Annotated in this window: 93 protein-coding genes and 1 pseudogene (1 of these 94 only partly in view); 72 read left to right on the top strand and 22 right to left on the bottom strand. The window is 43.3% G+C overall.

Features of this window, described 5'->3' with window-relative positions:
* Positions 1-7,800 (top strand): tandem-95 repeat protein (locus R7070_RS14890; protein WP_318141236.1); only part of this gene is annotated, 7,800 nt, incomplete at its 5' end.
* An 86-nt stretch (positions 7,801-7,886) separates the two neighbouring features.
* Here the strand turns inward: R7070_RS14890 and R7070_RS14885 are convergent.
* Positions 7,887-8,501, bottom strand: coding sequence for an OmpA family protein (locus tag R7070_RS14885; RefSeq protein WP_005377363.1), 615 nt, complete (start codon positions 8,499-8,501; stop codon positions 7,887-7,889).
* Between the two features lie 2 nt (positions 8,502-8,503).
* Positions 8,504-9,817, bottom strand: a complete 1,314-nt coding sequence (locus tag R7070_RS14880) for a TolC family outer membrane protein (RefSeq protein WP_021707835.1) — start codon at positions 9,815-9,817, stop codon at positions 8,504-8,506.
* 389 nt (positions 9,818-10,206) lie between these two features.
* Here R7070_RS14880 and R7070_RS14875 point away from each other — a divergent pair, with 389 nt between their 5' ends.
* Positions 10,207-17,352 carry a Calx-beta domain-containing protein gene (locus R7070_RS14875; RefSeq protein ID WP_318141235.1) on the top strand — a complete coding sequence of 2,382 codons (7,146 nt, stop codon included), beginning with the start codon at positions 10,207-10,209 and terminating at the stop codon, positions 17,350-17,352.
* A 53-nt stretch (positions 17,353-17,405) separates the two neighbouring features.
* On the opposite strand, the gene R7070_RS14870 is transcribed toward R7070_RS14875, so the two are convergent.
* Positions 17,406-18,599, bottom strand: coding sequence for a class I SAM-dependent methyltransferase (locus tag R7070_RS14870; RefSeq protein WP_054574168.1), 1,194 nt, complete (start codon positions 18,597-18,599; stop codon positions 17,406-17,408).
* A 161-nt stretch (positions 18,600-18,760) separates the two neighbouring features.
* Complete coding sequence (locus R7070_RS14865; RefSeq protein WP_054730265.1) at positions 18,761-20,164, bottom strand: methyl-accepting chemotaxis protein; 1,404 nt, start codon at positions 20,162-20,164, stop codon at positions 18,761-18,763.
* 90 nt (positions 20,165-20,254) lie between these two features.
* Between R7070_RS14865 and yccX the strand changes: the two genes are divergently transcribed.
* Positions 20,255-20,527, top strand: coding sequence for an acylphosphatase (yccX, locus tag R7070_RS14860; protein ID WP_017634611.1), 273 nt, complete (start codon positions 20,255-20,257; stop codon positions 20,525-20,527).
* Positions 20,528-20,529: 2 nt separating this feature from the next.
* On the opposite strand, the gene R7070_RS14855 is transcribed toward yccX, so the two are convergent.
* On the bottom strand, positions 20,530-20,859 hold the full coding sequence (locus R7070_RS14855; RefSeq protein ID WP_005377396.1) for a TusE/DsrC/DsvC family sulfur relay protein: 330 nt from the start codon (positions 20,857-20,859) through the stop codon (positions 20,530-20,532).
* A gap of 408 nt (positions 20,860-21,267) precedes the next feature.
* On the opposite strand from R7070_RS14855, the gene R7070_RS14850 reads away from it, so the two are divergent.
* The gene (locus R7070_RS14850; RefSeq protein ID WP_025766606.1) at positions 21,268-21,642 is read left to right on the top strand and encodes a chromosome partitioning protein ParB; all 375 of its coding nucleotides are present in this window, start codon (positions 21,268-21,270) and stop codon (positions 21,640-21,642) included.
* Between the two features lie 76 nt (positions 21,643-21,718).
* Here the strand turns inward: R7070_RS14850 and R7070_RS14845 are convergent, their stop codons facing one another.
* From R7070_RS14845 to R7070_RS14825, 5 genes are all read right to left on the bottom strand, one after another.
* Positions 21,719-22,381 carry a Bax inhibitor-1/YccA family protein gene (locus R7070_RS14845; RefSeq protein ID WP_025766607.1) on the bottom strand — a complete coding sequence of 221 codons (663 nt, stop codon included), beginning with the start codon at positions 22,379-22,381 and terminating at the stop codon, positions 21,719-21,721.
* A gap of 249 nt (positions 22,382-22,630) precedes the next feature.
* On the bottom strand, positions 22,631-23,380 hold the full coding sequence (locus R7070_RS14840) for an amino acid ABC transporter ATP-binding protein (protein WP_005377400.1): 750 nt from the start codon (positions 23,378-23,380) through the stop codon (positions 22,631-22,633).
* A 23-nt stretch (positions 23,381-23,403) separates the two neighbouring features.
* Positions 23,404-24,501: an amino acid ABC transporter permease gene (locus R7070_RS14835; protein WP_256900545.1), complete on the bottom strand. Its 1,098-nt coding sequence runs from the start codon at positions 24,499-24,501 to the stop codon at positions 23,404-23,406.
* A gap of 1 nt (position 24,502) precedes the next feature.
* Positions 24,503-25,708, bottom strand: coding sequence for an amino acid ABC transporter permease (locus R7070_RS14830; RefSeq protein WP_239945481.1), 1,206 nt, complete (start codon positions 25,706-25,708; stop codon positions 24,503-24,505).
* A gap of 217 nt (positions 25,709-25,925) precedes the next feature.
* Positions 25,926-26,954 carry an amino acid ABC transporter substrate-binding protein gene (locus R7070_RS14825; protein WP_005377403.1) on the bottom strand — a complete coding sequence of 343 codons (1,029 nt, stop codon included), beginning with the start codon at positions 26,952-26,954 and terminating at the stop codon, positions 25,926-25,928.
* 460 nt (positions 26,955-27,414) lie between these two features.
* Between R7070_RS14825 and R7070_RS14820 the strand changes: the two genes are divergently transcribed.
* Positions 27,415-28,335: a bifunctional precorrin-2 dehydrogenase/sirohydrochlorin ferrochelatase gene (locus R7070_RS14820; RefSeq protein WP_005377406.1), complete on the top strand. Its 921-nt coding sequence runs from the start codon at positions 27,415-27,417 to the stop codon at positions 28,333-28,335.
* 101 nt (positions 28,336-28,436) lie between these two features.
* Here the strand turns inward: R7070_RS14820 and R7070_RS14815 are convergent, their stop codons facing one another.
* Both R7070_RS14815 and R7070_RS14810 read right to left on the bottom strand, forming a co-directional pair.
* Complete coding sequence (locus R7070_RS14815; protein WP_005377415.1) at positions 28,437-28,919, bottom strand: YajQ family cyclic di-GMP-binding protein; 483 nt, start codon at positions 28,917-28,919, stop codon at positions 28,437-28,439.
* 21 nt (positions 28,920-28,940) lie between these two features.
* Positions 28,941-29,999: a 3-deoxy-7-phosphoheptulonate synthase gene (locus R7070_RS14810; protein WP_005390197.1), complete on the bottom strand. Its 1,059-nt coding sequence runs from the start codon at positions 29,997-29,999 to the stop codon at positions 28,941-28,943.
* A 372-nt stretch (positions 30,000-30,371) separates the two neighbouring features.
* Here R7070_RS14810 and R7070_RS14805 point away from each other — a divergent pair, with 372 nt between their 5' ends.
* Positions 30,372-30,869 carry a DUF4442 domain-containing protein gene (locus tag R7070_RS14805; RefSeq protein WP_005377418.1) on the top strand — a complete coding sequence of 166 codons (498 nt, stop codon included), beginning with the start codon at positions 30,372-30,374 and terminating at the stop codon, positions 30,867-30,869.
* A gap of 33 nt (positions 30,870-30,902) precedes the next feature.
* Here R7070_RS14805 and R7070_RS14800 read toward each other — a convergent pair whose 3' ends face one another.
* On the bottom strand, positions 30,903-32,255 hold the full coding sequence (locus tag R7070_RS14800; RefSeq protein WP_005377421.1) for a hypothetical protein: 1,353 nt from the start codon (positions 32,253-32,255) through the stop codon (positions 30,903-30,905).
* 192 nt (positions 32,256-32,447) lie between these two features.
* On the opposite strand from R7070_RS14800, the gene R7070_RS14795 reads away from it, so the two are divergent.
* On the top strand, positions 32,448-33,281 hold the full coding sequence (locus tag R7070_RS14795; protein ID WP_017633794.1) for a S1 RNA-binding domain-containing protein: 834 nt from the start codon (positions 32,448-32,450) through the stop codon (positions 33,279-33,281).
* A 283-nt stretch (positions 33,282-33,564) separates the two neighbouring features.
* On the opposite strand, the gene rsmF is transcribed toward R7070_RS14795, so the two are convergent.
* The 4 genes from rsmF to R7070_RS14775 form a co-directional block, all read right to left on the bottom strand.
* The gene (rsmF, locus tag R7070_RS14790; RefSeq protein WP_047102329.1) at positions 33,565-35,001 is read right to left on the bottom strand and encodes a 16S rRNA (cytosine(1407)-C(5))-methyltransferase RsmF; all 1,437 of its coding nucleotides are present in this window, start codon (positions 34,999-35,001) and stop codon (positions 33,565-33,567) included.
* A 150-nt stretch (positions 35,002-35,151) separates the two neighbouring features.
* Positions 35,152-37,800 carry a PqiB family protein gene (locus tag R7070_RS14785; RefSeq protein ID WP_318141234.1) on the bottom strand — a complete coding sequence of 883 codons (2,649 nt, stop codon included), beginning with the start codon at positions 37,798-37,800 and terminating at the stop codon, positions 35,152-35,154.
* On the bottom strand, positions 37,793-39,043 hold the full coding sequence (locus tag R7070_RS14780; protein WP_256900544.1) for a paraquat-inducible protein A: 1,251 nt from the start codon (positions 39,041-39,043) through the stop codon (positions 37,793-37,795). Before R7070_RS14780 ends, R7070_RS14785 begins: the two co-directional genes overlap by 8 nt.
* A 24-nt stretch (positions 39,044-39,067) precedes the next feature.
* The gene (locus tag R7070_RS14775; RefSeq protein WP_005377431.1) at positions 39,068-40,864 is read right to left on the bottom strand and encodes an ABC transporter ATP-binding protein; all 1,797 of its coding nucleotides are present in this window, start codon (positions 40,862-40,864) and stop codon (positions 39,068-39,070) included.
* Between the two features lie 92 nt (positions 40,865-40,956).
* Here R7070_RS14775 and R7070_RS14770 point away from each other — a divergent pair, with 92 nt between their 5' ends.
* The 31 genes and pseudogenes from R7070_RS14770 to R7070_RS26805 all read left to right on the top strand — a co-directional run bounded on the left by R7070_RS14770 (position 40,957) and on the right by R7070_RS26805 (position 64,271).
* Entirely contained in the window at positions 40,957-41,430 is a 474-nt protein-coding gene (locus tag R7070_RS14770; RefSeq protein ID WP_005377433.1) for a GAF domain-containing protein, read from the top strand.
* Between the two features lie 97 nt (positions 41,431-41,527).
* A complete protein-coding gene (proQ, locus tag R7070_RS14765) occupies positions 41,528-42,154 on the top strand; it encodes an RNA chaperone ProQ (RefSeq protein WP_005377435.1) in 627 nt (208 codons plus the stop codon).
* A 17-nt stretch (positions 42,155-42,171) separates the two neighbouring features.
* Positions 42,172-44,178 (top strand): carboxy terminal-processing peptidase, encoded by a 2,007-nt coding sequence (gene prc, locus R7070_RS14760; RefSeq protein WP_033905323.1) that lies wholly within the window; start codon positions 42,172-42,174, stop codon positions 44,176-44,178.
* 194 nt (positions 44,179-44,372) lie between these two features.
* Positions 44,373-45,038: a hypothetical protein gene (locus tag R7070_RS14755; protein ID WP_005377438.1), complete on the top strand. Its 666-nt coding sequence runs from the start codon at positions 44,373-44,375 to the stop codon at positions 45,036-45,038.
* Positions 45,039-45,264: 226 nt separating this feature from the next.
* A pseudogene (gene pepN, locus R7070_RS14750) lies at positions 45,265-46,035 on the top strand (aminopeptidase N); the annotation flags it as partial.
* A 94-nt stretch (positions 46,036-46,129) separates the two neighbouring features.
* A complete protein-coding gene (locus R7070_RS14745) occupies positions 46,130-47,866 on the top strand; it encodes a recombinase family protein (protein WP_194831740.1) in 1,737 nt (578 codons plus the stop codon).
* Between the two features lie 33 nt (positions 47,867-47,899).
* Positions 47,900-48,211, top strand: a complete 312-nt coding sequence (locus R7070_RS14740; protein ID WP_029848894.1) for a hypothetical protein — start codon at positions 47,900-47,902, stop codon at positions 48,209-48,211.
* Positions 48,212-48,247: 36 nt separating this feature from the next.
* Entirely contained in the window at positions 48,248-48,898 is a 651-nt protein-coding gene (locus R7070_RS14735; protein ID WP_029848893.1) for a hypothetical protein, read from the top strand.
* A 101-nt stretch (positions 48,899-48,999) separates the two neighbouring features.
* Positions 49,000-51,174, top strand: a complete 2,175-nt coding sequence (locus tag R7070_RS14730; RefSeq protein WP_005490116.1) for a DNA-directed RNA polymerase — start codon at positions 49,000-49,002, stop codon at positions 51,172-51,174.
* A gap of 333 nt (positions 51,175-51,507) precedes the next feature.
* Positions 51,508-52,512: a ParB N-terminal domain-containing protein gene (locus R7070_RS14725; protein ID WP_005490204.1), complete on the top strand. Its 1,005-nt coding sequence runs from the start codon at positions 51,508-51,510 to the stop codon at positions 52,510-52,512.
* Positions 52,513-52,613: 101 nt separating this feature from the next.
* A complete protein-coding gene (locus tag R7070_RS14720; RefSeq protein WP_029848892.1) occupies positions 52,614-53,153 on the top strand; it encodes a helix-turn-helix domain-containing protein in 540 nt (179 codons plus the stop codon).
* Positions 53,154-53,291: 138 nt separating this feature from the next.
* Positions 53,292-53,882, top strand: coding sequence for a hypothetical protein (locus R7070_RS14715; protein WP_005490050.1), 591 nt, complete (start codon positions 53,292-53,294; stop codon positions 53,880-53,882).
* The gene (locus tag R7070_RS14710) at positions 53,883-54,242 is read left to right on the top strand and encodes a RusA family crossover junction endodeoxyribonuclease (protein ID WP_175422832.1); all 360 of its coding nucleotides are present in this window, start codon (positions 53,883-53,885) and stop codon (positions 54,240-54,242) included. It begins immediately after the preceding gene.
* Positions 54,243-54,254: 12 nt separating this feature from the next.
* On the top strand, positions 54,255-55,898 hold the full coding sequence (locus tag R7070_RS14705; protein WP_023667234.1) for a toprim domain-containing protein: 1,644 nt from the start codon (positions 54,255-54,257) through the stop codon (positions 55,896-55,898).
* Positions 55,898-57,949, top strand: a complete 2,052-nt coding sequence (locus R7070_RS14700) for a DNA polymerase (RefSeq protein WP_005490218.1) — start codon at positions 55,898-55,900, stop codon at positions 57,947-57,949. The genes R7070_RS14705 and R7070_RS14700 overlap by 1 nt, the downstream gene beginning before the upstream one ends.
* Positions 57,950-58,245: 296 nt before the next feature.
* Positions 58,246-58,677, top strand: a complete 432-nt coding sequence (locus tag R7070_RS14695) for a tellurite resistance TerB family protein (protein ID WP_005490066.1) — start codon at positions 58,246-58,248, stop codon at positions 58,675-58,677.
* Positions 58,678-58,842: 165 nt separating this feature from the next.
* Positions 58,843-59,040, top strand: a complete 198-nt coding sequence (locus tag R7070_RS14690) for a DUF1382 family protein (RefSeq protein ID WP_005490208.1) — start codon at positions 58,843-58,845, stop codon at positions 59,038-59,040.
* Entirely contained in the window at positions 59,024-59,272 is a 249-nt protein-coding gene (locus R7070_RS14685; RefSeq protein ID WP_005490177.1) for a hypothetical protein, read from the top strand. Before R7070_RS14690 ends, R7070_RS14685 begins: the two co-directional genes overlap by 17 nt.
* Positions 59,273-59,314: 42 nt before the next feature.
* The gene (locus R7070_RS14680) at positions 59,315-59,602 is read left to right on the top strand and encodes a hypothetical protein (RefSeq protein WP_065870688.1); all 288 of its coding nucleotides are present in this window, start codon (positions 59,315-59,317) and stop codon (positions 59,600-59,602) included.
* A gap of 9 nt (positions 59,603-59,611) precedes the next feature.
* Positions 59,612-60,454 (top strand): exonuclease, encoded by an 843-nt coding sequence (locus tag R7070_RS14675; RefSeq protein ID WP_153646148.1) that lies wholly within the window; start codon positions 59,612-59,614, stop codon positions 60,452-60,454.
* Positions 60,442-60,663, top strand: coding sequence for a hypothetical protein (locus R7070_RS14670; RefSeq protein ID WP_005490210.1), 222 nt, complete (start codon positions 60,442-60,444; stop codon positions 60,661-60,663). The genes R7070_RS14675 and R7070_RS14670 overlap by 13 nt, the downstream gene beginning before the upstream one ends.
* Complete coding sequence (locus R7070_RS14665; RefSeq protein ID WP_005490030.1) at positions 60,660-61,154, top strand: hypothetical protein; 495 nt, start codon at positions 60,660-60,662, stop codon at positions 61,152-61,154. The genes R7070_RS14670 and R7070_RS14665 overlap by 4 nt, the downstream gene beginning before the upstream one ends.
* A gap of 2 nt (positions 61,155-61,156) precedes the next feature.
* A complete protein-coding gene (locus R7070_RS14660) occupies positions 61,157-61,423 on the top strand; it encodes a hypothetical protein (protein WP_005490091.1) in 267 nt (88 codons plus the stop codon).
* On the top strand, positions 61,423-61,545 hold the full coding sequence (locus tag R7070_RS14655) for a hypothetical protein (protein ID WP_005490097.1): 123 nt from the start codon (positions 61,423-61,425) through the stop codon (positions 61,543-61,545). Before R7070_RS14660 ends, R7070_RS14655 begins: the two co-directional genes overlap by 1 nt.
* 12 nt (positions 61,546-61,557) lie before the next feature.
* A complete protein-coding gene (locus R7070_RS14650; RefSeq protein ID WP_005490089.1) occupies positions 61,558-62,151 on the top strand; it encodes a deoxynucleoside kinase in 594 nt (197 codons plus the stop codon).
* Positions 62,144-62,356, top strand: coding sequence for a hypothetical protein (locus tag R7070_RS14645; protein ID WP_005490064.1), 213 nt, complete (start codon positions 62,144-62,146; stop codon positions 62,354-62,356). Before R7070_RS14650 ends, R7070_RS14645 begins: the two co-directional genes overlap by 8 nt.
* Complete coding sequence (locus R7070_RS14640; protein ID WP_005490154.1) at positions 62,356-62,643, top strand: hypothetical protein; 288 nt, start codon at positions 62,356-62,358, stop codon at positions 62,641-62,643. The genes R7070_RS14645 and R7070_RS14640 overlap by 1 nt, the downstream gene beginning before the upstream one ends.
* Positions 62,643-63,230, top strand: coding sequence for a deoxynucleoside kinase (locus tag R7070_RS14635; RefSeq protein WP_005490196.1), 588 nt, complete (start codon positions 62,643-62,645; stop codon positions 63,228-63,230). The genes R7070_RS14640 and R7070_RS14635 overlap by 1 nt, the downstream gene beginning before the upstream one ends.
* Before the next feature lie 95 nt (positions 63,231-63,325).
* Positions 63,326-63,589: a hypothetical protein gene (locus tag R7070_RS14630; protein WP_005490248.1), complete on the top strand. Its 264-nt coding sequence runs from the start codon at positions 63,326-63,328 to the stop codon at positions 63,587-63,589.
* A 38-nt stretch (positions 63,590-63,627) separates the two neighbouring features.
* Positions 63,628-63,810, top strand: a complete 183-nt coding sequence (locus R7070_RS14625; RefSeq protein WP_005490042.1) for a hypothetical protein — start codon at positions 63,628-63,630, stop codon at positions 63,808-63,810.
* A 47-nt stretch (positions 63,811-63,857) separates the two neighbouring features.
* Positions 63,858-64,271: an HNH endonuclease signature motif containing protein gene (locus R7070_RS26805; RefSeq protein WP_031792180.1), complete on the top strand. Its 414-nt coding sequence runs from the start codon at positions 63,858-63,860 to the stop codon at positions 64,269-64,271.
* 623 nt (positions 64,272-64,894) lie between these two features.
* Here the strand turns inward: R7070_RS26805 and R7070_RS14620 are convergent.
* From R7070_RS14620 to R7070_RS14610, 3 genes are all read right to left on the bottom strand, one after another.
* Positions 64,895-65,164 carry a hypothetical protein gene (locus R7070_RS14620; RefSeq protein WP_153646147.1) on the bottom strand — a complete coding sequence of 90 codons (270 nt, stop codon included), beginning with the start codon at positions 65,162-65,164 and terminating at the stop codon, positions 64,895-64,897.
* Positions 65,165-65,389: 225 nt separating this feature from the next.
* Positions 65,390-65,602: a hypothetical protein gene (locus R7070_RS14615; RefSeq protein ID WP_005490250.1), complete on the bottom strand. Its 213-nt coding sequence runs from the start codon at positions 65,600-65,602 to the stop codon at positions 65,390-65,392.
* A 55-nt stretch (positions 65,603-65,657) separates the two neighbouring features.
* Positions 65,658-66,302: an antirestriction protein ArdA gene (locus tag R7070_RS14610; RefSeq protein WP_005490147.1), complete on the bottom strand. Its 645-nt coding sequence runs from the start codon at positions 66,300-66,302 to the stop codon at positions 65,658-65,660.
* Between the two features lie 210 nt (positions 66,303-66,512).
* Here R7070_RS14610 and R7070_RS14605 point away from each other — a divergent pair, with 210 nt between their 5' ends.
* The 30 genes from R7070_RS14605 to R7070_RS14460 all read left to right on the top strand — a co-directional run bounded on the left by R7070_RS14605 (position 66,513) and on the right by R7070_RS14460 (position 91,186).
* Positions 66,513-66,704 carry a hypothetical protein gene (locus R7070_RS14605; protein WP_005490181.1) on the top strand — a complete coding sequence of 64 codons (192 nt, stop codon included), beginning with the start codon at positions 66,513-66,515 and terminating at the stop codon, positions 66,702-66,704.
* A gap of 280 nt (positions 66,705-66,984) precedes the next feature.
* On the top strand, positions 66,985-67,395 hold the full coding sequence (locus R7070_RS14600) for a hypothetical protein (RefSeq protein ID WP_065870683.1): 411 nt from the start codon (positions 66,985-66,987) through the stop codon (positions 67,393-67,395).
* Positions 67,388-67,894, top strand: coding sequence for a phage terminase small subunit P27 family (locus R7070_RS14595; RefSeq protein WP_153645924.1), 507 nt, complete (start codon positions 67,388-67,390; stop codon positions 67,892-67,894). Before R7070_RS14600 ends, R7070_RS14595 begins: the two co-directional genes overlap by 8 nt.
* 16 nt (positions 67,895-67,910) lie before the next feature.
* Positions 67,911-68,471 carry a hypothetical protein gene (locus R7070_RS14590; protein WP_257968131.1) on the top strand — a complete coding sequence of 187 codons (561 nt, stop codon included), beginning with the start codon at positions 67,911-67,913 and terminating at the stop codon, positions 68,469-68,471.
* Positions 68,472-68,480: 9 nt separating this feature from the next.
* Entirely contained in the window at positions 68,481-68,675 is a 195-nt protein-coding gene (locus tag R7070_RS14585; RefSeq protein WP_029860027.1) for a hypothetical protein, read from the top strand.
* Between the two features lie 123 nt (positions 68,676-68,798).
* Entirely contained in the window at positions 68,799-70,559 is a 1,761-nt protein-coding gene (locus R7070_RS14580) for a terminase large subunit (protein WP_023667246.1), read from the top strand.
* A gap of 9 nt (positions 70,560-70,568) precedes the next feature.
* Positions 70,569-71,894, top strand: coding sequence for a phage portal protein (locus tag R7070_RS14575; RefSeq protein WP_065870682.1), 1,326 nt, complete (start codon positions 70,569-70,571; stop codon positions 71,892-71,894).
* On the top strand, positions 71,857-72,711 hold the full coding sequence (locus R7070_RS14570; protein ID WP_318141233.1) for an HK97 family phage prohead protease: 855 nt from the start codon (positions 71,857-71,859) through the stop codon (positions 72,709-72,711). Before R7070_RS14575 ends, R7070_RS14570 begins: the two co-directional genes overlap by 38 nt.
* Before the next feature lie 94 nt (positions 72,712-72,805).
* Positions 72,806-73,996, top strand: a complete 1,191-nt coding sequence (locus R7070_RS14565) for a phage major capsid protein (protein WP_005490214.1) — start codon at positions 72,806-72,808, stop codon at positions 73,994-73,996.
* A 15-nt stretch (positions 73,997-74,011) separates the two neighbouring features.
* Positions 74,012-74,560, top strand: coding sequence for a head-tail connector protein (locus R7070_RS14560; RefSeq protein WP_005490067.1), 549 nt, complete (start codon positions 74,012-74,014; stop codon positions 74,558-74,560).
* 12 nt (positions 74,561-74,572) lie between these two features.
* A complete protein-coding gene (locus R7070_RS14555; RefSeq protein ID WP_029848884.1) occupies positions 74,573-74,917 on the top strand; it encodes a head-tail adaptor protein in 345 nt (114 codons plus the stop codon).
* Positions 74,910-75,518: a hypothetical protein gene (locus tag R7070_RS14550; protein WP_065870680.1), complete on the top strand. Its 609-nt coding sequence runs from the start codon at positions 74,910-74,912 to the stop codon at positions 75,516-75,518. Before R7070_RS14555 ends, R7070_RS14550 begins: the two co-directional genes overlap by 8 nt.
* Before the next feature lie 2 nt (positions 75,519-75,520).
* On the top strand, positions 75,521-75,889 hold the full coding sequence (locus R7070_RS14545; protein ID WP_229617673.1) for a hypothetical protein: 369 nt from the start codon (positions 75,521-75,523) through the stop codon (positions 75,887-75,889).
* Positions 75,890-75,901: 12 nt separating this feature from the next.
* Entirely contained in the window at positions 75,902-76,357 is a 456-nt protein-coding gene (locus tag R7070_RS14540) for a hypothetical protein (protein WP_069534971.1), read from the top strand.
* A 63-nt stretch (positions 76,358-76,420) separates the two neighbouring features.
* On the top strand, positions 76,421-76,759 hold the full coding sequence (locus R7070_RS14535; RefSeq protein ID WP_318128349.1) for a hypothetical protein: 339 nt from the start codon (positions 76,421-76,423) through the stop codon (positions 76,757-76,759).
* A 44-nt stretch (positions 76,760-76,803) separates the two neighbouring features.
* Positions 76,804-77,097: a hypothetical protein gene (locus R7070_RS14530; RefSeq protein WP_153645927.1), complete on the top strand. Its 294-nt coding sequence runs from the start codon at positions 76,804-76,806 to the stop codon at positions 77,095-77,097.
* A gap of 15 nt (positions 77,098-77,112) precedes the next feature.
* Positions 77,113-79,407 carry a phage tail tape measure protein gene (locus R7070_RS14525; protein WP_153645928.1) on the top strand — a complete coding sequence of 765 codons (2,295 nt, stop codon included), beginning with the start codon at positions 77,113-77,115 and terminating at the stop codon, positions 79,405-79,407.
* Positions 79,408-79,418: 11 nt separating this feature from the next.
* The gene (locus R7070_RS14520) at positions 79,419-80,000 is read left to right on the top strand and encodes a hypothetical protein (protein ID WP_029860508.1); all 582 of its coding nucleotides are present in this window, start codon (positions 79,419-79,421) and stop codon (positions 79,998-80,000) included.
* Between the two features lie 11 nt (positions 80,001-80,011).
* The gene (locus R7070_RS14515) at positions 80,012-80,551 is read left to right on the top strand and encodes a hypothetical protein (protein ID WP_065870678.1); all 540 of its coding nucleotides are present in this window, start codon (positions 80,012-80,014) and stop codon (positions 80,549-80,551) included.
* Between the two features lie 2 nt (positions 80,552-80,553).
* A complete protein-coding gene (locus R7070_RS14510; protein WP_153645929.1) occupies positions 80,554-80,952 on the top strand; it encodes a DUF6950 family protein in 399 nt (132 codons plus the stop codon).
* Positions 80,953-80,955: 3 nt separating this feature from the next.
* A complete protein-coding gene (locus R7070_RS14505) occupies positions 80,956-86,106 on the top strand; it encodes a fibronectin type III domain-containing protein (protein ID WP_228514038.1) in 5,151 nt (1,716 codons plus the stop codon).
* Positions 86,107-86,109: 3 nt separating this feature from the next.
* The gene (locus R7070_RS14500) at positions 86,110-86,484 is read left to right on the top strand and encodes a hypothetical protein (RefSeq protein WP_029848922.1); all 375 of its coding nucleotides are present in this window, start codon (positions 86,110-86,112) and stop codon (positions 86,482-86,484) included.
* Between the two features lie 15 nt (positions 86,485-86,499).
* Positions 86,500-87,507, top strand: coding sequence for a radical SAM protein (locus tag R7070_RS14495; RefSeq protein WP_005490094.1), 1,008 nt, complete (start codon positions 86,500-86,502; stop codon positions 87,505-87,507).
* Positions 87,507-88,037 carry a hypothetical protein gene (locus R7070_RS14490; RefSeq protein ID WP_097371868.1) on the top strand — a complete coding sequence of 177 codons (531 nt, stop codon included), beginning with the start codon at positions 87,507-87,509 and terminating at the stop codon, positions 88,035-88,037. The genes R7070_RS14495 and R7070_RS14490 overlap by 1 nt, the downstream gene beginning before the upstream one ends.
* Before the next feature lie 8 nt (positions 88,038-88,045).
* The gene (locus R7070_RS14485) at positions 88,046-88,411 is read left to right on the top strand and encodes a D-Ala-D-Ala carboxypeptidase family metallohydrolase (protein WP_169602111.1); all 366 of its coding nucleotides are present in this window, start codon (positions 88,046-88,048) and stop codon (positions 88,409-88,411) included.
* 279 nt (positions 88,412-88,690) lie between these two features.
* Positions 88,691-89,242: a toll/interleukin-1 receptor domain-containing protein gene (locus R7070_RS14480; RefSeq protein ID WP_169602109.1), complete on the top strand. Its 552-nt coding sequence runs from the start codon at positions 88,691-88,693 to the stop codon at positions 89,240-89,242.
* A complete protein-coding gene (locus R7070_RS14475) occupies positions 89,220-89,630 on the top strand; it encodes a hypothetical protein (protein ID WP_169602107.1) in 411 nt (136 codons plus the stop codon). The genes R7070_RS14480 and R7070_RS14475 overlap by 23 nt, the downstream gene beginning before the upstream one ends.
* Positions 89,631-89,769: 139 nt before the next feature.
* Positions 89,770-90,033 (top strand): hypothetical protein, encoded by a 264-nt coding sequence (locus R7070_RS14470; protein WP_169602105.1) that lies wholly within the window; start codon positions 89,770-89,772, stop codon positions 90,031-90,033.
* Between the two features lie 110 nt (positions 90,034-90,143).
* Positions 90,144-90,716 (top strand): helix-turn-helix domain-containing protein, encoded by a 573-nt coding sequence (locus tag R7070_RS14465; protein WP_169602103.1) that lies wholly within the window; start codon positions 90,144-90,146, stop codon positions 90,714-90,716.
* A 134-nt stretch (positions 90,717-90,850) separates the two neighbouring features.
* Positions 90,851-91,186: a hypothetical protein gene (locus R7070_RS14460; RefSeq protein ID WP_169602101.1), complete on the top strand. Its 336-nt coding sequence runs from the start codon at positions 90,851-90,853 to the stop codon at positions 91,184-91,186.
* A 103-nt stretch (positions 91,187-91,289) separates the two neighbouring features.
* Here the strand turns inward: R7070_RS14460 and R7070_RS14455 are convergent, their stop codons facing one another.
* Together R7070_RS14455 and R7070_RS14450 are read right to left on the bottom strand one after the other, a co-directional pair.
* Positions 91,290-92,051, bottom strand: a complete 762-nt coding sequence (locus R7070_RS14455; RefSeq protein WP_318141232.1) for a hypothetical protein — start codon at positions 92,049-92,051, stop codon at positions 91,290-91,292.
* Positions 92,048-92,563, bottom strand: coding sequence for a hypothetical protein (locus R7070_RS14450; protein WP_065870669.1), 516 nt, complete (start codon positions 92,561-92,563; stop codon positions 92,048-92,050). Before R7070_RS14450 ends, R7070_RS14455 begins: the two co-directional genes overlap by 4 nt.
* Positions 92,564-93,448: 885 nt before the next feature.
* Between R7070_RS14450 and R7070_RS14445 the strand changes: the two genes are divergently transcribed.
* The 4 genes from R7070_RS14445 to R7070_RS14430 all read left to right on the top strand — a co-directional run.
* The gene (locus tag R7070_RS14445) at positions 93,449-93,775 is read left to right on the top strand and encodes a MarR family transcriptional regulator (protein ID WP_153645931.1); all 327 of its coding nucleotides are present in this window, start codon (positions 93,449-93,451) and stop codon (positions 93,773-93,775) included.
* Positions 93,776-93,846: 71 nt separating this feature from the next.
* Positions 93,847-96,474 (top strand): aminopeptidase N, encoded by a 2,628-nt coding sequence (gene pepN, locus R7070_RS14440; RefSeq protein WP_318141231.1) that lies wholly within the window; start codon positions 93,847-93,849, stop codon positions 96,472-96,474.
* Positions 96,475-96,539: 65 nt separating this feature from the next.
* A complete protein-coding gene (locus R7070_RS14435; RefSeq protein ID WP_005377440.1) occupies positions 96,540-96,758 on the top strand; it encodes a DUF2835 domain-containing protein in 219 nt (72 codons plus the stop codon).
* 201 nt (positions 96,759-96,959) lie between these two features.
* Positions 96,960-99,770, top strand: partial view of an NAD-glutamate dehydrogenase gene (locus tag R7070_RS14430; protein WP_256900499.1) — the 5' portion only. Its footprint extends 2,031 nt past the window's final position; only the first 2,811 of its 4,842 coding nucleotides appear in the window; its start codon is at positions 96,960-96,962; its stop codon lies off the right edge, out of view.

Genomic DNA, 99,770 nt, shown 5'->3' with positions numbered 1-99,770 from the left:
CCTGAAACACAAGGCACAGTTGAGATCGTTGATGGCAAACTGGTCTTCACACCGGCTGAGAACTTCCATGGTGACGCCGAAATCACTTACACCATCACTGATGGTTCGCTGACTGACCAAGCGAAAGTAGCTGTTACCGTTAACCCAGTAAACGATGCGCCAACGATCAAGGTCGATGCTGTAGAAAGTATCACTGAAGATGCAGTGAATACCGATACGGTAGTGGCAACGTTGGAAGTCGCTGATATCGACACGCCAGAAGAGCAATTAACCGTTTCTTTAGAAAACAACTCAAACGGCTACTTTGCGCTAGTTGGCGATGAAGTCAAACTGACTCAAGCGGGTGTTGACGCGGTTAACAACGACGAACTCAACCTTAAAGACCTAACGATCAGCGCATCAGTATCGGATGGTGTTAATCCAACGGTTAGCGACAGTGATAGTTTGATTGTGAATCGCGTTAACGATGCACCAACAGTCGACAATGTGATTTCAGATCAAGTGTTAGCAGAAGATTTTACGATCTACACGATTGATTTAAACGACGCATTTAAAGACAGCGACTCCGCACTGAACTTCTCAGTGTCCGGCAACAGCAACGTGTTGGTGTCGATTGAAAATGGCATCGCGACCATTAGCCCAACTGCGGACTGGAACGGCTCAGAAACCCTAACCTTTACCGCCACCGATCCAAGCGGTGAAAGCGTTAGCCAAACGGTGAACTTCACAGTGGCGCCTGTGGCAGATATTGAATCTGACCGCGCGACGGTTGTGGAAGACACACCAACCATCATCAAGGTTTTAGGTAACGACACGTTCGAAGGCGACGACAAAGTGGTGTCGCTCGATAGCAATAACGGTCCAGCTAACGGCACGGTCTCGGTCAACCCGGACGGCAGCGTCACTTACACGCCAAACGACAACTTCCACGGGGCAGACAGCTTCACCTACATCGTCACCTCCGGTGGTGTCAGTGAATCCACCATTGTTAACGTCGATGTCACGCCAGTAAACGACAAACCTGACAGTGAAGACTTTACGCATGTGGCCGATGATCAGCTTACGCACGTTGTGTTTGATACCGATACGAAGCCTCTGGGTCACGGTGACTCTCAAGATCATATCGCGGATGTTGAAGACGACTTAAAAGGCAACGATCTACATGTCCGAATTACTGAACTGCCAACCTCAGGTACGTTGTTCTTTAAAGATAGTGATGGTGAGTTGCACGAAATTAAAGAAGTAAGCGATACGCTTTATGACAAAGACAGCCTTTACTATGAAGCTGATAATGTGGGTTTCTTATTAGGTATCAAGGATCGCCCAGATACACTAAATAGTTCCGAGTCTACAACAGATTTCAATAATTGGGGGCTAAGTGAGGACGGAGGTCCATCACACTCCCGTACTGAGCATTTAGCAAATGGAGCTTCTATCACCATTTCTTCTGATAGCGGTGAGCTTGCGCAGTACAACCGCCAGGTGTCACACATCGGCAATGGTATCGCTGACAATGATGGGCAGGGTATTGAGAAAGGTGAAACGATTACGATCGATTTGTCTAATAATCCTGTGGGCAGCGTAAACCTTGGCTTAGATGGATTAGATGGATTAGGTGGATTGTTTGATTACGGTGATGACAACGCAGCACTTATTACGGTTACATACTTAGATTCAAATAATGTCCAACAGACTCAAACGTTCGAGTTTTTGAAGCCTGAAGGCAACTTCATGCTATTCCAAGAAACAAGCGTTGGTTATGGGAAAGATCTAGCTCTTCCTGAAGGTTCGGTCATTACTCAGTTAGATTTTTCTACGAAAAATGAAGGGAACTGGGAGTTACGTTATGTAGAAGGTGTACCTGCCGAAGACAGCTTTGGATATGTGGCAGTCGACTCTGAAAATGGCGTTAGCGATCCATCTACAGTCAATATCGTTAATGAAATGCTAGATGGTAATATTGCTGAAAATGGGCCAAGCCTGTCTGTGGTCGGTGATAGCGTGACTGAGGGTGACAATGTCACGTTCTCGGTTGTTCTAAATGAAACCACTAGCACTGCCGTTAAGTACCAAGTTGATATGCTTGCTCAAGGTTCTTCAGTTGATAAGAATGACGTAAATCTATCAAATGCAACCTATACAAATGGTGTTGTTTTCTTAGGTGGTTACTTGATTGTTCCTGCAGGTATAAGTAGCTTCGAAATATCGATTCCGACTATTGATGACTTGGTTGTGGAAAGCAGCGAAACGATCGTTCTTGAGATCGGCGGTGAAACGGGGACGGCAACAGTTCTTGATAATGACAGTACAAAACTTAGCGTAGTAGATGCCGGCGATGTCATTGAAGGAACTGACGCAATATTTACCGTTTTACTCTCTAACCCTGTTCAAGAGGCCGTTGTCGTCAATCTGAAGTCAACAACAAATGATAGCTATACTGCGGAAGATGTTGATCTAGGCACTATGGTAGTGACCTATGTGGATACTCATGGTCAAACTCAAACATTAGATATAGCGCCTAATGGAGACGTTACTATACCTCCAGGTGTCGCTGAAATTAAAGTCGCAGTCCCGACCAAACTAGATAATGTCCATGAAGGTGATGAGAGCTTTGGTCTTACGGTTACGGAAATCGGTAGTGTCACCAGTAATGGTATTGCAACTGGTAACGCAAATATTGTGGATTCTGATCCTGCACCTTTAGTTAGTATTAGTGCCGATCAAAATAGCGTAAATGAAGGTGAAACGGCAGGCTTTACGCTGACACTTGATAAAGTTGCAGATGAGAGTGTTACGGTTCATGTCGAATATAGTGGCGTGGCCCAAGATGGAAAAGATTTTGTTGGCGTTCTGAGTGTTGAAGTTCCTGCGGGTCAATCTTCAGCTGCTCTTGACTTACTGACGGTCACCGATGGTATTTATGAGGGCGCAGAATCTTTCACAGTAACCATTAAAGAGGTTGATGGCGCTGATGCGAGCATTGCTTCAAATAACAGCGCAAGTGTTGTGATCGTTGATGCCCAAAGTGCACCGAAAGTGACTATTAGCTCAGATCAATCCTCAGTTGATGAAGGTAGTGATGCAAAATTTATCGTCAACATTGACCAAAAAGCAGATGAAGATGTACTGGTAACATTCACAATCGGAGGGAATGTTGATGACAAAGATTATATTGCTCCAAGTACGTACACAGTCACGATTCCAGCGGGTAAAACGTTGGCGCCGATTGATATAAAAACTCTCGATGATGGTATTTACGAAGATCTTGAAAACCTAACCGTGACTCTAATTGATACGGTTGGTGCAGATTCGACGCTTGCAAGTGACTCGAATGAAGCAACAGTCTCTATTATAGATGCTCAGCACGCTCCAGAGTTTATTTCTGGCGGCGATAGTGCTGGTGACAAACCAAATGATGATGTTTACGACTTCGGGTCAGTTAACGAAAACACGGTGATTGGGGCCGTTATCGGCACGGTCGTTGCTGAAGATCACGATAATGACGTGCTTGTATACCGTTTTGCAGATGGCTCGAGCACTAATGGTATTTTTGATATCGACCCGACAAGTGGAGAGATTTCATTGAACAAGACAATCGATGATGTTGACTTGGGCGATTATACGCTTCAGGTTGAGGTTATCGATGGAACTGGCGGGATTGATACTGCCGAGGTAAATGTTTCTCTGGTAAATGTGAATGATGCTCCTGAATCTTCGCCTTCAGTGGTTGAGATGAATGAAGATACTCAAGTGATGCTTGATTGGTCATCATTCGGTATTAGCGATGTGGACTCTGATGTATCAGATCTATCCGTCCAAATTACAACGCTTCCTAGCGATGGCTCATTAGAGTACAGAGATTCGCAAGGCGATTGGCAGTCTGTACAAATCGATCAAGTCCTCGATAAATCGCTTTTTGAGGAAAACGGTGTTCGTTTTGTACCTGAATTAAATGAATCAGGCAGTGACAGCTTCGGCGGAAATCAAGTCGGAGATCAGGAATCTAGTTACGCTCAAATTGGTTTTAAACCGACAGATGGGCAGAGCTCTGGTCAAGAGTCGACACTGACAATAGACGTGAACCCTGTAGCTGACAAACCGAACTTAATTGCAGTGACGCCATTAAACTCATTGCCTCAACAAGAGTTTAACGTTACGACATGGAGTAATGTTCAAGTTGGTTCTAGTGATGGTATGGGGGTCAATGGAGAGACTCTAATCTCAGCGATCAACGCTCTTAATGAAGCCGATGGTACTCGATTGAGTTGGGCAAATGTGGAAGATTTAGGGACTCATGCAACCTTGGCAAATGAGGCCGTTCTAGTCACATCTCTTGTTTATCTCGAAGCTGGCTCGAGTTACGACTTTGTCGGTCAAGCCGATGATAGCCTTGCAATCAAGTTGGGTGGTACGTTACTTGATCAAGCTCGTTGGGGGAGCGACAGTGGTGATATTAAGGGAGCTAGCTTTACCCCTTCGGTATCTGGCTTTTATCCAATTGAAATTTATCACCATAACCAAAGTGGTCCGGGTAACTTTAATGTGGATGTATCCATTAATGGACAAGCGCCTGTCAACCTGAGCAATAGTAGTCTTTACGTAGTTAGTGATGAAAGTGCACTAGAAGCAACTGATATCAGAACGTCTGAACTACAAGAAGTTAATGGTGTTGCGTTTTACGAAACATACCAGCTGAACGAAGGGTTACAAGATACAGCGATACCGCTCTCTGAAATTAAAGCAAGCTTAAATGATACAGATGGCTCTGAATCACTTAAAGTCACGCTAACTGGCTTACCTGTAGGTGCGATCCTTTCAGATGGAAATAGTTCTATTACTGTCGCAACTATTGATGAAGAACTGGACGTGACAAGTTGGGCATTAGATGCACTTACTGTGACTCCACCTGCGGGCTCCCATGATGACTTCACTATCAATTTGACTGCAACGAGTACAGAAAGCTCGAATGGTGATTCAGCAGAATCTAACTTGGCGATCAATGTTGTAGTACATGAGAACTTACCTACGGAAACGGAAAGTGATTTGGGCGAAACCATAGAAGACAATACTCTACAAGGGAATGTATTGCTTAATGACTCTGACGGCGACAATATTCTGATGGTAGATCATCTTACTATCGATGGTGCTGATTACGAGGTAGGCGAAAGTGTTTCTTTGACTAGTGGTACGTTACTAGTAAACCGAGATGGTAGTTACATATTTGAACCTGCTGAGCATTGGTCAGGTGACGTTCCATTAATTAGCTATACCACAAATACTGGCGTAACAAATACACTTGATATCAATGTTGTTGCTATCGCAGATGCACCTACGATCACGATCAATGTTGGCGACTTAGTTAAACGAGATGCTATTGATCCAAACCATCACTTAGCTACATCGGCAATAAATAATACCAATACCGAAAATGAGGCTGTCGCAGCCAACCTTGGGTTGGATAATGCAGTACCTAAAATTAATACACACGCTGGTGTTGTGTTGGGAGTCAATACTGACTTAAGTGACACCGACAGCTTGTTTGTTGGGACAGATTTCAACGATGTATTCTATGGTGGCGGTGGCGATGACGTATTTGTTGGCGGTGGTAACAATGATACGTTTTATGGTGATGACGCGACCAGTCTTACTCTGCATGATGGTAAAGATACAGTCTACTTAACAGGGAACTTTGATGACTACAAAATGACCTTCAAAGACGATCATGGAGGTAAAGTTCCATATTGGATTTTATTAGATAGTCGTTCTATCGATTCGGTAAACGATCATACAGGTAGTGATGACCGAGGTGATCATTTATATGAAATTGAACGCGTTGTTTTTGCAGACAAAATTGTTGATTTGAAACCTGATGGCACTTATGAAGTGCTTCAAGATCGCTGGATTTCGGTCGATGTGGATGTTGATCTAGTTGATGTCGATGGAAGTGAGGATTTAGCGCAGACTGCTCTTGTACAAGATCTACCAGACGGTGTTGACGTGTATGTTGATGGTGTCGCAATTAAGCAAGATTCAAATGGAGATTACCCTGTCACTCTTGGTACAGATGGTAAGCTTTCCCTGGATATCAGAGTGCCATTCGATTATGAAGGCAGCTTAGAGTTCCCGCTAAGCGTTACTGCTACGTCTGTTGAAGGATCAAATAATGACGCAGCTTCAACAACTGAATCCGTTGAGCTTACAGCTCGTGACTATGTGTTGGAGTCGGGATCGCATGGGAATGATCAGATAACGGGTAGTGACGATCACGATATTATTGTTGGTGATGTTCAAGGATTGGAGATCATTGCAGGTCAGGACTACAACATCGCATTTGTTCTGGACACTTCAGGGAGCATGGGTAACTGGGTAGGAACTGCGAAGCAAGAAGTGCTAGATGTGTTTGATGAGCTGTTAAGTGCGGTAAATCAAGGAGAGAAGCCAGGGACAGTGAATATTCACCTTAGTGAATTTGCTTCAAGTGCATCAGCGGTGATTTCTGTTGACTTGAGTTCTCTTACAGCAAGAAAAGAGTTTGTAGAAGAGTTGAATCGTGTAATTGATGATGAGGGTTCTGGCGGCACAAACTATGAGGCGGGCTTACAGTCGGCCGTTGAATGGTTCAGCAGTCAACCTAACCCTAATGGCCAAAATATCACGTACTTTGTTACGGATGGTCAACCAAATAGAGCAACATACCTCTATGGTGTAGCACCGAGTGAATTCTCGAAAGTGATTTTGGACGTCGATAATTCTGGCAAGCTTGTTACCCTGCAAGATATTGCGAGTAAAAACAATTACTCATACGGACAAACAGTTACCTACAAAGGTGATGTCGTTATAGATAGTTACGGTAAGGTTTATTCACCGCTAACAGGAAGAATCCTTGGCGATATCGACAGATATTATGGCTCTATCCGTTATTACGATGAAGGGAATAGCTCGACACAAGCTCAACACATGTATCAAGTACTAGCGGCATTGTCCTCTATAGAAGCGATAGGTCTTGGGAGTGGCGTTGATGAACATACACTCAAGCAGTATGACACTGATGGTGTGGTAGAGTCAGATATTGATGTTACTAAGCTTGCTGAAACGATATTGGGTCAAGATGTACCTCTCAAACAAGGTTCAGACACTATTCAAGGAGGTGAAGGTAACGATATCTTGTTAGGTGACTTAATTGAGTTTGGTGGTAATGAACAAGGCTTAAGTGCGATTCAATCACATGTGGCGCAGCAAACGGGTCAGGATGTGTCTACCGTTGACGGCGAAGATATACATGAGTACGTTAGAAATAACTTGGAAGAATTCAACCAAACTCACCAAGGAGATAAATCGGATAATTTATATGGCGGCGCTGGTGATGACTTACTATTTGGTCATGGTGGCAACGACATACTCGTTGGCGGTGAAGGGGATGATATTCTGATTGGTGGTTTAGGTAGTGATACTTTAACAGGGTCAGAAGGGGCCGACATCTTTAAGTGGAGTGAAGTCACTAACGATGTTGATACTGTCACTGACTTCAATAAAAATGAAGACGCTCTAGACTTCTCAGATCTGTTTGACGACTTATCTAAAGATGAAATTGGAGAGCTTCTTAATGATCTTCAATCAGGTGATCATACTGGTGATGTCGGAGAGTATCATGTAGAAGTGGCACCAGACGGGGGATCTGAGGCAAACCTGAGTATTACAAAAGGGAGCTCGACATTGGACATCCATTTTGACGGTGCAAGTGTTGATGATGTGACTCAAAGCTTAATTGCGAGTTTAGAAGCTCAGTACAAAGACATGTAGTAGCGCTAAACTGTAGTCAAATTTAAAATCAAAAAGGTCTAGCAATTTGCTAGACCTTTTATTTTTACGGTCTGTTTATTGTTGTGCTAGCTTTTTGGAAGTGTTGTGAAAACGGTCCATTCTTTCTTCACTTCACCCTTGTGGCCAATCACTGTTGCGGTTACTCGACGGTTCAATGCGTGACTAACTTGGTCTGTACCTTGTGTCGCAAGTACTGTGTCTCCATAGCCGACAATGGTAACTCTATCTCCACTAATGCCGTTCTTCATGAGCTCTTTTCTAACGTTTTCAGCGCGGCGCTTAGATAAGTCAAGATTATGTTCTGCAGTACCAGTGCGACTAGCATAACCTTGAATCTCTATAGACGTGTTCGGGTACTCTTTCAAAAAGTCGGATAGTTCAAGAATTTGTTGCGTAAAGATAGGGTTGATCACATCGGAATCGTTCGCAAATAGTACTCGAATTTGCATTTCTTGTGAGGAGTCAACGTACGAACCGCAACCGTCGTTGTCTATTTCGGCACCCAAAGGTGTACCCGGGCACAAATCTCGCTCGTTAATGACTCCGTCAGAGTCATCATCTATATGATCAGCCCACTGATCGGCAATTGGGGTATCTATGTAATCATATTCATCACCACGATCTGATGAACTGCATGCGGAGAGCATTAATGAGAGTGTAATAAAAGCTATGTGTTTCATAATTAATACTCCACTTCTTCTAGCCATTCTTTAGGCATTTCAACCCTTAATGCACTCAACAGTTGCCCAGTTGCGTTCATCACTCGATATTTGGCGTACTGCTCTGCGTATTTAGAATCTAAGTAGTCTTTACGCGCCTCAAAGAGCTCGTTTTCAGTGTTCAATAGATCAAGCAGTGTTCGTTTACCGATGCGATATTGCTTCTCGTAAGCAATTACGGTTTCAGACGCAGAGTCTACATGATCTGATAGAAACTCTTTTTGTTGTAATGTTAAATCAAGCGCACTCCAAGAAAGCCTTAACCCTTCTTCAACATTGCGATAGGCACCTTCACGCAAGTCTTTTGCTTTATTTAGCTGGTAGGCAAAGTTTTCTGAGTTCGCTGCATCACTGCCACCATTGAATAGGTTGTAGCGTAGACGCAGCATGGCAAGTGTCTCATCACTTCGACCTTTTAAACCATCAGCGTCGTCACGCCATGTTTGCGAAGCTTCAATTGAAATGGTTGGGTAATTAACACCTTTAGACTGTTTGTATTGAAACTTAGCCGAGTCTACGTCTGCGAGCGCCACTTGAATAACGGGATGAAGTTCAAATGCCAAGCCTACCGCTTCATCAACCGTGTACGGGATAAAGTTTTGGTCCGCTCTCGGAAAGATTAACCCTTGTGGTGTTTGACCGACTAAACGAGTGAACATCGTGTGAGAGTCATACAGGTTATTTTGAGCAGCAGCTAAGTTTCCGTGTGCTTTTGCCAAACGTGCTTCTACCTGCGTCAAGTCAGCAGTAGAGCCGATACCCGAGTTGACTCGTTTTTTAATGTCATCGTAAATATCTTTATGAACAGCAAGGTTGTTTTCTGAAAGCTTTAGGACTTCATACGCTTTAACAGCGTCCAAGTACACTTTAGTCACTTCAAGTGCCTTATCTGAAGCATCTGCTAAGAGTTGAAATCTAACAGATTCAGCATCAGCTGCGGTTCGATCAATATCATTTAATGTAGCGCTACCATCCCATATTAGTTGGGTCAGTGTCACTGAAGCTTCCTTTCGAGTGTAATCCGTGTCTCCTCGACCAACTTCATCTGACGGGTCTAATCCTTCATATCCAATTCCAGCATCTAGATCAACAGAGGGGAGGTAAGCACCTGATGAAGCTTCATTTATGTACTTCTGGCTCATAAACTCGTTAAATGCACTCTTAATATCGGGGTTATTTTGTAGCGTCTGTGCAACCGCTTGCTCTAGAGTTTGACCGAAAACTGGTGAAGACACTATTAAGCAACAGCAGGCTATATGTACTCGATTCCATCTCACGTTAGTTCTCCTAAAATCATGTCGCTCTTATTCTGTTTCATATTTGAGACGAGAAGTTACAAACAATGAATTTTCTTAGTGCGTATTATCAACTTGTTGATGTTTAAATGTTTAATTCAATAAAAAACAACAATCTTACTCTCTAAACTCTAGCATACGAGGCAAAGCTTGCTTGGTAAGTGGTCGATTTTTTCGTAGAAAACCTTTTTATCTTAAGAGCATAGCGGAAACTGGTTTAAATGAAGGCAAATTCTTCGGTTATTTTCCTTATTACTCTCAAAAAACTAAATCCTCTTGGAATAAAACGAAAAATTCATATTTTGTCTAAACTATAGACGTGTTTAGTGCAGTAACAAGCCTTTAATTAAACTAATACAAGGATGAAGAGCATGGATCGAGTAGCGTTAAGTTCATTGATGAGCAATGTCGTGGTTATAGGGCTTGATGGGAACCTGAGAAGTCTTGAAAGTGGTCAGCTACCTCAGCCTGGTGAATTAATTATTGAGGAAGTTTCTGATACATCAGAATTAATTGTACAACAGGTAACACCGCAAGGTAGTTCAATTAACGTTACTGATGATGTCACTGCGCTAATCGAGGCTATCGCTAGTGGAGAAGACCCTACTGCTCTTGGTGAGGATTTTGAGCCAGCTGCAGGTGAGGAAAGTGGTTCTAGCCCCCAAAATACTGGTGCAATAGATCGTACTGGCGCTGAATTGTTGGCTAGTACGAATTTTGAGACCGTCGGTATTGATGGAATCGGACTATCTACAACTCAAGCACTATCTTTGTTGGATCTTTTCAGAGTAATTAATGGCCCTGTACCACCGACTATCTTAGTTCAAGAAATATCTAGTCCGACTATCAACGAAGGTGACCAAGTTGTATTCGATATTACTCTAAGTCAAACAACTGAAGACAACACTGATGTCATTCTTTCTCTCCTTGATGGAACCGCAACAGGCGGCTCAGCTGACGAGAACGGGAGTGACTACGTCAATGAGCGTGTCCTCATAACATTTTCTGATGGTACAACAGAAGAAGTTTCAGTCGGTGAAAGCGGAACCTTTACCATTTCGATCCCACCGGGTGAAAGTGACTTTACGGTCTCTATAGACTCTATTGACGACTCTGTATTTGAAGGCCCAGAAACGTTTACGCTCTCTGGCACGACAGAAGAACAAAGCACACCTGTTACTGGGACTGCCACTATTTTAGATGATGGTAGTGGACCTGGCTCAAATCCTGATGATGATCGCCCAGCGGTAACGATGAGTGATGCAGGTACGGTTAATGAGGGTGAGACAGCGAACTTCAAAGTGACGCTGTCGAATGCCTCCGAGTCCACTGTTCAAGTCGAGCTAGGCCTGAACTTAGGTGACACCGAAGTTGGAGACTTAGGCACCTTAGAATACAACACAGGCTCCGGTTGGGTTGCAGTGCCAAACGATGGCGTAGTAACGGTGCCAGCGGGGCAAACTGAGTTTGATGTGCGTATCGCTTCCATTGATGACGCCGTTTATGAAGGTCCTGAAGATTTCAGTGTGACAGTGACTGGCATTGGTGCAGTGCAAGGCAGCGATACGGGGACGGCGACGATCGTGGACGACGGCAGTGGTCCGGGCCCTGATCCGGATGATGACCGTCCAAGCGTGACTATCTCAGATGCTGGCACCATCAATGAGGGTGAGACAGCGAACTTCAAAGTGACGCTGTCGAATGCCTCCGAGTCCACTGTTCAAGTCGAGCTAGGCCTGAACTTAGGTGACACCGAAGTTGGAGACTTAGGCACCCTAGAATACAACACGGGAAGTGGTTGGGTTGCAGTGCCAAACGATGGCGTAGTAACGGTGCCAGCAGGGCAAACTGAGTTTGATGTGCGCATCGCTTCTGTTGATGACGCCGTTTACGAAGGCCCTGAAGATTTCAGTGTGACAGTAACCGGCATTGGCGCAGTACAAGGCAGCGATACGGGGACGGCGACGATCGTGGACGATGGCACTGGGCCAGGCCCCGATCCGGATGATGACCGCCCGAATGTGACTATTTCAGATGCTGGCACCATCAATGAGGGTGAGACAGCCAACTTCAAAGTGACGTTGTCGAATGCCTCCGAGTCCACTGTTCAAGTCGAGCTAGGCCTGAACTTGGGCGATACCGAAACCGGTGACTTAGGTACCTTGGAATACAACACAGGCTCCGGTTGGGTTGCAGTGCCAAACGATGGCGTAGTAACGGTGCCAGCGGGGCAAACCGAGTTTGATGTGCGTATCGCTTCCATTGATGATGCTGTTTATGAAGGTCCAGAAGATTTCAGCGTGACGGTGACTGGCATTGGCGCAGTGCAAGGCAGCGATACGGGAACGGCAACGATAGTGGACGACGGCACGGGTCCAGGCTCTGATCCGGATGATGACCGTCCAAGCGTGACAATTTCAGACGCTGGCACCATCAATGAGGGTGACACAGCGAACTTCAAAGTGACGCTATCGAACGCCTCTGAAGCGGAAACGCAAGTAGAGTTGGGTCTTAATCTCGGCGATACCGAAGTCGGTGACTTAGGCACCTTAGAATACAACACCGGAAGCGGTTGGGTGACCGTACCAAACGATGGCGTAGTAACGGTGCCAGCGGGGCAAACCGAGTTTGATGTGCGCATTGCTTCCATTGATGATGCTGTTTATGAAGGCCCTGAAGATTTCAGTGTGACGGTGACTGGCATTGGCGCAGTGCAAGGCAGCGATACGGGGACGGCAACGATAGTGGATGACGGTACGGGTCCAGGACCTGATCCGGATGATGACCGTCCAAGCGTGACTATTACCGATGCTGGCACCATCAATGAGGGGGATACAGCCAATTTCAAAGTGACGCTGTCGAACGCCTCCGAGTCCAATGTTCAGGTCGAGCTAGGCCTGAACTTAGGTGACACCGAAGTTGGAGACTTAGGTACCTTAGAATACAACACAGGCTCCGGTTGGGTTGCAGTGCCAAACGATGGCGTAGTAACGGTGCCAGCTGGGCAAACTGAGTTTGATGTGCGCATCGCTTCTATTGATGATGCTGTTTATGAAGGTCCAGAAGATTTCAGTGTCACGGTGACTGGCATTGGCGCAGTGCAAGGCAGCGATACAGGTACGGCGACGATTGTGGATGACGGCAGTGGTCCAGGTCCTGATCCGGATGATGACCGCCCGAATGTGACTATTTCAGATGCTGGCACCATTAATGAGGGTGAGACTGCGAACTTCAAAGTGACGCTATCGAACCCCTCTGAAGCGGAAACGCAAGTAGAGTTGGGTCTTAATCTCGGCGATACCGAAGTCGGTGACTTAGGCACCTTAGAATACAACACAGGCTCCGGTTGGGTTGCAGTGCCAAACGATGGCGTGGTGACGGTGCCAGCAGGGCAAACTGAGTTTGATGTGCGCATCGCTTCCATTGATGACGCTGTTTATGAAGGCCCAGAAGATTTCAGTGTCACGGTAACTGGCATTGGGGCAGTACAAGGTAGCGATACCGGTACGGCAACGATAGTGGATGACGGCAGTGGTCCAGGCCCCGATCCGGATGATGACCGTCCGAATGTGACCATCACTGACGCTGGCACCATTAATGAGGGTGACACAGCGAACTTCAAAGTGACGCTATCGAACGCCTCTGAAGCGGAAACGCAAGTAGAGTTGGGTCTTAATCTCGGCGATACCGAAGTCGGTGACTTAGGCACCCTAGAATACAACACGGGAAGCGGTTGGGTGACCGTACCAAACGATGGCGTAGTAACGGTGCCAGCGGGGCAAACCGAGTTTGATGTGCGCATTGCTTCCATTGATGACGCGGTGTACGAAGGCCCAGAAGATTTCAGCGTGACGGTAACCGGCATTGGCGCAGTACAAGGCAGCGATACCGGTACGGCAACGATTGTGGATGACGGCAGTGGTCCGGGCCCTGATCCGGATGATGACCGTCCAAGCGTGACTATTTCAGACGCTGGCACCATCAATGAGGGTGAGACAGCGAACTTCAAAGTGACGCTGTCGAATGCCTCCGAGTCCACTGTTCAAGTCGAGCTAGGCCTGAACTTAGGTGACACCGAAGTTGGAGACTTAGGCACCTTAGAATACAACACCGGAAGCGGTTGGGTTGCAGTACCAAATGATGGCGTGGTAACGGTGCCAGCTGGGCAAACCGAATTTGATGTGCGCATTGCTTCCATTGATGACGCCGTTTATGAAGGCCCTGAAGATTTCAGTGTGACAGTAACCGGCATTGCCGCAGTACAAGGCAGTGATACGGGTACGGCGACGATTATTGATAATGATGCTCCTCCTTCTATTTCAAATGTTGTGAATGCAGTTGTTTCGGAAGAAGGTTTAGCTAATGGTATCCCTGATAATACAGGATCACCTTCAGACACCACTAACTCCGCAAGTTTCTCAGGAACATTCACAGTTGCCGATCCAGACACGGCGAATGTTTCAGTGGTATTGGCAGGCCCTAACAACCTAACATCAGGAGGGGAGCCTATATCGTGGACGTGGGACAACAGTACTCAAACGCTGACTGCGAAAACTGCTCACCTGAGCGTTGTTGCTACTGTTGTGCTGAGCGAGCCTTCAGCTTCAGGTCAAGGCTCTTGGGGCTATACTATTACTCTGTTTGAGCCACTTGATCATCCTGTTAATGATGTGGAAGACATCATCAACTTTGATTTACAGATTTCTGTAAGTGATGGACAAACAACAACATCTCAAAGCTTAAATGTGGCCGTTGAAGATGATTGCCCATACGTGCCTGTGGTTGTTCAACCCGTCGATGTGTCGCTTACTGGTGCACCTAACGTTCTGACAGGGCGCATAGATTTTGCAGGAAGTGAGGCAGACGCAACCAGTCGAACATTTGGGGATGTTGTTGTGACTGCAAACGGTTTTGTGTCTGACGAATCTGTGATGCTGGGAACAGCTGAAATCAATCAATCATCAGAAGGGATTGGCGTTAAAAGTTCTGGTAACAACGGCTTCCAATTAGAAAACGAAGTCGATTATCGATTCGCGGGTAATGAGGGTGTATCAGAGCAGTTAATCATAGACTTAGGCAATAAAGTTGCTTACGGAGCAGAAATAGAATTTGAGAAAATGTTTGGTGGTGAACTTGAGAAAGGAATCGCATCTTTTTATAGAGATGGTGTATTAATTGCTCAGCAATCGTTCAGCTCTGACGCAAGCAGTGGTGATTACGCGGCAAATTTCAATGTTCAACAGGGAGGCTTTGATAAAATCATCCTCGAGGCGACCAGTAATGGCAATGGCCCGGATACTGAAGACAACAGTGACTTTACCGTTAAATCAATAACCTTTACAGGTGCGTACTCTGGCGTGCCAATTGCTAGTGCGGATGGGAACCTCGGTGCTGTATATGGAGCTGATGGCCCTGGTTCTATAGTCTTAAATGGAGGTGAGGCTGGTTTAGAGACTCTAGATGGTAAAGACGTGTTGATATACGTCGATCCACAAAACTCTAATAGACTGATTGCAGAGGCTGATGGAGAGCTTGCATTCGAAGTTCAACTTACACCTAGCACTGGAAAGTGGGAGTTCTTCCAATACTTGCCTTTGACCTCACCTTATGGCGATGGGGATATCGATTTTAACTACACGATTACTGATAATGATGGTGACAGTAAAACGGGGTACTTTTCTGTCAACCCTTACGCCCCACCAATCGTAGAAGGTGTAACTCTAAACGTTTCTGAGGAAGGCTTAAGCAACGCCATTGCTGATGACTCTGCTCTAAACGGCTTTGATGACACAACTGACTCGAGTACTGATGTAGAACAATTGACGCTGGGTCAAACCGTTGATTCTGTTACGCTCAGTGAACCATCTACAGCTCTTACTAGTAACGGTATCTCTGTAACGTGGACGTTATCAAATAACGACCAAATGCTTATCGGTTCAGCGAACGGTGAAGAGGTTATCAAAATATCAGTCAATGATACTGGAGTGGTATCTACGGAGCTTCTTGGTCCGATTGATCACTCCAACCCATCTGGAGAAGACACCTTAAATATTGAGGTGCCTGTGCTTGTCTCGAATGCTCGTGGTCTTACTAACTCCACAACGGTCAACGTTATTGTGGAAGATGACTCACCAGATTCTGCATCTATTATTCACGATGTAGTTGCAGAAACTAAAGAAAGTGCCAACGTTCAGCTCATAATGGATGTCTCGGGTTCTATGCGAACGGATAATCGCTTGCAGATAATGAAAGATTCGGCAACTCAGTTATTGAATCAATATGAGTCTATCGGTCAAACGCGAGTTCAAATTATTACTTATAGCAGTACAGCATCCACTTACGCTATAGGTGCTGCGACGTGGCTGACGGTCGAGGATGCCAAAGCGTATATTGAGACGCTAACTGCGGGTGGCGCGACTAACTATAACAACGCGCTAAATGAAGCAAAACAGTCATGGGATGATGTAGGTAAGTTAACCAGTGCGTCGAATGTTAGTTACTTCTTGTCAGATGGTCAGCCAAACCCTGCGTCATCATTTATAAACGACGCTCGCGAGCAGAGTTGGATTGATCACCTAACCGATCCTGATAATCAGATAACAGCCCTAGCGTATGGTATGGGCGTTAATCTTATGCCGGAGCAATTAGATCGCGTAGCATATGATGGCTTTTTGAATCAAGACCTTGATGGTGTTGTGGTTCCTGACGTAACTCAATTACCTCCGGTTATGTTGCAGTCAGTGATTCAACCTGTTGGGGGGAACTTGATGTATACCACTTCTCCAGATACAGGTATTGGTGCAGATGGTGGTTATATTAGCGAAATAGAACATGACGGTGTCACTTATTCGTTTGATGGTTCAGACCTAATAGTAACTGACAATAACGATGGTATTTCGCATGCATTTGACGACACAACGATGCAGCTTACTATCTATATCGACAGCAAACATACTCTGGAAATCGACCTAAACGATGGTGCGTATGCATTTTATGGTGCGGTGGGTGATACAGTTGAAACGTTAGACTTCGATTATGTATTGACGGATAACGATGGCGATCAAAGTGAGAATACCCTGCAATTCATTATTGATGAAAACGGAGGAGTAAATGCTTCAAGTAATGGCTCTGCAAATATTATTGAAGCTGAAGTAGATGTAAGTCATGACATCTTGATCGGTAATGATAACGAGGCAGATGTCTTTAAATGGGTCAACGACTCCTTGGATACAGGAACAGATCTAATTAGAGGTTTTGAGAGAGATTTGGACACCTTAGATCTGAGTGAAGTAGTTGAAGATGCAGGGCACAATACGATAGAAGAACTTCTTAATAGTATTGACTTGAACATTGATGGCGATGACTTATCTCTAGAAATAACCCATAACGATGGAAACTCAATTCAAACTATCGTAATAGAAAACGGGGCGACAGAGTTTAGTGATTTAATCGTGGGAAATGCGGACTTTGAGAGAGATGTGTTATCCGCACTAACTAAGGTTAACTTAGAGCCATAATGAAAAAGGGCCAGTAGGCCCTTTTCTTCTGCTTTGTCTTACTTATTCGTAGCCTAAAGCACTTTACATGCAAAACCTTTTAAGTAGAAGCCTTCTGGATATGCTGTATCGGTTGGGTGGTCAGCGGCTTGCTCAAAACGCTCCACAAACTTTACTTGGCGGTTAGCGTCTACGGCTGCATCAGCGATGATTTTCTGGAACAGAACTTGATCCATCAAGCCAGAGCACGAGTAGGTCAGTAGCGTGCCGCCCGGTTTTAGAATTTGCATTGCTAGCATGTTGATGTCTTTGTAACCACGACATGCGCCGTTTAGTTGTGCTTTGCTCTCTGCGAACTTCGGTGGGTCCATGATCACAACATCGAACTGAGTTCCTTGATCACGATACTCACGAAGCAGCTTAAACACGTCTGCATTTAGGAAGACGGCACGCTTCTTCGAAATATCAAACTCGTTTAGTTCTGCGTTGAATTTTGCGGTATCTAAAGCAGGTTGTGACACGTCAGCGTTAATCACACGCTTTGCATCACCTTTTAGAGCGTAAAGTCCGAAGCCACCAGTGTAAGAGAAGCAGTTAAGAACTTCTTTGCCTTTCATATATTTCATCGCTTGCTGGCGACTATCACGTTGATCTAGGTAGAAACCTGTTTTGTGTCCGCCAACGATATCTACACTAATCTTTACGCCATTTTCTTCGATGACGACCGATTTAGGTGGCTCTTCGCCGTGCAAGACGCCCGTGATCTCTTTTAAACCTTCTTTTTTACGAACGGCCACGTCAGAGCGCTCGTACACATTACAATCAGGGAAGCACTCAACCAGAGCGTCAACAATAGCCTGCTTATTGTGTTCTGCGCCAGCACTGAGAAGTTGGCACACAAAGAAATTTTGGTAACGGTCGATCGTAACGCCTGGTAAGCCGTCAGACTCTGCTGCGATAAGGCGATAACCCGTAAGGCCATCACGTTCGATAATGTCTTCACGAAGAAGTTGTGCGTCTTTAAGTCGTTTAACGAAAAACGCGGTGTCGATTTCTTCTTTATCAAAACTCCAAATACGAGCACGAATTTGTGAAGCTGGCGAATATGCCGCCTTAGCTAGCCATTTACCGTCGTGAGTGAATACATCAACCGTTTCGCCAAGAGCAGGTTCGCCCTCAACTTTGTTGATGCCTCGAGAGAAGATCCAAGGGTGCTTGCGCTTGACCGATTTCTCACGACCTTTAACCAAATAGATAGCAGCTGTCATTTCATTAGCTCTTGTTGAATTTTGAAAGGGGCGTATTGTCCGGGATGTGAATGGTAAAAGCAATATCCCTCGGCAATCCAGTACATTGTAGTGACTTTTAAATACAAAAAAGGTCACTAAAGTGACCCTTTTATTTGAATTTGCTGTAACAGATTCCGTTGCTATGCTTTAAGTCCAGTAAGTAGTGTTTCCATGGTGTCGCTTTGCTTACGCAGTTGATCAACGTTTTGTGAAGTCGTGCTTATCATATTGCACACGTTATCTGCTTGAACTCGAATCTCTTCAACGCTTGAGGCGATATTGTCCGCGACTACACCTTGCTCTTCAGCTGCTGTTGCAATTTGAATGCTACTGTCGGAGATAGTTTGATTTTTATCTGCCAAAGAGCCGATTTCGTGATTCACTTCCGTCATGAGGTTTTGTCCCTCATTTGCATTATTAACTGTCACTTCCATCAGCTTAGTAAGCGACTGGCTGTTACGCTGTAATGATTCAATCATCGTTTGGATTTCAACTGTCGCTTGCTGAGTGCGTCCCGCAAGAGCGCGAACCTCATCCGCAACGACCGCAAATCCACGACCTTGTTCTCCAGCACGTGCAGCTTCAATAGCCGCGTTCAGAGCAAGTAGGTTGGTTTGCTCGGAGATCCCATTGATGGTTGTCACGACTTCATCAATTTGTGCTGCATTGGCATCTAACTCGGCAACGGCTTGAGACGCAGATTGAATCTCATTAGAAAGGTTCGAAATCGAGTGAAGCGTATTCTCAACTTTCACTTGTCCAGACTGAGCCACGTTTCGCGCATCATCGGTTTGCGTGCTTGAATCGTGAGCTAGTGTCGCGACTTCTCGAATCGTTGATGCCATCTGTTCAGTTGCACTCGCAAGAGAGTTGAGGTGTTCCTGCTGAGTCGCTGAAATATCTGAACTGTGATGAATCGATTGATTCAGGTCTGAGCTAATTTGTTGCATTAACGCCACAGACTCTTGAATCGACAGCACCATTTGTTGCTCTCGTTCTGCAACTTTGTCTATCGTAATAGCAATTTCACTAAACTCGTCGCGAACAGGGAAGAAGTTCATTCTCGCAGTTAAGTCGCCACCCGCAAGAGTGTTTAATGCTTTGTTCATCGTGAACATCGCGCCGCCAATAAACGTCATGATGTAGTAAACGCCAAGAGCGAGAATAAACAAGCTCACACAGATAATGCTTACTTGAGTCGTTGATAGGGCAGCCCATAAAGAAAGTTCATGGTTCGCAACCAAACTGTACGTACCATTTAAAACAGACACGGATTGCGAACCAGAGCCAATAGAAACGGTTTCTGAACCAGCGATGAGGCTTGCTACTTGAGATTGAGAAAGGTTGCCTGCCTCTATCAGACCTTTCATAAGCATGAGCTCTTCTTGGTACATACTTGAGATCAGTGTATTAGCCGCGCTATTAAGGACGAGAGTGAGAATGACTAAAGCAAGAAGAGGGAGAACGAAGAGCAAATAGAACTTTTCTTGAATCTTTAAGTGAATGAGATACTTATCAATCCAGCGGAATGGAATTTCTTTCATAATTATAATAACCGTGCAAAAACCCACTATCCTTAGTGGGGTGAATAGACGAAAAGAATATATCACTCAGTAAAAAGAAGCGGTACAAAGATGAACGTAAAGTGTGAGAGATTTATAGTAAAAGGTCACGTTCAAGGCGTCGGCTTTCGTTACCATACTTCCCATCAAGGATTGAAGCTAGGGTTAACAGGTTATGCGAAGAACCTAAACAATGGCGATGTTGAAGTGATGGCGTGTGGAACAGACGCGCAAATAGTTGCGTTTTCGGAATGGTTACAAGAAGGACCGCGAACGGCAACAGTAGAGCATGTGATGCAGGAACCTGCGTCGTATAAGCCGTTACGCGGTTTTAAAATTTTATGAATCTACAAGCATTTAGCTGGCTTTGGTAGGCCGGCTAATTTGGTTGCTTGTTTGGCTGGCCCCTTTTTAAACAGCTTGAATAGATACTTACTGTTACCTTTTTCTGGGCCGTGCGCTTTTTCCATCGCTTTCACAAGCATACGCACTGCAGGGGAGGTATTAAACTCTTCATAAAAGTCTCGCACAAAATGCACAACTTCCAAATGAGCATCCGTAAGCTCGATGTCTTCTTCTTTTGCTAAAAGCTCAATCATACCTTCTTCCCATTGAGTATGATCCAATAAGTAGCCTTGAGCATCCGTTTCAATTTCTTTGCCGTTGTAAACGAACATAACGTTTTATCCGTTAAGTAAACATGGATGTTTATAGATTAGCGACAGCCGAGAATGTTCTCAACAAAAGAATCTCGAAGTCGTATCGAGCGAAGCAAAAGCGTACAAAATGGTGAGTGTTTTTGACTGAGCTAGGCACTTTGATATAAATGCTCTTTTATTCAAATAAATAAGAAACTATTCAGTTTGTTAGAAATTTTACGGTGTGAGTACCAACGAAATTGCATGGATATTCAGGCTTATTCATTTTTGTTTTGGTTTTTTCTTGGCTACTTGTCTGATTATGGGATTTTATGGGTGAATGAATAGCTGACAACGTTGTGTTTGTTTTCATAGACCGATATTCTCTTTGATTGATGAAAAGCCTGTATTCAGGTTAGAAACAACAATGATGACAAGGAGTTAGTCATGTCGAAACAACGTTACATTGAGATTAATGACAATGTAAAATCCACTTGGTCCATCGAGCGAATTTGGCAACTTGCAGAATCCTTACCTGTAGAAGAAATTGCGATTGATGATATAAAAGGCCCAAATGAAGTGACTTGGTTTAGTCATGAAGGGCCACAGCCAACCTGCCGTGAAATTGCAAAACATTGCCGACGAATCAACAATGCTGATTTGTCGTATCCGGTAATCTTAACCAGTGACTATCGTGTTTTTGACGGTATGCACCGAATCGCCAAGCAAATCATGTTAGGAGAGGAAACGATCAAAGTGAGACGCTTTAGAGAAAATCCAGAAGCTGACGAAGTTATCGAGTTGTCAGTAGAGCAGGCGTAATACACTGAATTGCACACAAAGAAAAAGCCCGAAGGAATTACCTTCGGGCTTTTTTATTCTACTTAACGAGAAACGATTAATCGTCGTTCATAATACCTAGAATGCTTAGTAGGCTGATGAAGATGTTGTAGATTGATACATACAAAGTTACTGTCGCAGAGATGTAGTTTGTTTCACCGCCACGAATAATGCTTTGTGTTGTCATCAGGATCGCCATAGTAGAGAAAATGATAAACAAGCTGCTCAACGCCAAGTGTAAGAGGGTTGATTGAATAAAGAAGCTTGCAATCATGCCCACAACCAGCACAACAAATAGTGATAGCATTAAGCCACCCATCATCGATAGGTCACGTTTCGTTGTTAGTGCGTATGCCGATGCTGCCATGAAAGATAGTGCCGTACCACCGAGTGCGGTTAATACGATATCGCCCATGCCTGCACCTATGTACATGTTTAGAATAGGGCCAACGGTGTAACCCAAGAAGCCAGTAAATAGGAACGTAAACACAAGGCCAAGACTGTTGTTACGGTTTTTCTCTGTTAAGAATAATAGGCCGTAGAAACCAACCAGCATTAGGATGATACCTGGATGTGGAAGGTTAAATGCCATTGCAACGCCAGCAACGACTGCCGACCATAAAAGTGTCATTGAAAGTAGAGCGTAAGTATTACGCAATACTTTGTTCGTTTGTAGAGCACTTTCTTGAGTTGAAGTGCGGGTAAACATTGGACTGTTCATAATCTTCCTCGATAAGAGACTTTCTTTTAAGTACATTTATGGGATTGAAAGTTCAAAAAATCAAGCCCTAACCATACGTAACTTAGATAAAATAATAATAGAAATAAGATGTTATGTATTTGGCAACTTGTAACACAATATTACTGCCTAGCATAGCTATGTTGATTCTTACACAGATTTTTGAATTTAGTAACAAAAAGCACTGGCTTCATAGAAACCAGTGCTTTTTTATGTCGATTCGGCTAAATCTTAGTGGTGTAAGATTTGCGCTAGGAAGTTTTGGGTCCTATCCGATTGAGGATTCTCAAAGAAGTCGACCGGGTTGTTTTCTTCGATGATCTCTCCTGCGTCCATGAATATCACGCGATCGGCAACTTCTTTAGCAAAGCCCATTTCATGTGTCACACATAGCATAGTCATGCCTTCCTCGGCGAGTTCGACCATTACATCCAGTACTTCGCGAACCATTTCCGGGTCGAGTGCAGATGTTGGCTCATCAAAAAGCATGACTTTAGGGTTCATACACAAAGAGCGAGCAATCGCCACACGTTGTTGCTGGCCACCAGACAGCTGACCGGGATACTTCTCCGCTTGGTCTGGAATTTTTACACGTTCCAGATATTTCATCGCAACTGCTTCTGCCTCATCTTTTGGCATCTTCTTCACCCAGATAGGCGCGAGCGTACAGTTTTCCAGTACGGTTAAATGAGGGAAGAGATTAAAGTGTTGAAAGCACATGCCCACTTCTCGGCGTACTGCTTCAATGTTCTTTAAGTCTTCAGTTAATTCCGTACCAGAGACGTAAATGCTGCCTGCTTGGTGTTCTTCAAGGCGGTTAATACAGCGAATCATCGTTGATTTTCCCGACCCAGATGGGCCACAGATAACGATTTTCTCGCCGCGCTTAACGTCGAGGTTAATATTTTTTAGTACGTGAAACTCACCATACCATTTATTCATGTCCTTCAATTGGATCATGTAATCTTGTTGTTGCGTCATAATACGTCCTTGATCTTGATGAGTTATCGTTTGTGACCGGTATGAAGTTTGTTTTCAAGCCATATCGAATAGCGTGACATGCCAAAACAAAATACCCAAAACACTAACGCGACAAATACATAACTTTCAGTAGCAAAACCTAACCATTCAGGGTCGGTATTTGCTGCTTGTCCTATACCGAGTACGTCAAACATGCCAATGATGAGTACTAAACTGGTGTCTTTAAACAAACCGATAAAGGTGTTCACGATAGAAGGAATAGTAATCTTTAGCGCCTGTGGCAAGATAATAAGCCCAGTCTTTTTCCAGTAACTTAACCCAAGCGCATCAGCGGCTTCATATTGACCTTTCGGAATGGCTTGTAGACCACCGCGTACCACTTCTGCCATGTAAGCGGAGGCAAACATAACCACACCGATAAGGGCGCGAATCAGTTTATCTGTCTCTGAACCTTCAGACATAAACAATGGAAGCATAACCGAAGCCATGAACAAAACCGTAATAAGCGGAACGCCACGCCAAACTTCAATGTAGACGGTACAAATGCTGCGAATGATCGGCATCTCTGAACGTCTACCAAGCGCAAGCACCACACCAATTGGCAGTGAAACTACGATACCAACTAACGCAATAATGAGCGTAACGAGTAATCCACCCCATTTGTGTGTATCGACCACTTCTAGTCCAAAGACACCCCCGTATAAAAGCCCAGCGATGATGAATGGATAGATGTTTACGAAGAAAAGCCAAATCCACGTCCGTTTCGGTGTCTTCTCATACGCGAGTAAAACGGTAAATATGGCTAATGTGATATAGAAAAGGCGAGGGCGCCATAGTTCGGACTCTGGATAAAAACCATACATGAACTGCTCCCAGCGCACGCTGATAAATACCCAGCAAGCACCATCTCGGCTACAGTCGTCACGCGTTGAGCCAATCCAGTCTGCGTTAATAAACGCCCAATCCACGATATACCATATTGCAGTTACGACAATATACGCAAGAATGACAGTAACAATGGAATTGATAGGGCCATTAAATAGATTTTTCCGCATCCAACCAACGAAGCCTACAGTATTGGCGGGTGGTGGGAGATCCGGTTGAAATTGATGAGTACTCATATTATCTCTCCACCAGCGCGACTTTACGGTTATACAAGTTCATTAATGCAGACGTAATCAGACTTAATGTCAAGTACACGCCCATCGTCATCGCAATGATCTCAATCGCTTGTCCCGTTTGGTTCAGGGTAGTACCAGCAAACACAGAGACAAGATCTGGGTAACCAATCGCCATCGCTAACGATGAGTTTTTGGTGAGGTTGAGATATTGACTGGTTAAAGGTGGAATAATAATTCGTAACGCTTGAGGAATGACAACAAGCTTTAAAGTTTTCGAGCGTGGTAAGCCTAGCGACATCGCTGCTTCGGTTTGACCATGACTAACCGCATTAATACCAGAGCGAACAATCTCAGCAATGAAAGAAGCTGTATAAACACTCAATGCCAAAAGTAGCGCAGCCAATTCAGGAATAATGCTAATACCACCTCGGAAGTTAAACCCTTTTAGTTCAGGATAATTCAGTGAAATTGGCATACCAGCAAGGAAGTACACAACCAATGGAAGGCCAACAACTAAACCCAAAGCTATTCTTCCCATTGGGGTTTGTTGCCCAGTGAGACGTTGCTTATTATTCGCCCATACATTAATTAATAAGCTTGCGATTACCCCGAAGATTAACGCGGCAATAACGTAGCTACTGCCGGGTTCCATAGTCGGTGCAGGGAAATATAAGCCACGAACGTTCAGGAAAATAGCTTCACCAAGACTTAAGCTTTGGCGTGGTGAGGGTAATGCTTGAAGAACAGCGAAATACCAGAAGAATATTTGCAGAAGAAGGGGGATATTTCGGAAAGTTTCGATATAAACTGCCGCTAAACGACTAACTAACCAGTTAGAAGAAAGGCGGGCAACCCCCATGGTAAAGCCAATCACAGTAGCCAGAATAATACCTAATACGGAGACTAACGCCGTATTAAGAAGGCCGATGATAAATGTTCTACCGTAAGAGTACGTTTCATCGTATTCAATTAGTGTTAACCCAATACCAAACCCGGCTTCTTGATTCAGAAAACCGAAGCCCGTTGCAATACCACGAGCATCTAAGTTATTGAGAGCGTTGTTTACAATCGTGTAAAAGAAAAATACCAGTGCAGCAATGGCAATGATCTGGAAAATAGCAGAACGAAAGGCAGGATTATAAATCAGGCTCTTGCTTCCGCTTGGTTTGGACATCGTACTTGGCGATGCATCTTGTGTCGGTTTCATACAGCGATAACCTCAAACCTTAGTTATAGATATCGGCCTGTATAAAGAAGTTTCGTCCTTGCTGGCTAAAGAATAACGCTCCATGTCTGGTGACGTACGAACCTTTAAAGCCGTTCCACCAAGCGAGCGCTTTTCGCCATCCAATGAGCGATCCTTACTCATACAGTGAGATATAATCAAGAAAAAGGGCGGCATGAACCGCCCTGATTAACTCTTTCTATCGGATTGGTGGCGCGTACATAAAGCCGCCTGCATTCCATAGCGCATTAACGCCACGAGAGATTTCTAACGGCGAACCAGTACCGACTGTACGTTCGAAGCTTTCACCATAGTTACCAACTTGTTTGATAACCTGGTAGCCCCAATCGTCGCGGATACCCAACCCTTTGCCTTTAGGGCCATCAACACCAAGGATACGTTTGATGTTTGGATCTGTTGACTTCAGCATTTCATCCGCATTCTTCGAACTAATACCGTATTCTTCAGCGTTAATCATCGCAGACAATGTCCACTTAGCGATGTTAAACCATTGATCATCGCCTTGACGAACGACTGGACCTAGTGGCTCTTTAGAGATGATTTCTGGAAGAACGGCCGCAGAGGACGGATCTTTCAAATTCAAACGTAGTGCATAAAGGCCAGATTGGTCAGTTGTTAGTACGTCACAGCGTCCCGCATCAAAACCTTTCGAAGTTTGCGCCGCTGTGTCGAATACCACTGGTTTGTACGCCATGCCTTGGTTGCGGAAATAATCTGCAAGGTTTAGCTCGGTTGTTGTACCTGATTGAACACATACCGACGCACCATCAAGCTCTTTAGCACTTGATATACCAAGTTCCTTCTTCACCATAAAGCCTTGACCGTCGTAGTAGTTCACACCTACGAAGTTTAGGCCCAGTGCAGTGTCACGGTGGAGAGTCCAGGTCGTGTTACGGGAAAGCACATCAATCTCACCAGATTGAAGCGCAGTGAAACGTTCTTTTGCGGTTAGGGGTACATATTTAACTTTCGTTTTATCCCCAAGAACGGCTGCAGCCAGTGCTTGGCAATATTCTACGTCGATACCTTCCCATTCGCCTTTTGAGTTAGGGTTAGAGAAACCAGGTAGACCGGTACTTACGCCACAAGTAAGAAAGCCTTGTTTTGTGACTTTGTCCAGAGTAGTGTCTGCTGCTTGAGCTGATGTTGCCATCATCGCAGTAGAAGCCGCTACGACGGAAGCAAGAACTGTGAGTTTATTTGCCATTTGTATCCTTCCTGTATGATCCATGTTTAATCAGGAGTGACCTGAAATAACGTGTCCAATTCGTTAGAGTTATCGTCCTACGTGATTGATTTTCGAAGAAACGGCATTCGATAGATCAACCAGTTATAAGCGTAGGAAAGGATCTGTTAATTCTCAAATATATAATTTAAATGAAGTTTTGAGAGAACTTACAAAGTGCCTTGAGATTTAGAATGACGAAATGTTAATTGTTTGTAAATAGTGCAATTCATGGACAATTTGGTGCATCAGAACAATCAATAGAAGAGTGAACAATACAAAAGAATAAAAAGTTGTTATTAAAACTGTCATTAGCTGGGCAAGGTGAAGTTCAGTAAAAATTCAAACAAAAATTATTTGTGATACCGAAACAGGGTGATGAGCTTGCCCCATTTTTGGTAGCATGGTCTACAACAGCTAATTAGAGTAATCATGGATTGAAATGCGATATTTTCCTCTGTTCTTAGATTTAATTAATAAACCCGTTCTCGTCGTGGGTGGCGGTGAGGTGGCAAGCCGAAAGGTGGAAGCGTTGCTAAAGGCTGGGGCGGATGTGACTATCGTTTCTCCGACGTTGGTTGATTTTCTGTCTAAGCTTGCTTCTGAGCATCAACTGCGCTGGGTACAACGTTTCTATTCGAGTGACATTGTCACTAAAAACTTTGTTCAAGTGTGGGCGACGACAGACAATCCTGAGCTAAATCACCAAGTGTACAAAGATGCCAAAGAGCTAGGCATCTTGGTTAACGTTGTGGATGATAAGCCTTATTGTGATTTCATCACGCCGTCTATGATTAATCGTGGCCGCATCCAAATCGCAATCTCTAGTGGTGGAGCTTCGCCAGTTTTAATTCGAAACATCCGTGAAAAACTTGAATCGATACTGCCACAAAACATGGGGTTGATGGCGGACTTTGCTAACTCAAAGCGAAACTCAATTAAAGAGGCGCTGCCTAGTGTCGATTTACGCCGCAAGTTTTGGGAGCAATTCTTCTCGAACCCCGAGGTGGAAAACGCGCGAGATAATCGTGAGTTAGAAGCAATTTACCAAGCGACCATGGCAACACCTTTAGATGAAAAGGGAAGTTGTACTTGGGTTCATGTTGGGAAAGATGTTGAGATGTTGCCAATAAAAGCCGTACGCTATATGCAACAAGCGGAGCTGGCTCTGTACTCAACTCGATGTGAAGCGAATGTGTTAGAACTAATACGAAGAGATGCAGAAAGAGAAGCTTTCTCGAGCGCTGCTGAGCTTTCGGATATGCTGGCCAAGGCTAAAGCTGAAAAGCTTCGAATTTGCGTGTTCATACCACAAGGAACGAGCGAATTCGTATTGCTGCAAGGACAGGACTTAGTTATCTAGCAATGCCAAATGCTAAAGTGGATACGTAGTTCGTTACACTAAAGCCAATAAAAAACGCCAGCGGATTATGCGCTGGCGTTTTTATTTACTTCTCAGATTGATTAATCACGGAAGTTGTTAAACTGGAATGGGATACCCATCTCTGCTTCACGAATCGCTGCCATTGTCGCTTGCAGGTCGTCGCGTTTCTTACCGGTAACACGTACTTTGTCGCCTTGAATAGAAGCTTGTACTTTTAACTTTGCGTCTTTGATAAGTTTCACTACTTTTTTCGCCGTTGGAGTATCAATACCTTGGCGGAAAAGCAGAGTTTGGTGCCAGTTTTTACCAGTAACGTCTGGGTCTTGTGCATCCATTGCGTTCGCGTCAATGTTACGCTTCGCTAAGTGGCCGCGTAAAATGTCGCGCATTTGCTTAAGTTGGAAGTCACCTTCCGCAGACATTTTTACGTTTTCTTCTACTAGCTCAAAGCTCGCATTTACGTTGCGGAAATCGAAACGAGTAGACAATTCACGGTTAGCATTATCAACGGCGTTACGTAGTTCAACCGTATCGATTTCAGAAACAATATCAAACGATGGCATGAAGATTCCTTGATTATTTTGTTATAGGGACTTTCGGGACTTAACAGCGCTTGCCAGCATATCTAGCATTGTAGCAGTGTCTTCCCAACCTAGGCATGGATCTGTAATAGACTGACCATACGTTAGGTTATTGATGTCAGTCATTGGCTGATTGCCTTCAAGAATAAAGCTTTCTGCCATGATACCCGCAATACGAGTGCTGCCTGACTTAATTTGGTTACAAATGTCTTGAGCTACGTCGATTTGTTTTCTGTGTTGCTTCTGACAGTTTGCATGGCTGAAATCCACAACCAAACGTTGTGGCAATCCAAACTCAGCTAAAGCATCACATGCTTGTTTGACTGATGCTTCATCAAAGTTAGGGCCTTTTTCTCCACCGCGCAGAATAATATGACCGTAAGGGTTGCCACTTGTGCGGTAAACCGTCATTCGACCGTTCTTATCTGGCGAGTAGAAGTAATGCGATGCTTTCGATGCGCGAATTGCATCAATTGCAATTTTTACGTTGCCATTTGTGCCATTTTTGAAACCAACTGGGCAAGATAGTGCCGACGCCATTTCACGGTGAATTTGTGATTCCGTTGTGCGAGCACCAATCGCGCCCCAAGTGATCAAATCCGCGATGTATTGGCCAGTGATCATATCAAGAAACTCAGTAGCAGTCGCAAGACCAAGCTTGTTGATATCCAGTAGTAGTTTACGAGCTTTATGAAGACCAGCTTCAAGTGCGTAAGAACCATCTAGGTTAGGGTCCGTAATCAAACCTTTCCAACCAACTACTGTACGAGGCTTTTCAAAGTAAGTACGCATCACGATAAACAGTTCGTCTTTGTACTTGTCTTGGATTTCACTCAGGCGAGTGGCGTAATCAATGGCAGCTTCAGTGTCGTGAACAGAACACGGACCTACAATCGCAAGAAGGCGATCGTCTTCACCCGATAAAATGTTTTCAATCTGACGACGAGATTGAGCGATACGGTCTGCAACGTCATCCGTAATAGGATGTACACTACCTAGCTCTGCTGGGGTAGGCATTGGACCCAAAGGCTGGGTTCTCAATTCATCTGTTTTTATAGGCATGTTATAGCTTTATTCTCTATTGCGAAGGGGTAAAGATAACGGAATTACAGGCAGGAATAAACCGTTTCACGGGAATCTTCGCCAGGAAATACCGAATTGTATACAAAGGTGTAGGTATTCATTTAAATGACTTATGTATAAATGACAAAACTTGATCATTAAATCAATATATATACATTTGAATTTATAACCATTTTATCTATCTCGCTGTAAGGTAATCTAAGTAACTGCGATAAACTTCATACCTCACGGGTGACGCCGTCACTTCATGAGGGTTAAATAACTCGTGAGATCGAGCTTTTGTTAACATTTCTTTGACATCTATTTCTTTCGTTGATTAACTGGTCTGACTAGATTGGTAAGGAGACCAAAATGTTATCAGCTCTACGTCGTGCGAATTTGTATCTAAATCTGTTTGGCTTTTCGAAAGTGCCGCTGATTTGGCTTTGCCACCCTAAAATCATTGCGATAGATAGCAAGCATGTTGAGGTTCGTATCCCATTGCGCAGAAGAACGAAGAACCACCTGAATAGCATGTATTTCGGCGCTTTAGCCGTTGGCGCTGATGTTGCTGGTGGTTTTCTTGCTATGAGTAAAGCGCAAGAAAAGGGAGAAGCGATCTCGCTAGCATTTAAAGGTGTGAAAGCCGAGTTTTTAAAGCGCCCGGAAGCCGATGTGCACTTTGTTTGTAACGATGGTCATGTCATTGATGAGATGCTCGAGCACACCTTGGCAACGGGTGAACGAGTAAATCGTGACGTAAAAATTGTCGCGCTGTGTCCTAACTTACATGGTGACGAGCCAATGGCTGAATTTTCGCTTACTCTTTCGATAAAAAAAGCAGCCCAACAAAGAAAAGAGGCTGCCTAGTGGTTTGTGGCTCGTTTGTTTAAAGGCGTTGGCTTAATTGAGTTCAATCTTCTCGATAGAGACGATTTTGGAGCGATTTAAGACCACTTTCCAGCGGTAATAAACAGGCTCATCGGTGTGGTTGTCCTCTTTGACAATCACATTGAGCAAATGACGTTTCTCTACTGACTCTTTGGTTACTTGACCTTCATTTAAACGGTAAACTCGGTTTGAGCTTTTATCCATCAAGCGGATGATAGGGCGCAAACTGATGTTCAATGTTTCTCTCGTTTGTTCGTAACCACTCAAGAAAAGAGAGGTCGCCATTTCGGTTTTCTCGTGATAATGAAGAATCTGCTCTTCACGTTGAACGACGCGTTTTTTACGTATTCTTTGAATCTTATCCGGCAAGCTACTTAAGGTACGATAATCGAGCCACTCCAATTTTTTGCCAACCACTTTTTTCGTCGTTGGATCAACGTACTTCTTACGCCATTTTGGTTTTCCTTTACGGATCCATCGCCACATGGCATCGCGTAAATCATCTTTAAAGATTTCTCGTAAAGCGTAAATAAAAGACATCGCGATAATGAATGAGGCAGAAATTTCCCCCAGATAATCGCGAGCGAGAATCACGGTCGAGGTCACGACAACCATCACTAAACCGGTTGCAATACCTTTGATAGCGCGCTTAATGTTGTTACCCATCGATATGGTTTCTTCACGAAGCACGATAGGGTGTTCAATCAATCGCCTTAGCAAGCGCATTTTGTTAGATAGGCGAGTAACGTCTTCAACGACTCTTGATGAGTTGTATTTGTTGAGTTTACGATGGGCTTGCTCTTTCTCACATAGCGTGATCAGACGCTTTTTGATCGTGCCATAGTCGCCTTCACGTGGTAGATGGGCCACCAGTGACAGGAACTTTTGCTCGGTATACCAAGACAGATAGTTATCGATGTTAACGTAGTAGCGTTTTAAGTTCTCTTCATAAGGAATAGAACGCCGCAAGCGCTTTAAGATCTCAAGCGTGAGCTCGATAACTTCGTCCACTTCATCTTCCGTTACGGAGTTGTTCTCATGCTTGTTTAAACTTGCTACCGCTTTGTCTAGCGCGATAACGTATTGGTAAGCGAACAAACTCAAACTTACTCGGTATTGCTGATTCGACAGGCGTCCACGTTTGGCAAGTCGACTGTGTACTAGCGGAAGAAGGATTTCAGTACTGTAATAAGATCGTTGCTGTGTGATTGAGGTGTAATAAAATTCGGATTCACTGATGATATCGGCGTTTAAACCAAGCTCACCAGGTATAAAAAAGTAAATATCTAGGTCGACACTTTTGCTCTTTGCGAGTGCATGACTGATTTTTAATGTTATTGAGTCTTGTTTATCGACGGTGACCAAAGAAAGCTCCTGACTTTGCTAAAGCATTCTTAACTTATGCGTTCCGTTGAGCAGGTAAGTATAAGAGTGCTAAAAGAGTGACTGGGGCATATAGCTGAACGACAACAGCATAACAGAGCACTATGCTTTTCTCTCTGATTTTCTTGTTAGTTTAGGTATAATTCCACGTAAATTTAAAAAGAGACAAAATCAATGATTAAAATTGGTCAAATTAACAGCTTAGAAGTCATTAAAAAGGCTGATTTTGGCGTATTTCTGGATGGCGATGATTACGGTTCTGTTCTACTACCTAGTAAGTATGTACCAGAGGGTACTGAAATTGGTGAGCATGTAGACGTATTTCTGTACTTCGATTCAGAAAGCCAACTTGCTGCGACCATTGAAAGACCAATTGCCCAAGTGGGTGAATGGGGTTTAATGAAGATTGAGGGTGTGAATGCGACAGGTGCTTTTGTAAATTGGGGCATCAAAGAAAAGGACTTACTGATTCCTTTTAGTGAGCAACGCACTCGCTTCTCTGCCGGACAAACCATTTTAGTGTATGTTTATACCGACAAAGCGTCAGGTCGCATTGTTGGTACGACTAAGTTCAATAAATGGTTAGATAAAACTCCAGCGAATTATGAAGTTAACGAGCAAGTTGATTTGATCATCGCAGAGCGTAGTCAACTTGGTTATAAAGCTATCGTTAATGGTAAGCATTGGGGCATGATTTTCCCATCGGATGTTTTTGGTAAGCTTTACATCGGTAAAAAGCTGAAAGGCTTTATTAAGCACATTCGTGAAGATGGCAAAATCGACCTTGCTCTACAAAAAGTCGGTGTGGCGAAAATGGACGATCTTTCTAGTAAGATCCTTGACTTGCTAGAGAAGAAAGGCGGATTTTTGCCTTTGAATGACAAGTCTTCTCCTGAAGCGATTTTTGATGCTTTCCGCACAAGTAAAGGGACTTATAAAAAGACCATCGGTGGCTTATACAAGCAGGGTAAAATTGTCATTGAGAAAGACGGTATTCGTCTAGCGTAGTCCAAACTCACGTATAGTGGAACTACAGCCAAAAAAACGGCCCAAACTTTTCCTTTTTTTGGGCCTAGGGGAAACGGCTCCGCAGAGCCTGCGCTAAACTTGTCCAACAATAATTTTGTTGGTGAACATAGAGAGAAATGCCACATCAAAGCATTACTTTGATACAACTAGTTTAGTACAGCGTGTCCGGATCGCTAGCGAGCCCACTTGCTTTCATACTTACGAATTAAAAAGCCATCGCAAATACGATGGCTTTTCATTTATTTATGGTTCGTTACGTCTTTTAAAATAAGTTCTTATCTCGTACTAATTCGCGAGGGAGACCATTCTTTATTCGGTTGCTTACCCACTTGCCAAGGCCAATAACTGCGCCTTGATAGGTGACAAGCACTTCGCCTTTACCTGTTTTCATTCCCTCAGGAATGGTTTGTGGGCGAACATCACGCCCCATGTACCATTCGCGCGCTTCTTCAATACTGAGTTCAATGGCGTTGCTTTCAGAACCTGTCGCCAGGGCAGTCGCGACTTGGTGTTGCCAACGGTAGCCATTTTTATGGGCTTCCGCGATCTTTATACCCATACGGGAGAAGCGTAATTCGCCGATCATCGGTTCTAAAGCATTAGGGAATAACCAGACATCTTTATCGCGAAGCCATACAGAACTGTCATTTGGAAGTTTAATACCTAACGCGCTTTGGAGTTGTTGAGCAATTTCTGTCGATTCTTTTTTTGAAGTTTTAGCAAAGGGGAATTTCCCCATGCGCTTTTTGACTTCTGGCGCCTCAACAGCAGCCAGTTTGCGAATTCTTGCAACAAAGAACCCTTCACAGTCGTAGACCTGCGGGAAAATATGCAAAAAGCCTTCTTCAGTTAGAGCTGCCTCTGCGTTCTCAAACAAGTTCTCAAGGCTTTCAAACTCTACAGCATCCCCAAAGGTTTCTTTCAAGTGATGACAAACTTGTTGGTTTTCTTCTGTACTGAGCGTACATGTTGAGTAAACCATCACACCACCGGGCTTTAATGCATGGAAGGCGCTTTCAATAAGATCTTTCTGCGTGTCAGCGATGTCGAGTACGGAAGCTTGCGTCCAGTTTTTCATCGCATCTTCGTCTTTGCGAACGGTGCCTTCTCCAGAGCAAGGCGCGTCGAGCAAAACCGCATCAAATTGTTCTGGTAGCCAACCGCCAAAAACGCGTCCATCGAAGTTACTTAGTGCGGCGTTACGTACCCCACAACGTTCCACATTAGCGTGCAGTACTTTTACACGACTTGCGGCGTATTCATTGGCCACAAGTACACCTTCGTTGTTCATTAAAGCTGCAATTTGAGTGGTTTTTGAGCCTGGAGCGGCTGCGGTATCTAACACGGCATCGTAAGATTCATCATTCATAAACAGAGCAGATACCGGCATCATCGAACTGGCTTCTTGAATGTAGAATAAGCCAGACATGTGTTCTGCTGTGTTGCCTAATGGTACAACTGACTCGTCCGCTTCAATCCAAAACCCCGTGTCACACCAAGGCACAGGAGAAAGCTTCCAGCCTTTTGTTTCTGCTCGTTCTAAAAACGCTTCAACGCTGATCTTCAACGTATTAACTCGAATACTCTTGCGCAGTGGCTTTTGGCACGATGCGATAAAGTCTTCCATGTTGAGGTGAGCTGGAAGGATAGTTTGGATTTTTTCCAGAAACGCGTCTGGGATGTAAACATTAGGATGCAATGTGGGATCTCGTTTGCAGAATTTGTGGCAAATAATATACGAAAGCGAAGCAGAAACGAATAGTGACAAGGGCCGAGCAATAAAAAAGAGCAGCGATTGCTGCTCTTTTAAGGTACTCAAACTTCAATTGTACCTGAATTGAGCTTTATTCTACGGCTTAGGAATCGCAGTACGCCATTGAGTCCAACCTTCTTCAGCTTGTGGATACAAAAAGAAAGATTGCCCACTTTTTGCCGCTGGTGGAATAGTCGATTGCTCTGGCGTTGAAAACGCAATTCCTCCGCGAACTAAACTATCAAATGTGCCTGCTTTGATGTTCGCGCCAGTAAGCCCGATGGAGACATCTACTCCTGAAACATTCCAAAACACGCTGTTTTGACGAACGAGGTAAGCATATTCAGGCTGTATTTTGATAGTCGTGACGATGCGATCAGCAAATTCTCCTAGGCTTACGTCGGTCACTTGGCCAACTTCCATCTGGCGGTAAAGAATAGGGGTACCGACTTGTACTGAGCCTCTTTGTTCACTTTGTAACGTAAACATGATTCCATGCACGCGTTCTGAACTATTTTCTAACTGAAAATCAAATTTGGCTTTACCTTTACCTGGTTCAACACTGATGGATTTCGACACCAACGCCCCGAGGTTTTTAACGCCACCTAAACCAATTTCTGGTTCAGTTAGCCAAAAATTTGAACCTTCAACTGCAATGTTTTCTACGTATTCAGGTAGGATTCTTGCAGTGACTTCAACCATGTTACGACGAAAATTCGGTACAACCAGAGTGATTTCACCAACTTTAACACCTTGATATTCAATCGGCATTCCTTTAGCAATCTCTTGCGAACCGTCGGTTTCTAAAGCAATGACGCGCCCAAACTTGCGAGCGGTTTTTTGATCAGAATACAGCTTCCAGTTTTCTCCGATTTTGTTTTCAACGCCTGGTACGGAGTCAAAAGCGATGCCACCTTCGATTAACGATTTTAAAGGGTGCGCTTTCACACTAACTCCGGCTAATGATGCATCTATCTCGATCCCTGAACGATTCCAAAAAACGGTTTGTGGCGTTACAAGATAAGCGAAGCGGTTTTCGATGGTAGCCTTAATTAGTACTCCGCCATCAACTAGTTGGAAATCGGAGACGTTACCAACTGGAAGATTACGATAGAGTAGAGGACTGCCTTTGGAAATCGGCGGCAATTCAGAAGCAAATAGTGTTAGCGCCCTAGAGCCACTTTGATTGTACTGCGCCAATTCAGCCAATGATTCATTTTGGAACAGCTGATACTCTTTTTGAATATCCTGCTTGCCTTCGCTCACAAAACTAATTGACCCGGTTAACAACTGCTTTGCTGGAGGAACGGTAACGCTGAGCCCGGATTCAGTTAACTCTGCTGATGCACTGCCGGTTACATAAAAACGATTGTTTGATTTGATCAGATGTTTGTATTCATGGTCAATCAATACATCCATAAATACTTCGTGTTGTGATTTTTTATCTTCCTTAACTAGGCCCACTTTGATGATTGAACCAACAACGATGCCTTTATAAAGTACATTGGCACCGCTATCTAGGCCAAACGAATTGTCGGACACCAACCGAATCGCGATGGACTTTTCTTGCTGTTGGTTAAACACGTTTTTACGAATGGCAGTAAAGCGGCGAGAGCGTTCACCCGCGCCCGGCACGATCGTTAAGAAGTTTCCTCGCACTAAATTAGCAATGTTTTCAACACCAGAAAGGGACACTTTTGCTTCTTCTAAAACAAATCGAGTACCTGTCGTCAGCATGTCACTAAAAGCGGGTTGAATTGCCGCTGACGCCAATATCACTTCTCGGCCTTCGGAAAGGCTCAAGTCCGTAACTTGGCCAATTTCGATTCCGCGATACATAATTGGAGCGCCTTCTCCGCTGATCTTGCTGTCATCAGGTAGGACGATTTTAACCGCGATGCCTCGACCAGCAGTTTTCAAATCTTTATACAAACGGAACTCGGTGTTCTCTTCTACAGGCTCACCATCATCCGGAGAGTCGACGGCGATGGCGCCACCTAGTAAGGCACTCATGCTTTCTAGTCTTACATCGACACCTTCAAAACCGATGCTGGCACCAATTCCACTGACGTTCCAGAATCGACTGCGGTTGTTAATGATATGTCGGTATTGATCCTGAATGTTGGCTTGAATAGTGATAGATTTTGCATCTTCATCTAGCTGGTAACTGTACACTTCACCGATTGGGATTTTCTTATAAACAATTTGAGAGCCAACCGATACACCACCTAAATCACGGCTTTTGAGCTTAATATTCAAACCTTGAGAAACGCGTAAATCTGTTGGGGCAGAGTCTAACGCATGGAATGTTGTCTCAAACTCTTGACCATCTCCGGGTTGAATCGAGATGTAGTTACCTGAGACGAGCGCATCCAGTCCGGAAACTCCCGTTAGGCTAGCTGTTGGTTTTACTAACCAAAAGCGTGTTTTATCGTTCAGTAACTTTGCAGCTTCAGGATAGATATCAGCATCGACATAAATACTGCCGAGATCTTCGGTGAGGTTAATGTCTCTTACCATGCCGACTTCTAATCCTTGGTAACGGATAGTGGTTCGGCCGGCGACAAGACCAGCGGCATCAGAAAAATAGATTTGCACTCGTTGTCCTGCATCGTGTATCGACTTCACAACAAGCCAGCCAGCTAAGACCATGGTCAAAATTGGCAACAGCCAAAGAGGAGATATGCCTTTACTCCGCTTTACATCTGGTACGTATGACGTTTGAGAACTGTTCTGATCACTCATTCATTGACTCTTTTTCTGATTGTTTTGGGCTTGTTTGGTCCCAGATTAGCCTTGGATCAATACTTTCTGCTGCAAGCATGGTCAATACAACGACAACACCAAATGCTACCGCGCCATATCCTGGTGTGAAATCCAGTATCTGACCACGATCGACTAACGTCATCATGATAGAAATAACAAACAAATCCATCACAGACCATTTACCGATCCATTTAACAACAAAGTAAATCATCATTCGTTGTCTCTTAAACACCGAACGTTTGAATTGGATGCAAAGCATGATGTAGGCGAGCCCAAGTATTTTAATCACCGGGACAACGATACTGGCAACAAAAATGATCGCAGCGATTCCATACATGCCGCTTTTTACTAAACCAGCCACGCCTGAAAAAATAGTGTCCTCCAAACGCTTACCATTGGTAAGCAAGATGGAAATAGGGATCAGGTTAGCAGGGAAGATGGCGACCGTTGCTGCGATGAGGTAAGCCCATGTTTTCTGGATGGAGTTTGGCTTGCGATGATATAACTCGTGATGACAACGCTGGCAATGGTCACCTTCAGGTTGGGACAAGTGGCATTCATGGCAATGCACATCTTTATGCTCAAAAGCATATAAACTTTCTGGTTTCCAAGCTTCCCAATAACGACGCACGCTGATTCTTGAAACTAACAAAACGGTAAATATCTGCAAAAGAACCAGACCAATTAACCCTGGACCGACGAAAATGTCGGAATAATCTTGGAGTTTAAAACAGGAAATGGCGATGCTAACTAAGAACACATCTAACATAACCCAATGCTTCAAATGTTGAATTAGCCACAGTGAGATACGAAGCCCACGGAACCATCGTTGATGTAAAGAAATATGCGCCGTTACCACTGAAACACAAACCGTCAGTGGCGCAAGAGAGCTACAAAATAGAATGAGCAATGAAAGAAGAACAAATCCTTCTTCCATCAATGTGATCATCCCTGAAGGTACGGTTGCCGGAATCATCACACCAAAGAGTCGGATGCTAATAAAGTTAAAAAAGTGCGATGGAATAAATAGTAGGATGCAGGTTATCGCGACGGCTAGATTACCAGAGAGGCTAGGGCTACCTCCGCGATATAATTGTGTACCACAACGAGGGCAGTGTGCATTTTTGCCATGGGGTAAGTCGACGATGTCGACAGGCAATTCACAACCTTGGCACAGACGTACGTTATTGGATTGCATGGCGTGCTTAGACAGAGAGGTCATAACGACCTCTCTAGCTTGAACGATTTAAGCGTGGGACTGTATGCCCCCATATAAGGTTTGATATAAGCCTTCTTGCTCAACTAACTCACCATGAGTACCAGTTTGCGTCACTTTCCCATCTTCAAGCACGTAGATCAAATCGGCTTGTTTAACAGCGGATAGTCGGTGCGCAACGATTAATGTTGTTCTACCACGTAAGAACTCGGTCAGTGCTTTGTGTAAAGCCGCTTCAGTAGCGGTATCTAACGCAGACGTGGCTTCGTCTAAAATAACAAATTGAGGATTACTCAGCACCATTCTAGCAATGGCAAGCCGTTGTCGTTGACCTCCTGACAAACGAATGCCATTACGACCAACTTGAGTATCCAAGCCGTGGTTAAGTTGAGAAATTACATCATGCAGCTGAGCCACTTCAAGCGCACGCCAAAGTGACATTTCGTCAAAATTACCACCAAGCGTTAGATTATGCCTCAAGGTGTCGTTAAATAGTATAGGTTGCTGTAATACCACGGCAATTTTGTCGCGAATTACTTCAAAGCCAATATCTTCTGTTAATTCATCATTAAAGCGAATGCTACCGGAGTTTTGACGGTAAACCCCAATAAGTAATTGTATCAAGGTTGACTTACCACCGCCGCTTGCACCAACCAACGCCACTTTCTTTCCTGCCGGCATATGTAAAGAAAGATTATCTAGGACTTTGTTTTCATTATTGTAAGAGAAATTAATGTTTTCTACTTTAACATCAACTTCTCTACCTTCTTTGAAAGGATTTACCTTAGGAACCGGTCTCTGTTCTTCTTCTAACTCTAATAAGTCGTTGATGCGTTTTAATGCCGCTTTAGCGCTATACCAAGAAAACTGAATCCCAAGCAACTCTTGAACAGGAGACAGCATGAACCATAGGTAACCAAAAACGGCAAATATTTGGCCAATAGTAAGGTCACTGAACATGACCATTAACATTGCGACAGCTCTGAATAATTCAAAGCCGATCAAAAAGAGAAGGAAAGAAACGCGACCAGCCGCTTCAGATTGCCAAGCATACTTGTCTGCATCAACGCGAACTTGGTTCGCACTGTCTTTGAGTTGTTGGAGGAATTCTCGCTCTTTATTGGCCGCGCGTAGTTGGTAGATTCCATCTAATGTTTCAACTAAGCGGTTTTGGAAAATTTCAAAAGAATGATTTTCCTTCCGTTTCAGATGTTTAACCATACTGCCTAGTTTACGTGAGAAGTAAATGACAATAGGGTTAACTAACAGGATAAACAGACCAAGTCGCCAATCGAGCCAAAGTAGAACGATAGCAGTACCAATAACAGTCAGAAAACTGATAACGAATTTTGCTAACGTAGAACCAATAAATTTATCAATGGTCTCAATGTCAGTGATAAGGTGTGCGTTGATTCCTCCGCTACCTTTGGTCTCGTATTGTCGGATGCTGATACGGCCGAGTTTGTCGATCATTTTACTGCGCATCTCAAACGTGATGGTTTTTGAAACAAGCGTAAATTGTCGGCTTTGAAGGATATTTAATCCTTGGCTCGCAGCTCGCATAAGAACAACCAAGAACAGGGTGAAGAAAATATAGCCTGTCGGAGTGTGCCACGCTTCAGGGAGAATGGCATTCATGGCATCTAAGCCTTTTGCAGGTTGGTCCAATAAGACCTCATCAACCATCAAAGGCATGAGGAGGGGAATTGGAACACTAATCAAGGTTGCAAGCACCGCTATCAAGTTCGCTATGATCAGCTTGGACTTGTGCTTTTTTACTTGTGTTATCAACCAAGAACGGCTAATAGTGTCATTTTTCAGAAGCATTGTAATTGAGAATAAGTCCTATTATAAAGTAGGGCTGCATTTTAGCGCCATACATTGAGAATGGAAGCTTTTATAGTAAGTAGGAAGTTAATATGAACTTAGAACAATACCAAAGACTAACCAAACAAGCTGTTGCTCTAATTGAGTCTGAACCAGACTTTATTGCGAACCTAGCAAACTTGAGCTCATTGCTTTTCATGGAACTTGACGATCTTAACTGGGCAGGCTTTTACCTAACAAAAGGTGAAGAGCTTGTTCTTGGTCCGTTCCAAGGAAAACCAGCTTGTGTTCGTATCCCAATGGGTCGAGGCGTCTGCGGTACTGCTGCACAAACTAATACTATACAAAGAGTATACGACGTTCACGAATTTGAGGGGCATATTGCGTGCGATGCAGCGAGCAATTCAGAAATTGTGATTCCATTTTCTATTAATGGAAAGGTGGTTGGTGTACTTGATATTGATAGTCCAAGTATTGGCCGATTTAATGAAACAGACGAAGAAGGTCTCACTCATTTCATGGTTGAAGTAGAAAAGCTGCTTAATTCACACGCGAACGACGCATAAATTAGCCTTCGAGTGTGGTTTTTCCTTGGCATGTCACTATAATACGAGAATATTTTTTCTTAATGCTCGCGGAAATCCGCTCAAATCAGGACCCCTCATGACTGAAAAGTTAAAAAACAGCAAAGAAGTTATTGCATATATTGCTGAATGTTTCCCTAAGTGCTTTACTTTAGAAGGTGAAGCAAAACCTCTGAAAATTGGTATTTTTCAAGATCTTGCGGAACGTCTAAATGAAGACGAAAAAGTAAGCAAAACACAGCTTCGTGCAGCGTTAAGACAGTACACTTCATCATGGCGTTACCTACACGGTGTAAAACCAGGTGCAGTACGTGTAGACCTAGATGGCAACCCTTGTGGTGAGCTAGAAGAAGAGCACGTTGAACACGCGAAAGCGACACTTGCAGAAAGCAAGGCGAAAGTTCAGGCTCGTCGTAAAGAACAAGCACAAAAAGCTCGTGAAGAGGGTAAGGCGAAAGCGAAACCTGCGGCTAAAAAGCCTCAACAGCCTCGTCGTACTAATAAACCAAAAGTACAAAAACCAACTAAGCCTGTAGAAACGCGCGCTCTAAATGCTGATGAAATCACAGTAGGTAACGCAGTTAACGTGAACATGGGCAAAGGAAACATGGCAGCGACCATTGTTGAAATCAATAAGGATGATGTACGTGTTCAACTTGCTAACGGCCTACAAATGGTTGTGAAAGCGGAGCACTTGCGCGCATAAAGGAGATACTCCTACGCATGAATTGCCGTTCAAAAGTGACCCTGATTGCTGCTAGCTTATGGCTAGCAGCATCAGCTCAGGCTCTTGAAGCCAAACTACATAAAGATGACCTGCCGGTTCTTTCTCCTGAAGTTCAGCATGAAACAGCTAGCAAACGAGTCACCTCGCGATTTACCCGCTCTCATTATAAGCACTTCAGCCTCAATGATGATTTCTCTAAAGCGATATTTGAACGCTATGTAGAGTTGCTTGATTACAATAGAAATATTTTCACTCAAGCAGACATCGATTCATTTAAAAATTGGTCAGTCGAGCTTGATGATCAGCTTAAATCGGGCAACAACCAAATTGCTTTTGATGTTTACAACCTCTCAATGCAGAAGCGTTTCGATCGTTTTGCTTATGCGTTAACTCTACTCGATGAAGAGATCAAGTTTGATACCGATGACGAGATAGAGTTAGACCGCTCTGAGGCAGCATGGCCAAAAGACGAAGCAGAGCTCAACGAGTTGTGGCGCAAGCGTGTGAAATATGACGCGTTAAATCTGAAACTGACTGGCAAAGAGTGGCCAGAGATTAAAGAAGTTTTAGAGAAGCGTTATAACAACGCGATGAAGCGCATCACACAGACCAACAATGAAGACGCATTTCAGTTGTATATGAATGCCTTCGCGCGACAGGTTGACCCTCATACAAGCTACCTTTCTCCACGTAATGCCGAGCAATTCCAATCGGAAATGAACCTTTCTCTAGAAGGCATCGGCGCCGTTTTGCAAATGACAGACGATTACACAGTAATTCGTTCACTTGTTGTTGGCGGTCCGGCATCAAAGAGTAAGCAACTTGGTGAAGGGGACCGAATCACTGGTGTTGGACAAGACGGTGAAGAAATTGTCGACGTGATCGGTTGGCGTCTGGATGATGTTGTTCAGTTAATCAAAGGCCCTAAAGGCACAAAGGTTAATCTACAGATCTTGCCAGAAGGTAACGATGCGAAGAGTTACATTGTCACAATTGTTCGTGACAAAGTTCGCTTAGAAGATCGTGCGGTTAAGTCAGAAATCATCGAAAAAGACGGTAAGAAGATTGGTATTTTAGAAGTACCAAGTTTCTACGTCGGCTTATCGAAAGACACCGATAAATTACTAGCTGAGTTGAAAACCAAAAACGTTGACGGCGTAATCGTTGATCTACGCAACAATGGCGGTGGTGCGCTAACAGAAGCAACGGCATTGACAGGTCTATTCATTAAAGAAGGCCCTGTAGTTCAAGTCCGTGACAGCTATGGCCGCATCAAGGTGAATGCCGATACCGATGGAAAAGTGAGTTATGATGGCCCATTGACGGTATTGATTAACCGCTACAGTGCTTCAGCATCTGAAATTTTTGCAGCGGCAATGCAAGATTATAATCGTGCAATCATCTTAGGTGAAAACTCTTTCGGTAAAGGTACAGTTCAGCAACATCGTTCACTGAATCATATTTATGATCTTTTCGATAAAGAGCTAGGTTATGTTCAGTACACGATTCAGAAATTTTATCGTATTGACGGTGGAAGTACGCAAAATCGTGGTGTTGCACCAGATATTTCGTACCCAACGCCAATTGAGGCTTCTGAAACTGGTGAAAGTGTTGAAGACAATGCTTTACCTTGGGATCAGATTGATAAAGCACAATATCAAACGTTTCCAAGTAACGACGCCTTAGTTGAAAAACTTACTGCTCTTCATAACAAGCGTATTTCTGATGAGATGGAGTTCCGCTTTATCAATGAAGACATCGAGAAATATCGTAAAGAAAAAGACGATAATACTTTGTCTTTGAACGAGAAAGTTCGTAAAGCTGAATCGGATAAAGCGGAAGCACTTCGATTACAACGCATAAATGAACGTCAAGCTGCTTTGGGTAAAAAAGCATTCAAAACATTGGATGACATACCAAAAGACTACGAGGCTCCTGATGTTTATTTAGATGAGTCTGTCGCGATTATGGTCGATCTACTTAAGCAGGAAAATCAGTCATAATAACTGGCAATTTAGAATAAAAAGAGTGCGTCTTTCAGATTCACTCTTTTTTTATGCCTTTTTGTCTTCCGCTGTCTCGATATCGAGCAAGATATTCGCTTATTTTCCCCCAATAATTTACGTGATCTACATCTAAAATTTCGCGAAAGTGAGGACTACTGGCTAAGCTAAAAGAAAACGATAAGGATGCCGATATGAAGTGGTTCTTTATTTTACTTAGCTTTTGCTGCTTTAGTGTGTTTGGTGGAGAAAACACCAGAGAAGATGAATTAAGTCACTTTGACACGCCGTTTCTCATCGGAGACTGGTATTTGATGAACCCAAACCCCGAAGAGTCGGCTGAAAACTTTCGTGCGATCAAACTCTCATTAGGTTCTGACTACAGCTTTTCTATTGATATTCAAAAGAAAGACTATTCCGTTGACCATTGGGAAGGGCTGTATAACGCAAATGAAGACACCATCGTTCTTGGTTTAAACACCGACGAGCCTCAAATTTATGCCTATCGCAACAACCATAATACGCTTGATCTTAATGGTGTAACATTCACTAAGGGATTATCCAATTCACTTGCAGGTATTTGGTCTAGCTCTCACGTATCTGGCGACGGTCTTGTGGCCAACAACATTAATCAGATGGATTTGATACTTCAACCTGATTTCGTGTTCATGTTTAGGGTTTCGAACGAAGAAGGGGATGAGTCCATCAAACAAGGTGTGTTTTACACAGAAGATGAGTTTTTGGTTCTGTTGTATGAAAATGGCGAGCATGGAACCACGTATAAGCTCAACAAGAATGAGCTAACGATCGAAGATTCCAATGGTGATATGTACGCCGTACTCAATAGAGTTACGCCATGATGCCTTTAACATGCGCCAAATTACGCGTGCGTACGGTAAGTCATTAATGTTGTTTAAATGTTAATCAAAAAACGGAGCTAGAGCACTAAAAGCTCCGTTTTTTGATAGAAAGACTTGTATTCTGATACCACAACCCCTACAAATAGCTTATATAGTGATACCAGAACTGCATTTTTGATCATGCAGTCTGGTATTTTTGTTGTTCGACATACAAGGATTTATGCTCATGTCTCAAGCTCCCCAGGCCAAATATCGTAAAGATTATAAAGAGCCATCTCATGCGATTACTGATATCGATCTTACTTTTGATCTATATGACAATGACACAATCGTTACGGCGGTATCAAAAGTTGCTCAAAAAGGCGATACAACAACGCTAGAACTCGATGGCGAAGGGCTTGAGCTACGCGCTGTAAAAGTAAATGGTGAGGATTGGGCTCATCACGAGGTGAAGGAGTCATCGCTGGTACTGACCGATCTTCCATCCGAGTTTGAACTTGAAATCGTCACCAAAATTGATCCTGAAGCGAATACAGCACTCGAAGGTTTGTACAAATCAGGCGGCGCATTTTGTACTCAGTGTGAGGCTGAGGGCTTCCGCCGTATCACGTACTATCTAGACCGTCCGGATGTTCTAGCAAAATACACAACAAAAGTGATCGCAGATAAAGCGGTTTATCCATATTTGCTGAGCAATGGTAACCGAATTGCAGAAGGCGATGCAGAGAACGGTCGTCACTGGGTTCAATGGCAGGATCCGCATCCAAAACCAGCTTACTTGTTCGCCCTTGTTGCAGGCGACTTTGATGTATTGCGTGACAAATATACAACGATGTCAGGTCGCAGTGTTGATTTAGAAATCTTTGTTGATAAAGGTAACTTAGATCGTGCAGGCCATGCGATGACATCGCTAATCAACTCGATGAAGTGGGATGAGGAACGCTTTGGCCTAGAATACGATCTGGATATTTACATGATCGTTGCTGTTGATTTCTTCAAGAATAAATATACATTTGGTAAAACTTCGTTGAATAGCTCGGAAGCCTTGATATACAATGGCTCACGAAGTTTAACTACGTGGAAAGATAACAGTGATAATAGCTTATTCTTACTTACGTCTCTCAACCAAGGAGCAAATCAAAGGGGATGGTGTTCGTCGTCAAATGGAAGCCACTGAAGCGGTTTGCAAGGAAAACGGCTGGCAACTTTCACCAACAACATTTCGTGATTTAGGACTCTCTGCTTTCAGTGCCGAAAACCTTAAAAAAGGTGACTTTGGCATTATCCTCCAACTTATAAAAGAAGGCTCAATCTCTTCAGGCAGTGTTCTCATTCTAGAGAACGTAGACCGCATGAGTCGTCAAAACCCTCAAGAATCTGTCTACACGATGCTCGATATAATTCGCGCAGGTGTACGAATCTATACGATCCACGATAGGCGTCTACACGAAAAAGACAGTCAAGATAGCTTCATGAACCTCATGTTGTGGGCGTTAGCTGCGGAACGTGCTCATGAAGAATCCCTTACTAAATCTAGACGAGTCCGTGAAGCTAAAGCAAAGGCGAGACAGAAAGCTCGTGAAGAAGGCAAGGCTATTATTGGTCGAGTTCCTTCATGGATACGTAAGGTCACACCTAAAGGCGGTGAGCCGTACTATGAACTTGATGAAGAACGTGCAGAAGTAGTCCGTCTGATCTTCCAGTTAAAACTTGATGGTTATGGTCTAGGTGCTATCACCAACGAGTTGATAAAACGCGGTATTCCTCCAATGGGGAACCGTAACGTTCGTAAAGACCTAGCTCCGAAATGGCAAGTAAGCACTGTTCGTAAGTGGCTACGCTCCCCAACAGTTTACGGTCAGTATCAACCTCACATTCGAGTGGATGGTAAGAAAGTACCTGAAGGAGATCCGATTGATAACTTCTATCCTGCTGCGGTAGACCGCGAGACCTTCTTAAAGGTTCAGAGCATCTTAGGGAAGCATTCTAGAGGTCGTACAGCAGAAGAAGGTGAGAATGTTCTTAGAGGTCTACTTCGTTGTGCGTGTGGAGGAAACTTGAGTCTCCACATCACAAAGAGAGGGGAGAGACGCTATAAGTACCTTCGATGTAATCACGACTTTATGGATTCCTGTCAGAGCAAGCGTTTCGATTATGAAGGTGTTGAGTCTCTTCTATTAAGGGCTGTGGATTCTCTTAACTGGAAAGAGATACTTAACGTTCAGTCAGGCAAAAACCTAGACACCATAAAAACCTTGAAAGAGCGTAGAGACGTTCTGGAAGCCGATCTAGAAGAGACTAATAAACGGATGCTCAACCTGTCCAACCAATTAGAACTAATGGACGAGCCTTCAGCTTTTCTTTTGAACCGCCTTAGTGAATTAGAGAAGGGCGCTAAAGAGAAACAGGACGAACTAGAAGAACTAAGAGGCGAGTTAAGTTCTGTTGAGCGTATAGAGAAAGAAGCAGGTGAAAAGGTCGAAAAAAATTCAGACTTTATAGAGTATCTAAGCTATGGCGCAACATTAATTAACAGTGAAGAGTTGGTTAAAAAGCGTTTAAAAATTAACGCTGCACTGCGTAAAGAATTAGACCATGTTCTAGTGACTAAAGTTGATGGTGAGGATTGGTGGTTGTGGTCTGCTGTTTCTACAAGTGGCTTACATCTTTTTGACCTCAAGATTAACGCTAAGGCTTCGCATGGTGTAACTCATAGTAAATACTCTACGAACGCAGATATGACTTACTACAAGACAGATCAAAGAAAGTACAACAGAGTGAAAGGAAAACAAGTGGGTTTAGTTGACAGTGCGGAACTAAAATCTTAAATTAGAGCCAAACGAAACGTTAAGGTAAAGGCTATGAAACCAACCAATAAGATACTATTTGAACTTGTTTGTAAGTCAGCTAAATCAAACTACATCCAAGCTATTAACGATCACCTTGGGACTCAGTTCTTGTCATACATCCAAGACGAATTGAAATCCAACGTTAGACGCTTGGAGGCTCTTTTAGACGGTCAAGAGGACTTACCCTCTACGGACAAACTTGAAGAGATCTTGAAGGTATCAGAGAAGGCTTGCTCTACAGAGAATAGGCAGTTATTGGTTGGTCACTTGGAATACATACATGAGACGCTTGAAGATATTCAAAACGATTGGATTAAAAAATAACCTCCCTTCGTATAAGAGTAACCTAGAGGTATCTATATGAGTTCTACTATTTCAATTGAAGTTTCTCCTGAAGAAGCGCAACTGCATTTAATCCAACGTCAACGAGAAGAAGAGGCTAAAGCTTATGCTCGTAAGAAGGCGAGGGAGAGACAGCAGCAGTTAGCGTCTATGGGAATGTATGGTGATCTAGATGGTTCACGTAAAGAGGTTCAATCGCAGTTAGATAAGGCAATCGAAGGTTTTGAGAAGTTTTTGGAAGGTAAGTATCACTCGTTAAGTAAAACAGCGAAGCTACTACCAATTTTAAAAACAATACCTAAGAAAGACCGTGAGACCCTTATCTCTGATGCTTTAGACGTAATGTTAAACTCAGTGGACAATGTAAGTCTTACTGGTGTTGTTCATCGCTTAGGTGATCTTGTAGAGGTCTCAGTGAACTTCATTAGAGAACGAGAAGCAAACAGCAAGTTAACCGCTAAGTTGAAACGAGCGTTAGAGCAACAGTCCAGTGCAGCAGGGCGTATGAGAACCATCCACTACACACTCAGAGTTAATCACCAAACGTGGGAAGAATGGAACCCTGATGTAAAGGTGGTCTTAGGTCAGATAATCCTTCACGTTCTAATGGAATCAACTGACTTGTTCGAGACTGAGACACGCGAGGTACACACTTCTAGTTATTTCTAAAAGTTCACTATTGTTATTGGTTGCAACATGTAAACTAAATATTTAAAATTAAGCATCGAGGGTTGATAGCCTTCGGTGCTTTTTTGTTATGAGGTGAGGAAATGAAAAGAATCGACACTTTCTTAAAGTTATCTCCTAAAGCTGCTGAGAGAATCAATAAACACGCAGAAGCAGCAATCGCAACGGCTAACTGTCGTCTTCCTATGGTTGTACCGCCTGTAGAGTGGAAAATGGGTATGACTGATGGAGGTGCTTACCTTACTTCTTACAGTCCACTTTCTCTCTTCAAGACTCGCAACAGAGAACTACTAAAACAACTACGTGAAGTTAAGAGTCCTGAGTTCGTTCACTTCCTTGATGGTCATAACGTGGCTTCACGTACTGGTCACTGCATTGACGTTGAGACGCTTAACCTCCTAAAGATGATCGTTAAGCAACCTCGTAAGTTTGCCAAGCTTCCTAACTTCAACGACGAAGAAGCAGAAATGCCTCTAATGGAAGCAGACCTACGTACTGCTCAAATGATCTTGGAGAGTAAGCCTAAGAACATTTCAAATCACGAGTACCTAAAGCGTCTAGACGGTGAACACAAGGTAATCGTAAAGGCTCTTATTGATTGGCGTAAGAAGACGCAGAAAGCGCGTCAAAAGGCGGTAGAGAAAGCAGGGGCTAGAAGTAACCTCCTACGCACTATCGAGATCGCTGAGAGTCTGAAGCATTACAAATCAATCTATTTCCCTACACAGTCTGATGATCGTGGTCGTGTTTACTACGCAACGCCTCTACTAAACCCTCAAGGTGCAGACCATGAGAAGGCTCTTATCTTGTTCGATGAGGCTAAGGAAGTAGGTAAGACAGGTTGGGACTGGATGCGTATCAACGTAGCTAACCTAATGGGCTACGACAAGGCTAACTTCAAGAAACGTATTGCTTACGTAGAGGCTCACAGAGAAATGATTGAGTCGTGCGTAGCGAACCCGATGAGTGATTTCCGTTGGGAAGACACAGATAAACCTTTCCAGTTCCTACAAGCTGCTCGTGAGCTAGTTAAAGCTTGGTCTATGGAAGACCCTACCAAGTTCAAGAGCCGTGTAGGTATCGCCTGTGATGCGTCTTGTTCTGGTCTTCAGATTCTAGGTACGCTGACTCGCTGCGAATCCTCTATGAAGTTCACTAACTGTCTACCTGCTGAAGTAGATGAGAACGGTGAAGAGTTCATGCAGGACATTTACGGTGAAGCTGCTCGTATTGCTGCTGACTTGATGCGTAAGGTTGCTAAGGGCGAGAAAGAGGCTCGTAAGTACCGTGAAGCAGACTATGAGATCAAGGGAAGACCTCTCAAAGACCCTCAGAAAGAAGCTGAACGTGTAGCTAAACAGTTAGCCAAAATCGAAGATCAAATCGCTAAAGACGAAGAGCAACGCAAAGCTGACCGTGAACACGCTGAGAAGCTTCTAAACTGGTCTTACGCTATGAAGGATGAGTACAGCTTTACCCGTAACTGGCTGAAGCGTAACACCATGACGTTCTTCTATGGTTCTGCTCAATTCGGTATGCGTGATCAGCTTATCGTTGACCATCTAGAGCCTGAGTACAACAAGGTAATCGAGGTGGTAGGCAAAGAGGGCGATCCTACTTCTCTAGGCTTCCCTTGGGCTACTCTAAAGGATGCGAAAGACGCGGCAACTGTAGCAGGTAACATCAACTACGATGCTATTTGTGCAATGGCTGAACGCCCTTCACGAGTTATGCAGTCACTACAGCGTTACGCTGAGTTAATCGCTAAGTCCGGTAAGAAGATGCGCTGGACAACGCCTCTAGGCTTAATCGTAGAGCAACGCTACGAGAAAGTAGAGAAGTACAAAATCGACTCTATGATCACTGGTCAGAAGCGTATGCAGACGACAACGCAACGTTCAACAGGTGAGGTCGATGCGAACGGTCAGAAAAACGGTGCGGCTCCTAACTGGGTTCACTCTTTGGACGCTTCTTTGCTCCTAAAGGTTCTCTCTGTGGGCTTCAAGAAGTACGGTCTTAAACACTGGCGAGTGGTTCATGATTCTTTCGCTGTCCACGCTGCGGATACCGAGACGATGGTAACACTGCTTAAAAACACTATGGCTGATATGCTTGATAGAGACCTACTAAAACGCACTGCTGAAGAGTTAGAAGCACAGATTGATGAAGAGTATCGTAAGGACATTATCCCGTTCCCTGAACTTGGTGATGAGGCACTTATTGATAAGCTACGTTTAGCACAATATCCATTCTGTTGATTATAAAACTCGTTGTTATTCATAGGGATACCGAAAGGTGTCCCTTTTTTTGTCCCTAAATTTCAGATTAGAAAAACTTATATAACGCATTAGTAAACATCAATTAGTACACGTTCGTATTTAGTTCACACATAGGAACCAAGTTAATAAAATTGTCAGTAGTTGCCTCTGGTTGTGACCTCCTTCCCACTAAGCATGTAACTACACGTGCGCCTTACGTCATTTCGCAGAGGCAATCACCTAAATCGCCTGTTTCAAATTCCTCCCTTCCTACAGGAGTGATGGCGATTCCTCCTTAGAGATTTCTTAAAGATTAACGTTAAGGTGAACGAAATGACTAAAACTACTATGACTGTTGCTATTGCGGATATTACTTTCGAACGTGCTCTTCAATTCCGTACCTACACAGACGCAACACACGTAGCGGATCTAGCTTCAGTTTGGGAAACAGACGGTAAATTCCAAGAGCGTCCTGTTCTTTCTCGTGTAGTAGACGAAGAGGGTAACGTTAAGTATTACGTTAAGGACGGTACTCATCGAATCCTTGGTGCTAAAGAAGCAGGTGCAGAAGAGATTGAGGTTGATGTAGTAGACGTAGAGGACTTCGAAGGTGCGCTCTTTGAGGCAATCGACGTAAACACTCGTCATGGTAAGGCTGCTACTGTTGATGATCTGAAGCTTATCATTCGTGCAGTTAAAGACTCGTCACGTGTAGATGAGTTCAAGAAGTCTCGCTTCGCATGGGACAAGAACAAACTTCGTGCTCTCCTAAAGTGCTCTCCACGTAAATTTGAGCGTGCAATCGTAGATACTAACGCTGAGTTCGACTTAGAGCGTGACTACGAGATCCAGAAGCTATACGAAACAGGCATGAGCCAAGTTAGCATTGCAAAAGAGGTCGAGTGCTCGCGTCGTACAGTTCAAAATGTTATTGCTGCTTATGAAGAAAACAAGGCTGCTACTTTTAGCCAAATGGCGGAAATGAGCACCCCTGAAGATGAGCTAGGCGGTCAACCTGCCGATTTTGACCAAATGGCGAAAAACAGCACCCCTAACGAAGACCTAGAAGATCAACCTGCTACTTTTAGCCAAATAGCGGAAAAGAGCACCCCTTGGGATGACGATGTGATCGAACTTACAGACGACTACGACTTCGAAGACGATGTAGCAGAAGACGTTGATAACCTGATCAGCTCTCTATGTCGTCAAGAAGAGTTAAATGTAGTGAAACACACGGCAACTCCTAAAGTGGATATTGATCAGTGGGCTGCTATGTTCTTCTCCATGTCTTCGGAGGAGCAAACAAAAGCCCTAGCTGCAATTAATGTTATCAAATAGTTCACTATCGTTATTGATTCTCACATGTGAACATTATGACCGTCCTTCGGGGCGGTCTTTTTTTGCATCCCTTCCTATCAGGTACAAACAAAGGAGGTTCTATGTTTCCAGATAAAGATCCATCCAAGCTCCCCAAGTATGACCGCGCATTAAAGGTCTTGAAACTAATGGGAGAGGGTATGGGAGCTCATCAAATTGCTAAAGTGCTAGGTCGTCCACTTAGTACCATCTACAAACACATCACAGCTTTCCGTCACTTAACGGGAAAAGAAGGTATCCATAAGCAAAACGTGGCGTTTAACGCTTTGTTCTTTGTCCGTATGGGTATGTCACAGCGAGAAGTAGCGCGATCACCTCTGTTTGCTATTGATCACAAGTTTATTTCTGACTTATGCGCTATGGATTGGGCTATTCGAACCCTCATGGGGAACATCAACGTTGAAGCTATCAGTGCAATGGTCGAGCTAGGTCTACAAGCACAACAACGTGATCTTGAGTCTGTCCGTGAACCTATCGCTGCTCTTTCAGATGCCTTTGACACTTTCCTATGTCACCTACCAGACGATATTCCACCTCTCCTAGAGGACGCTATTACCGATCTAACGGAAGCAGTGATCGAGCTAGAAGACCGTGTGAGTTAGTCCCTTCCTATTAGATTGACTTACAAGGATTTTTTAAAATGAGAACACGTTATTTCGTTGACGAACACGGTGTTGTTCACTTCTCGAACCCTCGCAAAGAAGGGGAAAACAATAACAACCAAAAGGAGTAGCTACTTAATGGCATTTAAGATTGTTTATGCAAAGAAAGAACTAGCAGGTATCACGCTTACAGGTTACGTGAACATTGGTAAGCCTGACACTTACGATCCAGACAAGCCAACCTTTAAATTCAGCACTGAGTTGAACGGTGAACTGGCTGAAAAGCTTATTACTGCTATCGACTCAACACTTGAAGAACAAGCACGTGAACTTGGTGCTAAACCGTCACCTAAACGCCCTTATAAGCGTCTAGACGATGGCTCTGTAGAGTTCAGCTTCAAGGTTCGTCAGTTCGAAGAAGGCGAGCGTCCGTTCAAGGTTTGGGATATGAAGATGAACCCTGTGGTAGAGGTGCCAAACCTAACAGCAGGTACAGTCCTTAACTTGAACTTTGCGTTCTATGTATCTGAGTTCCGTGGCAAAGCATTCATCCAGCTACAGCCTACACACATTCAGATCAAAGAAGCCAAGGTCTACGAAGGCGGTGGTAACGCACCAACATTCGGTGCAGGTGAAGGTTATGCAGTAGAAGATGGGGAAGGTGCAGCTCCAAGCTTCGGTGGTCGTCCTGAAGCTCAAGACGACGATGAAGATTACGGTGACTTTTAATTGGTAGACCGCTTTAGCGTTCGCATTAAGCCACTGTCCACTAACGAAATGCACTTAGGGCGCAAGGTGGACAGTGCTAAATACCGCAAATGGAGTGCTCAAGTCTGTAGGCTTCTCCCGCCTGTTGAAACACTCCAAGTTGACTTCACAAAACCTATCGCAATCCACGTTGATGCTACTTTCCGTAACCGCCTCTCTGATTTAGACAACATTTGGAAGCCTCTGCTAGACGCTATGCAGAAGGCATACCCTGAGTTTAATGACAACAAAGTCGTGGTTATGTCTGCAACCAAGTACATCACGAAGGATGAAGACGAACTAGGTTACGACATCAAGCTTTTCAATACGAAAGAACCTTAAAGGTATCCCTCAATGGCTCAAGAAAGCAATTTCTTACGTAAAGAGCCATGTCCTGAATGTGGCTCAAAAGATAACTTAGCTCGTTATGATGATGGTCACGCTCATTGCTTTACGAACGGCTGTAAGTATTACGAGCCTCCAACCGATGAGCAAAACAAGAAATCAAACAAGCAAAGTAAACCTAAAGAACCTGCAACGAACCAACGTAAGGAATTTAAACCTCTAGACGGTGAGGTACGCGCTCTAACTAAGCGAGGAATCCGCGAGGATACCTGCAAGAAGTACGGCTACAAGATTGGTCGTATGAGTGGTGGTGAGTGGGTTCAATACGTTGATGTTCGTGATCCTTTCACTCGTGAATTAGTAGCTCAGAAGATCCGTACCGAGGACAAGAAGTTTCTCGTTAAGGGCAAGCTGACAGGTGAGTTGATAGGTTCTCATTTGTTTTCAGGAGGTCGCAAGTTAATTATCACTGAAGGTGAGATTGATATGCTGACCGTCTCACAGGTGCAATCTAACAAGTATCCTGTGGTTTCCCTTCCTAATGGTATCAATTCCGTTAAGAAAACCATTATGAAGAACCTAGATTATCTAGGTAACTTTGAAGAGATCATTATCTGTTTCGATATGGACGAAGTAGGGCGTGAAGGAGCTATAGAGGCTGCTGAACTGCTCATTGACCATAACGTGAAGATAATGAGTCTACCCCTCAAAGACCCCAACGAAATGCTTTTAGCTGGACGTACAGAAGAGTTAGTTAACGCTATCTGGAACGCTCAAGAACATCGTCCTGATGGTCTATTGCCAGTTGAAGATCTCGTTGAGGCTGCTCTTAAACCCTTACCTAAAGGCTTACCTTGGATTTACAACGGAATGAACGTTTCTAGTAACGGTCGTCATTTCGGAGAGATTCACACTATAGGTGCAGGTACAGGGGTAGGTAAGACTGACTTCTTATGTGCTCAAGCTGACTTCGATATTAGACACTTACACCAAAAGGTAGGTTTGTTCTTTATGGAGAATGACCCTACAGAAATCCTTCAATATCTTGGAGGTAAGGCTGATAAGCGTCTCTATTACGAAGCAGGGCATCCAGATCAATTAGATTTAGAGGCACAAAGAAAAGCATATAAGAAATACTCTGGTCGATGCTTTATCTATGACAACTTCGGTCTTTGTGATTGGCAGAAGGTTAAAGTAAAGATTCTTTATCTAATCGGTAAAGGTTATCGAATCTTCTACATTGACCATCTAACTGCATTAGCCACAGGTGGAGAAAAAGACGAGAAGAAAGAACTAGAAGATATTATGGCTGATATTGCAACCTTTGCGAAACGTCATAATGTTCTATTCCATTTAGTCTCTCACTTATCGACCCCTGAAGGTAAATCACACGAAGAAGGTCAGCGAGTAAGTATTAAACACTTCAAAGGTTCACGAGCTATTGGTTTCTGGTCACACGCAATGTATGGCTTTGAGCGAGACCAACAAGCAGACGATATTAATATTCGAAGCATTACAACAATACGCCAATTAAAGCGAAGAAAGTTTGGTAAAGGGGTGGGTAAAGTTACCCGTATTAAATATGACCCAACAAACGGTATTGCTTCAGAAGTAGGTGAAACTTACCAAAACTCTCAATCAGAAGATTTCTAATGAATGAAAGACTTTGTTATGACATTGAGACGGACGGATTAATTGAAGAAGTAACTAAACTTCACTGTATTGCAATTATTAACGTAGATACTTTAGAAGAGGCTTTATATGCTGATTCTTTAGTGATGATGACTCAAGGCACAATTAAAGATGGTCTTGATCGTTTAAATAAAGCCAGCCTAACTTTAGGTCATAATATTATTAAATATGACCATCCAGTAATTAATAAATTAACTGGTTATGAACTTCCTAAAGATAAATCTTTCGATACTTTAGTTGCAAGCCGTCTCGTATTTTCAAATATAAAAGATATTGACCAAGGTAATTCTGGCAAATACACGCTAGGTAAATTATTTGGTTCTCACTCTCTAGAGGCATGGGGTATCCGCTTAGGTGGACAACAGAAGATGGAATACGCTCCTGTTATAGACCCTGCTCAACCTGTCTATGACCCTACGGTCAAACCTAAAGACGCTAAGAAAGACCCTCGATGGAAAGGCAGTATCTTCACGCCAATGATGGGCGATTACTGTATGCAAGACGTTCGAGTTAACGTTGAGTTGTTCCGTCGATTAGAGCGCAAGATACACCAATTAGGTTATGCGCGTTCAATGCTTCTCGAACATGAAGCGGCTTGGGTTCTAGCTCAACAAGAGCGTAACGGATTCAAGTTTGATGAAGAGAAAGCAATCAAGCTTTTAGGTCGTCTAGCAGGGCGTAGAGAGTACCTATACAACAAGCTCATTGAGACCTTTGGAGGTTGGTGGGTATCTGATGGTGTAAGCGTTCCGGCTCGTACCATCAACTATAAAGACCCAACGAAACCTTCACGTGTTCAAGGTGCTCCCTTCACAAAGGTAAAGTGGGTTGATTTCAATCCGTCCTCTCGTAGACACATCATTAAAGTTCTTACTGACCGTGGCTGGACTCCACAAGAGTTCACGCCAAGCGGTGAAGCTAAGGTTGATGAGTCGATTCTAAAAGAGTTGGACTTCCCCGAAGCTCGCCTAATGGCTGAATGGTTCCTCGTTCAGAAGCGTTTAGGTCAGCTTGCCGATGGTAATCAAGCCTGGTTAAACACGGTGCATCCTGATGGGTTCATTCGTGGCTCAGTTAACCCTAACGGTGCTGTGACAGGACGAGCAACACACAGCTTTCCTAACGTGGCTCAAGTTCCTTCATGTAGTGCTGAATATGGTGCTGAGTGCCGTGAATTGTTCACTGTTCCTGATGGTTGGTACTTATTGGGTTCGGATGCTTCAGGCTTGGAGCTACGTTGTTTGGCTAACTTTATGGCTCGTTATGACGACGGTAAGTATATCGACGTTGTTCTTAACGGTGACATTCACTGGTCGAACGCACAAGCAGCAGGTTTTATACCTAAAGGCACTATTAGAGATCCACACAATCCGATCCATGAAGAAGCGCGTCGAAAAGCAAAAACATTTATCTACGCCTTCCTATATGGCTGTGGTGCTGAATTAACAGGTCAGCAGGTTGGATGGACTGAAGAAGAATATCTCAACTGGAAAGCTAAAGGTGCTCACAAGCCGATTATTAACAGATTCAAGCGTCAAGGTAAGCCTTGGACTAGAGAAAAGATCTGCAACATTCTGAAAGGTGAAGAAGTACAGAAGAACTTCATGAAAGGTCTTCCTGCATTAAAGAACCTAATTGATGAATGTAAAGAACTTCATAAAGAGCAAGGTTATATCGAAGGCATTGATGGTCGTCGTATTTATACACGCTCTGCTCACGCAAGTTTAAATACCTTATTACAAGGTGCAGGTGCTTTAGTTTGTAAAGCTTGGATTGTTGAAATTGAGAAATTAGCAATTGCTGAAGGACTTAAACACGGTATTGACGGTGACTTTATGTATTGCGCATGGGTTCACGATGAAGTCCAAATAGCGTGTAGAACAAAAGAAATAGCTGAACGTATTGGTCAATTATGCCAAGTAGCAATGACCAACGTTGAGAAGGAATTTAATTTTGTTTGTCGTCTTGATGCTGATTTCGATATTGGTAAATCATGGAAAGAAACACACTAAAGGTTAATTAAATATGTTTGGTCTTTTCGGACGAAATAAAAAAAGAAAAAAAGAACGAAAGCGTAGAGAGTCAAATAACAGAAGTTTCGAGACTCTTTATCGGCAACATGAAATGAGTCATTTAGATGGTGAAAGTTTTAGTGGAGGAAGTTCTATTCGTAGTTCTTCCTCTTCTTCTTTCTGCTCATCGTCTTCGGACTATTCATCTTCAGATTCTTCATCTTCAGGTGGCTTCTCAGATTAAGAAGTCACTTCAACCTAATTCAAATTAAAAACAAATAGAGAGGTATTAAATAATGTTCGGTCTATTCAAGAAGAAAGCAAAAGCAGCACAAGTAACACTTCACAAAGTAGAAAACCGTGATCTGATGGAAGCTATCGTAGCAGGTGCGGTCTTGGTTGCTCATGCTGATGGTGATTGCTCTACGGCAGAACTAGAGAAACTAGACAACATTATCGCTGCGAACGACAACCTAGCTCACTTTGGTTCAGAGATCGGTAAGACCATCGACAAGTACGCTGCTATGTATGAAGCAGGTGCGCGTCTAGCCAAGATGAAGCTAATGAAAGAGATCCGTGACGTTGACAGTGACGAAGCTCAGAAAGAAGAAGCATTCATTATCGCTATCGAGATTGCAGACGCAGACGGTGAGATTGATGAAGCTGAACTAAGCGTTCTACGTGAGATCGGTAAAGCACTAGGTCTAAACCCTGACAACTACATCTAATTCTCATGAAGTTTCTACGCTCATTCCTACTCCTAGCGTTCTTCACCTTCCTATTTGTTTTCCTAATAAACACAGTAACCGTCCTCTTTGGGGTTGCTCTATATGGTGTGATCGCTGTGATTCTATTCTTCATTTATAAACTATTGATTCGTAAAGGTATTCGTAATGGAAAAGACTAAACAAGAACGTATGGCACATAGTGTTGAACTGGTTGAGGCTCTACTAGAGGCAGGTATCGAGTTCGTACCTGTACCTGTTGTTAGCAGTGAAGATAAATCCATGCTTATGAAGTCTTCGGTTGCCCGTCTTGAAGCTATTCAAGAGGCGATCATCAAGGAGGCTCTTAATGCTGCGCTGCACTAACAAGGAGATGCGAAAGCTCCCTTTGTTTAAGAACCTAGCTAACACGTTTGGTGCTCGTAAGGCTAAACGCCTGTTTGGGCTTGCTGAGTGCTACGTGTCGTTTGTTCCTACCGTGGCTCTATTGTCCTTTGCTCTTTCGTGGAGTGACACGCACGAGGGCTTTGCGTACTGGCATCACCTAGATACCCAAGTGCGTAAACGCTGTGACTACGAGCTAACCCTTACACTTTAACCAGATAGCCTCCCTTCGGGGAGGTTTTGAGTATTTAACGCTATGAAATTCATCAAAGAAAACTGTCTTGATTACATCAAACGTATCGTTGAAACGAACAACTCAGATCCAGAAAACCGCAAAATCACTCGTGTTGAAGTGAACCCTAATGAATGGGACGAAATCGCTAAGACTTATCCAGTGAGCCGTGACCAATACTCGCTAAGAATCGCTCTCTGTAATCCAACTAACGTGTTCATGCGCGCCCGTTCTTCTCATCCTCGCTTCAACGTTCCTTACGACGAAATAGAGGTCGTGATGAAACGAACAGAACACGATGAGGACTTTTAAGGGGAGTGGATGAGTAAGATTAAAAAGCTTGGTCTATTCGACCTAGATATTTTCGCGTTCCAAGCGAACGCTACGGCAATGGAAGAGGTATTCCTTCAGAACGGCAATGAGTACATCGGTCTTATGACCAACCTTACACAAGCTTTCGACTCAGTGGTTAACCGTATTGAAAAGTTACGTAAAGAGCTAAAGCTTGATGTGGTCATTATGTGCCTTACGGATGATCACAACTGGCGTAAGGATGTTCTACCTACCTACAAAGAGAACCGTAAAGGTGTTCGTAAGCCAGTAGGTCTCCAAGAACTAAAACAGCGTTTAAGTGAGCATTACGAGACGTACATTCGACCTTCTCTAGAAGCAGATGATGTGATGGGAATCCTTGCCACGTGGGACAAGTTCTATCCAGACCATCGAAAGATCATTATCAGCGAAGATAAGGATATGAAGACCCTTCCTGCATGGATTTATAACCCTGCTAAGGACTTCGAGCCTTGGTTCAATCCTATCGAAGATGCTGATCACTTCCACCTATGCCAAACACTGGCAGGAGACACTACAGATGGTTATGCAGGCTGTCCTTCAATCGGTATGGACACAGCAAGCCAGTTACTTAAAGACCGCCTAATGTTCGAATCCTATGAGCATACCTTCAAATCTGGTGCTCGTAAGGGCATGACGGAGCAACGCTGGCGTAAGGTCGAAAGTCCCTCTCTATGGGACACGGTAGTTTCTTGTTTCCACAAAGCAGGTCTGAACGAACAAGCGGCACTTCAACAAGCGCGTGTAGCTCGTATCTGTAGAGCGAGTGACTACGACTTCAAAAACAAAGAGGTGAAGCTGTGGATGCCTTGAAACGCTTTCTAACAGCGAACGGTAAGAGTTGCTTTGAGTGTAAACACTTCATCGAAGGGAAGCTCGATTGCTCTAACCCTAAGTTCGTTCGTCAAGTAACTAATAAGTTCGATTTTGATACACACACTTACTATCCGAGTGCTTCAGGTATCCGCACCTCTGGCGGTGTCTGTAAGCCTGATGCTATCGGTTTTGAGGCTAAACCATGAGTTTAAATATTGAATGTTTAGGTAGCTACGTTCTACGTGGTTGGTGGGGTAAACCTCAAGGCGTAACAGTGGGTAAGCGTTACGTCCTGTTCCGTCCTGAGTCCAGAACACACCATAAACATGTTCCTTACTTTCTCGATGATGAGGGTACGCCTCGCTCTATTTACAACGGTGAGTGGCGTAGTCATGAAGTGGTCGAGAAGGTGTCTCTCAAAGACGCTGAGAAGATTATTCAACATTACCAAAAAGGAGAAGTAGAAGTGAGCGAGAAGCTACCAGAACAACCAGAACCTAAAGCTCAAGTTAATTCACAAACTGTAGTTCCTGAAGTCATGAAAGACCTCACGGATCGACTAGCGAAAGGTGTCAAGACATACGGCACACCTCTAACAAGCCATAACGGGCGTGACGCTCTGCAAGACCTATACGAAGAACTACTAGATGCAGCGTGTTACGTGAAGCAGTTAATGATGGAGAGAGAAGGAAAATGAAAATGTCGTTCATCTTAAAAACATTACTTCAATTTGTTGTTCGCGCCTTGGTCAACGAGGCAGCTAGTGAACTAAACAAGGCTCTTAAAAGTGAAGAGAAGGTTTCGAAGCTAGAGAAGCAGATTGAAGAAACACGTAAGAAAGTGACCGAAAAGACAGACAAAGCGGCTGAAGTTCAAGAGATCGCTAACAAGCTGATCAGCGTTACTGAACAGGTCACAAAGAACAAAGAAAAGAAAACCAACAAGAAGAAAGAAGAGGGTAAGTAATGCGTCCTTCTCGCCTACGTAAGCGTGATCGTTTTGATGATTTTGAAAAAGAAGACCGCAAGGTCAACAAAAGAAAACGTCGTGATCGTCAAGCAGCACGTAAGGTGAAACGAATGTTTTAAAAGGAGATTAAATTGTATATCGCTATTGAAGGTAACATTGGGGCAGGTAAGTCTACTGTCCTAGAACCTCTAGCGGCTTTGCTAGGTTATGAAGTGATTCATGAAGGCATTGAGACAGACAAAGGTTTCCAAGACTGTTTAGCAGCTTTCTATGAATCAGGCTCAAAAGAGGACTTTAACGCCTTACAGGTTTATCTAGCCAATTACCGAGCCAATATCATTAAGAATCTTGATCCAACCAAGAACTACATTATGGAACGAAGCCTTCAAGGTGCAGTTCTATTTTGTCTCGCAGAAAATCACACAGACACAGCCACTTGGACTCTTCAAGACTTCAAGCACGTTGAGCAACCAACTCACTACCTTTTCCTAGATTGTCCTGCTGAGATTTGTCTAGAGCGTATTGCTAAACGACAACGCGAGTGTGAACAGTCCTTACCTTTGGACTACCTAAAGCGTGTTGAGAAAGCACATCGAGATTGGGGCTACATGGGCGAGTGGGCAGGTCAGGTGACTGTAGTTGACTCAAGCGGCTACGTAGACCTTGAAGCACTAGCTGAACACGTTAAGACAGTCGTCAAGATCAAGGCAGGTGAACGTGTCTAAGAAATACTTGGTTTGGAACGGTGAGCAAGAAGCGTTACTGAATCACGCAATCACTCATTCTCAAACAGCAAATTCAAACCTAAAGCACTGCGTCCTATCTCATTTCAATCCAAAAGTTCAAGAAGCAATCAAGAAGCTATCTGATGCGCTTTTTCTGATGGAAGACGCAATGAAAGACCCTTACAACACACGAGGTGAAGAATAATGATTTTTAAAGTCCACACTTTGGTAAAACTAATCGTTAATCGCAAGCTAGACGGTTTCAAGATTATTTCTGATGAAGAGCACGTAAAGGACGGTAAAGCGTTCAACACGTTGGTCTTTAAGCATGAAGACAAACTGTACAAGGTCGATTACAAAGATATGTATTGGCGTTCATACAGTGTAGGTCTACTAGGTGCGGAAGGTACTAAGATCGAGTGTCCTGTCGTGTACCCAACTGAGCGTACTGAAATTGTTTACCTAACTGAAGAAGAAATGAAGAACCGTTAATGCCATATATTACCCTTGAAGGTAACGTTGGTGTAGGTAAGTCAACTTTACTCCATCGTCTCGCTGATGAATTAGGTTGGGAGGCGGTGGAGGAAGGTATCGAGTTCGATGAAGGCTTCCAATCGTTACTAAAGGAACGTTATGAAAATCCTACTCCTGAAAATGTAGCCAAGCTTCAATTATATGTAGCTAATTTCATGGCAGAACGTATCAACTCGTTAGACCCAAATAAATACTATGTGGTCGAGCGTTCGGTCTTTGCTACTGAGTTGTTTAGCCTAGCTGCTAACCGTCCAGATATTATTGATGCTCTAGCTGGACATGTTCTACGTGTACCTGCTCCTGAGTTCTACCTTTACCTATCTGCACCTCCGCGATTATGTCTTGAACGTATCCATGAACGAGATCGGACAGGTGAAGGAGAGGGTATCAGTTTAGAGTACCTTCAGACTTTGCACGATATTCACGAACGTTGGTTTAACATGATGCACTTTCTAGGTCGAGTACAGAGAGTTGATGCTGTGGAACATCCTGATGTGAAGCGTTTAGCAGAGAGTGTGAAGGCTAAGGTTTACACTAAATACTGAATAAATAATAACCTCCCTTCGTATTAGAGAGGACGTAAAGATTATTAGATGTTTCTTTACGTCCTTTCCTTTACGAACAAACAAGGAGGGTACTCATGAACATCACATTAAGAGACCTTCTTCCTATTGTTATCGTCCCTGTAGCCACTTGGATGATGTCTACGTACTCGTTCACTGAGATCATGAAAGACCGTATGGACTTAGCAACGAAGGAACGTCAAGAGATTAGCCAAAAGGTAGATAAGGTAGTCACACTTCAGGGTGATCAAGAGGTTCGTATCCGTCTCCTAGAGGATGGACAAGGCGAGCTAGAACTGAAGGTAGACAAGATCGAGAACAAGGTGTTTTCAAAGGAGTAATCAACTACAACTACTAACCACTAAGGAGGAAGAACTAAATGCAAGTCAAGAACAAACAAGGCAAGGTCTTTGAGGTATCGGAGGAACACTACGAGACCTACAAGCGAGACCTAGAGCCAGTAGGTGATAAGCCTAAGAAAGAGGTCAAGAAGAAAGTAGCGAATAGTCGTAAGACTAAAACCACTACTGAGACCCCAACTGAAGAGGAAGCTGTAGAATAACCTTTCAATTTTGATGGGGGGCTTTTCCTACAGACTTTCGAAAAGTAATGCGTAAGGTATGTGCATCGGCAGGATGCAAGAATGTTACCTCGTCACGTTACTGTCCTAGATGCCAACAGCAAGCTGAGACTAGACGCAAAGAGAACGCTAAGAAGCGTGCAAGGCGATCAGCACAGCGATACGAAGACAAATACACATCCTTCTATAAGTCTCGTAAGTGGAAAGAACTTCGAGAATATAAACTCAAGAAAGACCCGTTATGTGAAGAGTGTAAAGCTAATGGGTTTGTCCGAGCAGGTCACGACATTGACCACATCGTTGAAATCAAAGACGACTTTTCCCGTCGATTAGACATTACGAACCTCAGAACGCTTTGCCGTTCATGCCACGTTACGAAGACCATTCGGACTCGAAAACGAAGAACTAAAAATTATAGTTCGAATGAAAATCTGTGGCTCTGAGAGGGGCGGAAAAAGTGCAATTTATGTCTCTTTAGGTTTCACGCTACCGTGACCCCTTGAGAAAAAAGGATAATGTTTTACTTGTCTATAAATTCCCTTTGTGCATCAAGGCGGTAGCGTGGCGAGGTTCACCAACTGACTTGATAGTGAAAGGGCGGTCAATAGGATGGCTTGGACTTGTCTTAGAGTTCCCCTAATGACCGCCTTTTGTCCCCTTGAGTTGATACTTTAATAACTCTAAGGCACTGTTTCTACAGACGAAATCGTCTCATAGTAGGCTATCTTGGAGGAAATGCGAGAAGAAACGATCTCATAGTTATCTGAATGTCTTCTCTAAGTCTCTCTAAGCTTCTTTAAAGGCTTAACTGGTACTATCCCATTAGTTAATCCCTCAAAGCGTCTTATATGGCTTTACAGAAAGAATTTGATGCACACAGCAACGCTATTCTAGACCCCTGATTCTAGAGCGTAGATCGCTGCGTGTTGGTCTTGGTGGTGGGAGGTGGGCGCAAGGTATAGCCTTGTGATCAAGACCGTTAGAAGGGCTTACAGGCTCTTAGCGAGGTAAACGCTAGAAACGAAAAAAGCGTCCACAAGGGACGCCTTTATAAATACTTGGAGTGTTATCTGTTGTATGGCTCTAGGAGGTCGTGAGGTCTCTTCAGGTGAACTTTGTAATCACCTTGAAAGCCGAGGTTAACGAAAAGCTCATTGGTGTAGCAGTTATCGTAATTGACCGTTAAATATCTGCTGTTGTTTACCTTGTTTACTGTTTTTTCGTTGTCTACTGGTAATCCGTTACGGGTAATGCAATCAAGACCAAACTTATTAATCATATCCTCAATGAACTGGATAGCTTCTTCGTTGAACTTAGATTTAACTATGTGTTTCATCTTCCGTACTCCTTAGCTTGCCTTGATTAGTTCGATAAGCTTTTTAATTGCTTGTCCTTTTGGTGCTTTGACTTCAAGGTCACGGAAGATAGCTAATTCAGTTAATGAGTCTATTGATAGTAGAACCATTTTGATTTCCTTTGTGTGTATGTTTTTGATGGGTATGAGATTAATTTATCTCAATGAGATCGTCAATACTTTTATGAGACGATTTCGTCTAACTGATCATTTTATATCCATTACGATTTCCACTAGCTGAGCGTTCTTCTTAACCTTGTTAATTTTGGACTTCAGCGTGTTGTGTTTCTGGTTAAAAAGCTGCTCCGCCTTGTAGACTGGTACAGACTCCAAGAACACCGCAAAGAGGGCATTTTGTACTGTTTCATCGTCATAAAGAGCCTTTACAAGTCGTTTTAGTTGTGCGCTGTTCAATTTCATATGTTTAACCTCAAAAGTGCTTATAAAAGGAGGCTTTGCGCCTCCCTAGATTTAATTAGTTGTGAAAAGCATAATAAACGCGCTCACAGTTCTCAATACGTCCTGAGTCGATGAATGTAAAGTCCATCGCTAGGTCACGCCCGTAACGCTCATAATCAAAGTATTGCTTTAGGTTTTCAGGCATTTCAGAAAGTAAGCCTGTTTCCTCCGCGTACAGCTCCGCGAACGCTGTAGATTCTGCGTCGTTCATGAATTGGCAGATAGACACGGTAAACTCGCCGTAATACTTATCAGAGATCTCAGAGACCTCGATACCATAACCAAGGGCTGCAATCACTAGGTCTTCATCTAGATCAGCTTCTAGTGCCTCTTCGTAGCCGTTCCAATCCATGAAACCCCAACCGCTACCGTAAGAAGTGAAGCAACCAACTAGACCGCCTTCGTCGTCCACTACGCACCAATCACGGTTAAGGATGTGCGCTGCTTCTTCGTCTGCTTCTAGAACGTCTAGACCTGCTTCGTTTTGTAGTGCTTCAGAAATCCATTCTGCAAGGTCTTTGCTGTAGGTCTCAACGATTTCTTGAGCATCTAGCCATAGATCCCAACCGTCAGCAATGCCATAGAAACGAATACAGATAGTTTGCTCGTTCATTGCTTTAGATGCTTTTTCTAGTGCCTTGATGATTTCTGAAGTTTTCATGTGTATTTCCTTTGTGTGTGTGTTTTTGATGGTTATGAGATTAAATCGTCTCATAGTTATCTGTCAACAGTTTTATGAGATTTTTTCGTCTCAATTTCGCTGTTTTGTTTTGATGGGTATGAGATTAATTCGTCTCAATGATCCTGTCAACGGGTGTGAGATAATTTTGTCTCAATAATTTTTTTTAAAAAAGATATGGAGGGCTTTTATATGGTGCTCAATGTAGAGCTATTAGACGGTGCAACGGTGGAATATAAAGAAACCTTCTACCTTCTCCGCTACGAAAACGGGCGCGTCTCTATCACTGAGTTGTTCACGGGCGTTCGCTGTCCAGACAGTGAGACAGAAAGAGAAGTGATGAGAACGATTGTCCAGCAAGTAAGCAAAGCAAACCAAGAATAAACAAACCTCCCTCCCCATTAGACAGACCCCAACGCGCTCACACCTTGCTCATTTATATAAAAAATTATGAATCTCACTGGCTCCGGTGGGTGGGTGTGGTGGTGCTCCCTCAGAATTAATCAACTTGTTGCAAGCCTTGTCCCGTAAGGGGTGGCAGGGGGGAGGGTGGAGGGTGGTGATCGTGCATGACGATTGCGGCTCGGAGTGATTTTTACACAAAACGTCGTTTACTTTTCGTCAAATTTTCAATCAACCAAATCAAGCATTTAGGAGATAGCTAATGTTTTTATTACATCGAAAACCTTACTACGTTTGGTTAGGTCGCCGTATTGGGTTGACCAAGCTACAGACGGCAAGTGTTTTCAGACTACAGCGTAGTTTCGTTGAGCATTATTGGGGATCTACTCCACCTAAAAGTGCTCGTGATGTCTTGATTGAAGAGTTTGTGTTTGGGTGTATTGAGGCTGTTTTAGAAGGGGAAGTCATTGAGGATATATACCACAAGGTGCAGTCAGGTTTTTACCGTCAACGTACCGTAAAGGATATTGAGGGAGACCTAGATAGAAAGCTAATGATGATGTCTGATGAAGCAGAAGCACGGCTTCAAGGACTAAGCATGAAGTGTTTGCAGAAACTTACCGATGCCCGTCAAAGACTCTCTAAGCAAAAAAAGGAGGTAATAAATGGGTAGACCCTCAAAACCTATACATGAATTGAAAGCTAACGGGACGTATAGACCTTCCGTACATGGGAGTGAAGAAGACCGTCCACAACTAGCTATTGAAGCTCCAGAAACCCCACGATTTCTAAATGAAGAAGCTTTGGTCTACTTCCAAGAGATCGTTGGTTATGGAATTGACATGGACATTATCACTAAAGCTGATGCTGTCATTGTTGGTCTTCTCTCGAACGAACTAGGAGAGTGGGCTGAACTGAACCAAGCGGTACGCGAAGAGGGCGTGATGGTTAAGCTCCCAACCGCTACAGGCTTCATGCAGGACGTAGTGAACCCAAAACTCAAGATTCGAGACGACAAAACCAAGGTGATCTTAAAGATGCTTGGTGAGTTGGGTATGAGTCCTGCTGCACGTTCAAAAGTGCAAGTAAACGAAAAGAACAAACAAGAGAAAACGGCTCTAGGCGAGTTCCTAGCGGCAGTCAACAATCAAAAGGGAGGGCAGACCCATTAACTACTACACATTATTGGTGCTGTATATCGCAGCGTCCGTCTTATCACAAGCCTTAACGTCTCAACCTATTCACTTGCTAACGGTTGCAGGTGTTCCTATCTGGATGCCTCTATCAGCTTTGACGCTGGTTCCGTTGGTTGATGTGCTTCGATCATTCACTCAAGCGCAATCTGAACGTGAAAATCGAGATTTCAAGAAGGTAAGCCTTCAGATGCTAAGTGGTTCGTTCGGTGTAGCTGCTCTCTGTGTAGCCTTTTTAGGTCTACCTTTGCCTATCTTCATTGGCGTTCTATTGGCTGTCACATTTGGTGGTCTCGCTGATGTGCTCGTGTTCAAGCGCATGGGTGAGTTCTTTACGTCTCCCATTAAGCGCATGGCGGTGAGTAACGCTGCTGCTACTTTGCTAGGTTCGGGGATTGTGTTCTTAGTGGCTTTCACAGACCTCATCTTCCCAAACAACGAACTAGCTAAACCATATCTACACGCTGTCACTGGATGGTTGACTCAATCGACCTTCATTTGGGCTTCAAGCCTCGTGATTGCGGCAATGCTTAACAAACTTAAACGTAAACAATAAAGGCTCGTTATGACTCTTCAAGAACTGGTACTAGAACAATTCCCTTCATTAGAAATGGACGGTATTCGTCATTTACCGCTATGTGACATTTTCACGATCACCTACAAGGGGCACTTGATAGGTTACTTCAATCCAAGACACAACGAATTGCGTCTAGATCGTGATGAAATCAACAAGCTAACAGGAGGTGAGAACGGTGTGTAACTGCTCTGCTTTCTGTTCTTGTGAGTGTCTATGTGGTGCTTGGGACGATGTGCCATGTTCTTGTTGGGATTTCGAAGACCTTTATACGGATGAGGATGATGATTTAGAAGAATAAGGAGGTCTATGAACCCAACTAAAGCTCAAATTGAGCGTGTCCGTAAAGAGTTGGTAAACCATAACCTCACTGATGATGATCAAACCTACGAACAAGTCCACAAATACGCTGACGATATTCTATCCGGCAAAATCAAAGCGTGTAAGCAGGTAAGAAAAGCTGCTGAACGTCACTTCAAAGATATGTATCGGTCACTCTATGACCCTTCCTATCCATATCGTTTTGATCCCGTAAAGGCTCAACGAGTCATTGACTTCTACAAGTTCATTAAACACACGAAAGGTAAACTTGCACGTACTGTCATGAAGCTCATGCCTTGGCAGCAATTTTGTGTAGGTTCGATCATTGGGTGGGTTTACAAAGATACCGGCTTTCGACGTTTCAAACAGGCTAACATTTGGGTAGCCCGTAAGAATGGTAAGTCAACTCTCGCTTCAGGACTCGCATTGTACTTCCTCATCGGTGACGGTGAGACAGGTGCGGAAATCTACTCAATCGCTGTTAAGAAAGACCAGGCTAAGATCGTCTTTGATGATGCTGTCAGGATGCTCTCGATGTCTGAACTGAAGGAAGTCCTTACAGTAAAGCGTGACTCTATCGCGTTCGAGGCTGAGTTTGCTAAGTTCGTACCTCTTGCTTCAGACTCTAACTCGCTCGATGGTCTTAACACGCACTGCTTCATTGCAGACGAACTTCACTCATGGAAAGACCGTAACCTTTGGGGCGTAATGGAGACCTCAACGGGTGCCCGTGAGCAACCTATGGCGTTCTCTATCAGTACGGCAGGTTGGATCTTAGACGGTATCGGTAAGGAACTGTTTGATGATGGCGTGACCATCCTTGAGAACTACGGTCTAGAAGAGAACGTCTTCACCATGAACTACACACTAGATGATGGTGACAAGTTCAATGATCGTAATTGCTGGATAAAAGCAAACCCTTGTCTTGGTGTTTCCGTTAAGGAAGAAGATATTGAGCGTCTATGTCGTAAGGCTGAACGTATGTCTTCAGAACGGGCAAACTTCCTAACCAAGCGTTTGAACGTATGGGTAAACAACGCTGAAGCATGGCTGAACCTCGATAAGCTCTACCAATGTGCAGATGAGAACGCACGTTTAGAGGACTTTGAAGGTCGTGATTGTATTATCGGTGTGGACTTTGCCGATTACCTTGACTTGACCTCCGTTTGTTATCTGTTCGTCAACAATGACGGTACGTTTAACGTCTTCTATGAGAACTTCTTACCTCACTCCGCAATGGATAAGGTATCTGAGCAAATGAGACAGCGTTACTTGCGTCTCGATGATGAAGGTTATCTGAATATCCTCAACGTTGAATCAATGGATTATACAACGCTTGCAAGTGTTCTAACTGAAGCGTCCAAAAGGTTCAACGTCCAGACAATCGCCTATGACCCTTACCATATGACCGCTATTGCTACTCAGTTAGAAAAGCAGCGTCTTCCTATGGTCTCTATCACTCAATCTAAAGCCAACCTCTCGGAAGCTTCCAAGCTCCTAGAGCGTTACATCTATGACGGCTCCTTTATCTACAACGGTGATAAAACCTTTGAGTGGGCTGCGTCTTGTGCGGTGGTTAAAACAGATGACCGTTCGAATATTCAGGTGTTCCGTGAAAATCACAACACACAAAAGATAGACCCTGTGATTGCTACGATCATTGCTCTCTCAATGGCTGAGATTCAAGAGAAACCTAAAAAGTCTCCGTACTCAGGTAGAAGCGGAAGAGGTCTAATTGTACTTGGCTAAGGAGGTTGAATGGGTTTATTCAGCAGACTCTTTAAGGGTTCGCCTAAACCAGAAAGTAAATCCGTTAACCCCTATATTGACGCTCAACTAAGGAACGATGGTTCCCGTCATGCAGGAGTTAACGTCACTTATACAAGTGCCATGAGACAAGCTGATGTCTATACATGCGTTCGCATCCTCAGTGAGTCCATTGGCATGATTCCAATGAAACTATACAAGCAAAAGAGTGGGGTGTTTGAAGAGGTCTCTCAGAACACTCGTGACTACAGAATCTTTTGCCAAAACCCTAATGGGTACATGACTTCGCAGGAACTAAACGAGCATCTAGTAACTGCTTTGATGCTGAGAGGTCATGCTTTCCTTGAAATTGTTCGTAACTCTCTGAACGGTGTTAGTGAACTTCTACCTATGCGTTATCTCGATCAAGTCAACCTCAGTATGACCAATGAAGGTCTTCCTGTTGCTCGATGGGTTGATCATAAAGGTAATGGACAGGTCTCATACGCTCCGTTCAACGAGGAAGGGCTGCTGGACATTAAGCTTCAGTCCCTTAACGGCTTTCAAGGTATCTCTCCAATTGCTCTTATGGCTGAACAAATCGGTACGGCTATAGCAGCACAACGCCACGAGGCGAAAATCTTTGAGAATGGTACACGCCTAAGCGGTGTTCTCTCCACTGAAGACTCTTTAGACGATGAGGCTATTGAACGTCTTCAAGCGAGTTGGAACGGTGCTTATGGTGGTACGGACAACGCAGGTAAGGTAGCCGTGTTAGAGCATGGTCTGACTTACACAAACATCACCATGACTAACCAAGACGCTCAACTTTTAGAAATGCTTGGGTTCAGTCGTGAACAGATTGCTGCTGCGTTCCGTGTTCCTGTCCATATGCTCAATGACACTTCAGCACAGACGATGAATAACGTCGAACAGAATAACCTTCATTTCTTGAAGAACACCTTAATGCCGATCATCACAAAGTTAGAGAACGCTTACAACAAGCTGTTGCCTTCTAACATGGTCGTTCGCTTCGACACTCGGCAGTTCGTAAGGGGTGATATTCGTACTCAAGCTGAAGTAGCGGAGATCTTAATCAAGAACCGCATCATTAGTCATGAAGAGTCTCGTGAAATGTTTGACTTAGCTCCTGCAAACGAGAAGGAACTGTTCGTTATCCAATCGAACAACTACGTGTGGGGCACTAGAGAAGACTCACAGAAGTTAGCTGAAAGGTTAATGAACCCTCCTAAAGAACAACCAAAACAACAACAAGAAGAAACAGAAGGAGTTAATACCAGTGCTGAAGAAGAGCAAGGTAAAGACTCTTCAGTTTGATGTTGATGAATTAAGTAACGAAGGTGTTATTTCTGGTGTCCTTAATTACTTCGGTAATAAAGACCATGCAGGTGACATAACTCTCAAAGGTGCGTTTAAGCACAGTATCAAGAAGATTGAAGAGAGTGGTCGTCACCTTGTCATGCTGTGGCAACACGATCCAGAAAAACCTATTGGCATTTGGAAAAATCTTCGTGAAACCTCGCGAGGTCTTGAGGGTGAAGGTCACATCAACCTTGAGACTGAACTAGGTCGTGAAGCCTACGCTCTAGCCAAACAGGGCGCACTTTCGGGTATTAGCATCGGGTATTGGGTAATTGATGAAGAATACGACTCGAAGACAAAAACAAACTATCTAAAAGAACTAGAACTTCGTGAAACTTCTCTAGTTACCTTCCCTTGTAATGAATTAGCACGAATTGAAGAGGTGAAGAAGATGAAATTAGACGAGAAGGGTTTACCAAGTGACGAAGAACTAAAAACGTTCCTAGTTAGCTGCGGTACAAGTGAAGAATTAGCTATGGCAATCGTAGCTAAGTACATGCCTGATTACGTCTCCCCTGAAGAAGAAGCACAGCGTAAAGCTGAAGCTAAAGAAGAAGTAAAAACTACTCTCGAAAGTCTGTGTGAAAAACACGGCTTGTCCCTAAAAGAAGCTCTAGACGCGATTGAAGGTGTTGATGAGGTTCGTGACTCAGATGTGATTGCTAAAGAAGAACAAGAAGACGAAGACGAAGAGCAAGAACAGAAAGAAGAAGAACCAGAAGAAGACGCTGAAGAAAAGAGCGATTCCCTAGACGATTTCTTTACTAAATAAACCTCCCTTCCCATAGGAAGGAAAGCCTCACTTGGTGCTCTTTAAGGAGGGCGCTAAGGGATTCTTATAACTATAACAAGAGGACAGAATTTATATGAAATTTGATATTAAATCTATTGAGGAAATCACCAACACTGCTGAAATGAAGCAAGTAATGACTGAACTTGCTCACGCTCTGGCAGACGTTGAAGCTAAAGCTCGCGATGCGAAACCTGCTGAACAACTAGAAGCAGAAAAGAAAGCAGAACGCCGCGAAGTTGTCCGTAAATTCCTAAACTCTGCTCCTGCTAAACAAAGCCTAGAAACATACGTTAAGCAGCTTGATCTAACCTCGGCAGGTAACACCATCGAAGAGGAAATGTCGAAGGAGATCATCAAGCTTGCAATTGCTAACGATGTTTTCCTATCTGAGATCGGTTCACAGACCGTATCGAGCACAGACTTCCGTCAATTGGTGCTGAAGGTTCGTCCAGACGTTGAGCAAACAGGTGAACAGGACGGTGTGACTACGCCAGTAGCTAACACTGGTACGCAGAACTACATCGAGGTATCTGCACTGTTCGCTAAAGTGTTTGCAATGCCTATCCTTACTCACGAGATTCTACGTGACTCGCACATCGACGTAGAAGGTGAGTTGATGAGTCTTATTGCTGAAGAGTGGACTTTCAAGCTGATCGACATGCTTCTATATGGTGACGGTAAGAAAGTTAACGGTATCCAGAACCTACGCGGTCTTCTATGGCATCGTGTAGACCGTGAGAACGGCTTCACAGAGTCTCTAAAAGTAGACGGTGCGCGTGACCCTGATTACTACCAAGTGATCAAGACAGGTGTTGATGGTGCCTTCGGTGCAACTACTGAAGCTGTTGAAGACTACTTCATTGACCTTCAAGCTTCTCTACCTCAGAAATACCAATCTTCAGCGAAATGGTACATGAACCTGAAGACGTTCAGCGAGTTGAAGAAGCTGCGTACTGAGCAAGGCTTCCCGATCATCGAGTTCGGTAAGTTCTCTATGTCAGGTGCAGCGTGGGGTGAAGGTTACATCCTGCTAGGTCGTCCTATCGTGATCGTGGATCAGCTACCTGTTTCTGACTCTAACGCTACGCCAGTTATCTACGGTGATCTGAAGTCTGCGTTCAAGCTAGTTCCTCTAGCTGGCTCTGAGCACTTCCTGATTGACGACATCACAACTAAAGGTGCTCGTACAATCTACCTAGATCAACGCTTCGGTGAAATCGTAGGTAACTCAGACGCTATCCGTATCGCTCTGCAAGCTCTGTAATCGTGAGGTGCGATTATGGGTTATTCAGTTCTTAATCGCATTAACGAAGGAGTTGTAACTTACGAGCAAGCTGCTGCTCATCTAAGGGTATGGGACGAAGAAGATCGTCCCTATATTGAGTCCCTAATCGACGCAGCGATTTCCTCGGCAGAATCCTATATGAAACGCTTCATAGGGGAAACATGGGTATCCTTTACGCTTTCTAGCTTCTCACAAAGGCTACCCTTTCCTGACCCTTCGGAAGTCTATGATGTTCTCTACTTAGACAATGAAAACAACTTACGGGCAATCCCTGTAACTGATTTCTTCCTAGATCGTCTACGTAACCGGATCATCTATACGGGTTCCGTGAGTCAGAACGAAATGCAAAGCATTGAGGTAGTGGCTACTTTCGGTTGGGGTGCTAACAAAGTACCTCCTAGCGTTAAGCACGCTATCTTGATGTTGGTTGCAACTCTATACGAAATGCGTGAAGACGCTACGGTTGGTCAAGGTGTGACAGTTACTAAAGTACCTGTTACGCACCAATACCTTTTAAATCCTTATAGACATTATTCGGTTTAAAGGGGGTAGCAAATGAGACGAGGTGCGCTAAGGCATCGACTACAAGTTTATGTTCCTACCTCATACGTCTTTGGTGGTGAGGTGGCTGAATGGTCTCTCTTAGGTAAACCGTTAGCTTCAGTGCGAGTCCTTGAGGTCTCAGAGACAACAAGCGGTACGAGCATTCAAGGTGTAGAAACGGTTGAGTTTACTGTTCCGTACTCAAAGAAACTTGAAGATAACCCTCACGATGTGGTGATTGTCCATCGAGGTGATGAGTATGACGTAACAGGTATCCGTAACGTTGGTTATCGTGACCGTGAACTTCGTATTCAAGCGAAGCGTTATGAGGGCACTAAGAGAGTGCCTAGTGTCTAAATATGGTTTAGTCACCTTTGACCTCTCATTTAACGGTGAAACCAACTTATCAGCCATAGAAGACGAAATGGTTAAGCTCTTTGGTGAGGTCGGTGCGGCTTATAAGAAGAAGAAAAATCACTCGCTGACCGTTATCCAAGGTGCTCTTAAAGATGCACATCAAGTTATCTACAGGGAGTGTCTAGTACGCGCTCCCACTATACGCGCTGATGTTCTCGCAAATGAGTCTGTAGAAATGCGTGACGTTCATCTAGGCGATCCTAAATACATGGTCGAGCGTTCAGCTCACGGTAAGAAGTGGCTTAAAGACGGTATTGTTGCTCGAAGGATAGTTACCTTCAAGTATCCAGTATCCCGTTACGCTGCTGCTGTTGAATATGGTCGTCAAGAGTTCATGCAGGTTGTTAAGAAAGCTCCTTATGGAATTACAAAAGGGGAGACGGATTTCTGGCTTCGTAAAGTAGGAGCAATGGAAGCTCAACCTTTCTTAATACCGTCACAGAGAGACAAAGCAGATCAAGCGTTAAATATATTCGCATCGTCTTTATCTAATCGTTGGTTAAAGGTTCTAAGGAGACTCGAAAGAAAAAATAAGAGGTAAAGGTGGAATTAGAAATTATCAACTTCCTTAAACCCCACTTAAATAATATGGAAGGTTACATCACTCGGAAACCTGAAGGTGTTTCCATTCCTTTCTTCGTTATTGATTTGTCCGTTTCTCGTGGTGAATCTTTATATGGAAATAACGGCAAACCTCTAGGTTATGACTATGACCTACGAATTAATGTGGTTGATACCCGTTATATGTCTATTCGCTCTCTTAGAGATACTTTAATTCAAGTGCTAGACGGTTTTACTGGAAATATCGGTGGGGTAGATATTATTGACTGTCAATTAACAGATAGCACTTTAGGAATGAATTTAGATAAAAGCTATGAGGGTGTTCTTTTCTTCACAATAAAAACAAAATAAGGAGAAAAATAAATGTCAGGTATCGGTCGTGGTACTCGTGGTATTGACACGAAACTTTTATACAACCTAACAGCAGGTACTACTTCAGCTTCAGATTTTACGCTTGAAGTTGGTGATATTACAAGTATCGGTGAGTTAAGTGATTCAGCGAGTACGTCAGAAGTAACCGTGTACGGTGAAGGTTACACAAACACATTCACAACGGTTAAGAACGTTGGACAGGTAGACCTAGAGTTTCTAGCAAACACGGAAGATGCAGGTCAGACCGCACTAGAAACACTATACGAAAACCAAGAGACGGCTTCTTTTGATATTCGTCTAATTCAAGGTGATCGCCAAACAGATTACATGTTTAACGGTCAGGTAAGTAAATTCGGTATTACTTCGTCTGCTGATGATGTAGTGCGTTACTCAGTGTCTCTAGTAGTTCACGGTAAGGTGACTAAAGAGAATAAAGCGTCTGCTTAATCTTTAGGTTAATTAATTTTAGGGACTACTTAATGTAGTCCTTTTTTTATGTCACAAGGGGAAATGATGAATCGAAAAGAATTACTAAAACTTCTAACTAACAAACCTGTTGAATTTGAAGTAGAAGGTTACGGTAAATATTTCGTTAAAGGTATGAACACAATGGATTACCTTTTTGCGGCTGCTCAAAGTGAAGCTGATGAAAACGGTGAAATGAATCAAGAGGGTTTTTTCGCTGCTTTAGTCGTTCGTTGTGTTCTTGATGAAAATAAAAAGCGTCTATTTAAAGACGAAGATATTGAAGTAGTGAAAGAAGCTGATATTTCATTTGTGCTTCCTTTGGCTTTGAAGGTTCAAGAATTATCTAATTTCACAAGCGGTGAAGAAGTAAAAAAGGGCTAGAAGACCTCCGTAATGACCCCTTCGAGGTCTTTTGCTTAGAATTAATGCTTTATTGGGGGCTAACCTACGAACAATTCAATGAACAGCCTCTAGCGTTAATCTACAGGTTATTCCTTCTAAACCAAATCAAACCTTTCCTTCCTAGTAACTCATGGATTCAAGCAGGAACAATCGCAGCAGCCACTTACAACTCAATGGCTGGACGCAAATGTAAAGCTCTAGGTTATGACGATATTTTCCCATTCATGCGTGAAGACAACGCAGGGGATATTAGGGAAGGTCACGACGAAGCCTCACAGCAAGCACTACATCAAAAGTTAAACGCAATGTTTGGTTAATAAGAAGGAGGCTTGATGGCAGGAAGAAACGTTACTATCGGTAACGTCAATATTGCCATGAGTGCCAACGCAGCCAAACTAATCCAACAGACAGAACAAGCACAGAAAAGCTTTAAAGCCTCTCTCAAGAAGATGATGAAGAATATCTCATCCTTCAACAGTAAGGTTGGGACTATGGCAGGTTCAATCCGTAACCTGTCAGGTTCTTTAACTCGCTTAGGTCTTGTTGGTACTGGTACAACGGCTGCGTTAGGTACGCTTGGTTATACGCTTTATGAGAACCAACGTGAAATGCAACGTATGGCTACAACGGCAGGGATGACCGTTGAGGAATACTCAAAGCTAACTCACGTTACAAACAGCTTAGGTCTTGAGAACGAGTACCTAGCTGATGCCCTAAAGGACTTGAACGTTCGTGTGGTTGACGCTGCTTCAGGCGGTGGTGCTCTAGTCGATTTCTTTCTGAGTATCGGTGAGAGTGCTGAAGATTGGATTAAGCTAGACCCTGTTCAACAGTTCTCTAGGTTCCAAGAAACGATCTCTCGCATGGATGCCAGCACAGCTAAGTTTTGGGCTGATGAGGTCAACGACAGTATGTATCGACTGTCTACAACGATGTCACGTAGCGGCAGGACGCTTTCAGACTTCGTTAATGAAGCTGACAGTTTAGGCGCAGGTACAAGCGGTAAGTACATCGGACGTGTGAACGAAATGTATGAGTCGTTCCATCGTTTGAACATTATCGTTCGTGAGATTGCCTACACGACAATGGCTCTCTTCAGTAAGACCCTAACGTCCGTCTTTGATGAAGCGGTACGTACCTTCAAGGGTATGGTCGATGAGGGCGAGACAGCAGGTGGTGTGATCTTCAAGCTGAGTAAGCAGATCGCAACGAATATCTTAGAGGTTATTCAGACCGCTACTGTCCAGATTCAGAAGTTTGTTTACAAGGTGATGCTTCTTCTAGGGAAGATTGATTCTAGCTTCCTAAGTGACCTTAAAGATCAAGCTCTAATTGATTTGATTGAGGTTGAGAAGAAAATCTCAGATATTGAGGAAAGAATCACTCAAAGTAAAAAGTCCTCTGGTTTACGTTCAAGTGCTATTTTCGGTCTTGACGTTGAGCACCTTAGCAAACAATTAGACGACTTAAAGCGTAAGAGAGACGAATTAAATAAAGAGGTCAATTCTGGTTTTATTTCAGGTCTAATTGAAGAGGTTAGTAACGTTAGTTATACCGTACCGAAAGAAGCCACTACAGAAATAAGCAATCAATCGAAATCTCGTCAGGTATTAAACGATAATATTCGTGAAGGTGTTGCCATTATTGAGCAACTAAAAGAAACACAGGATTTAAGCTCAAAGGCAGCTTTAAGAGAACTTCAAGTTCAGAAAGCAAAAATTAAAGCAGCTAAAGAATATTACGAAACTATTAAGCTGACTGATGGTAATAGGGAAGCTCTACAGCAGCGTATTAAAGACGCAAACAATGCTTTAAAGTCAATTTCCGAGACAGAGAAACAGCTTAAAAAGAAAATAGCTGATGAGGAAAGAGAACAAGAGCGTAAAGATAAAGACGAAAAACTAAAAGATGAACGCTCTTATTTAAATGCTCGTCTCCGTATGGCTAAAGAGTTTTATAACAACTCTCGAATGGAAGCCAAATATAACTACGAGTTACAGAAGTTAGATTACGACGAACAGCTAAAGAATGAGTTAATTACTAAAGAAGAACACTCAAAATTACTAGAGAACTTAGCGTTACAGCGCGCTCATAACGAAATCGCTATTGAGACAACTAAGTACGCACAAGTTCTTGATGGTATGAGTTACTTCTTCAATGAAAGTAAAACAATGGCTAAGGCAGCGTTCGCTCTAACTAAAGGTGTAGCTCTTAGTGAAACTCTTATTGCTCAGTATCAAGCGGTTGCTCAAGTTTGGGCTTCTAAAGCCACTTGGTATGAGAAGGTATTCCAGTCAGTACAAGCTGCGGCTGCTGTAGGTTCAGCTATAGCAGGTATCCAAGGCGTACAAGGTCAGTTCCACAATGGCGGTCAGATCCCACGTGACGGTACTTACTACATGGAAGGTGGTGAGATCGTTATCCCTAAAGACCGTGTAGGCGAGTACATCGACGCTGTAAACAAACAAAACGAAGGTCAGGGCGGTGGGACGGTTATCAACTCCACGATCAACATGGGTGCAAACCTCGTGGATGAGAAAGTCATGGCTCAAGCCTTGGCAAAACAGCAATCAACTATCGCCGCTCTCGTCAGAAAAGAACAGAAGAAACGTCCACTACGTAACTAGGAGGTCTATTCATGGTGAAGACCATTCCTACGCAGTTGATGATCACTGATGTTTCAATCACTAACTATCATCGGGTTTATTCCACTGAGTCTATTTCGGGTATCCAATATCGAAGAGATTCAGGCGTTCAGTGGTTTAAAGGAAGTATCACGCTGCGTGCTTATGGCTATGAGAACGTGAGGCGTTTAAACGGTTTTCTAGCCAGCCTTAAAGGGAAACTTAACGAGTTCGCACTTCCTCTAGGGGGTGCTTACTCAAATCCTCAACTAGCGGTAGAGCCTTACCTCAACGGTAATCACTCAACGGGCAATACCACAATTTCATTCACATACAACGGCACTGCTATCACAGCAGGCTCAGTCTTCAATTTACCTAACGATTCAAAGCTATACACGGTTGTGGAAGACGTAGGGGGTGACGGTAACTACACGATCATTCCTGCGTTACGCACTGACCATGTGAACCTCGAACAAGCAAACTTCAAAGCTCCCATTATCACAGCGTTATTAGACGGGAACGAAACAACGATTGAACACGAGGGCAACGGTCAGCTCGCCTCCGCAACTATTTCTTGGTCTGAATCATTGAAATAAGGAGTAACTATATGTCACAGCAGCAGATCTTACTTGTAGAGCTACGTTACAAAGATCACTCTAATGGGGAAATCACGCCAGTAAGACTCACAAGCGCACCTTTCGATGTAGAACATGCAGGTGTCACGTGGTCTGCTGCTGGTGATCTCCTTTCTATAGGTAAGACAGAAAGTACGTATGAATTAATTACTGATGGTCTTGAAATTACACTGTCAGGTATTAACCAAGCGTACCAAGCAATTATTGAACGTCACGGTTTTCGTAATGCTCCAATTGACGTTTTCCTCGCAACGCTACCAGAAAATACAAACGTAGTTAGTTCAGCTAAATATTATCATCGTGGGTTCGCTATGACCCCTGTAACTGAATTTGATGAATCTTCGGGTTCTATTACGGTTGCTTTTGAAACTCAGTCAGCATTTAAAAACCTAGATTTAAATAACCAATTAATGACGACTTCATTAGCTCATCACCAATCTTTACATCCTAACGATAAATTCTTCCAGTACACAGCAGATACCTCACTAGGTGAAGAGAATTGGAGAGATTAATAATGTTTGATAAAGCAAAAGAAATAATCGAGGAATATAAAGGAAAAGAACATATTAGAGGTGAGAGGGATTGTAACCTTCTCATCCTTAAATTATTCGACGAAGAAAACTACAACAAAATGAAAGGTCGATATACGACTATTAGAGGTGGTGTAAGAGTCTCTAAGAAAGTATATGGCGTTCGCTCAATGCTTGAATATTTACAGAAAAACGAAAGCTTCAAAGAAATACCTCACGGCTATCAAAGACCTCTAGACGTAATAGCGTTTAAAGGACAGCACAATTTATATATCAGCTTAGGTACTAAATGGTTCGGTGTAATTGAAGGTGACGTTTTTGGTTTTGTCTCTCCTGAAGCTTATTCAAAGGAGGACTACGTAGTTTATAGAAAGGAGATTTAATAAGTGGGCTTAGAAGCAGCAACTATAGCTTGGATTTCTGTTGCGGTGTCAGTTGGTACGTCCGTCTATGCAATGACAATGACACCGGACTTAGACAAGAAAAACAGTAACGCAGGTACGAAGATCACAAAGAACGGTACGCAGTCACCTCGAAACCGTGTCTACGGTACTGCAATCGTAGGTTGCACCTCTGTTTACTCTAACGTTCTAGACCGTGACAGGTCTTACCGCCTTGATGTTTTCTCAGTGGGCGGTATCGGTGAGCTAACACTACACAATGTTTGGATTGATGATGTTCGTATGTTTGAACAAAACCTTTCCTACAATTCATCACCTTACGATGCCTCTTCAGGTATCTTCAACTCTGGACAGATGCGTCCTCGTTACCGTAAATCTGATAAATTCCAGATGCAATGGCGTTCAGGTCACGAGAATCAAGTAGCCGCTCAACTAGCGGTGGATAACAGTGACGGTGAATGGACGACAGATCATAAAGGTTCAAAAGTACCTCACATCGTAATCTTTGCGGATTACACAACAGACCAAGATTACGTCTTCTTCAGTGACCGCTACAACATTACTGCACTTGTAACAGGTGGTGCCGTTTACGATCCTCGTGAAGCGGATAACGACTTTGAAGTTCCTACAACATGGACAGGTAAAAGCTCTAACGTAGCTCTAGCGGTTTATGATTATCTGACCTCTAGTTACTATGGTCTAGGTATTAAGCCAGAATACATTGACGAAGCTTCGTTCGCTTACGCTGCGAGTTTCTGTGATGCTAACGGTCTTGAAATCAATTCAGCGATTCGTGCAGATGATTCATTCGCTGAAATCCTTCAGGACATGCTTATTTGTTGTGGCGGTTCGTTGGTTATCTCGAACGGTAAAATCAAGTTCTTAGTCGAGGAACAGGAGCTAGTAGCTTTATACGATTTAGACGACGACTTGATTATCAAGGATTCACTGAAAGTTAGCCCTGCGTCTACTTCAGATTACTACAACGTAGTTAGTACCACGTTCAAATCAGAGATTAACCGAGATAACGACGACGACTTCATTATCCCTGCTGATGTCACTACAGACGAAAGGGTTCTTCAAGATGGCGAGGTGATCACCAAGTCTATCAAGATGCCTTACTCTCGTGACGCTTTCGAAAGTGAGGGTGGTGTTGTTAACAATGGTGTTAAGTACATTACCAATGTTATCTATAACAAGGCTAACTTCCAATCAACAGTAACCTTTGATCTAGACCTTCATGCGTTCCCTATGTTAGAGCCGTTGAGTGTAGTCTCCATCACTAACGAGGCTTACGGTTTTAATGAGAAGAAGTTCCGTGTGTTGTCTATGGAGATCTCTACTGATTCTGACCGATTCAACATTGCGAGAATCAATGCGATTGAATACGACGATTCAATCTATACAGGTACTTTAGGAGGCGCTACAAGTCTACCAAGACCTCGACCATTAGATGAAATCCAGCCACCTAAGAACCTCACGTTCAACCTAGAGGCATTCGTTATTTCTGGTTATGGTCTTCTACGTTGGGAACACGGTTCATTCACTCCAAGCACTGCTTACGATATTGAATACCGCCTTACAACACAGACTGAATGGACTCGTTACCGTTCAGCGCATAAAGGTGACAATATCGCTATGTATGACCTAAAGGGTGATACTTACGATTTCCGTGTAAGAACATACGATACGGTTCTAGGTACGTCAGAGTGGGTTGAGTTGTCTTCTATTGAAGTTGCTCCTAACTACACATTACCTGCTGTTACAAACCTAAAGGTTGATACCTCAACGCCTCACTTCCGTTTCACTTGGGACGATATGAGTGATGTGACAGTAGACAACATGCCAGATCCAACGTCACCTACAAGCGGTGGTTCTACTGGTCGTGTTGCTGATATTTTCAAACACTACAGAGTCCAGCTACACGTTGACGGTGTTCTCTACGTGAACGAGACGTTAACCACTAACCAGTTCACTTTCTTCTATGAAGACAACAAGGCGTTATTCGGTACGGCTAAACGTGAGGTCACTCTTACGGTAGTCATGGTGGACAAGTACGGTGTTACTTCAGCTCAGAATAGCTTGGTTGCCTCTAACGATCAGTTGGGAGTGGCTACAGGTATCAAGACGACTAACACTAATGGTAACGCTACGATTGAGTGGGAACCTCGTAACGAACCAGACTTTGAAGGTACGTTAATCTTCGTGTCCTCAGTTAGTGGGTTTACTCCTAGCGATTCAAACCTACACGCTGTTCTAGGTAAAGAGTCTTTCTACGTCTACAACTTCGACTCTGAAGATAAGAGTGATCGCTACATGCGTATTGCTCACTTCGATACGATGGGGCGTGACTCAGTTACTTATAGTCCTGAGATTGTCCTTTCGTTTAACGGTGCAATGGACGCTAAGTTAATCCGTCTAATCTCTGAGTCTCAAGTATTCGCTATTGATAAGTATGGTACGCCTTCGCGTGATTCCATTACGTTCACAGCGTCTACTCAAAACACAACAGGGGATGTTACATGGACAGTTAACCCTTCAGTGGCTCTTACCACTACTGCTAACCCTAACGAGCGTGTCTTATCTTACTCAAATATGGGTAATCACGAGCAAGTAACGATTACAGTTAGCTGTGACGGTGTAACTGATGTGGTATCCATCTATAAGGTTCGTGATGGTCAAGACGGTAAGGACGGACAGGACGGTCAAAACGGGCAGAATGGTCAAGACGGTAAAGACGGTGACACTATCTATGAGCAGTACCGTTACGGTCAGGTGGTTACTCCTGATGCCTCATGGACACAGTGGGGTGCAGACATGCGTTCTACTGATATTTATCGTCAAACACGTTTAGTGACCAATGGCGTAGGAGGTAATCCTGGTACTGTCCATCGTATATCCGGTATTGATGGTAACAATGGTCAGGACGGTGAGCGCGTCTTTGTGATCTACCATAAGAATCCTGTAGGTATAGCTAACCGACCATCAACGCCTACAAACAACTGGGCTAACGAGGGTTGGAGTGAAGACTCTCAAGACGCTCACTGGATGAGTCAGAAAGTAGCTAAAGCCATTGATGAAGAGCTAACGTTCTGGTCTTTCCCGATTGCCTTAACGGGTGATAAAGGTGAGGACGGTGTGGTCGATTACAACGAGGTCGATAACCGTATCAACACGGCAGCTTCTCAAGTTGAAATGACGGTTAAGACGTATACTGACTCTAAAGCGGGACAGGCAGAGAGCAACGCAAAGGCTCATGCAGATAACAAAGCAACTGTGGCTGAGAATAATGCTATTAATCGTGCTAGCGCAGCATTAGACAGCCGTATACCAGCGGCACAAGCTGAAAAGCTAGGCAACATTACAGGTTCTAGCGGTCTCTCTTTTTACAAAAGGATTGTTGTAAACGGAGATGCTGATACCTATTACCCTGTGATCGTTCATGGTGGACATCAAGACGTACTACGTACAATTAAAATCTGGCGTAGATACAATGAAACTGCTCCTAACACATGGAACACATCGACCCATAGGGGGGCATTGATGTTCACGTGGTTAGGTAACTTTGGTGGTTGGGGTGGTGCTCGTTACCGCTCAACAATCCTAGAGTACGGTGAGGTTTATTCCAACATGATCGCCCACTGTTACCGCTACAATCATTCACAAGCAATGGTGTTCTTCCTGCGTGGAGGCGGTGCGGTTTATCACATGGGTTCAGATCAGACCCTTGATGGTGTTGAGCGTGAGAACCCTTCAGGTGGTGGTTCTGGTATCTACTACAGCAGTAGCATCAAAAGCTTTGTCTCTTCGTACTCAAGCAGCAGTGATGTATATGCTCCGGCTCCTATGTCTTCTCCTGATTTGGACGCTCTACGTGACCAAATGAAGACACAAAACTCGCTAGGTCAATACATCAAGAACCTAAATGCAGATAACATCACGGCAGGTAAGGTATCTGCTCAGTACGTACAAGCTGATGTTTACGATGGTACGCTGGTTAACGCCTCGAACATTAACGTAGGTCAGCTAAACGCTAAGCACATCAACACGGAAACGTTCACGGGAACCAGTGCGTTATTCGGTGCGGAAGTGCAGGGTGGTACGATTACTGGTGCAGTAGTACGAACTTCATCTTCGGGTGCTCGTGCAGAAATGCGTGAGACAGGCTACAAGTTCGCTGCATATGACGATAACGGAAACCCTACGTTCTACGTAGAGAATGACGGTTCGGTTGTCATGAAGGCAGGTCGTATTGAATCCGATGTTCTAGATACTATCGGTAGTTCTTCTAATATCGTTTCTTGGGTTGGTGAAACAGCACGAGGCGGTGAGATCAAGATAGATAGAAGCAACATAATCAACAACACGGTTGAATACTTCCCTCTACCTGCGTTCATCACTACTGGTGAAGTAGGTCTTCTAACAGCTCGCTTGTTTAGTTCTGAAGGTCTATTGATCCAAAATGAACAATCAGCGAATTGGGGTGAACCTGCTCCTGCTCAGAAGACATTAGCATCTACAGACAGTCCACGTATCCACTTGGTTAACACTAATAACGGTGTACTAACTGACTTAGGTTACATGAAGATCAGCTACACGACTCAATCAGGTAACGGTACTTACAACGAGAAGTACAACACTGGTACTTACGGTTGGCGTAAAACCTACGCGCACTTCTACCTAGAGAGTGTACCTGCTGATTTCAAAGTGAGCGGTGGTACAAACCTTCAAAACTACAAAGTTCGTGTTCTTACTTCCCATATGGCTACAGGCGATACTTTACGCGCACAGGCGGCAACATTCGATACCCTTGAGTACGTAGAGCAATCTGTAGGTGGTCGTTATCTTCCTCACAGCTACAAAGTTGTTTGGGAAGGTTACGCTACCACTGTAACTAACGAATGGGGAGAAGGTCTGTACCTAATCATAGGTATGGATAAAGGCGATTGGCGTAGATGGGGTTTTGTGTTCGTAGCTGATAAAAACGAGAACGTAGACCTATACGCTTACGAAGATGAAGCAAGGACGATCTTCGCAACGTACAGTGCTGCTTACGTTGAGTATCGCTATGACACAAATATCTTCCGTAACTCTGAAGGTTACGTTTGTAAAATCCTGAAACTAACAGGGAGATAATTAATGGCAGACACGTATGAATCTCTTCTAAACAAGGAGGTTCATACTGTCTACTTCTCAAAGGCTAATCCAGTCGAATATCAAATCTATCCCGTTCCTTCAAACTTGGATGATTGGTACATCTATGAAACTACTAGCCTCAAAGAAGTAGGCGGTATGATGTATGACCCCTCAACGGGTACTTTAGTACCTGCTCAACCTTCTATAGAGGATACGCTACGTTGGCGCAAAGAAGCCTACGAACAAGAAGCTGACCCTCTATATCTCGATGCTCAATTCGATATAGCTACAGGTCGTAAGACAGAGGAAGAGGCTCTACAGCCTTGGATCGCTAAAGTAGCTGAAATCAAAGAAAGATACCCTCTACCAAACGAATAATTAAAGGAGGTCGTCTTGTATTACGACAACGTATCTTACCAAGTTCAAGTGACTAACGATTGTTTCTTGGCTTGTGACTACTGCATGACAGCAGAAACCAATATGAGAAAGCAAGTAGCCTCAACGGATACCGTTAAGAAGCTGCTTAATGCATCTCTAGGTTTTCGTTCTGTCTACATGGTGTTTCTTGGTGGTGAGCCCCTAATGGCTGGCAAGGGATGGTTTGAAGAAGCCTTCTCACATATCAACCAACAAGAACACCTTTTGGTCAACTCTCGAATCTACACGAATGGACTTCTACTCGATGATGAATGGGTTGATCTCTTCAAGCGTAATAAGTGCCAGATTGTTTTTAGTTACGATGGTCTAGGTAACGGAAAGAAAGGAAGCAAGCGCGCCTTAGAGAAGCTTACTACTTATTCTGATGCAATCACCTATGCCTCTATGACAATGAGTGAGAGCAACTATAAGAGTCTCATTGATTGCTATAAGCAGGTCTCAGAAGCAGGTGTTAAACGCTTTGCTGTCCAGTTCGATATTTACGCGAACAGTGAGTTAATGACTTTGTTTGGTCGTGAGGTTTGTAAGCTGTTTGAGTACATCGAGGCTAACCCTAATGGTGCTAAGTTCTCAACGTACAATGACGCTCGTTTCGTTATGACAGGTAAGGGAAGACCTCTATCTAACGAGTTCGATCTGACAGTCATTAACAACGACTATTGTATCAATGCAGACGGTAACATCACTTTAGGTGTTCCCGATTGTTTAGACCCTGAGTGGCAGCTAGGAAACGTTAAGGACTTAAAGCACGTTAACGATCTGCTTTTCAGTGACGTTATGCGTCAAGTTAACCGTGACTATATCGAATCACTAAACCTAATTGGTGATCTCGCTAAGGTGAATCACTTGACTCATGGGGGCGGCTTCTTCTTTGACAAGAAGGGAATCATGCCAATGAATCGTCCCAACATTCCTAAGCTTCATTGTTATCGTGAAATCCTTCGATACTTCGGGGAGGTCTAATGGCAAACATCCTAGCTATTCGTCAATTTGAAGAAGGTCAGGCTATTGGTAGTGAATGGCTCAGTAAGGACTACAGAGTCGAATTAGCCACTGAATCTGACCTCGAAATCGCTGATTCACTCTACGAATCAATCAAGAATCTACCTATGGGGGAGAACTACTTCAGAGATTACATCAATCACGTGAAGAGTATCAGTGGAGACCCTTTCTGTGATGTTAAGTATCTCATCAAGAAATCAGATGGAAACATCGTAGGTTATCTAGGTCTCGATACCAACAAGAGAACCATCAACGATTTCGCCCATATCCCTCTCATAGAAGACTATGACCCATTAATCACTCTATACATCAAGCAATGGCTAAAGATCCATCCAGACTACGACAAGGTTTATTTCGTGATGCGTTATGGACGCACAAAGACTTCACCAATAGATAAACACTTAGGGGTAGTGATGGTTGGTTGTATCAATCCAGATATGCCAGATGAGCATGGTAGCCACTGCTATTACATGCGTACAGAAACACGCTAAGGAGGTTTATGTCACGTTGGAAAAACTTTTCTGACAACGAATTGAAATGCCGTTGTGGTTGCGGTCAAAATAACCCAAACCCTGAGTTCATCGAGTTGATGAACATCGTCCAGTTCATGAGGGACTTCCTCAAAGTACCTCTTCCAGTATCCTCCGCTTATCGCTGCGAAAACCATCCAATAGAACGAAAGAAAGTAAAAGCAGGTTGGCATAACAAAGCAGCTATTGATCTCAAAGTATCACGTGAGGTTGCTCATAAGGTCTTAGAGCTGGCAATGAAACTAGGCATAAAAGGAATCGGTGTGAATCAGAAAGGTGATCACCGATTCATTCACTTAGATATGCGCCCTGATCGTATGATTTGGTCGTACTAACTCAAGTTGATAGTCAACTATTTGCAATGGTTTGTCGTTGCTTTATACTGAAACTCAAGTTTACTCCCTACCAACTTTAATCAAGTTAATGATTGGAGGGAGTGAATGGTATTACGTCATGGGGATAATAGTAAACTCGAAATCACGGACACTAACTAGCTATCGTTTCGTGACTTTGATGAGCGTCTAAATGCCGTGTTAGCTTTGCTTCTTTTAGTTGAGCTCTAAAGGCACTAGCAGCACTATAGAAAACACTAAAGACTTGTGGAAAAAGTTAGTATGGCATTAATTAAAGAATCAGACCTAAAAGGTTTAATAACAAAAAATACGAAAATTGATGAACGTAGTGGTACAGAGGGCTTTGACATTGAGTCCTATGATGAGAAAGGTAGCTTTGATATATTTCTTTCACACAGTTACTTGGACAAGGAGACAGTGTTAGGGCTTAAAAACTACCTAGCCAATAGAGGTTACTCTGTTTATGTTGATTGGATTGATGACAAAGAGCTTGACCGATCGAAGGTAAGCGAAGAAACAGCAGATAGATTAAGAAAGAGAATGAAACAATGTTCATCGCTGTTTTTTGCAACATCAACAAATTCAAGTAGTAGCAAATGGATGCCTTGGGAATGTGGGTACTTTGACGCACTGAAAGGTAAAGTAGTAATATTGCCTATTACCAAAAATTATGAAACAAGGTTTGAAGGACAAGAGTATCTGAGCTTATATCCATATATTGATGCTACATCTCAAACTTTATGGGTAAATGATCCAACCTCAGGGTATTGCTCGTTTGGAGAGTGGTTAGATGGCAAATCACCAAAAAGTTAACGATGTTCACTTACAGAATATTCAATCAAACATAAATAGACTCGCAACGATCTCTTTCGCAATAAAAGGTTGGAGCGTTACTTTGGTATCAGCAATGTTTGCGTTATCCGCACAGAATGCGAATTCAAATTTTGTTCTTGTTGCATATTTTCCCGCTATTATGTTCTGGTTGTTAGATAGCTACTTTCTGGGAATGGAGCGTAGGTTTGTTGAGATGTACAACCAAACAGTAAAAGGGTTGGTTCCTGTGCATGAGATAATGCCTCACAACTTTAAGTCAAAAAGAGCATGTATGAGCTCAGCTGCATTCTCTCGAACATTATTGTTATTCCACGGTAGTCTCATCGTTACTATCATAGTTGTGATGATGGCTTTAAGTGAGCTCTAACAAACTGTTTAAGAGTGGCTTCCAACGATTGGCATTTTTCATTTCATCGTTGGTTTTCATGTTTTCGGTGTAACGGCTTAACGTAGGTGGTTGCCTTATACCGATGTTCGTTTGATCTGACTATAAAAAGGAAAATGGAATGATCAGCTACAATGAAGAAACTGTATTCAAGATCACTTTTGAAGCCAATAGAGGTGGAGGTTGGGTTGACATATTTGATGCTGAAATGAACTTCAATTACCTTCCTCGTGTGGGTGATATTATCAATATCGACTCTTGTTACATGAAAGTGTTAGTTATTGAATACAATTATAAGCTTCAGTTTAATCCGATTTTACGGGTAGAAGAGCTGGGGCACTTTGAAGAGTATTCTCAAAAGTATCTCTCACGTTTACCAAATTGACAAACTGTTCAAAGGGGATGTGCAATACCTAAGACTTTAACTACGCGTTGCTGTCTTCCCCTTAACACAGTGTTACAGTTCATCGTGTCCATAAACTGGAAAAATTATTTTTGAATTCAGACATTGTAAAATTATTAGAACAAGGTGAAAGTGCAACAATTGAGTTTTTACTGCCTGAAATAGATCCAATGCGTCTGGCCAAAGTAATTGCCTCGTTCGCTAACTCTGGCGGTGGAAAAGTTCTGATTGGTGTTCAAGACTCAACTTTCGTTCCAGGTATTAAGATAGAGGAAGCCCAACTATTAACTTTGAAGGTCAAGGAGTTACTGAGTGACCCTGATATATTTGAGGTTGAAAATATTAGTTTTAGAGTTGTGCTGAACATATGTGTCATAACTGTTCATGCTTCGTCGTCACTAGTGCTTTGCAATGATGGTGCTTATCATAGGGTTAACGGCCGAACTAAAGTAATGAATCGTTATGAAATACAAAGCAAGCTTTCACTAGATGAAACTGCATTGAGTAAGCTCTCGGAGGTTCTTGAAACACAAACAAAAAAAATCGACCAACTTACGGCAGATTTGAACGAATCAAATACGCTAAAAAGTAAACTTAAAGACCACTTATTAGGAGCAATAGTTGGTGTGGTAATTGGTGCGATAGGAGCCGGTATAGGGCTATAACTAACGATTTAAGATTGGCTCGCATCGCTAATCTGCTTTGATTTGGCTTTTTTTCAGCGCGATAATTAAGTGTTATCGACTCACGAGCACTTCTTAACTGAACATAATAACTTTCGAGGAAAAGGAGATAATTGTTGTCCACATTTACACATGCCAATGTTAAAAAACATTTGAAAATAGCATTAAATCCTAATATTACTAAGCAAGATCATAAGAAAGCTTCAGATTTTTTAATTGAGTATTATGGTGAGATCTACGACACAAAATCCACTCACCTTAAACCAACAATTGTAGCATTGGAGCACTTGGCGAGAAACAAACCGACAAAATTCAAAGAATGGTTTGTCCGGCCTATATTGGTGCGGTTGTTTATATTTTTCTTTGGGGTAGTTGTTGGTTGGTGCCTGAATCCCAATGCTACCTATGTTACAACCTCCGAGTTTCAAGTTGAGCAATCAGCATCACAATAAAAATTGTTACAACAAGCGCTTCCAAAAAAGAGCCCAAAAAGTGGCTTTTTACCATTGACTAAACTTAGCGAGTTGTCTAGAAACAGCTAAGAGTGTAGGCTACTTACTCATCCGCCTTGATTTCCTTGAGTCTTCTACATACCGTTGATTGGCTAATGCCTAGTTCCTTAGCGATTAAACGTTGAGACATACCAGACTCAGATAACTCACGAATCCTACAATCTTCCTGATTCACTGATTCAGTCTCTACGACTCGTTCAGTTCTCGTCTCGATCACCTCTTCGTATTCCCTCACAGTTGCTTTCTTAAACTCCATCGACAAGAGGAAGAAAGCACACACATCAACTACTACAGCAATCAAGATATAAAGCCAATTACTAGCCGCTACGACACTCACTCCGGTTACTTGAGAGATTGTTTGTACCATTCCATAAGAAGCACTTAGGGTAGGCTTTTCGAGTGCCAATAAGTCACGCTGTAACGTTTCAATTTCATCGTTAAGAGTAAGAGACTTAGTGATGTATCCTTCAGAGATATAAGCCGTTCTTGCTGCTTCTAGAGCCTCAATGTTACTCGTTAAGGTCTTCACTTTGTTCTCGTATTGTTCAACCGTGTTTTGTGTGTCCTGCATACCGTTCTGAAGAGAACCGATAGATGCACCGATTGATAGGACGCTAAGAACAACGCAAAGGAAAGCTCCTGTGATTGTCTTAGAGAGGAACGCTGAGTATTTCGTTACCTCAATAACCAAGGCAGTTAAGCCAAACACTACAGCCATGTAACCGTGACCTAATGAAGACAAGATCATAACGGACAACACAACGGAAATCATACAGGCTAGGGCAGAGGTCATTTTGATGATCATAGAGAGTCCTCCCCATAACCGTCCTCCCCATAGAAGCTCATAGGGATACCGTCTTCAGCTAACATTTCGTTGATAGCTAGGTCGTGGTAGTAAGACTCTTCAGCGTTAAACTCTACGCCTTCCTCAACGTTTTCTACAGGCTCTTTACCTGCGTTTACAGCGATGTTTAGGAACTTTTGGAATACTGCTTTAACCTTGTCACACGCCTTTGTAGAAGAGTCTAGAGAGGCTTTACGTAGTTCTTCTAGTTTCTCTAGGTTCACATAGTAAAGGTTCGCACCTTTGAAGCCTTGGTTGTAAGCAATTGAGATTAGACCTAGTGACTCAAGCTTACGTAGAGCGTTCTGGATAGTACGACGAGTGTAACCTTGCTTGTCTGCAAAGAAGTTGATGAATTGCTGGATAGATTGGCTAAAGCATTCTAGACCGAACTTAGTCTTGAAGTGGTTGTCTAGGAATTGGATTTGTTCGAATACTGCTGATTCTGATGGTGTTAGTTGAGTTAGACGCATGGTGTGTGTATCCCATAACGAAGAAAGGCACTGACTAGGGGTATCTCAATCAGAGTCACATACACACACAACTCTCCGTGGTATTGGTTATTTCCACGTGTCACCCTAATACAGTGCCTTCCAGAAATCCTACTACAAGAGGGTTGATAGCCCACTCATAGATAAATTTCTCAATTCGTGAATGAACATGATTAGCTCACTCACTGTGTGTATGTGTTTAGATGCGAGTTATTATACGAATATGAGAAGAAAAAACAATAGAAAAACCTGTCCCTTATTAAAAAATTATATGTTTATTTCTTTGTGTTTTGTTTTTTATGTTTTCCTTTAAGGGGCGCAATTCACGGAAAACCTATGTGTTATCAGTTAACGATGCTGAATTAATCCAAACTTATTCAAGAAGAATCCACAGCGTTACACACAAAGTTACCCACAAATGCAAGTGCGCTATTATTAACTAATTTGATAACAACTGTATGCATTTTATTCAGATAGTGAATTTTAGAAACTGCTTAATTTTAGACTGGTTGCACTGAAAATGTGATCTTTGTCTCAATGCTATTTCTTGCGTATGTATATTTGATCACTTAGCATCCACACGATCTGTTTGAGGACTTGTCTTAAAAGGTTGTATAATGTTAAATAACGACGTAACGGAACTTGTTTTAGAGACCATTCTTCCTCAGTGCGAAAAAGAAGAACTATTAGGAACTGAGTCTCTAGATATGGTTAGGTTTTGGTTTTTTGTGCCTAACGATTTGAAAGAATTTTTCGTAGATTTATGGCAGCTCGGGATAGTCGAGTGCCTTATACACTTTAAAGGTTCTTTGTTCGCAGGATGCTCACACAAAGGACTAGATAGGTTTGATACTGAAGGACAATTAGATGCAAGTAGAATTAAACAGAGGATTAAAGCTTTCAGCAGTTCTTAGAGAATATATTCCTGATTCTACTCCTAACGGTTTAGCTATTTTCATCGTAATAGCTCAGAAAGAAGGTTTGGCTGCTGGGGACTTGGTAACTGAACTTGATATGCCTAAATCAACTATAAGCAGAAACTTGAGAAAGCTAGGTGATCGCTTCTCGCCGAAACAAGCGGGTTTAGACCTCATAAGATTAGAACACGACGAATCAGACTACAGGGTTCGTAGGGCATACCTCACGAAACGAGGAAAAGAGTTCTTGTCAGCAATCAAATTAGCGTTAGCATAACTACACGAGGGGGCTTCATGCTCCCTCTTTTTATTTTCATAAAGTCACAGATACACACTCAAAGGGATAAAATGGAATTAAATACACCCCAAACGTTATACCGTCACGATTATAAGAAACCAGACTATACCATCGAGGCTATAGACCTAACGGTTGATATTCGCGAGGACTACACGGAAGTAACCTCTAAGTTAGACGTAAAGCTAAACAATAAGGAAGGTAAAGGTCTTCCTCCATTGGTTCTAGATGGAGTCGAGTTAGAGCTATTGTCCGTTGAGTTAGACGGAGAGAAGCTAGACGAAACTCGCTACGAACTAGGTAAAGAAACCTTAACGCTTCAACCTACAAGTGATCTCTTCACGGTAACTACAGTTGTACGTATAGACCCAAATAACAACACATCATTAGATGGTCTTTACCTAGCGGAAGGCGTTTACTGTACTCAATGTGAAGCTGAAGGTTTTAGAAAGATAACTTACTTCCTAGACCGTCCAGACGTTCTCGCTACGTACACTTGTACAATTATTGCGGATAAAGAGAAGTTTCCTGTTCTACTAAGTAACGGTAATCCTAAAGGGAAAGCTGATCTAGAAGATGGACGACACAGCGTTACCTATCATGATCACGTTAAGAAACCTTCTTACTTGTTCGCATTGGTAGCAGGTGATCTAGCTGCTCTAGAAGATACATTCGTAACTATGAGTGGTCGTGAAGTTGCCTTGAAGATATTCGGTACGCCTGAAGCAGTAGAGAAAAGTCACCATGCTATGAACTGTCTGAAAGCAGCAATGAAGTGGGATGAAGAGAGGTTTGGTCTAGAGTACGATCTTGACTCCTATTTTTTACTAATTGTTGATTTCTTCAACATGGGTGCAATGGAAAACAAAGGCTTGAACATTTTTAACTCAAAATATGTGCTGGCGAACGATCAAACTGCGACAGATCGTGATTATTTAGGCATCGAAGCTGTGATCGGTCATGAGTACTTCCACAACTGGACTGGCAACCGTGTCACTTGTCGTGACTGGTTCCAACTAAGTCTAAAAGAAGGCTTAACCGTATTCCGAGACCAAGAATTCTCTTCTGACTTAGGCTCTCGTGCTGATAACCGTATTGATAACGTACGTATTATTCGTGGTCCTCAATTTGCGGAAGATGCAAGCCCAATGTCTCACCCGATTCGTCCTGACAAAGTCATTGAGATGAATAACTTCTACACGCTAACGGTGTATGAAAAGGGCAGCGAAGTTATTCGTATGTACCATACACTCCTTGGCGAAGAGGGCTTCCAAAAAGGAATGAAACTTTATTTTGAACGTCACGATGGTACCGCCGCGACGTGTGAAGACTTTGTTTCTGCAATGGAAGATGCCACCGGTGTTGATTTAAAACAGTTCCGTCTGTGGTACAGCCAATCGGGTACACCAACGCTGCGCGTAAATAGCGAATACAACGCTGATGCAAAAACTTACGCACTAACGGTAGAGCAATTTACGGAGCCGACGCAAGACCAAGCAGAAAAACAAGCGCTGCATATTCCGTTCGATATCGAGTTGTATGATTCGAAAGGTCGAGTTATCCCACTGGTGATTAACGGTGAATCAGTTAATAACGTGCTGGATATTAAACAAGATAAGCAAACGTTCGTATTTGAAAATGTCGAAGAACAGCCAGTGCCATCTTTGTTGCGTGAATTCTCGGCACCAGTCAAATTAGAATACGATTACAGCGATGACGAGTTAGTCTTCTTGATGAAGCACGCAACGAACGATTTTGCTCGATGGGACGCTAGCCAAATGCTATTGGCTAAATACATTCGTCAGAATGTGAAAAACGTTCAAGCGGGACAAGAAGTATCGCTTTCTGAAGGTGTGATAGATGCTTTCCGCGGTGTGCTGTTGGATGAAACGCTTGAGCCTGCTTTCATTGCTCAAGTTTTCTCTATGCCTTCAATCAATGAGATTACTGGTTGGTACCAGCAAATTGATATCGATGCCGTAGACAAAGTGCTAAACAGCATTACAGTGTCACTTTCTAAGGAATTAGAAGATGAGCTAAGTGCGACTTATCACACGCTTAAGCAAACAGAGTATACGATCGACCATGCTGCTATTGGCAAGCGTGCTTTACGTAACCGTTGCCTTCAGTACCTAGCATATACGGAAAAAGGTAATGATTTAGTCAACGCGCAGTACGCATCTGCAAATAACATGACAGATACGATTGCTGCGATGAGTGCCGCAAATAACGCTCAGCTCGAGTGTCGTGAAGCACTTATGGCTGATTATAGCGATAAATGGAAGCACGATGGTTTGGTTATGGATAAGTGGTTTGCACTGCAAGGTAGCAATCCTGCAGAGGATGCTCTTGAAAAAGTAAAAGCAACCATGAACCACGAAGCATTTAGTTTGAAAAATCCGAACCGTACGCGCAGCTTAATTGGCTCGTTCTTAAGTGCGAACCCTGTACGTTTCCATGATAAATCCGGTGTAGGTTACCAATTTGCCGGTGAAATTCTTCGCCAACTAAATGATTCGAACCCACAAGTAGCTTCTCGAATGATTGATCCTTTGCTTAAGTTCCGTAAATACGATGAAGCTCGCCAAGCAATGATTCGTGCAGAACTTGAAAAGCTCAAAGCAATGGATAATCTTGCTAAAGATCTATTCGAAAAAGTGACTAAAGCACTAGACGAATAGTAAACAACACAATAGGGTGGTCATTAAGACCACCTTATTTGTTTATGTCACTTAGTTTTCACTTCATGAACTATTACTACTTCAATCTCAACATTTCATATCAAACGTTTTTATCTCATTATTCTGGTGCGGCAAGTGTTGTTCAAGTTGTCACACACAACGGTTTGCGTTTGCAGTTACCCGCCGCGAGATTTAGACCATTTCTTAGTCAATTGGGCGTTAGAGGCCAGTTTAGACTAACAACTGACCAAAATAATAAGTTTCTTAAGTTAGAAACTCTGTGATGTATTGTATTTGCAGAGAGTTAAATAGGAATCTTAGTCACAGAATCGGACATTTCACCTCTTACCACTACGATTAGTTGTTAAACATTTGTAATTATGCTTTTACAATGGGCACATGCATTACCTATGCTTAGTTTCTAAGGTAACAACCTAGCTACTAAGTCCCCCTACAAAACAACAATTCTAATGTGGAGTGTGAATATGACCGCGCGTGAAAATGTAGTGCCGGTTCTGCTTGAAAAGGTTTACCAACTGATTCAAGACAAACTCGAGCTTTCTCACCAAACGCTTGTAACTAAACTTGCTCAACACTTATTCAGTAACATTGCTGATGATGATCTAATTCAGCGAAACGAATCCGACCTTTATGGTGCTGTCGTTAGCCTTTGGCACCATATCAATGAAAAAAAACCAGAAGAGATTTCGGTTCGAGTATTTAACCCGACCGTAAGTCGTCAAGGCTGGCAATCCACACACACAATCGTAGAAATTGTTGTTCCAGATAGTCCATTCTTAGTGGACTCAGTCAAAATGGCTTTAGCACGTTTGGATCTTGTTTGTCACCTAATGTTGAATAACCCAACACAGATTCAGCGTGATAAAAAAGGCCAAGTTACAGACGTAAACGGTGAGGGTGGTGTTCTTCAATCACTTTTCCACATAGAGGTAGACCGCCTTACTAGTAAAGACGAGATGCAAGCGCTTAAAGAAGAGCTGTTAAGAATTCTATCTGATACTCGCTTAGTCGTTGATGACTGGAAGCAGATGGTTGATAAGCTTAAGTTTGTTACTGATGAACTTGAGAAAAATAAAGATCGTGTTTCTATCCAAACTGATCGTATGGATGAAACGATCGCATTTCTTCGTTGGCTAGAAGATCATAACTTTACCTTTATGGGTTATAAAGATTATGACTTAAAAGAGGTCAATGGTGATACCGAACTTGTTCCTGCTAAAGAAAAAGGACTAGGTCTGTTTGCTGATGACAAGCGCGTGCGTAGCGTCAAGCTCTCTGAATTATCAGATTCAGCGCGATTAGAAGCGAAAAAACCATACGCTCTGATCATCACCAAAGGTAACAAAGCATCTCGTATCCACCGTCCGGCTTATACTGATTACATCGGTATTAAAAAGTTTGATGAAAACGGTAAAGTAATAGGTGAGCATCGCTTTACTGGTTTATATACCTCCGCCGTTTACAACCAAGCGGTACAAAGTATTCCTCTGATCCGTGAAAAAGTTGACCGTATCCTTGAAGCAAGTGGATACCGCCACGGATCATACTCATACAAAGCATTGCACAATATCTTAGAAAACTACCCACGCGACGAGTTGCTTCAAGCTAATGAAGAAGAGCTGCTTGAGGTGGGAATGGGTGTTGTACAAATGCAAGATCGTGACTTGCTGCGTTTGTTTGTTCGTAAAGACCCATTTGGTCGTTTCTTCAGTTGCATGGTTTATGTCACTAAAGATCGTTACAACACAGAATTGCGTCGTCAAACTCAACGCATTCTTAAGCAGTACTTTGGTTGCGAGCAAGAGGTTGAATTTACAACGTACTTCTCAGAAAGCCCACTAGCGAGAACACATTACATTGTTCGTGTAGACAATAACAACATTGACGTAGACGTGAAAAAGATCGAGCAAAATCTAATGGAAGTTTCTACCTCTTGGGATGACAGACTAAAAGAATCCATCATTGCTAACTTTGGTGAAAGTAAAGGCCTTCCTCTTTCAAAAGAATATATGAGTGCGTTCCCTCGCTCATACAAAGAGGACATGATGCCAGGTTCTGCGGTTGCAGATATCGAGCGCTTAGAAGCGTTAAGTGATGATAATAAACTTGGTATGTTGTTCTACCGACCTCAAGAAGAGGGAGCAGATTCCAAAGCTGTCCGCTTAAAGTTATATCATCGCGATGAACCAATTCACCTTTCTGACGTAATGCCGATGTTGGAAAACCTTGGTTTGCGTGTGATTGGCGAATCGCCATATGAGATCGAGAAAAACAACGGTCAGACCTTCTGGATCCTTGACTTCTCTATGCTGCATAAGAGCGAGAAAACCGTTGACCTTCGTGAAGCTCGTGATCGTTTCCAACAAGCATTTGCTGCCATTTGGGCGGGTAATCTTGAAAGTGATGGTTTCAACCGATTGTTATTAGGTGCGTCTTTATCTGGCCGTGAGATTTCCATTCTTCGCGCTTACGCACGATACATGCGCCAAGTCGGCTTCCCATTCAGTCAGCAGTACATCGAAGACACGCTAAGCCACTACCCAGACTTAGCGACAGGTCTAGTCAAGCTGTTCACCAAGCGATTTGATCCGAAACACAAAGGCAGCGAGAAAGGCCAAAACGATCTAATTAAAAAGCTAACAGAGCAGTTGGATCGTGTAGAGAGCTTGGATGATGATCGTATTATTCGTCGTTATATCGAAATGATCATGGCGACGCTTCGTACCAACTACTACCAAGTAGACGAGAATAAGCAGCCTAAGCCTTGGTTATCTTTGAAAATGAAGCCAAGCGATATTCCTGAGATTCCGCAGCCTGTACCTGCATTCGAGATCTTTGTTTACGCACCAGATATTGAAGGTGTTCACCTTCGTGGTGGAAAAGTGGCTCGTGGTGGTTTGCGTTGGTCAGATCGTCAAGAAGACTTCCGTACGGAGATTCTTGGCTTAGTGAAAGCGCAACAGGTTAAGAACACTGTAATTGTACCAGTGGGTGCAAAAGGCGGCTTCGTTTGTAAACGCCAGCCATCTCTCACCAGTCGTGATGAAATTTTTGCGGAAGGTCAGCGTTGTTACAAACGCTTTATCCGTGCACTGCTTGATGTGTCAGATAACATCATTGAAGGAGAGGTGGTACCACCACAAAACGTTGTTCGTCACGATGAAGATGACCCATATCTAGTAGTGGCTGCCGATAAAGGCACAGCAACCTTCTCAGATTTGGCAAACTCTGTTTCTGCAGAATACAACTTCTGGCTAGGTGACGCATTCGCTTCA

Source organism: Vibrio sp. 1557, assembly GCF_033340175.1.
Taxonomy (GTDB): domain Bacteria; phylum Pseudomonadota; class Gammaproteobacteria; order Enterobacterales; family Vibrionaceae; genus Vibrio; species Vibrio alginolyticus.
This window is presented reverse-complemented; position numbering and strand designations above follow the sequence as displayed.

Bases quoted from the DNA above. Each gene is read 5' to 3' on its own strand.
- R7070_RS14535 (WP_318128349.1), top strand. From the start codon at position 76,421: ATGATGAATCGAAAAGAATTACTAAAACTTCTAACTAACAAACCTGTT.
- R7070_RS14470 (WP_169602105.1), top strand. From the start codon at position 89,770: ATGATCAGCTACAATGAAGAAACTGTATTCAAGATCACTTTTGAAGCC.
- R7070_RS14715 (WP_005490050.1), top strand. From the start codon at position 53,292: ATGGCATTTAAGATTGTTTATGCAAAGAAAGAACTAGCAGGTATCACG.
- R7070_RS14865 (WP_054730265.1), bottom strand. From the start codon at position 20,164: ATGAAAGAAATTCCATTCCGCTGGATTGATAAGTATCTCATTCACTTA.
- R7070_RS14810 (WP_005390197.1), bottom strand. From the start codon at position 29,999: ATGCCTATAAAAACAGATGAATTGAGAACCCAGCCTTTGGGTCCAATG.
- pepN (WP_318141231.1), top strand. From the start codon at position 93,847: ATGGAATTAAATACACCCCAAACGTTATACCGTCACGATTATAAGAAA.
- R7070_RS14695 (WP_005490066.1), top strand. From the start codon at position 58,246: ATGTTCGGTCTATTCAAGAAGAAAGCAAAAGCAGCACAAGTAACACTT.
- R7070_RS14455 (WP_318141232.1), bottom strand. From the start codon at position 92,051: ATGATCATCAAAATGACCTCTGCCCTAGCCTGTATGATTTCCGTTGTG.
- R7070_RS14780 (WP_256900544.1), bottom strand. From the start codon at position 39,043: ATGACCTCTCTGTCTAAGCACGCCATGCAATCCAATAACGTACGTCTG.
- R7070_RS14770 (WP_005377433.1), top strand. From the start codon at position 40,957: ATGAACTTAGAACAATACCAAAGACTAACCAAACAAGCTGTTGCTCTA.
- R7070_RS14450 (WP_065870669.1), bottom strand. From the start codon at position 92,563: ATGCGTCTAACTCAACTAACACCATCAGAATCAGCAGTATTCGAACAA.
- R7070_RS14610 (WP_005490147.1), bottom strand. From the start codon at position 66,302: ATGAAAACTTCAGAAATCATCAAGGCACTAGAAAAAGCATCTAAAGCA.
- R7070_RS14595 (WP_153645924.1), top strand. From the start codon at position 67,388: ATGGGTAGACCCTCAAAACCTATACATGAATTGAAAGCTAACGGGACG.
- R7070_RS14840 (WP_005377400.1), bottom strand. From the start codon at position 23,380: ATGACGCAACAACAAGATTACATGATCCAATTGAAGGACATGAATAAA.
- R7070_RS14845 (WP_025766607.1), bottom strand. From the start codon at position 22,381: ATGAACAGTCCAATGTTTACCCGCACTTCAACTCAAGAAAGTGCTCTA.
- R7070_RS14640 (WP_005490154.1), top strand. From the start codon at position 62,356: ATGATTTTTAAAGTCCACACTTTGGTAAAACTAATCGTTAATCGCAAG.
- R7070_RS14475 (WP_169602107.1), top strand. From the start codon at position 89,220: ATGGCAAATCACCAAAAAGTTAACGATGTTCACTTACAGAATATTCAA.
- R7070_RS14515 (WP_065870678.1), top strand. From the start codon at position 80,012: ATGTCACAGCAGCAGATCTTACTTGTAGAGCTACGTTACAAAGATCAC.
- R7070_RS14820 (WP_005377406.1), top strand. From the start codon at position 27,415: ATGCGATATTTTCCTCTGTTCTTAGATTTAATTAATAAACCCGTTCTC.
- R7070_RS14635 (WP_005490196.1), top strand. From the start codon at position 62,643: ATGCCATATATTACCCTTGAAGGTAACGTTGGTGTAGGTAAGTCAACT.
- R7070_RS14585 (WP_029860027.1), top strand. From the start codon at position 68,481: ATGACTCTTCAAGAACTGGTACTAGAACAATTCCCTTCATTAGAAATG.
- R7070_RS14795 (WP_017633794.1), top strand. From the start codon at position 32,448: ATGATTAAAATTGGTCAAATTAACAGCTTAGAAGTCATTAAAAAGGCT.
- R7070_RS14685 (WP_005490177.1), top strand. From the start codon at position 59,024: ATGCTGCGCTGCACTAACAAGGAGATGCGAAAGCTCCCTTTGTTTAAG.
- R7070_RS14700 (WP_005490218.1), top strand. From the start codon at position 55,898: ATGAATGAAAGACTTTGTTATGACATTGAGACGGACGGATTAATTGAA.
- R7070_RS14540 (WP_069534971.1), top strand. From the start codon at position 75,902: ATGTCAGGTATCGGTCGTGGTACTCGTGGTATTGACACGAAACTTTTA.
- R7070_RS14665 (WP_005490030.1), top strand. From the start codon at position 60,660: ATGAGTTTAAATATTGAATGTTTAGGTAGCTACGTTCTACGTGGTTGG.
- R7070_RS14485 (WP_169602111.1), top strand. From the start codon at position 88,046: ATGTCACGTTGGAAAAACTTTTCTGACAACGAATTGAAATGCCGTTGT.
- R7070_RS14835 (WP_256900545.1), bottom strand. From the start codon at position 24,501: ATGAGTACTCATCAATTTCAACCGGATCTCCCACCACCCGCCAATACT.
- R7070_RS14630 (WP_005490248.1), top strand. From the start codon at position 63,326: ATGAACATCACATTAAGAGACCTTCTTCCTATTGTTATCGTCCCTGTA.
- R7070_RS14530 (WP_153645927.1), top strand. From the start codon at position 76,804: ATGCTTTATTGGGGGCTAACCTACGAACAATTCAATGAACAGCCTCTA.
- R7070_RS14600 (WP_065870683.1), top strand. From the start codon at position 66,985: ATGTTTTTATTACATCGAAAACCTTACTACGTTTGGTTAGGTCGCCGT.
- R7070_RS14500 (WP_029848922.1), top strand. From the start codon at position 86,110: ATGGCAGACACGTATGAATCTCTTCTAAACAAGGAGGTTCATACTGTC.
- R7070_RS14720 (WP_029848892.1), top strand. From the start codon at position 52,614: ATGTTTCCAGATAAAGATCCATCCAAGCTCCCCAAGTATGACCGCGCA.
- R7070_RS14525 (WP_153645928.1), top strand. From the start codon at position 77,113: ATGGCAGGAAGAAACGTTACTATCGGTAACGTCAATATTGCCATGAGT.
- R7070_RS14690 (WP_005490208.1), top strand. From the start codon at position 58,843: ATGGAAAAGACTAAACAAGAACGTATGGCACATAGTGTTGAACTGGTT.
- R7070_RS14850 (WP_025766606.1), top strand. From the start codon at position 21,268: ATGTCGAAACAACGTTACATTGAGATTAATGACAATGTAAAATCCACT.
- R7070_RS14705 (WP_023667234.1), top strand. From the start codon at position 54,255: ATGGCTCAAGAAAGCAATTTCTTACGTAAAGAGCCATGTCCTGAATGT.
- R7070_RS14625 (WP_005490042.1), top strand. From the start codon at position 63,628: ATGCAAGTCAAGAACAAACAAGGCAAGGTCTTTGAGGTATCGGAGGAA.
- R7070_RS14725 (WP_005490204.1), top strand. From the start codon at position 51,508: ATGACTAAAACTACTATGACTGTTGCTATTGCGGATATTACTTTCGAA.
- R7070_RS14655 (WP_005490097.1), top strand. From the start codon at position 61,423: ATGCGTCCTTCTCGCCTACGTAAGCGTGATCGTTTTGATGATTTTGAA.
- R7070_RS14875 (WP_318141235.1), top strand. From the start codon at position 10,207: ATGGATCGAGTAGCGTTAAGTTCATTGATGAGCAATGTCGTGGTTATA.
- R7070_RS14805 (WP_005377418.1), top strand. From the start codon at position 30,372: ATGTTATCAGCTCTACGTCGTGCGAATTTGTATCTAAATCTGTTTGGC.
- R7070_RS14565 (WP_005490214.1), top strand. From the start codon at position 72,806: ATGAAATTTGATATTAAATCTATTGAGGAAATCACCAACACTGCTGAA.
- R7070_RS14680 (WP_065870688.1), top strand. From the start codon at position 59,315: ATGAAATTCATCAAAGAAAACTGTCTTGATTACATCAAACGTATCGTT.
- R7070_RS26805 (WP_031792180.1), top strand. From the start codon at position 63,858: ATGCGTAAGGTATGTGCATCGGCAGGATGCAAGAATGTTACCTCGTCA.
- R7070_RS14660 (WP_005490091.1), top strand. From the start codon at position 61,157: ATGTCGTTCATCTTAAAAACATTACTTCAATTTGTTGTTCGCGCCTTG.
- R7070_RS14675 (WP_153646148.1), top strand. From the start codon at position 59,612: ATGAGTAAGATTAAAAAGCTTGGTCTATTCGACCTAGATATTTTCGCG.
- R7070_RS14755 (WP_005377438.1), top strand. From the start codon at position 44,373: ATGAAGTGGTTCTTTATTTTACTTAGCTTTTGCTGCTTTAGTGTGTTT.
- R7070_RS14480 (WP_169602109.1), top strand. From the start codon at position 88,691: ATGGCATTAATTAAAGAATCAGACCTAAAAGGTTTAATAACAAAAAAT.
- R7070_RS14435 (WP_005377440.1), top strand. From the start codon at position 96,540: ATGAACTATTACTACTTCAATCTCAACATTTCATATCAAACGTTTTTA.
- R7070_RS14775 (WP_005377431.1), bottom strand. From the start codon at position 40,864: ATGCTTCTGAAAAATGACACTATTAGCCGTTCTTGGTTGATAACACAA.
- proQ (WP_005377435.1), top strand. From the start codon at position 41,528: ATGACTGAAAAGTTAAAAAACAGCAAAGAAGTTATTGCATATATTGCT.
- R7070_RS14510 (WP_153645929.1), top strand. From the start codon at position 80,554: ATGTTTGATAAAGCAAAAGAAATAATCGAGGAATATAAAGGAAAAGAA.
- R7070_RS14520 (WP_029860508.1), top strand. From the start codon at position 79,419: ATGGTGAAGACCATTCCTACGCAGTTGATGATCACTGATGTTTCAATC.
- R7070_RS14615 (WP_005490250.1), bottom strand. From the start codon at position 65,602: ATGAAATTGAACAGCGCACAACTAAAACGACTTGTAAAGGCTCTTTAT.
- R7070_RS14825 (WP_005377403.1), bottom strand. From the start codon at position 26,954: ATGGCAAATAAACTCACAGTTCTTGCTTCCGTCGTAGCGGCTTCTACT.
- R7070_RS14870 (WP_054574168.1), bottom strand. From the start codon at position 18,599: ATGACAGCTGCTATCTATTTGGTTAAAGGTCGTGAGAAATCGGTCAAG.
- R7070_RS14730 (WP_005490116.1), top strand. From the start codon at position 49,000: ATGAAAAGAATCGACACTTTCTTAAAGTTATCTCCTAAAGCTGCTGAG.
- yccX (WP_017634611.1), top strand. From the start codon at position 20,255: ATGAACGTAAAGTGTGAGAGATTTATAGTAAAAGGTCACGTTCAAGGC.
- R7070_RS14815 (WP_005377415.1), bottom strand. From the start codon at position 28,919: ATGCCATCGTTTGATATTGTTTCTGAAATCGATACGGTTGAACTACGT.
- R7070_RS14490 (WP_097371868.1), top strand. From the start codon at position 87,507: ATGGCAAACATCCTAGCTATTCGTCAATTTGAAGAAGGTCAGGCTATT.
- R7070_RS14575 (WP_065870682.1), top strand. From the start codon at position 70,569: ATGGGTTTATTCAGCAGACTCTTTAAGGGTTCGCCTAAACCAGAAAGT.
- R7070_RS14620 (WP_153646147.1), bottom strand. From the start codon at position 65,164: ATGAAACACATAGTTAAATCTAAGTTCAACGAAGAAGCTATCCAGTTC.
- R7070_RS14560 (WP_005490067.1), top strand. From the start codon at position 74,012: ATGGGTTATTCAGTTCTTAATCGCATTAACGAAGGAGTTGTAACTTAC.
- R7070_RS14445 (WP_153645931.1), top strand. From the start codon at position 93,449: ATGCAAGTAGAATTAAACAGAGGATTAAAGCTTTCAGCAGTTCTTAGA.
- R7070_RS14885 (WP_005377363.1), bottom strand. From the start codon at position 8,501: ATGAAACACATAGCTTTTATTACACTCTCATTAATGCTCTCCGCATGC.
- R7070_RS14605 (WP_005490181.1), top strand. From the start codon at position 66,513: ATGGTGCTCAATGTAGAGCTATTAGACGGTGCAACGGTGGAATATAAA.
- R7070_RS14855 (WP_005377396.1), bottom strand. From the start codon at position 20,859: ATGTTCGTTTACAACGGCAAAGAAATTGAAACGGATGCTCAAGGCTAC.
- R7070_RS14830 (WP_239945481.1), bottom strand. From the start codon at position 25,708: ATGAAACCGACACAAGATGCATCGCCAAGTACGATGTCCAAACCAAGC.
- prc (WP_033905323.1), top strand. From the start codon at position 42,172: ATGAATTGCCGTTCAAAAGTGACCCTGATTGCTGCTAGCTTATGGCTA.
- R7070_RS14785 (WP_318141234.1), bottom strand. From the start codon at position 37,800: ATGAGTGATCAGAACAGTTCTCAAACGTCATACGTACCAGATGTAAAG.
- R7070_RS14735 (WP_029848893.1), top strand. From the start codon at position 48,248: ATGAGTTCTACTATTTCAATTGAAGTTTCTCCTGAAGAAGCGCAACTG.
- R7070_RS14555 (WP_029848884.1), top strand. From the start codon at position 74,573: ATGAGACGAGGTGCGCTAAGGCATCGACTACAAGTTTATGTTCCTACC.
- R7070_RS14580 (WP_023667246.1), top strand. From the start codon at position 68,799: ATGAACCCAACTAAAGCTCAAATTGAGCGTGTCCGTAAAGAGTTGGTA.
- R7070_RS14740 (WP_029848894.1), top strand. From the start codon at position 47,900: ATGAAACCAACCAATAAGATACTATTTGAACTTGTTTGTAAGTCAGCT.